At 71.4% G+C, this 114,457-nt stretch carries 104 protein-coding genes, 1 tRNA gene and 2 riboswitches (2 of these 107 running past the window's edge); of the genes, 62 read left to right on the top strand and 43 right to left on the bottom strand.

Annotation, left to right across the window (positions count from 1 at the left end; translation table 11 throughout):
* From ABZT14_RS06970 to ABZT14_RS06985, 4 genes are all read right to left on the bottom strand, one after another.
* On the bottom strand, positions 1–2,145 hold the 5' portion of the coding sequence (locus ABZT14_RS06970) for a multifunctional oxoglutarate decarboxylase/oxoglutarate dehydrogenase thiamine pyrophosphate-binding subunit/dihydrolipoyllysine-residue succinyltransferase subunit (RefSeq protein ID WP_356298061.1). Its footprint begins 1,767 nt before the window's first position; the window shows 2,145 of its 3,912 coding nt (coding positions 1–2,145); its start codon is at positions 2,143–2,145; its stop codon lies beyond the left edge, outside the window.
* 260 nt (positions 2,146–2,405) lie between these two features.
* Positions 2,406–3,476 carry a HAMP domain-containing sensor histidine kinase gene (locus ABZT14_RS06975; RefSeq protein ID WP_356298557.1) on the bottom strand — a complete coding sequence of 357 codons (1,071 nt, stop codon included), beginning with the start codon at positions 3,474–3,476 and terminating at the stop codon, positions 2,406–2,408.
* Between the two features lie 140 nt (positions 3,477–3,616).
* Complete coding sequence (locus ABZT14_RS06980; protein WP_356298062.1) at positions 3,617–4,387, bottom strand: response regulator transcription factor; 771 nt, start codon at positions 4,385–4,387, stop codon at positions 3,617–3,619.
* Between the two features lie 78 nt (positions 4,388–4,465).
* Positions 4,466–5,176, bottom strand: coding sequence for a spermidine synthase (locus ABZT14_RS06985; protein WP_356298064.1), 711 nt, complete (start codon positions 5,174–5,176; stop codon positions 4,466–4,468).
* Between the two features lie 398 nt (positions 5,177–5,574).
* Here ABZT14_RS06985 and ABZT14_RS06990 point away from each other — a divergent pair, with 398 nt between their 5' ends.
* From ABZT14_RS06990 to lon, 3 genes are all read left to right on the top strand, one after another.
* The gene (locus ABZT14_RS06990; RefSeq protein WP_356298066.1) at positions 5,575–6,684 is read left to right on the top strand and encodes a peptidoglycan recognition family protein; all 1,110 of its coding nucleotides are present in this window, start codon (positions 5,575–5,577) and stop codon (positions 6,682–6,684) included.
* Between the two features lie 168 nt (positions 6,685–6,852).
* Positions 6,853–8,424, top strand: a complete 1,572-nt coding sequence (locus tag ABZT14_RS06995) for an FAD-binding oxidoreductase (protein WP_356298068.1) — start codon at positions 6,853–6,855, stop codon at positions 8,422–8,424.
* Positions 8,425–8,573: 149 nt separating this feature from the next.
* Positions 8,574–11,048, top strand: a complete 2,475-nt coding sequence (gene lon / locus ABZT14_RS07000; RefSeq protein WP_356298070.1) for an endopeptidase La — start codon at positions 8,574–8,576, stop codon at positions 11,046–11,048.
* A gap of 332 nt (positions 11,049–11,380) precedes the next feature.
* Here the strand turns inward: lon and ABZT14_RS07005 are convergent, their stop codons facing one another.
* Positions 11,381–12,223 carry a lysozyme gene (locus tag ABZT14_RS07005; RefSeq protein WP_356298072.1) on the bottom strand — a complete coding sequence of 281 codons (843 nt, stop codon included), beginning with the start codon at positions 12,221–12,223 and terminating at the stop codon, positions 11,381–11,383.
* 290 nt (positions 12,224–12,513) lie between these two features.
* On the opposite strand from ABZT14_RS07005, the gene ABZT14_RS07010 reads away from it, so the two are divergent.
* A complete protein-coding gene (locus ABZT14_RS07010; RefSeq protein WP_356298559.1) occupies positions 12,514–12,996 on the top strand; it encodes a MarR family transcriptional regulator in 483 nt (160 codons plus the stop codon).
* 215 nt (positions 12,997–13,211) lie between these two features.
* Here ABZT14_RS07010 and ABZT14_RS07015 read toward each other — a convergent pair whose 3' ends face one another.
* Complete coding sequence (locus ABZT14_RS07015) at positions 13,212–14,063, bottom strand: hypothetical protein (RefSeq protein ID WP_356298074.1); 852 nt, start codon at positions 14,061–14,063, stop codon at positions 13,212–13,214.
* 480 nt (positions 14,064–14,543) lie between these two features.
* Here ABZT14_RS07015 and ABZT14_RS07020 point away from each other — a divergent pair, with 480 nt between their 5' ends.
* Entirely contained in the window at positions 14,544–15,143 is a 600-nt protein-coding gene (locus tag ABZT14_RS07020; protein ID WP_356298076.1) for a roadblock/LC7 domain-containing protein, read from the top strand.
* Between the two features lie 8 nt (positions 15,144–15,151).
* On the opposite strand, the gene ABZT14_RS07025 is transcribed toward ABZT14_RS07020, so the two are convergent.
* The gene (locus tag ABZT14_RS07025; protein ID WP_356298078.1) at positions 15,152–16,339 is read right to left on the bottom strand and encodes an NlpC/P60 family protein; all 1,188 of its coding nucleotides are present in this window, start codon (positions 16,337–16,339) and stop codon (positions 15,152–15,154) included.
* Positions 16,340–16,527: 188 nt separating this feature from the next.
* Here ABZT14_RS07025 and ABZT14_RS07030 point away from each other — a divergent pair, with 188 nt between their 5' ends.
* On the top strand, positions 16,528–17,121 hold the full coding sequence (locus ABZT14_RS07030) for a DUF4291 domain-containing protein (RefSeq protein WP_356298080.1): 594 nt from the start codon (positions 16,528–16,530) through the stop codon (positions 17,119–17,121).
* A 64-nt stretch (positions 17,122–17,185) separates the two neighbouring features.
* Here the strand turns inward: ABZT14_RS07030 and ABZT14_RS07035 are convergent, their stop codons facing one another.
* The 5 genes from ABZT14_RS07035 to ABZT14_RS07055 all read right to left on the bottom strand — a co-directional run bounded on the left by ABZT14_RS07035 (position 17,186) and on the right by ABZT14_RS07055 (position 21,328).
* Positions 17,186–17,449 carry a hypothetical protein gene (locus ABZT14_RS07035; protein WP_356298082.1) on the bottom strand — a complete coding sequence of 88 codons (264 nt, stop codon included), beginning with the start codon at positions 17,447–17,449 and terminating at the stop codon, positions 17,186–17,188.
* Positions 17,450–17,482: 33 nt separating this feature from the next.
* Positions 17,483–18,229 carry a TetR/AcrR family transcriptional regulator gene (locus ABZT14_RS07040; protein ID WP_356298084.1) on the bottom strand — a complete coding sequence of 249 codons (747 nt, stop codon included), beginning with the start codon at positions 18,227–18,229 and terminating at the stop codon, positions 17,483–17,485.
* Positions 18,230–18,326: 97 nt separating this feature from the next.
* Complete coding sequence (locus ABZT14_RS07045; protein ID WP_356298086.1) at positions 18,327–19,274, bottom strand: diiron oxygenase; 948 nt, start codon at positions 19,272–19,274, stop codon at positions 18,327–18,329.
* A 309-nt stretch (positions 19,275–19,583) separates the two neighbouring features.
* Entirely contained in the window at positions 19,584–19,988 is a 405-nt protein-coding gene (locus ABZT14_RS07050; protein ID WP_356298088.1) for an SH3 domain-containing protein, read from the bottom strand.
* Positions 19,989–20,425: 437 nt separating this feature from the next.
* A complete protein-coding gene (locus ABZT14_RS07055) occupies positions 20,426–21,328 on the bottom strand; it encodes a GH25 family lysozyme (protein WP_356298090.1) in 903 nt (300 codons plus the stop codon).
* 350 nt (positions 21,329–21,678) lie between these two features.
* Between ABZT14_RS07055 and ABZT14_RS07060 the strand changes: the two genes are divergently transcribed.
* The 4 genes from ABZT14_RS07060 to ABZT14_RS07075 all read left to right on the top strand — a co-directional run bounded on the left by ABZT14_RS07060 (position 21,679) and on the right by ABZT14_RS07075 (position 26,304).
* Positions 21,679–22,773 (top strand): monodechloroaminopyrrolnitrin synthase PrnB family protein, encoded by a 1,095-nt coding sequence (locus tag ABZT14_RS07060; RefSeq protein WP_356298091.1) that lies wholly within the window; start codon positions 21,679–21,681, stop codon positions 22,771–22,773.
* A gap of 156 nt (positions 22,774–22,929) precedes the next feature.
* The gene (locus ABZT14_RS07065; protein WP_356298092.1) at positions 22,930–23,355 is read left to right on the top strand and encodes a cold shock domain-containing protein; all 426 of its coding nucleotides are present in this window, start codon (positions 22,930–22,932) and stop codon (positions 23,353–23,355) included.
* A gap of 284 nt (positions 23,356–23,639) precedes the next feature.
* A complete protein-coding gene (gene lpdA / locus ABZT14_RS07070; RefSeq protein ID WP_356298093.1) occupies positions 23,640–25,046 on the top strand; it encodes a dihydrolipoyl dehydrogenase in 1,407 nt (468 codons plus the stop codon).
* 820 nt (positions 25,047–25,866) lie between these two features.
* Positions 25,867–26,304 carry a PaaI family thioesterase gene (locus ABZT14_RS07075; protein WP_356298095.1) on the top strand — a complete coding sequence of 146 codons (438 nt, stop codon included), beginning with the start codon at positions 25,867–25,869 and terminating at the stop codon, positions 26,302–26,304.
* An 83-nt stretch (positions 26,305–26,387) separates the two neighbouring features.
* On the opposite strand, the gene ABZT14_RS07080 is transcribed toward ABZT14_RS07075, so the two are convergent.
* Both ABZT14_RS07080 and ABZT14_RS07085 read right to left on the bottom strand, forming a co-directional pair.
* Positions 26,388–28,073, bottom strand: coding sequence for a hypothetical protein (locus tag ABZT14_RS07080; RefSeq protein WP_356298097.1), 1,686 nt, complete (start codon positions 28,071–28,073; stop codon positions 26,388–26,390).
* 113 nt (positions 28,074–28,186) lie between these two features.
* Positions 28,187–28,651, bottom strand: a complete 465-nt coding sequence (locus tag ABZT14_RS07085) for a MarR family transcriptional regulator (RefSeq protein WP_356298099.1) — start codon at positions 28,649–28,651, stop codon at positions 28,187–28,189.
* Between the two features lie 89 nt (positions 28,652–28,740).
* Here ABZT14_RS07085 and ABZT14_RS07090 point away from each other — a divergent pair, with 89 nt between their 5' ends.
* Positions 28,741–29,295, top strand: coding sequence for a YceI family protein (locus ABZT14_RS07090; RefSeq protein ID WP_356298101.1), 555 nt, complete (start codon positions 28,741–28,743; stop codon positions 29,293–29,295).
* A gap of 122 nt (positions 29,296–29,417) precedes the next feature.
* Here the strand turns inward: ABZT14_RS07090 and metE are convergent, their stop codons facing one another.
* From metE to ABZT14_RS07105, 3 genes are all read right to left on the bottom strand, one after another.
* Complete coding sequence (gene metE, locus ABZT14_RS07095) at positions 29,418–31,733, bottom strand: 5-methyltetrahydropteroyltriglutamate--homocysteine S-methyltransferase (protein ID WP_356298103.1); 2,316 nt, start codon at positions 31,731–31,733, stop codon at positions 29,418–29,420.
* A 142-nt stretch (positions 31,734–31,875) separates the two neighbouring features.
* A riboswitch (cobalamin riboswitch) is annotated at positions 31,876–32,088 on the bottom strand.
* 158 nt (positions 32,089–32,246) lie between these two features.
* A complete protein-coding gene (gene thiI / locus ABZT14_RS07100) occupies positions 32,247–33,566 on the bottom strand; it encodes a tRNA uracil 4-sulfurtransferase ThiI (protein WP_356298104.1) in 1,320 nt (439 codons plus the stop codon).
* A 92-nt stretch (positions 33,567–33,658) separates the two neighbouring features.
* On the bottom strand, positions 33,659–35,059 hold the full coding sequence (locus ABZT14_RS07105) for a short-chain fatty acyl-CoA regulator family protein (protein ID WP_356298106.1): 1,401 nt from the start codon (positions 35,057–35,059) through the stop codon (positions 33,659–33,661).
* Between the two features lie 452 nt (positions 35,060–35,511).
* Between ABZT14_RS07105 and aceA the strand changes: the two genes are divergently transcribed.
* Complete coding sequence (gene aceA / locus ABZT14_RS07110; protein WP_356298108.1) at positions 35,512–36,804, top strand: isocitrate lyase; 1,293 nt, start codon at positions 35,512–35,514, stop codon at positions 36,802–36,804.
* A 76-nt stretch (positions 36,805–36,880) separates the two neighbouring features.
* Complete coding sequence (gene aceB, locus ABZT14_RS07115) at positions 36,881–38,470, top strand: malate synthase A (RefSeq protein ID WP_356298110.1); 1,590 nt, start codon at positions 36,881–36,883, stop codon at positions 38,468–38,470.
* Positions 38,471–38,821: 351 nt separating this feature from the next.
* On the opposite strand, the gene ABZT14_RS07120 is transcribed toward aceB, so the two are convergent.
* The 3 genes from ABZT14_RS07120 to ABZT14_RS07130 form a co-directional block, all read right to left on the bottom strand.
* The gene (locus ABZT14_RS07120; RefSeq protein WP_356298112.1) at positions 38,822–39,175 is read right to left on the bottom strand and encodes a DUF5713 family protein; all 354 of its coding nucleotides are present in this window, start codon (positions 39,173–39,175) and stop codon (positions 38,822–38,824) included.
* 158 nt (positions 39,176–39,333) lie between these two features.
* Positions 39,334–39,792: a hypothetical protein gene (locus ABZT14_RS07125; RefSeq protein WP_356298114.1), complete on the bottom strand. Its 459-nt coding sequence runs from the start codon at positions 39,790–39,792 to the stop codon at positions 39,334–39,336.
* A 171-nt stretch (positions 39,793–39,963) separates the two neighbouring features.
* Positions 39,964–40,473 (bottom strand): GNAT family N-acetyltransferase, encoded by a 510-nt coding sequence (locus tag ABZT14_RS07130; protein WP_356298116.1) that lies wholly within the window; start codon positions 40,471–40,473, stop codon positions 39,964–39,966.
* A 394-nt stretch (positions 40,474–40,867) separates the two neighbouring features.
* Positions 40,868–41,003: riboswitch (cobalamin riboswitch) on the top strand.
* Positions 41,004–41,149: 146 nt separating this feature from the next.
* Here ABZT14_RS07130 and ABZT14_RS07135 point away from each other — a divergent pair.
* The 7 genes from ABZT14_RS07135 to ABZT14_RS07165 all read left to right on the top strand — a co-directional run bounded on the left by ABZT14_RS07135 (position 41,150) and on the right by ABZT14_RS07165 (position 49,151).
* The gene (locus tag ABZT14_RS07135; protein ID WP_356298118.1) at positions 41,150–42,139 is read left to right on the top strand and encodes a hypothetical protein; all 990 of its coding nucleotides are present in this window, start codon (positions 41,150–41,152) and stop codon (positions 42,137–42,139) included.
* On the top strand, positions 42,097–43,233 hold the full coding sequence (locus ABZT14_RS07140; protein ID WP_356298120.1) for a CbiQ family ECF transporter T component: 1,137 nt from the start codon (positions 42,097–42,099) through the stop codon (positions 43,231–43,233). The genes ABZT14_RS07135 and ABZT14_RS07140 overlap by 43 nt, the downstream gene beginning before the upstream one ends.
* The gene (locus ABZT14_RS07145; protein WP_356298122.1) at positions 43,230–44,843 is read left to right on the top strand and encodes an ATP-binding cassette domain-containing protein; all 1,614 of its coding nucleotides are present in this window, start codon (positions 43,230–43,232) and stop codon (positions 44,841–44,843) included. The genes ABZT14_RS07140 and ABZT14_RS07145 overlap by 4 nt, the downstream gene beginning before the upstream one ends.
* Before the next feature lie 35 nt (positions 44,844–44,878).
* Entirely contained in the window at positions 44,879–45,847 is a 969-nt protein-coding gene (locus tag ABZT14_RS07150) for an ECF transporter S component (protein ID WP_356298561.1), read from the top strand.
* Between the two features lie 6 nt (positions 45,848–45,853).
* The gene (locus ABZT14_RS07155) at positions 45,854–47,257 is read left to right on the top strand and encodes a prenyltransferase/squalene oxidase repeat-containing protein (protein WP_356298123.1); all 1,404 of its coding nucleotides are present in this window, start codon (positions 45,854–45,856) and stop codon (positions 47,255–47,257) included.
* Between the two features lie 297 nt (positions 47,258–47,554).
* Entirely contained in the window at positions 47,555–48,049 is a 495-nt protein-coding gene (locus tag ABZT14_RS07160; RefSeq protein ID WP_356298125.1) for a DUF4430 domain-containing protein, read from the top strand.
* Positions 48,050–48,254: 205 nt separating this feature from the next.
* Complete coding sequence (locus ABZT14_RS07165; RefSeq protein ID WP_356298127.1) at positions 48,255–49,151, top strand: alpha/beta hydrolase; 897 nt, start codon at positions 48,255–48,257, stop codon at positions 49,149–49,151.
* A 216-nt stretch (positions 49,152–49,367) separates the two neighbouring features.
* On the opposite strand, the gene ABZT14_RS07170 is transcribed toward ABZT14_RS07165, so the two are convergent.
* On the bottom strand, positions 49,368–49,784 hold the full coding sequence (locus ABZT14_RS07170; protein ID WP_356298129.1) for a response regulator: 417 nt from the start codon (positions 49,782–49,784) through the stop codon (positions 49,368–49,370).
* Between the two features lie 203 nt (positions 49,785–49,987).
* On the opposite strand from ABZT14_RS07170, the gene ABZT14_RS07175 reads away from it, so the two are divergent.
* The 25 genes from ABZT14_RS07175 (at position 49,988) to ABZT14_RS07295 (ending at position 77,404) form a co-directional block, all read left to right on the top strand.
* Positions 49,988–50,059, top strand: a tRNA-Arg gene (locus ABZT14_RS07175).
* Positions 50,060–51,323: 1,264 nt separating this feature from the next.
* Entirely contained in the window at positions 51,324–52,895 is a 1,572-nt protein-coding gene (locus tag ABZT14_RS07180; RefSeq protein WP_356298131.1) for a sigma-70 family RNA polymerase sigma factor, read from the top strand.
* A 240-nt stretch (positions 52,896–53,135) separates the two neighbouring features.
* A complete protein-coding gene (locus tag ABZT14_RS07185; RefSeq protein ID WP_356298133.1) occupies positions 53,136–53,945 on the top strand; it encodes a DALR anticodon-binding domain-containing protein in 810 nt (269 codons plus the stop codon).
* 90 nt (positions 53,946–54,035) lie between these two features.
* Complete coding sequence (gene lysA, locus ABZT14_RS07190) at positions 54,036–55,427, top strand: diaminopimelate decarboxylase (protein WP_356298134.1); 1,392 nt, start codon at positions 54,036–54,038, stop codon at positions 55,425–55,427.
* A gap of 175 nt (positions 55,428–55,602) precedes the next feature.
* Positions 55,603–56,904: a homoserine dehydrogenase gene (locus ABZT14_RS07195; protein WP_356298135.1), complete on the top strand. Its 1,302-nt coding sequence runs from the start codon at positions 55,603–55,605 to the stop codon at positions 56,902–56,904.
* Positions 56,905–56,910: 6 nt separating this feature from the next.
* Positions 56,911–58,020, top strand: a complete 1,110-nt coding sequence (thrC, locus tag ABZT14_RS07200; protein WP_356298137.1) for a threonine synthase — start codon at positions 56,911–56,913, stop codon at positions 58,018–58,020.
* Between the two features lie 334 nt (positions 58,021–58,354).
* On the top strand, positions 58,355–59,287 hold the full coding sequence (gene thrB, locus ABZT14_RS07205; RefSeq protein ID WP_356298139.1) for a homoserine kinase: 933 nt from the start codon (positions 58,355–58,357) through the stop codon (positions 59,285–59,287).
* Between the two features lie 388 nt (positions 59,288–59,675).
* Entirely contained in the window at positions 59,676–61,706 is a 2,031-nt protein-coding gene (gene rho, locus ABZT14_RS07210; protein ID WP_356298141.1) for a transcription termination factor Rho, read from the top strand.
* A gap of 302 nt (positions 61,707–62,008) precedes the next feature.
* Entirely contained in the window at positions 62,009–63,124 is a 1,116-nt protein-coding gene (locus tag ABZT14_RS07215; RefSeq protein ID WP_356298144.1) for an LCP family protein, read from the top strand.
* Positions 63,125–63,297: 173 nt separating this feature from the next.
* Complete coding sequence (rpmE, locus tag ABZT14_RS07220; protein WP_356298146.1) at positions 63,298–63,519, top strand: 50S ribosomal protein L31; 222 nt, start codon at positions 63,298–63,300, stop codon at positions 63,517–63,519.
* Between the two features lie 213 nt (positions 63,520–63,732).
* Positions 63,733–64,803, top strand: a complete 1,071-nt coding sequence (gene prfA, locus ABZT14_RS07225) for a peptide chain release factor 1 (protein WP_356298148.1) — start codon at positions 63,733–63,735, stop codon at positions 64,801–64,803.
* 34 nt (positions 64,804–64,837) lie between these two features.
* Entirely contained in the window at positions 64,838–65,725 is an 888-nt protein-coding gene (gene prmC / locus ABZT14_RS07230) for a peptide chain release factor N(5)-glutamine methyltransferase (RefSeq protein WP_356298150.1), read from the top strand.
* Positions 65,725–66,372: an L-threonylcarbamoyladenylate synthase gene (locus ABZT14_RS07235; protein ID WP_356298152.1), complete on the top strand. Its 648-nt coding sequence runs from the start codon at positions 65,725–65,727 to the stop codon at positions 66,370–66,372. The genes prmC and ABZT14_RS07235 overlap by 1 nt, the downstream gene beginning before the upstream one ends.
* Before the next feature lie 28 nt (positions 66,373–66,400).
* On the top strand, positions 66,401–67,075 hold the full coding sequence (locus ABZT14_RS07240) for a protein-tyrosine-phosphatase (protein WP_356298154.1): 675 nt from the start codon (positions 66,401–66,403) through the stop codon (positions 67,073–67,075).
* Positions 67,076–67,177: 102 nt separating this feature from the next.
* The gene (locus tag ABZT14_RS07245; RefSeq protein ID WP_356298156.1) at positions 67,178–68,521 is read left to right on the top strand and encodes an MraY family glycosyltransferase; all 1,344 of its coding nucleotides are present in this window, start codon (positions 67,178–67,180) and stop codon (positions 68,519–68,521) included.
* A 476-nt stretch (positions 68,522–68,997) separates the two neighbouring features.
* Complete coding sequence (locus tag ABZT14_RS07250; RefSeq protein ID WP_356298158.1) at positions 68,998–69,423, top strand: hypothetical protein; 426 nt, start codon at positions 68,998–69,000, stop codon at positions 69,421–69,423.
* 234 nt (positions 69,424–69,657) lie between these two features.
* On the top strand, positions 69,658–70,467 hold the full coding sequence (gene atpB / locus ABZT14_RS07255) for a F0F1 ATP synthase subunit A (RefSeq protein WP_356298160.1): 810 nt from the start codon (positions 69,658–69,660) through the stop codon (positions 70,465–70,467).
* A gap of 72 nt (positions 70,468–70,539) precedes the next feature.
* Positions 70,540–70,791: an ATP synthase F0 subunit C gene (gene atpE / locus ABZT14_RS07260; RefSeq protein WP_356298162.1), complete on the top strand. Its 252-nt coding sequence runs from the start codon at positions 70,540–70,542 to the stop codon at positions 70,789–70,791.
* A gap of 40 nt (positions 70,792–70,831) precedes the next feature.
* Entirely contained in the window at positions 70,832–71,383 is a 552-nt protein-coding gene (locus ABZT14_RS07265) for a F0F1 ATP synthase subunit B (RefSeq protein ID WP_356298164.1), read from the top strand.
* Complete coding sequence (locus tag ABZT14_RS07270; RefSeq protein ID WP_356298166.1) at positions 71,380–72,195, top strand: F0F1 ATP synthase subunit delta; 816 nt, start codon at positions 71,380–71,382, stop codon at positions 72,193–72,195. The genes ABZT14_RS07265 and ABZT14_RS07270 overlap by 4 nt, the downstream gene beginning before the upstream one ends.
* Before the next feature lie 167 nt (positions 72,196–72,362).
* The gene (gene atpA / locus ABZT14_RS07275) at positions 72,363–73,934 is read left to right on the top strand and encodes a F0F1 ATP synthase subunit alpha (protein ID WP_356298168.1); all 1,572 of its coding nucleotides are present in this window, start codon (positions 72,363–72,365) and stop codon (positions 73,932–73,934) included.
* Between the two features lie 3 nt (positions 73,935–73,937).
* Positions 73,938–74,870 carry a F0F1 ATP synthase subunit gamma gene (locus ABZT14_RS07280; RefSeq protein ID WP_356298170.1) on the top strand — a complete coding sequence of 311 codons (933 nt, stop codon included), beginning with the start codon at positions 73,938–73,940 and terminating at the stop codon, positions 74,868–74,870.
* Between the two features lie 2 nt (positions 74,871–74,872).
* Positions 74,873–76,327, top strand: a complete 1,455-nt coding sequence (gene atpD / locus ABZT14_RS07285) for a F0F1 ATP synthase subunit beta (protein WP_356298172.1) — start codon at positions 74,873–74,875, stop codon at positions 76,325–76,327.
* A gap of 104 nt (positions 76,328–76,431) precedes the next feature.
* Positions 76,432–76,815: a F0F1 ATP synthase subunit epsilon gene (locus tag ABZT14_RS07290; protein ID WP_356298174.1), complete on the top strand. Its 384-nt coding sequence runs from the start codon at positions 76,432–76,434 to the stop codon at positions 76,813–76,815.
* Positions 76,816–76,954: 139 nt separating this feature from the next.
* Positions 76,955–77,404 carry a DUF2550 domain-containing protein gene (locus ABZT14_RS07295; RefSeq protein ID WP_356298176.1) on the top strand — a complete coding sequence of 150 codons (450 nt, stop codon included), beginning with the start codon at positions 76,955–76,957 and terminating at the stop codon, positions 77,402–77,404.
* Between the two features lie 106 nt (positions 77,405–77,510).
* Here ABZT14_RS07295 and ABZT14_RS07300 read toward each other — a convergent pair whose 3' ends face one another.
* Complete coding sequence (locus ABZT14_RS07300; RefSeq protein WP_356298178.1) at positions 77,511–78,167, bottom strand: response regulator transcription factor; 657 nt, start codon at positions 78,165–78,167, stop codon at positions 77,511–77,513.
* Positions 78,164–79,366, bottom strand: a complete 1,203-nt coding sequence (locus ABZT14_RS07305; RefSeq protein ID WP_356298180.1) for a histidine kinase — start codon at positions 79,364–79,366, stop codon at positions 78,164–78,166. Before ABZT14_RS07305 ends, ABZT14_RS07300 begins: the two co-directional genes overlap by 4 nt.
* Before the next feature lie 230 nt (positions 79,367–79,596).
* Here ABZT14_RS07305 and ABZT14_RS07310 point away from each other — a divergent pair, with 230 nt between their 5' ends.
* Both ABZT14_RS07310 and ABZT14_RS07315 read left to right on the top strand, forming a co-directional pair.
* Entirely contained in the window at positions 79,597–80,373 is a 777-nt protein-coding gene (locus tag ABZT14_RS07310) for a GIDE domain-containing protein (protein ID WP_356298182.1), read from the top strand.
* 202 nt (positions 80,374–80,575) lie between these two features.
* Positions 80,576–81,172: a hypothetical protein gene (locus tag ABZT14_RS07315; protein ID WP_356298184.1), complete on the top strand. Its 597-nt coding sequence runs from the start codon at positions 80,576–80,578 to the stop codon at positions 81,170–81,172.
* 85 nt (positions 81,173–81,257) lie between these two features.
* Here the strand turns inward: ABZT14_RS07315 and ABZT14_RS07320 are convergent, their stop codons facing one another.
* The 5 genes from ABZT14_RS07320 to ABZT14_RS07340 all read right to left on the bottom strand — a co-directional run bounded on the left by ABZT14_RS07320 (position 81,258) and on the right by ABZT14_RS07340 (position 84,960).
* Positions 81,258–81,887, bottom strand: a complete 630-nt coding sequence (locus tag ABZT14_RS07320) for a hypothetical protein (protein ID WP_356298186.1) — start codon at positions 81,885–81,887, stop codon at positions 81,258–81,260.
* Positions 81,888–81,917: 30 nt separating this feature from the next.
* Positions 81,918–82,535 carry a hypothetical protein gene (locus tag ABZT14_RS07325; RefSeq protein ID WP_356298188.1) on the bottom strand — a complete coding sequence of 206 codons (618 nt, stop codon included), beginning with the start codon at positions 82,533–82,535 and terminating at the stop codon, positions 81,918–81,920.
* Positions 82,536–82,679: 144 nt separating this feature from the next.
* A complete protein-coding gene (locus ABZT14_RS07330; protein WP_356298190.1) occupies positions 82,680–83,252 on the bottom strand; it encodes a cob(I)yrinic acid a,c-diamide adenosyltransferase in 573 nt (190 codons plus the stop codon).
* 22 nt (positions 83,253–83,274) lie between these two features.
* Positions 83,275–84,039, bottom strand: coding sequence for an ABC transporter permease (locus tag ABZT14_RS07335; RefSeq protein ID WP_356298191.1), 765 nt, complete (start codon positions 84,037–84,039; stop codon positions 83,275–83,277).
* A gap of 126 nt (positions 84,040–84,165) precedes the next feature.
* Positions 84,166–84,960, bottom strand: coding sequence for an ATP-binding cassette domain-containing protein (locus ABZT14_RS07340; RefSeq protein ID WP_356298192.1), 795 nt, complete (start codon positions 84,958–84,960; stop codon positions 84,166–84,168).
* A 79-nt stretch (positions 84,961–85,039) separates the two neighbouring features.
* Between ABZT14_RS07340 and ABZT14_RS07345 the strand changes: the two genes are divergently transcribed.
* The 4 genes from ABZT14_RS07345 to ABZT14_RS07360 all read left to right on the top strand — a co-directional run bounded on the left by ABZT14_RS07345 (position 85,040) and on the right by ABZT14_RS07360 (position 89,739).
* Positions 85,040–85,696 carry a helix-turn-helix domain-containing protein gene (locus ABZT14_RS07345; protein WP_356298195.1) on the top strand — a complete coding sequence of 219 codons (657 nt, stop codon included), beginning with the start codon at positions 85,040–85,042 and terminating at the stop codon, positions 85,694–85,696.
* Between the two features lie 232 nt (positions 85,697–85,928).
* Positions 85,929–86,777, top strand: coding sequence for a 3-hydroxyacyl-CoA dehydrogenase family protein (locus ABZT14_RS07350; RefSeq protein WP_356298196.1), 849 nt, complete (start codon positions 85,929–85,931; stop codon positions 86,775–86,777).
* Between the two features lie 227 nt (positions 86,778–87,004).
* Positions 87,005–87,334, top strand: a complete 330-nt coding sequence (locus ABZT14_RS07355; RefSeq protein ID WP_356298198.1) for an STAS domain-containing protein — start codon at positions 87,005–87,007, stop codon at positions 87,332–87,334.
* Between the two features lie 110 nt (positions 87,335–87,444).
* The gene (locus tag ABZT14_RS07360) at positions 87,445–89,739 is read left to right on the top strand and encodes an ATP-binding protein (RefSeq protein WP_356298200.1); all 2,295 of its coding nucleotides are present in this window, start codon (positions 87,445–87,447) and stop codon (positions 89,737–89,739) included.
* 271 nt (positions 89,740–90,010) lie between these two features.
* On the opposite strand, the gene nucS is transcribed toward ABZT14_RS07360, so the two are convergent.
* On the bottom strand, positions 90,011–90,691 hold the full coding sequence (gene nucS / locus ABZT14_RS07365; protein WP_356298202.1) for an endonuclease NucS: 681 nt from the start codon (positions 90,689–90,691) through the stop codon (positions 90,011–90,013).
* 216 nt (positions 90,692–90,907) lie between these two features.
* Here nucS and ABZT14_RS07370 point away from each other — a divergent pair, with 216 nt between their 5' ends.
* Positions 90,908–91,297, top strand: a complete 390-nt coding sequence (locus ABZT14_RS07370; protein ID WP_356298204.1) for an SCO5389 family protein — start codon at positions 90,908–90,910, stop codon at positions 91,295–91,297.
* Positions 91,298–91,333: 36 nt separating this feature from the next.
* Here ABZT14_RS07370 and ABZT14_RS07375 read toward each other — a convergent pair whose 3' ends face one another.
* Positions 91,334–92,347 carry an LLM class flavin-dependent oxidoreductase gene (locus ABZT14_RS07375; RefSeq protein ID WP_356298206.1) on the bottom strand — a complete coding sequence of 338 codons (1,014 nt, stop codon included), beginning with the start codon at positions 92,345–92,347 and terminating at the stop codon, positions 91,334–91,336.
* A gap of 243 nt (positions 92,348–92,590) precedes the next feature.
* Between ABZT14_RS07375 and ABZT14_RS07380 the strand changes: the two genes are divergently transcribed.
* Positions 92,591–92,929 carry an ATP/GTP-binding protein gene (locus tag ABZT14_RS07380; RefSeq protein ID WP_356298562.1) on the top strand — a complete coding sequence of 113 codons (339 nt, stop codon included), beginning with the start codon at positions 92,591–92,593 and terminating at the stop codon, positions 92,927–92,929.
* Between the two features lie 3 nt (positions 92,930–92,932).
* Here ABZT14_RS07380 and ABZT14_RS07385 read toward each other — a convergent pair whose 3' ends face one another.
* The 8 genes from ABZT14_RS07385 to mce form a co-directional block, all read right to left on the bottom strand.
* A complete protein-coding gene (locus ABZT14_RS07385) occupies positions 92,933–93,949 on the bottom strand; it encodes an ABC transporter permease (protein WP_356298208.1) in 1,017 nt (338 codons plus the stop codon).
* Positions 93,946–95,109: an ATP-binding cassette domain-containing protein gene (locus ABZT14_RS07390; protein ID WP_356298210.1), complete on the bottom strand. Its 1,164-nt coding sequence runs from the start codon at positions 95,107–95,109 to the stop codon at positions 93,946–93,948. Before ABZT14_RS07390 ends, ABZT14_RS07385 begins: the two co-directional genes overlap by 4 nt.
* A gap of 159 nt (positions 95,110–95,268) precedes the next feature.
* Entirely contained in the window at positions 95,269–96,090 is an 822-nt protein-coding gene (locus ABZT14_RS07395) for a methyltransferase domain-containing protein (RefSeq protein ID WP_356298212.1), read from the bottom strand.
* Positions 96,091–96,199: 109 nt separating this feature from the next.
* Positions 96,200–96,970, bottom strand: coding sequence for an ABC transporter permease (locus ABZT14_RS07400; RefSeq protein WP_356298214.1), 771 nt, complete (start codon positions 96,968–96,970; stop codon positions 96,200–96,202).
* A gap of 2 nt (positions 96,971–96,972) precedes the next feature.
* Positions 96,973–97,974 carry an ATP-binding cassette domain-containing protein gene (locus tag ABZT14_RS07405; protein ID WP_356298216.1) on the bottom strand — a complete coding sequence of 334 codons (1,002 nt, stop codon included), beginning with the start codon at positions 97,972–97,974 and terminating at the stop codon, positions 96,973–96,975.
* Positions 97,975–98,189: 215 nt separating this feature from the next.
* Complete coding sequence (locus ABZT14_RS07410; protein WP_356298218.1) at positions 98,190–99,131, bottom strand: cellulose-binding protein; 942 nt, start codon at positions 99,129–99,131, stop codon at positions 98,190–98,192.
* Between the two features lie 125 nt (positions 99,132–99,256).
* The gene (gene scy / locus ABZT14_RS07415) at positions 99,257–102,610 is read right to left on the bottom strand and encodes a polarized growth protein Scy (protein WP_356298220.1); all 3,354 of its coding nucleotides are present in this window, start codon (positions 102,608–102,610) and stop codon (positions 99,257–99,259) included.
* 162 nt (positions 102,611–102,772) lie between these two features.
* Positions 102,773–103,216, bottom strand: coding sequence for a methylmalonyl-CoA epimerase (gene mce / locus ABZT14_RS07420; protein ID WP_356298222.1), 444 nt, complete (start codon positions 103,214–103,216; stop codon positions 102,773–102,775).
* 132 nt (positions 103,217–103,348) lie between these two features.
* Between mce and ABZT14_RS07425 the strand changes: the two genes are divergently transcribed.
* Complete coding sequence (locus tag ABZT14_RS07425) at positions 103,349–104,551, top strand: acetyl-CoA C-acetyltransferase (RefSeq protein WP_356298224.1); 1,203 nt, start codon at positions 103,349–103,351, stop codon at positions 104,549–104,551.
* Between the two features lie 122 nt (positions 104,552–104,673).
* Complete coding sequence (gene meaB, locus ABZT14_RS07430) at positions 104,674–105,633, top strand: methylmalonyl Co-A mutase-associated GTPase MeaB (protein ID WP_356298226.1); 960 nt, start codon at positions 104,674–104,676, stop codon at positions 105,631–105,633.
* Positions 105,634–105,937: 304 nt separating this feature from the next.
* Here the strand turns inward: meaB and ABZT14_RS07435 are convergent, their stop codons facing one another.
* A complete protein-coding gene (locus ABZT14_RS07435) occupies positions 105,938–106,501 on the bottom strand; it encodes a PepSY domain-containing protein (RefSeq protein ID WP_356298228.1) in 564 nt (187 codons plus the stop codon).
* Between the two features lie 122 nt (positions 106,502–106,623).
* On the opposite strand from ABZT14_RS07435, the gene ABZT14_RS07440 reads away from it, so the two are divergent.
* Together ABZT14_RS07440 and ABZT14_RS07445 are read left to right on the top strand one after the other, a co-directional pair.
* Positions 106,624–107,286 (top strand): response regulator transcription factor, encoded by a 663-nt coding sequence (locus ABZT14_RS07440; protein WP_356298230.1) that lies wholly within the window; start codon positions 106,624–106,626, stop codon positions 107,284–107,286.
* A complete protein-coding gene (locus ABZT14_RS07445) occupies positions 107,279–108,841 on the top strand; it encodes a HAMP domain-containing sensor histidine kinase (RefSeq protein ID WP_356298232.1) in 1,563 nt (520 codons plus the stop codon). Before ABZT14_RS07440 ends, ABZT14_RS07445 begins: the two co-directional genes overlap by 8 nt.
* 75 nt (positions 108,842–108,916) lie before the next feature.
* Here the strand turns inward: ABZT14_RS07445 and ABZT14_RS07450 are convergent, their stop codons facing one another.
* Genes ABZT14_RS07450 through ABZT14_RS07465 form a run of 4 tightly spaced genes read right to left on the bottom strand, consistent with a single transcriptional unit; the run spans position 108,917 to position 111,457 of the window.
* Positions 108,917–109,393, bottom strand: a complete 477-nt coding sequence (locus tag ABZT14_RS07450; RefSeq protein ID WP_356298234.1) for a MarR family transcriptional regulator — start codon at positions 109,391–109,393, stop codon at positions 108,917–108,919.
* 35 nt (positions 109,394–109,428) lie between these two features.
* Positions 109,429–110,172 (bottom strand): AIM24 family protein, encoded by a 744-nt coding sequence (locus ABZT14_RS07455; protein WP_356298236.1) that lies wholly within the window; start codon positions 110,170–110,172, stop codon positions 109,429–109,431.
* Positions 110,169–110,819 carry an AIM24 family protein gene (locus tag ABZT14_RS07460; RefSeq protein WP_356298238.1) on the bottom strand — a complete coding sequence of 217 codons (651 nt, stop codon included), beginning with the start codon at positions 110,817–110,819 and terminating at the stop codon, positions 110,169–110,171. Before ABZT14_RS07460 ends, ABZT14_RS07455 begins: the two co-directional genes overlap by 4 nt.
* Complete coding sequence (locus ABZT14_RS07465) at positions 110,819–111,457, bottom strand: AIM24 family protein (RefSeq protein ID WP_356298240.1); 639 nt, start codon at positions 111,455–111,457, stop codon at positions 110,819–110,821. The genes ABZT14_RS07460 and ABZT14_RS07465 overlap by 1 nt, the downstream gene beginning before the upstream one ends.
* Positions 111,458–111,717: 260 nt before the next feature.
* On the opposite strand from ABZT14_RS07465, the gene ABZT14_RS07470 reads away from it, so the two are divergent.
* From ABZT14_RS07470 to ABZT14_RS07490, 5 genes are all read left to right on the top strand, one after another.
* On the top strand, positions 111,718–112,071 hold the full coding sequence (locus ABZT14_RS07470; protein WP_356298564.1) for a DUF3817 domain-containing protein: 354 nt from the start codon (positions 111,718–111,720) through the stop codon (positions 112,069–112,071).
* Between the two features lie 4 nt (positions 112,072–112,075).
* Positions 112,076–112,381: an MTH1187 family thiamine-binding protein gene (locus tag ABZT14_RS07475; RefSeq protein WP_356298242.1), complete on the top strand. Its 306-nt coding sequence runs from the start codon at positions 112,076–112,078 to the stop codon at positions 112,379–112,381.
* 83 nt (positions 112,382–112,464) lie between these two features.
* Positions 112,465–112,971 carry a MarR family transcriptional regulator gene (locus tag ABZT14_RS07480; RefSeq protein WP_356298244.1) on the top strand — a complete coding sequence of 169 codons (507 nt, stop codon included), beginning with the start codon at positions 112,465–112,467 and terminating at the stop codon, positions 112,969–112,971.
* A gap of 80 nt (positions 112,972–113,051) precedes the next feature.
* Complete coding sequence (locus ABZT14_RS07485) at positions 113,052–113,381, top strand: DUF3817 domain-containing protein (RefSeq protein ID WP_356298246.1); 330 nt, start codon at positions 113,052–113,054, stop codon at positions 113,379–113,381.
* Between the two features lie 79 nt (positions 113,382–113,460).
* Positions 113,461–114,457 carry the 5' portion of a methylmalonyl-CoA mutase family protein gene (locus ABZT14_RS07490; protein ID WP_356298248.1) on the top strand. Its footprint extends 704 nt past the window's final position, so the window shows 997 of its 1,701 coding nt (coding positions 1–997); it begins with the start codon at positions 113,461–113,463; its stop codon lies off the right edge, out of view.

The following is a 114,457-nucleotide window of genomic DNA, read 5'->3' on the forward strand; positions in this document are numbered from 1 at the left end:
GGTGAAGTCGGTGCCGCCCTTGCCGATGATGTCCTGCTTGGCGCGGGCCACACCCTCGACGATCGGGTCGACCGCCTCCAGGTGGGAGGGGTTGGCGGTCAGGGAGACCTTGATCTGCTCGCCGTCCAGGCCGGTGAAGATGCCCTCGGCGCCCAGGTGGTACTTCACGTCACCGGAGCCGTGCATCGACTTCGGGTCGAGGTTGCCCTCGAACTCCCGGAAGATCTGGGCGTAGGACTTGCCGACGATGTTGGCCAGCACGTTCAGCCGGCCCCGGTGGGCCATGCCGATCACGCACTCGTCCAGCCGGGACTCGGCCGCCGCGTCCAACACCGCGTCCAGCATGGGGATGACCGACTCCCCGCCCTCCAGCGAGAAGCGCTTCTGCCCCACGTACTTGGTCTGCAGGAAGGTCTCGAAGGCCTCGGCCGCGTTGAGCCGGCGCAGGATACGCAACTGCTCGTCCCGCTCCGGGGAGGAGTGGCTGCGCTCCACCCGGTCCTGAATCCACTTGCGTTCCTTGGGATTCTGGATGTGCATGTACTCGATGCCGGTGGTCCGGCAGTACGAGTCCCGCAGCACGCCCAGGATCTCGCGCAGCTTCATCATCGACTTGTTGGAGAAGCCGCCGACCGCGAACTCCCGCTCCAGGTCCCACAGGGTGAGTCCGTGCTCGGTGATGTCCAGGTCGGGGTGCTTGCGCTGCTTGTACTCCAGCGGGTCGGTGTCGGCCATGATGTGGCCGCGCACCCGGTAGGAGTGGATCAGGTCGAAGACCCGCGCCGCCTTGGTGACGTCCTCGTCATGGCTGACGTCGATGTCCTTCATCCAGCGCACCGGCTCGTACGGGATGCGCAGGGCCTTGAAGATCTCGTCGTAGAAGTCGTTCTCGCCCAGCAGCAGCTGGTTCATGATGCGCAGGAACTCGCCGGAGGCGGCACCCTGGATGACCCGGTGGTCGTAGGTGCTGGTGAGCGTCATCACCTTGGAGACGCCCATCTTGTTGAGCGCGTCCTGCGAGGTGCCCTGGAACTCGGCCGGGTACTCCATGGCACCCACGCCCAGGATCAGCCCCTGGCCGGGCATCAGCCTCGGCACCGAGTGGACGGTGCCGATACCGCCGGGGTTGGTCAGCGAGCAGGTGACCCCGGAGAAGTCGTCCATGGTCAGCTTGTTCTCGCGGGCCCGGCGGACGATGTCCTCGTAGGCCTGCCAGAACTCGAAGAAGGAGAGGGTCTCCGCCCTCTTGATCGCGGCGACCACCAGTTGGCGTTCACCACCCGGCTTCACCAGGTCGATGGCCAGGCCCAGGTTGACGTGGGCCGGCTTGACCAGGGTGGGCTTGCCCTCCTTCTCGGTGAACGAGTAGTTCATCGAGGGCATCGCCTTCATCGCCTGCACCATGGCGTAGCCGATGAGGTGGGTGAAGGACACCTTGCCGCCACGGGCCCGCTTCAGGTGGTTGTTGATGACGATGCGGTTGTCGATCAACAGCTTCACCGGGATCGCCCGCACCGAGGTGGCGGTGGGCAGCTCCAGGGAGGCGTTCATGTTCTTCGCCACGGCCGCCGAGGGTCCACGCAGCTGCGTGTACTCGGTGACCGGCTCGTCCCCGTCCTCGGTCTTGGCCGAGGGCTCGACCTGTGCCGGGGTCCGCGCGGTGGGCGCGGCCTTGGCGGCCGGCTTCGCTGCGGGCTTCGCTTGCGCTGCCGGCTTCGCCGCGGGCTGGGCCGCGGACTGCGCGGCGGGCTGGGGAGCCCCCTGGGGGGCGGCCGGAGCGGCCTTCGTCTGGGCCGGCTGCGCGGGCGCCTTGGCGCTGGGAGCACTGGGAGTGCTAGGAGCGCTGTCGGCGGCCTGCGCCTGGGGCTTGGCGTCCGGGGAGCCGGCGGGCGCCTTCGTCGAGGCGTCCTCGCCGGCGCGCGCACGCGGCGGGGCGTCCGGGGCCGAGGCGGTGCTCGACTCTCCGGGCTTGTAGTCGGCGAAGAAGTCCCACCAGGCTCGGTCCACAGAGTGAGGATCCTGGAGGTACTGCTGGTAGATCTCGTCGACGAGCCACTCGTTGGCTCCGAACGCGGCGGCGGGGTTCTTCCCCTGGCCGTCTTGGTCGGTCGGGACACGAGAGGTGTTCGGGGACTGTGGCGACACGGCGGCAACCGCCCTCTTCCGCTTCCTAAAGGTGGTGGACAGCGGGAACAAAGGCTACGCCTCCCAGACCGCACTTCGCAGTCCAGGACGGTCACTCGTCGCGTAAGTCACATCCGGGGTCTGGTTTCGGCCGGTGAAGTGGCGGGAAAACACGAGGTTTTGCCTCCACGCCGGAACCATCCACCCCGTAGACGCGTCCACGCGGCGACCTGGACGTAGCCCGTGGGCTCCCACTTGATCTCGTCCGGGCTTTGTCGACCTTACGTCAACCCGGGCTCCCGGCCGAGTCCCGGAAGCGTGACCTGGATCCGGCAGCCCCGGGGCGACTCCGCCACCCGGATCCGTCCTCCGTGCAGGTCCACGGCCCAGCGGGCGATGGCCAGGCCCAGCCCGGTGCCCCCGTCGCCCTGGCCGCTGGCCGCCGCGCTGTCGCCCGCCCGGGAGAACCGTTCGAAGACCCGGTGCCGTTGTGCGGCGGGAATGCCCGGCCCCTCGTCCAGTACCTCCAGCTCCAGCGCCTCCCGACCCTCGCCGGGCCGGGCCTTGACCGTGACCCGCCCGTGCCGGGGGCTGTGCTTGACCGCGTTGTCGATGAGGTTGGTCACCACCTGGTGCAGCCGCTCGGCGTCGGCGTAGGCCCGCAACTCCGGTGGGGAGACGTCCAGATGGAGGTGGACGTCGTTGCGGGAGTGGCCCTGGCCCTTGGCCATGTTGGCCTCCTTGAGCACTCCCGCCAGGTACGGCCACACCTCGAACTGCCGCGCGTGCAGGGGCACCACGCCGTTGTCCAGCCGGGACAGGTCCAGCAGCTGGTCCACCAGCCCGCCCAGCCGCTCGGTCTGCTTCAGGGCGGTGCCCAGGGTCTCTGGGTCGGGCTGGGCCACCCCGTCGACCACGTTCTCCAGCACGGCCCGCAGCGCCGCGATGGGGGTGCGCAGCTCGTGGGAGACGTTGGCCACCAGCTCCTTGCGGTGCTTGTCCACCGCCTCCAGGTCGGCGGCCATCCGGTTGAAGGTCTCGGCCAGTTCCCCGAACTCGTCCCGGCGCTCACTGCGTACCCGCCGGCTGTAGTCGCCCCGGGCCATGGCCCGGGCCGCCGAGGCCATCTCGTTCAGCGGCCCGGTGAGGGAGTGCGCCACGAACTGGGTGATCAACAGCGAGGCGATCACCGAGAACAGGGTGATCACCCGCAGTTCGGTGGCCGAGTGCACGGCGAGCACCACCAGGAAGGTGGTGATCACCACGGACAGGATCACCAGCCCGCCCAGGGCGGCCTTCACCGAGCGGTACGGATCCAGGGGGCGCAGCGCCTCCCAGATCACGTCCCACATGCGTTCCCAGCTCTCCCGCAGGCGGTCCCACCCCCGACGGGTGAGGGCGGCGATCCGGCACAGCACCGTGCGGGCCTGCTGCGCCCGGAGGCCGGGGGCGGGGGACTTCACCGCTGGTCTCCCTCTTCCCGCGCCCGTACTCAGGCGCCCTCGGCCGCAGCCGCGGTCGGTGTCTCCAGGGCGTAGCCCACGCCGTGGACGGTACGGATGCGGTCGGCCCCGATCTTCCGGCGCAGCGCCTTGATGTGGCTGTCGACGGTGCGGGTGCCGGAGGCGTCCGCCCAGTCCCAGACCTCGGCCAGCAGCTGCTCGCGGGAGAGGACGGCGCGGGGCGAGTGGGCCAGGCACACCAGCAGGTCGAACTCGGTGGGGGTGAGGTGGACGTCCTCACCGGTGACCCGTACCCGGCGCTGGGCGTGGTCGATCTCCAGCTCGCCCAGCCGCAGGATGCCGGTGCGGGGGGTGTGGGCGGCCAGGGTGGCGCGTTCCACCCGACGCAGCAGCACGTGCACCCGGGCGGCCAGCTCCCGCATGGAGAAGGGTTTGGTCATGTAGTCGTCGGCGCCGACCCCGAGGCCGACCAGCATGTCGGTCTCGTCGTCGCGTGCGGTCAGCATCAGCACCGGTACCGGGCGTTGGGACTGTACGCGGCGGCAGACCTCCAGTCCGTCGAAGCCGGGCAGCATCACATCGAGGATCAGCAGGTCGGGCTGCCAGGCCTCGGCGGTGTCCACGGCGGCGGGGCCGTCCGCGGCCGTCTGCACCTGGAAGCCCTCGGCCCGCAGCCGCATGGCGACCGCGTCCACGATGGTGGGGTCGTCCTCCACGACCAGTACGCGGCGCTGCGCGCCGGGCGCGGTCGTGGGGGTGCCCTGGGCGCCTGGTGTCTGAGAGGTGTGGTTATGGTCCATTCGGCCCCGCCCTGTGGTTCACCGTGGGTTGGTAGTGGGTGTGCAGCCAGCAGCGTAAAGGGAGCGCGAGGGGTGCGGCTATGCCGGTTTGGCCGCGAAGTGGATGACATCGGGGACGCCTCGGGCGACTGGCACCTCTTCGGGGCCAACCCGTACGAAACCGTTGTCTCGTAGCGCCTCGTCGAATTTCGGTGACGGCTGGGCCGACCACACCGCCAGGGTTCCGCCGGGGTTGAGGCAGCGAGCGCAGTCGGCCAGCCCGGTGGGGGAGTAGAGGGTGTCGTTGTCCTGACTTACCGTCCAGTCCGGCCCGTTGTCGATGTCCAGGCACAGCGCGTCGTAGCGGCGGTCGGTGGTGCGCAGGTGTTCCAGCAGGTCGGCGTGGACCAGCTCGGTACGGGGGTCGGCCAGGGCCCGGGCGGTGAACGCCCCCAGGGGGCCGTCCCGGTGCCAGTCGATGACCGCTTCCTCCCGTTCGACCACCTCGATCCGGGACCAGTCGGGGTGGGCGCAGGCCTCGGCCAGGGAGAAGCCGACGCCCAGTCCGCCGATCAGCAGTGCGGGGCGGACTGGGGTGGGGTGGGGCGCGTGGGCGCGCAGCCGGTCCAGGGTGGCGCTGATCAGGAGTCGTTCGGATTCTCCATTGGAGGTGTCCATCAGGAAGGTGCCGTTGGCGATGATCTGCCAGAGCGTTCCGTGACGGCGTAGGACGACCTCGCCGTCGACGCCGGTCCGCCGGTCGACGACCTGGGGTTGTGCGGGGGTTGGGTCCGGGTGGGAAACGGTCATGTGTCCCATCCTCGCGGATCACACGGGCGGCGGCGCGGGCTTTTCTCCGGTGGTAGAGGCCACTGAACAAGGTGTTCGGGCGGACCGGTGTTCCTTGACGCGGTCATGTCGACCGGCCTACGGTCCCACGCAATTCCCATGGGAAACCGGCCGGTTCGGGAGGTTGATGTCTGTCGTGTACAGACCGACGCCTCCCCTCGGCGTGCTCAACCCGGCCCCCAACCGGGTGCCGAGACACGGCCGTAGCGCGTTCGTGGACACCCCTCGCGGTGGTTCCTCGGGCGCCGGGAACCGCGCGACCCCCCACCACCGCCGCCGACACCCGCGTGAGACCGCGCGGGCCCTCTTCGTGTGCGCCCGGTCGTACGCGGGGAGCCACTCCCCCCACAGGAGGACTAATGGACCGCAGAAGCAGGTCGACCCGTAAGGCCACGCTGGCCGCTCTCAGCGGAGTGCTGATCGCGTCCCTCGCCTACACCGGTCACGCCGCCGCCAGCACCGACCACGAGGCCACGGACAGGAGTTGGGCCCAGTCCTTCGACTCCAGCGCCAAGGAGTACCAGGTGCCCCGCGACCTGCTGGTCGCCATGGGCTACGGCGAGACCCGGCTCAACGACCATGACGGCAAGCCCAGCCAGGCGCGCGGTTACGGCGTGATGCACCTGGTCGACAACGCCGACCACAAGACCCTGGGCCAGGCCGCCAAGCTCACCGGTCTCAGCAAGAAGGAACTGCGCACCGACTCCTCCGCCAACATCCGTGGCGCCGCCGCCGTGCTGGACGCGTACGCCAAGGACCTCGGGCTGAGCGACTCCGCCCGCAAGGACGTCAACTCCTGGTACCCGGCCGTCGCCAAGTACAGCGGCGCCACCAAGGACAGCACCGCCCGCATCTTCGCCGACAGCACCTACCGGCTGCTGAAGAACGGCGTGAAGGCCAAGGCGGACGGACAGTCCATCACCGTCGAGGGCCGCAAGGTCGCCCCCAAGCTGGGCCGCTACGCCAAGGTGGACAAGGCCGGCGTGGGCACCCGCAGCGACGACTACCCGCCGGCGATCTGGAACCCGGCCTCCGAGGCCAACTACACCGCCGGCCGTTCCGCCGCGATCAGCCAGATCGTCATCCACGTCACCCAGGGCTCCTACGCGGGCAGCATCTCCTGGTTCCAGAACCCCGAGGCCCAGGTCAGCGCCCACTACGTCATCCGCTCCGAGGACGGCGAGGTGACCCAGATGGTGCGCGACGCCGACACCGCCTGGCACGCCAGGGACGCCAACTCCAGTGCCCTGGGCATCGAGCACGAGGGCTACGTCGACGACCCGGCCTGGTTCACCGAGTCGATGTACGCCTCCTCCGCCAAGCTCACCAAGCACCTGCTGAACACCCACGGCCTGGCCGCCGACCGGAACACCGTGGTCGGCCACAGCGAGGTGCCGGGCAACGACCACACCGACCCGGGCCCGAACTGGGACTGGGACCACTACATGGACCTGGTCAACCAGGCCTGATCCACCGAGAGTCACGGAGCCCTCGGCCCGCCCCCGGCGGGACCGACGGCCACGGCGGGCGCGTCTCCCTCGCGGGGGCGCGCCCGTCCGCGTACCGGGGCACCGCCCGGGACGCCGAGGTGACCGGGTGGTAACTTGCCGGTCCGCCCGACGGAGTGGGAGGTCGTGATGGCACGAGCGTGGTGGGGCTGGGGCACCGAGGAGGGCGCCCTCGACGAGGGCGAGACGGCCCGACTGGTCACCCGGGTACGGGAGTTGCTGCCCGACCACGACTTCACCGACCACCCCCCACCGGACCCGTACGCCCTGGGCCTGCCCCGACCCCGGGTCAGCCCGCCGCCGGCCCTCGCCCCGCTGTGCTCCGACGACCCGGTGGACCGCGCTGGCCACGCCCGGGGCAAGGCCTTCCGCGACGTGGTCCGCAACCTCACCGGACACCTGCCCTGGCTGCCCGACCTGGTGGTGCGCCCCACCAGCGAGGGCGAGGTGGTGGACGTACTGGACTGGTGCGTCGGCGCCGGACTACCGCTGATCCCCTACGGCGGCGGCTCCAGCGTCACCGGGGGAGTGGAGCCCCGGTTCGAGGGCCCCTCGGTCACCCTCGACCTGGGGCGACTGGACCGGGTACTGGAGGTGGACCGGGCCAGCCGCTGCGCCCGGGTGCAGGCCGGCGTGCTCGGCCCCGACCTGGAGGACCAGCTGCGCCCCGAGGGGCTGACCCTGCGGCACTACCCGCAGTCCTTCGAGTTCTCCTCCCTGGGCGGCTGGCTGGCCACCCGGGCCGGGGGCCACTTCGCCACCCTCTACACCCACATCGACGACCTCACCCAGGCCCTGCGGGTGGTCACCCCGCGCGGGGTCAGCCAGTCCCTGCGGCTGCCCGGGTCCGGTGCCGGCCCCTCCCCGGACCGGCTGTTCCTCGGCTCCGAGGGCACCCTCGGGGTGATCACCGAGGCGTGGCTGCGGCTCCAGGACCGGCCGCGTTGGAAGGCGACCGCCTCGGTGTCGTTCGGGGACTACGGCCGGGCGGTCGAGGCGACCCGGGTGCTGGCCCAGTCCGGGCTGTACCCGAGCAACTGCCGTCTGCTGGACGCCACCGAGGCCTATCTGAACGCCGGGGTCGCGGTGGACGGCGGCCTGCTGGTGCTGGGCTTCGAGTCCGCCGACCACCCGGTGGACGCCCGGATGGGCAGGGCCCTGGAGATCGTCCGGGAACACGGGGGCAGCCCCTTCGTCTCCGAGCGGGACGCCCCGGAGGGCGGCGAGGCGGCCGACCGCTGGCGGTCGACGTTCCTGCGGATGCCCTACCAGCGGGACGCCCTGGCCCGCCGGAGCATGGTGGTGGAGACCTTCGAGACCGCCTGCACCTGGGCCGACTTCGAGGGGCTGCACGCGGCGGTGACCTCCGCCGCCCGGTCCGCCCTGTCGGAACTGGGCCTGACGGGGCTGGTCAGCTGCCGGTTCACCCACGTCTACCCGGACGGCCCGGCCCCGTACTACGGCGTCTACGCCGGTGGCACCTGGGGCGACACGGTGACCCAGTGGGACACCGTCAAGACGGCCGTCTCCGAGGCGCTCACCGCCAGTGGCGGCACCATCACCCACCACCACTCGGTGGGGCGGGACCACATGCCCTGGTATCGCGGCCAGCGGCCGGAGCCCTTCGCCCAGGCGCTGCGGGCCGCCAAGGAGCGGCTGGATCCGGCGGGAATCCTCAACCCCGGGGTGTTGGTTGGCTAGGTGGCGGATCAGTCCGTCGCCGCTCCTCCCGGGGCCGCACCGCATCGCTGAGAGCGAAATCCCCGACAGGGGGAAACAAATCGACCTCCTCAGGCATTGAGCACCACATTGAGTCAACACAGCTCAACTTGACTGCCTAGGGAGAGATCATGGCATCGACGTCCACCACACTCACCCTCCCGGTACTGCCCCTGGACGACGAGGTGGTGCTGCCGGGCATGGTGGTGCCGCTGGACCTGTCCGACTCCGAGGTGAGGTCGGCCGTTGAGGCCGCCCGGGCCGCCGTGGACGGCGCCACCTCCCCCGACCGCCGTCCACGGGTGCTGCTGGTGCCCCGGGTGGACGGCTCCTACGTGGGCGTCGGAGTGCTGGGCCGGGTGGAACAGGTCGGCCGGCTGTCCGACGACAAGCCGGGCGCCCTGATCCGGGGCCTGAACCGGGTCCGTATCGGCGCGGGCACCTCCGGGCCGGGCGCCGCCCTGTGGGTCAAGGGCACCGAGGTCACCGAGGACGACCCGGGCGCCGACGGCGCCGAGGCCCCCGGGGCCCCCGGGAATCCCGCACCGGAGTCCGAGGCCCGCGCGGCCGAACTCGTACGGGAGTACAAGGCCCTGTCCACCACCTGGCTCCGCAAGCGCGGCGCCTGGCAGGTCGTGGACCAGGTGCAACGGCTCGCCGACAACGGGGACGTGGGGCAGCTCGCCGACAACGCCGGCTACTCCCCGTTCCTCACCACCGCCCAGCGCGTACGGCTGCTGGAGACCCTCGACCCGGTCGCCCGCCTGGAACTGGCGCTCACCCTGCTGCGGGACCACCTCGCGGAGGAGGACGTCGCCGAGTCCATCGCCAAGGACGTACAGGACGGGGTGGACCGCCAGCAGCGCGAGTTCCTGCTGCGGCGCCAACTGGACGCGGTACGCCGCGAGTTGGCCGAACTGAGCGGGGACGAGGCCGACGAGGGCGGCGACTACCGGGCCCGGGTCGAGGCCGCCGACCTGCCCGAGGAGGTCGCCCGGGCCGCCCTGCGCGAGGTCGACAAGCTGGAGAGCGGTTCCGAGCAGAACCCCGAGACCAGCTGGATCCGCACCTGGCTGGACACCGTGCTGGACCTCCCCTGGAACGTCCGCACCGAGGACGCCTACGACATCACCGGCGCCCGCGAGGTGCTGGACGCCGACCACGCCGGCCTGGACGAGGTGAAGAACCGCGTCACCGAGTACCTGGCCGTCCGCAAACGGCGGGCCGACCGTGGCCAGGGCGTCATCGGCGGCCGGCGCGGCGGCGCGGTACTGGCCCTGGTGGGCCCGCCCGGGGTCGGCAAGACCTCCCTCGGGGAGTCCGTGGCCCGCGCCATGGGGCGCCGGTTCGTACGGGTCGCCCTCGGAGGCGTCCGGGACGAGGCGGAGATCCGGGGCCACCGGCGCACCTACGTGGGCGCCCAGCCCGGCCGTGTCGTACGGGCGGTGAAGGAGGCCGGCTCGATGAACCCGGTGATCCTGCTGGACGAGGTCGACAAGGTCGGCTCGGACTTCCGGGGCGACCCGGCCGCCGCCCTGCTGGAGGTGCTGGACCCGGCCCAGAACCACACCTTCCGCGACCACTACCTGGAGGTCGAACTCGACCTGTCCGACGTGGTGTTCCTGGCCACCGCCAACGTGCTGGAGGCCATCCCGGAACCCCTGCTGGACCGGATGGACGTGGTGCGCCTGGACGGCTACACCGAGCTGGAGAAGACCACCATCGCCCGTGACCACCTGCTGCCCCGGCAGCTGGAACGTGCCGGCCTGGCCCCAGAGGAGGTCACCCTCGCCCCGGAGGCGCTGCGCTCCCTGGCGGGGGAGTACACCCGCGAGGCGGGGGTGCGGAACCTGGAACGCTCCCTGGCGAGGGTGCTGCGCAAGGTCGCGGCCGAACACGAACTGGGGCGCCGGGAACTGCCGTTGACCGTGGACCGCGACCTGTTGCGGGAGCTGGTCGGGCGCCCCCACCACACCCCCGAGTCCGCCCAGGACCCGGCCGGCCGGCGCACCTCGGTGCCCGGGGTGGCCACCGGTCTGGCCGTGACCGGGGCCGGCGGGGACGTGCTGTTCGTCGAGGCCTCCCTGGCGGACGCCGAGAGCGGGGGCGCCGGGCTCAACCTCACCGGACAGTTGGGCGAGGTGATGAAGGAGTCGGCCACCATCGCCCTGTCCTACCTGCGCTCCCGGGGCGCGGAGTTGGAGCTGCCGGTGAGCGACCTGCGGGAGCGGGGCATCCACCTGCACGTACCGGCGGGCGCGGTGCCCAAGGACGGGCCCAGCGCCGGGGTCACCATGACCGCCGCGCTGGCCTCGCTGCTCAGCGGGCGCCGGGTGCGGCCGGAGGTGGCGATGACCGGTGAGGTGTCCCTGACCGGCCGGGTGCTGCCGGTGGGCGGGATCAAGCAGAAGCTGCTGGCCGCGCACCGGGCCCAGTTGACCGAGGTGATCATCCCGCAGCGCAACGAGCCGGACCTGGACGAGGTGCCCGAGGAGGTCCTCGCGGACCTGCGGGTGCACACCGTCTCGGACGTACGGCAGGTGCTGCGGCTGGCGTTGGAGTCGGCCGAGGCGCCGGCACCGCCCTCGGTGCCGCTGGCGGCCTGAGCCGGGCCCCCGGTGCGGGGTTCCCCCTGGGCCACACCGGGACGACGCGCTCCAAAGGATCCCACGCGCGCCGCCCCGGTGTGGGGGGTGGCCCTCGGCCAGGTCTCCGTGGTCGGTGACACGGGTCTGGCCTCCGGGCCCGTGGCCACGACGGTGGTCAGTCGTCGAAGCCCGATGTGGCGAACTCTCCTACGAGTATGCCTGGTTGTGGGAACTGACGCCGCATGGGGTAGCCGACGCTGTCCCGACCGGACATCCCGACAGGCGGGTTCGCCTTCTGGGTGGTCAGGCGGGGTGGGCCCGCCGTGCTGGCGGGCCCGTGGCCGACGACGTCAGCCGTTGGCGAGCGCCTGGAGTCGGTCCATCGCTCCGTTGAACTTGTTGTGGTCACCCACGATGGGTCCGGTGGAGGTGTACTGCCAGAAGGTGTGGAAGCCCCAACCAGCCGGCAGCCCGCCTGGGGAGGAGGCGTACCGGGCGATCCACAGGGGGTTGCTGCCCCCGAAGGAACCGTTGTTGCCGGTGCACTGGCTCCACCAGTCGGTGGTGGTGTAGATGACCGCGTCCCGGCCGGTGCGGGCCTTGTAGGTGGCGGTGAAGTCCTTGATCCAGTTGACCATGGAGGACTGGCTCAGCCCGAAGCAGGTGGCGCCGTAGGGGTTGTACTCGATGTCCAGGACGCCGGGCAGGGTCTTGCCGTCCTTGCTCCAGCCGCCTCCGTGGTCCACGAAGTAGTTGGCCTGCGCGGCGCCGCTGGAGTTGCCGGGCAGGGCGAAGTGGTAGGCCCCACGGATCATGCCGATGTTGTAGGAGCCGTTGTACTGCTGGGTGAAGTAGTTGTTCTGGTAGCCGGTGCCCTCGGTGGCCTTGACGTAGGCGAACTTCACACCGCTGTTCCACAGGCTCTGCCAGTTGACGTTGCCCTGGTGGCCGCTGACGTCCACGCCCTCGACGGTGGCGCTGAGCGTGGGGTCGGTCTTGCCGTCGGACTTCCACCCCAGGTGCTTGGCGATCCCCGCGCCCATGTAGGCCTCGCCGGGCTTGAGGGAGTTGTCCGGGGACGCCGCCTGCGCGGTGCCGGCGGCCCCCAGGAGCAGGGCCGTGAGGGAGGCGGAGAGGCCGGCGGCGGCCAGTACGCGTCTGCGACGTGAGGTGTGGGTGGGGTTGCTGTTCATACCTGGCCTCCATGTGCCTGGGGTGGGGTGCTTATGGGGCGTTCGGTACCACGGTTGACTGGCGGGGCATCGGTCTCGGTGCCCGTACCAGCCAGGAATATATGCGCGTAGACCCCGGTCGAGAAGAGGCCTTCCGCAACAAAAAAGTTGGTCTCCTCCACTGAAAGTCCTCGCTCCGCAGGTCCGGCCGGAATGTGGTTCGCTTCTGGTCCTGAGCGAGGATGGACGTCAGGGACGCGAGGGGCGTTCCGGCCCCGGGTTCGACGACAGGAGAAGGAGCCGTGACGGTGGTGGACCAGTCCGCACGGGAGGAGCCGGTCAACCCGGAACCCACCGAACCAGAGAGCTTCGACCCCGAGTTCCTCGACCTCGAACGGGAACTCGCGGTCTTCCTCCGCCGCGCCCGGGCGACCTCCGGCGAACTGGCCCGGGAGGTGCACCCCGACCTGGAACCGGCCGCGTACGGGCTGTTGACCCGCCTCGCCCACGTCGGCCCCCAGCGGGCCACCGAGCTGGCCGGCTACTTCGGGGTCGGCAAGGCCACCATCAGCCGGCAGCTGCGCGCCCTGGAGAACGTCGGCCTGGTGGAACGCGAGCCCGACCCGGCCGACGGCCGGGCCTGGCTGGTGCGGCTGACCGAGGAGGGGCAGGTCCGCTTCTCCCTGGTGCGCCAGGCCCGTCGCCGTAGCCACCGCAGCCGGCTCGCCTCCTGGGAACGGTCCGAGATCGCCGAACTCGCCCGGCTGCTCCACCGCCTCAACTCCGCCGAGTAGCCGGCGGGCTGGAGGGGTGGAGGCCGGGGTTCCAACCACCGGCGCCCACCCGAGGCGCGGCGTTGTCCCGCCCACGCGGCCACGCGGCCCTCCTCGGGTGGGTGGCTTGGCTCGCCCGTGGGTGGCTGGGGCGGCGGGAAGGCCGGGGGAGCGTGGGCTGACCGACGCGGCTCAGCACGGAGCTGCGTCGGGACATCCCCCCGAGGCGCGACCCCTCAGAGCGTCACCCACACCGCGCTGGCGTCGTCGTGGGGCTTGCCCCTGCGGTGTTCCCGGCCCTCGGGGTCGGCCCGTTCGGCCTCCCGTACCCGGGCCACCAGGGACTCGGTGCCCTCCTGCCGCACCAGGCCCAACAGCTTGGCCCAGTCGCCCAGTTGGAAGACCTCCACCCAGCGCCCGGCACCGTCGGTCAGGGCCAGCAGGGACCGCACCTGGTCCCGGGGGGTGTCGCCGACCACCGCGTGCCGGGCCACCGTGGGGTCGGCGGCGGCGGTGAAGAAGCCGCTGCCGACCGGGGCGTTGCGCAGCCCCTCGACGGCGGCGACGTACTCCCGGCGGAGCCGGGCGTGCTCGGCCGAGCCCTCCGGGGCGCGCCGTACCCGCTGGCGCAGCCGTCGTACCCGTTCCGGCAGTCCGGTCAGCCGCCGGTCCAGCACCGGCCGTACCTCGCCGTCCGGGGACTCCAGCAGCAGCACCGAGTCGGACAGCACCAGGTGGTCCACCCGTTCCTCGTCCCACCGGGCCAGGACCACCGTGGCCTGCGGGGTGCGCCTATGAGAAAGGTCACAGCCGTCCTGGTGGGCCTCGGCGGTACGGGCGATCGCCCGGGACAGACATTCGGCCAGCGTCAACCGTCCTTCGGCCAGCAGCAGTTGCTGGAGGGCGCCGCCCAGCCGGGCGGTGAACCAGGCCACCGAGTGTCGGCAGCCGTAGTCTTCGGCGGGCGGTGTCACCCCGTCCAGGAGCACCAGGGCGCCCCCGGTGCCCGAGGAGGGGACGGCCACCGCCGCGAAGTCCTCGTTGGGGACTCGGGGATCGCCGGGTTCGCTGGTCAGGTCGACGCGCATGGGGCCAGTCTCCCCGATCGCCTCCCGCGTCCCCGCCACGCCCCGGGTGGCGGCCGACCGGAACCCGGGGGGCGGCGTACGGGGGAGTGGCGGGCGGCCGAACTCCCGGAAAACGGCGAGAAGTTGACGGGCGGAGAGACCGAAGGGGCCCCACCGCCGGGGGAAGGCGGAATCCTTCCAGGCCAGGGTGTGCCGCGCCAAGTGCCGGCGGCACCGTCGCCCGGCCGACCCCGCCCCAGAGGCTGGCGGAGGGTTGTTGCCGCGCGACCGTGTGTTGTTGACTCCTGCTGGCCCCGTGGAACCCGCGTGCCCGTCGCCGGCCCAGGCCCCGGCTCGCGTGACCCGCGCGGTCGACCTGGCCGCCCCCCACCGACCAGCGCACCAAGCCCCCGCGCGTACGCCCCCACGGGTACCGGCGTCGGGATCTGTACCAGCGGTGACTCGTCCAGCGACGCGCGAGGCGCCGCGAGAGGAGAGCAGGTGAGCATCGTGAGTGGTGAGCGGTCCGACACCCCGCCCCCGCGTCCGCCCGAGGCACCCCAGGCGTACCGGGCACCTGACGAGCCCGGGGAATCCCAGGGCCCCCAGGGGCTCAGGGAGACCGGGGCGGCCGAGGAACCCCGGGCCCCCGAGGGCGAGGCGGGTGCCCGACTCCGCTGGCTGCTGGACCAGTTGACCAGCCAGCTGGCCGGGGTGCACGCGGCGGTACTGGTCTCCACCGACGGCCTCCAACTGCTGTCCACCGACAACGGACAGGGCCCGCCACGCGGACGGGCACCCGGACCGGAGGGCTCCACCGCCGACCTGGCCACGGTGGTCAGCGGACTGGCGTCGCTGACCGCCGGTACGGCCAAGCTGATGCGCGGCGGAAAGGTGCTCCAGACCATGGTCACCATGCGCCGCTGCGCGCTGATCGTGATGGGCGTCAACGAACACGCGCTGCTGGGGCTGCACGTGGCCCCGCACTGCGACCTGGCCGAGGTCGGCTACCGCATGACCCTGACCGCCGCCGAGGTCGGCACCCTGCTGGACGAGGAACTGCGGGAACGCTTACGGGAGTTGGTGGACGGAACCGACTGAGCCGCGCCTCAGCCGGCGTTGTTGCCGGTGTCGCTTCCCTCGCTGGCTCCCCGGGGCACCCGGGGCGGCCGGTAGTCGGCCACACTCCGCGCGGCGGGGTCGGGACGTACCGCGCCCAGCACCGGGTTGGCGGCCAGCGGGGAGACCTTCACCCGGCTCCCCGGGCGGGGCGCCTGCACCACCCGACCCTGGCCGAGGTAGATCGCCACATGGGTGGCCTTGGGGAAGTAGATCACCAGGTCACCGGGGCGCAGCCCGGACAACGGCACCCGATCCAGGCGCCGCCACTGCTCCTGGCTGGTGCGCGGCAACGGCCGGCCGGCGCTGGCCCAGGCCCGGGAGGTCAGCCCCGAGCAGTCGTAGCCGGACGGTCCGGTCGCCCCCCACACGTAGGGCTTGCCCAGCTGCGCCAGGGCGTAGCGCAGCGCCTTCTCCCCCTGGGCGGAGGGGGCGCGGGAGCCGCTCAGCCGCTGGGTGCCCATCAGTGAGCGCTGCGCCCGACGGGTGCGCTGTTGCTCCAGGGAGCGCACCGCCGACAGCTGAGCGGGGGTGAGGGAGGCCAGCATCCGCTGGACGTCCCTGAGCTTGCCGCGTACCGCGTCCCGTTGGCGCTTCTTCCGCTCGGCCAGCTTCCGCTGGGTGGTGTAGCTCTTGCGGGCCTTGGTGGTCAGCCGGTCCAGGCGGCGTTCGCCGTAGGTCAACTGCCGTACGGTGGCGGCCTGTTCACCGGCCGCCCGCTTCATCAGGTGCCCCTGCCGCAGGGCGTCCTCGGGCTTGTCGGTCAGCAGCAGCCGGACCAGCGGGGGGAAGCCGGTGGCCCGGCCCTGGTACTGCTGGCGTGCCATCTCGCCGGCGCGCGACCGCGCCTGCCCCAGACGGCTTCGGGCCTGTCGCAGTTGCCTGTCGACCTTCGCGTACTTCGCCCGGGCCCTGCCCAGCTTCTCGTTGGTGCCGTTGTACGCCTCCGAGGCGACCTCGGCCCGCTGGTACAGGGTCCGCATCCGGGACAGCAGTTCCGCCACGGTGGGGCTCCCCGGCACCGAGGTCCCCGGCACCGTGGGCACGGGTTCGGCGTACGCGGACGGGGCCGGCGCCGCCGGAGCGGTCACCGCCAGCAGGGCCAGCCCCAGGGCCCCGGCGAGCACGGCCCACCTCGGCCCGCCCGCTGACGGGCTGTCGGTCACAGGCTCGGTCACAGCAACCTCCGCAACACCTCGGGCCCCCGCCCGCGAGATGCTCCCACCGGGACCGGCCCGGGCCGGGTGGGCACGCCCCGCACCGGCCGGAAGCCCCCCGCCCGGGTGACTCTCGTCGGCCGTACGGGGCCGGGTGGGCCTCCGACAATTCGGTGGCGCGGGCGGTGGGGTGTGACCACCCTGGTGCCATGACCGAGCCCCGCTACCGGATACGTGCCCGCCACACCCCCTCCACGGTCACCGTCTACCAGGCCTACCCGCCCGGGATCGGGCTGCCGGCGGCACGCCGGGGCCGGTTCCCGGCCTCCTGGAAGCGGGACCGGATGACGTGGGTCAAGCCCTCGTTCCGGTGGATGATGTACCGCTGCGGATGGGCCACCAAGGAGGGCCAGGAGACGGTCCTGGCCGTCGAGATCACCCGGGAGGGCTTCGAGTGGGCGCTGGAACACGCCTGCCTGTCCCACTACGAGCCGGGGCCGTACGCCGACCACGCCGCGTGGCGGCGCCGCCTGCGGGAGGCGCCGGCGCGGGTGCAGTGGGACCCCGAACGGGACCTGTTCCTCCGCCCGTTGCCCCACCGCTCGCTGCAACTCGGCCTGGCCGGTGAGGCCGCGCGGCGTTACGCCGACGAGTGGATCGTCTCCGTCACCGAGGTCACCCCACTGGTGCGCGACATCCACCGGTGCCTCCGGCGCGGGGAGCCGGAGGCGGCCCGACGGCTGCTGCCCACCGAGCCCCCGTACCCCGTTCCCCGGGAGCTGCTGGCCGCTCTCCACCCCTGACCGGGGCCGTGCCTGGCCAGGGACCGGTCAACGCCCCGGACACGCCGGCCCTCCACCGGCCCGTCTACGCCCGTGACCAGGGCCAGCGCGGTCCCCGGGCGGGGCGACCCTCGGGCTCGTGGACGTAGCGCCAGCCCCGGGGGAGGCCCAACCGCTTGCCGTACCCGGCCGGTTCCAGCCGGTACACCAGCACCTCCCGGACCCCGCCCTCGTCGTCGGGCACCGGCACCTCGTACCGCTTGGGGGGTCGGCCGGTCGGCCCCACCAGTACCGGGAGGCTACGGCCGTCGAGGGGCCCGCCGACGAACTCGGTCCGCACACTGCGCATGGCCCCAGCCTCCCAGAAGGTCCGCCCCAGGGTTCACAGCAGGTGGCCGACCCGCTCCAGACTCGGTGCCAGTCCCCGCAGCAACCGGCCCACCGGCCCGTCCCGCTCCTCCAGCTCCAGGGCCTTGTCCACGACCTCCCGGGTCTGCTCGTCCCGGGACGCGGTGGCCAACAGCAACACCAGGAAGTGGTCCACCAGCCAGTCCCGCAACTCCTCGGCGGGCTGCCGTTTGCCCTCGTCCAGCCAGATCAGGGAGGCGGCCTCCACCGCGCTGATCCAGGTGCGGACCATCATCCGCAGCTGCGAGCCGGGCTGGGTCGCCCCCAGGTGCCGCAGCACCTCGCGGCTCGCGGCCCGCCGGGTCTGGTCGACGATCGCGGTGGTACGGGAGGTCTCCGCCACGCTGCCGCCCCGCATCAGCGCGGCGAAGCCGGTGTCGTGCCGGTCCACGAACTCCAGGTAGCGGTCCAGCGCCCGGGACAGCCGCAGACTGAGCGGCCCCTGCTCGGGCTCGTCGAAGTGGCCGGCCAGCGCCTCGGCGGCCGAGCGCAGCGCGGCCTCGTACAGCTGCTGCTTGCCGCCGGGGAAGTAGCGGTACACCAGCGGACGGGACACTTCCGCCTCGGCCGCGACCTCGTCCAGGGAGACGTCCTCCGGGTCCCGGTGGGCGAAGAACGACAGGGCGGTACGCAGCAGTTGGGCGCGGCGCTCCTCCACGCTGAGGCGGCGGTAGCGGGGGCGCCGCGCCCCCGTCCCGCCCTGTTCCGGCTGCCCGCCCATGGTCCCCGCCTCCCCCTTCACCGGCCGTTCCGTTCACTCAACGTACCGGAGGAGGTGGCGGGGCCCGGAAGGGTGGGACGGCCGCCGCTCGCGGTGGTCAGGGCAGCAACCCGGACTTTTTCCACAGCTTGCGCCCGGTCCCGCGCAGCAGCCCGATCTCGTCCAGGAAGTCGGTCAGCCGCTTGGCGCCGGTCTGCATCACCTCGCGCCGGTGACCGCTGGCCCGCACCTGGGCCACCGCCTCCCGCCGGTCGAGGCCCACGTTGGTGTACACCTCGGGGTTGACGAAGGAGATGGAGAACACCCGCGCCGCCTCCCCGGACATGATCCGGGTCAGTTCGGCCTCCCACCGGGGGCAGGAGACCATCTGGCGCCGCAGCTCCTCGCGGGCGTACCGGACGTGGCGGGCCTCCTCGATCACGTGGATGCGGGTCACCCCCCGCACCAGGGGCTGCACCCGCTCGTCGGGGAAGGTCAGCCGCTGCATCCAGTCGAGGATCTCCTCACCGAGCAGGGTGGCGGTGAAGGAACCGGGCGTGGTGGAGATCGACTTCAGCAGCCGTGCCTTGTTGTGGTGCAGCGGCCGTACCCGGTACGTGGGGGCGCCGCCCTTCTCGATCATGCGGGCGAACATCATCGAGTGCCGGCACTCGTCGGCGATCTCGGTGAGGGCGTAGCGCACATGGGCGCTGGTCGGGGACTTGTCGTAGATGTGCCGGGTGAGCAGCTGCATCAGGATGATCTCGAACCAGATGCCCAGGGAGGCCAGGGCCGCCGCCTCGTGGCGGGAGAGTTCGACGCGCTGTTCCTCCGACATCCGCTTCCACAGCGGGGTGTCGTAGAGGGAGACCAGCTCCGGCGGCCAGAACCACTTGCCCTCCTCCAGCGGGGCGTCCCAGTCGAGTTCGGTGTCCGGGTCGAAGGAGTGCCTGCGGGAGGACTCCAGCAGGCGTTCGGCGACCTGTTCCCGGTCCTTGAGGACGCCGAGGGCGTCTCGCGGCACCGGGTGGTCGGTCGGTTCCTCGCGCACGGGAGTGGTCGTCATGGGGACCCCTTCACGGTGTCACTGCTGTCGTGTCTGTCTGGCCGGGAGTTCACCTCGGGCGGCGCCGTCGCGGGTGCGTGGGCGTGGGTCCACGTGGTCGGGGCGCGGCCCCTCGACTCTTATGAGACTTTCTGTCAGCAAGCCCGTCAATCCCCTGGACGCGACTTGTTGACCCCCGAGTAAGTCGAGCCCGTCCCGGCGGAGGCCCCGCGTCCCCGGTGCGCCCGCCCGCACCGCCCCGGGGTGCACCCGGACATGCGACAGGCCCCGCCTCCGAAGTCGGAGGCGGGGCCTGGGGTCGGCCGTTCCTTACTTGGGCTGGAACGCCTTGTGGTGGTGGCACCAGTGCGGGGCCTTGCCGATGTTCTCGATGTAACGGGCGGAGGCCCAGCCCCAGCTACCGTCCGCCAGGCGGTACCAGCGGGGGTTGCCGTCGATCCACTGGCCGTTGACCTTGCAGGCGATGGCGACCTTCTGGCCGTACTTCAGGGTCTTGATGACCTTGCCGCCGCGGTTGGGCGCGGTGCGCACCTGGAGCCCGGTCTTCGCGATCACCTTGCCCCAGTACGGAGCGCGCTGCTGGTCCGTGCTGGGGGCGGTGTGGTCGGACGTGGCGGCCAGGGCCGGGCCGGCCGCGGTGGCGACGGCCATGGCGCCGCCCGCCGCGCAGAGCGCGAGCTTGCCCAGCGCGGAGCGGGACTTGGTGGAGAGCATTCGGGAACCTCCTGCAGAGGACAGATGGGCTGAAACGCTGGCTCCCGTACCCGTTGTGGGGGTTTGTCGGGATCGCGCTCGACTCAAGCTATGCACTCCACCCCGGGTGCTCAATCAGTGGCCGAGCGTGGTTACCCCGTACGGCCGTGCCCTCTCCTCCTGTCGCCGTACGTTCCGCACTTCCGGGGTGTCCGCGCCACCCCGGAAGCCACCCCCCGGCGGCCACCCCGTACGTCGCGTCCGACACCGTCCCGGACGTCCGTCCCCGTGCCGTCCCGAAGGCCGATCCGTACGCCGCCCCGTACGGTCACGCCCGCCCGGGTGTCCCGGGCCCCGCCGGCCGGCTCCCGGACACGGCGCAGGGCCCCGACCGCCTCCACGGCGGCCGGGGCCCTGTGTCACACGTGGTCAACTCACCCGACGAGCGGGCGGTTTGATCACTTCTTCACGTCCACCCGGGGCTTGGCGAGCGTGGTGTTGTTGGCCAGGGCCAGCAGACGGTCCCGGGAGCCGTTGAACTTGTTGCGGTCCACCGGGTTGATGCCGCCGATGTTGCCCTTGTCCGTGTACTGCCACACGGTCCAGGCCGGGAAGCCGGCGGGGATGGTGGGGCTGCCCGTGGTCCAGTGCGCCACCCACAGCGGGGCCTTGGTGCGCATTCCGTCCCAGTTGCCGGTGCAGGTGTTCCACCAGTTGGCCGTGGTGTAGATGACCATGTCGCGCGAGGTCGCGGACTTGTAGGTGTTGTAGAAGTCGCTGATCCAGGTACGCATCGCGGACTGGCTCAGGCCGTGGCACTGGGAGCTGGAGCCGTTCTCGATGTCCAGGACGCCGGGCAGGGTGAGGTTGTCCGCGGACCAGCCGCCACCGTTCTTGGCGAAGTAGCTGGCCTGGGCCGAGCCGCTGGAGGAGCCGGGGCGGGCGAAGTGGTAAGCGCCACGGATGACCTTGTTGTTGTAGGCGCCGGTGTAGTTGGCGCTGAACTTCGGGTCCTTGTACGTGGTGCCCTCGGTGGCCTTGATCCAGGCGAACTGGATGCCGGCGTTCTTCACCGAGCCCCAGTTGATGTTGCCCTGGTAGTGCGACACGTCGATGCCCTGGACACCGCTGGTGTCCTGCGGGCCGACCTGGCGGGTCTCCTTGCCGGCGGTCTCCTGCTCGGCGCTGATCCCCATGTAGCCCTCGCCGAGCTTGTAGCCCTTCTCGGCCTTCTCGGGGGCGGCGGGGGAGGCGACGGAGGAGCCGACGGACGTCAGGGTCAGCGCCATCGAGGCGCCGACGACGGCGGTGGCCAGCGCGATCTTGCGGACGTGGGACTTGGGGGGTCTGTACGAGGGCATGTCTTGGCCTCCTGGCTCGTGACGGAGTGGGGTGCCCTGCTTGTCATAAACACGTCATACGTACGTGGTGTCACAGGTGCCGTAAAGGGTTTCTTCGGCAAACCCGTGGTCTAGCCCAGTGGATACGTCTCCGAGCTGCGGTGATACTTCCACGGGGTGCGGAACTTTCAAACGGCCACCAAACCGTCGCGACTCGTTCGCGAACCCGTTTCCGCCCCAACTCCTCGCGCTCACGACCCGGTTGCCGTAGCCGAGTACGTCACCCGATAGGGGAGCCCTGTCGCGGAGCGCGCCCCCCTGGCAGACTCGCCGGGGCCCGCCCAGACGACCACGGCAGACCCGGCTGACCCATGGACTACGGACACCCCGCGCGGATACACCGCGTCCGCGCCCTGGACCCCCTGGACGCGGACGATGCCTGCGCGCGCTTACCCGACCTCAACCACCACGGCGACCACCGCGCCATCCTCGGTGAGCTGGCCCGCCTGCTGCCGGCGGCCGAAGCGCCCCGCGACCCGGAACACTGCCTGGCCGCCCTGCGGGACCTGGGCCTCTTCCTCGGCTCCCTGAAACGGTGGGGTCTCCAGCCCACCACGGAACTGCCCCGGCTGGACCCCCTGCTGCGGTCCCTCGGCCGGCGTACCGACATGGTCCCGCGCGACACCGTGCACCACTACACCACCTGGAACCCCGTCGGAACGCGGCAGCGGATGTACACCGGCGACCCCCAGGAGGCCCACCTCCAGGAGTCGGTGCGCGGGGTGTTCCCCGACCTCCACCAGGGCCTGGACCTGCTGGACGCGCTGACCGACACCGCCGTGGAGGACCCCCGGTTCGCCGACACCGCCCACGCCCTGGCCGACCGCCTGGACGGCCTCACCCACTCCATCGCCCGGGTCTCCCGCGAGGTCAGCCCCGAGTTCTTCGCCCGCACCATGCGCCCCTACTTCGAGTCCATCACCGTCGACGGGCGCACCCTGCTGGGGCCCACCGCCACCCAGGTCCCGCTGTGGCTGTTCGACCAGGCGCTGTGGGCCAGCGACCGCGCCCTGCCGGAGTACCGGGCGTTCCTCCGCGACTCCGTGCCCTACGCCCTGCCCTCCTGGCGGCGGCTGTTCCACCGCTGGGCCCACCACCCCAGCCTGGTCAGTCGTCTGGCCGCCGCGCTGGGCCCCGAGGACGCCCGCCCGGCCCCGCCGGAGGCGGCCCGCTCGGCTCGGGCCCTCGCCCGGGTGCTGCGCGTGATGGTGGTCTTCCGGGGGCGCCACCTCACGGTCGCCCGCCGCGCCTACCACCTCGACCTGAGGCTGTACTCCCACGGCTCCGGCGGAGCGGAGGTCGGCCTGCTGCGGGAGGTGCTCGACCTCACCCGGCAGATGGGAGAGGTGGTGCGCCGGCCCGACGCCACCCGGGGGAGCGGTGCCGCGCGGGGGAGCGCACGGTGAGCGCGGGGGCGGTCCGGCCCAGGACGTCTGGCGGCCTCCCGGGCCCGACGTGATACACATGGGGGAGAAATGGGGAGGGCGTCACTCCCAGCGGCGGTTGAACGCGGCGTTCCATGGTGGGGGAGTGGCGAGTGTCCCCGAAGTTCAGTTGTTGTGGTGAGGTATGTGGTGGAACAGGGCAAAGTAGTGCGGTTCGATGACGTGCGCGGTTACGGGTTCATTGACCCGGGTGACGGCACCGAGGACATCTTCATGCACGCCAACGATCTGACCGACGAGAAGCACCTCTACAAGCCCGGTGCCCTCGTCGAGTTCCGGGTCGAGCAGGGGGACCGGGGCCTGAAGGCCTCCATGGTCAGCCTGGTCGAGCCGGCCCCCAGCTCCCAGCGGACGGTGGCGGTCAGCGCCGGCAACTCCGAGGACAGCGACGACCTGTGTGACCTGTTGTCGCCCCGCGAGTTCCAGCAGGAGCTGACCGAGGTCCTGCTGGAGTCGGCCCCGACGCTCACGGCCGCCCAGATCGTCCAGGTCCGCAAGGGCCTCGACCGTCTGGCCCGAGGGCACGGCTGGCTGGGCTCCTGAGCGAGTAGAACGACCGTCGAGGGCGGTACCGACCTCTCCCCGAGGCCGGTACCGCCCTCGGCGCGTTCAGCTCGGCCGCCGTCTCCCGCCGTCGGGCACCGTCGGCCAGGCACCGTCGGGGAACGGCCCCGTCCCCGGTGCGGAATCCGGGTCCGGCCACAGTGGTTACGATCGCTGGTGGAGCGCCCCGGGCGGCCACCCCCACAAGCGGTGCCGCGCGTGCGCGCGCAGGGCGCCCCAGCACGCGTATCCGCGAACACGAGGGAACCTAAGAGGAATCGCTGATGAGCACACACTACGACGTCGTCGTCCTGGGAGCCGGTCCCGGCGGCTACACGGCCGCCGTACGTTCGGCGCAACTGGGCAAGAGCGTCGCGGTCGTCGAGAGCACCTACTGGGGCGGAGTATGCCTCAACGTGGGCTGCATCCCCTCCAAAGCCCTGCTACGGAACGCCGAGTTGGTGCAGCTGTTCACCAAGGAGGCCGCCAGCTACGGACTGAAGGTCGAGGGCCAGGTCAGCGCCGACTACTCCGCCGCCTACCAGCGCAGCCGCAAGGTCGCCGACGGCCGGGTCAAGGGCATCCACTACCTGATGAAGAAGAACTCCATCACCGAGTACCAGGGATGGGGCACCTTCAGCGACCCGCACACCCTCCAGGTGCAGCTGACCGCCGGCGGTACCGAGTCGATCACCTTCGACCACTGCGTCATCGCCACCGGCGCCACCACCAGGCTGCTGCCCGGCACCTCCCTCAGCGAGCGGGTCGTGACCTACGAGGAGCAGATCCTCTCCGAGGAGCTGCCCGGCAGCATCGTGATCGCCGGTGCCGGCGCCATCGGTGTGGAGTTCGCGTACGTCCTCAGCAGCTACGGGGTCAAGGTCACCATCGTCGAGTTCCTCGACCGGCTGGTGCCCCTGGAGGACAAGGAGGTCTCCGCCGAACTCGCCAAGCGTTACCGCAAGTTGGGCATCGAGGTCCTCACCTCCACTCGGGTCGAGTCCATCGACGACTCCGACCCCAACAGCCCGGTACGGGTCACCGTCTCCAAGGACGGCGAACAGAAGGTGCTGGAGGCCGACAAGGTGCTCCAGGCCATCGGCTTCGCCCCCCGGGTCGAGGGCTACGGGCTGGAGAACACCGGGGTCAAGCTCACCGAGCGCGGCGCCATCGACGTCGACGGGGTGGGCCGTACCGCCGCCGGGCACATCTTCGCGATCGGTGACGTGACCGCCAAGCTGATGCTGGCCCACGCCGCCGAGGCCATGGCGATGATCGCGGCCGAGACCATCGCGGGGGAGGAGACCATGGAGGTGGACTTCGTCATGGTTCCCCGCGCCACCTACTGCCAGCCCCAGGTGGCCAGCTTCGGCTACACCGAGGAGCAGGCCCGCGACCTGGGCTTCGACGTACAGGTGTCCAAGTTCCCCTTCACCGCCAACGGCAAGGCCCACGGCCTGGGGGACGCCGGGGGCTTCGTCAAGATCCTCTGCGACGCCACCCACGGCGAACTCCTGGGGGCCCATCTGATCGGCCCCGAAGTCACCGAACTCCTCCCGGAGTTGACCCTCGCCCAGCAGTGGGACCTCACCGTCCACGAGGTCGGCCGCAACATCCACGCCCACCCCACCCTGGGCGAGGCCGTCAAGGAGGCCGTCCACGGTCTCGCCGGCCACATGATCAACATGTGAGTCGGGCCTGGTCGGGCCTCCGGTAGCGCCCTACTGACCCGCACCGGAAGGCTCGTTGCCGCTCATCGCTGCTCATCGCTGGTCACCGGGGTCGCCCCTGGTCCGTCCTCGCACGGCCCAGGGGCGGCCCCGGTGTGTTCGGGGTGTTCCCCGGGGCTGTGCGGGGTGAGTTGGGCTGACATCAGGCGGGCGGGCCAGTTTCAGCGCGCGTCCCCAGGGGTGATGACGACCCGCTTCGGGCCCTTGCGGGCAGGCCAGGAGCCAGCCGTTGCGAACCCTCCAGGGGTGATGACGACGCCAGGGTAGAGCCGCAGCCGGGAGGCTGGGTAGGCGGCCTCTGGTGTGGGGGTTTGGCAGCGGGCCGTCGGTCGTGCGAGTGCGCAGGTCATAGCGTTGCCGGTACATGGTGGTGGGGGTTGCCAGGCTCGTTGACGTCCCCATGGGGCAGGTGCCCGACGTGGTGGTGTGACGTGGTCGAGCGGTTGGGCGGTCCCGGTGCTGGGCCGGGCGGTGCTGAGCCTGCCGCGAACCGACTGACACCCCTCCGGCACACCCGCCGTCGAGGGGCCGACCTGTCCGGCGGGACGCTCTCCCGTACTCGCGGGAGGCCGGGGCACACGTACGTACGCCCGCGGGGCTCGAGGAACGTCTGCCGCCGCTCGGAGCGGGGAGGTGGTGGGGTCGTCCACGGTCACCGGTGGGAACCGTTCGACGGCCGGGCCCCGCATGGACTTTCCGGGTCGTGGTGATCACCATGTGTGCGGTACCGGCCCGTACGTCGGTGGCCCGCTGGCCGCCCCCCTTCTCACGAGGAGACGCCGTGACGAGTGACCTGGCGAGCTTCGCCCGCTCCATCTTCGACGCCCAGCCCTTCAGCCGGTTTCTCGGGGCCGAGCTGACCGAGGTGGGTCCGGGCACGGCCGAGATCCGGGTCCACAACCGGCCGGAGCTTCAGCAGCAGCACGGGTTCCTGCACGGCGGGGTGCTCAGCTACCTGGCCGACAACGCGCTGACCTTCGCCGGCGGGCTCGCTCTCGGGGGTGACGCGCTCACCACCGAGTACAAGATCAACTACGCTCGCCCGGCCGTCGGGGAGGTGGTCGTCGCGCGGGCCTCGGCGGTCGTGACCACCCGTCGGCAGGCGGTGTGTGAGTGCCGTATCCACGTACCCGAGGGGGATGGCGAGCGCCTGGTGGCGGTCGCCCAGGGCACCATCGTGGCCGTGGAGCGCCAGGAGGGGGACGGGCCCCGTTCCTGAACGGCCCTACACCGTCGGGGAGTTGGTCCCTTCGGAGGCGACCGGACCCGATGTGCGCCCGGCCGCCTCCGCCGTGGGCGGGGTCAGTCGCCGGAGTGGAAGACCTCCAGTTCGGCGAGGGAGGTGAAGGTACGGCTGCCTCCGGGGGCTCCGGTGATCCGTACCCCGTCGCCCTCGCCCGGGTCGAAGGAGAGGGTGTAGGTCCGGTGGCTGCCGGCGGTCTCGTCGCCGGGGTAGGCGGGGTCGACCTTGAGGCCGCTGACGTCGTGCCACTGGTGGTCCCTGCGGACCTGCACCCTCAGGTCCCGGAACCAGCCGCCGTCCTCCTTGATCTCACCGGTGGTGTAGGCGACCCTGTCGAGCCGGTACGAGCGCGGCCAGGTGTAGCCCCACCAACTGGCGTCCTTGCGCTCGTCGTTCCAGTCGTCCTCGCTCTGCCGCTTGTTCCCGTCGTTGTAGTAGTGGTCGTTGCCTTGGTGGGCGACGCGCTCCACCTGGACGGTTCCGGGTTCGCGGGCCAGGTTCCGTCGCGGGTCGGCGGGGTTGTCGGGGGTGCTGGGCTGGTGGGGCTCCAGGCTCATCTTCCGTAGCGAGAAGGTGTAGGCGTAGTGGTCCTCGGCCGGTACGCCTCCGCCGCAGGGGCAGACGTTGGACTGCAGCCACATCGACCTGCCGTCGGCGCTGATGTACTTGGAGGGGATGGTGGTGGCGTAGCCGCCGTGCTTCTGGTGGGTCCACGGGTACCCGCCGAAGTCCTTGCTGTCGAAGCGCTTCCAGGGGCCCCAGGGGTTCTCGGCCTCGTAGAACTCGAAGGTGTACTCGGTCCAGGACGTGTAGAGGTACCGCTTGAGGGCCTTGTCGTAGACGATGCCGCCCTGGCTGAGGGGGGTCAGGTTGCGTACCCGGTCGGGGGTGTAGACCTCGGGGTACAGGTGACGGTCGTCGTGGAGTACCGCCTCGCGGTCGGCGATGTCGTCGCTCCAGGTCGGCTCGCCGGACTGGTCGTACCCGCTGACGTACTGCCAGGCGGCCTCGTTCTGTACCTCGTCCCGGGGCATCCGGGCCAGGTAGAGGTCCACCGGGTCGGGCACCCGGTCGTCGAAGGAGTCGCGCCAGTTGTGGTCGAGGGCGTAGGCGTAGACGTAGTCGTCGGGGGCCTCGGCGTAGTCCTTGCCGTAGTCCAGGAACATCACGGTGGTGAAGGTGCCGTCGGCGAACATCGGCCCGGTCTTGTCCCAGGTCCAGGTGCGGCCCTTGTCGGTGGACCTGGCGATGGTCGCGGCCGGGGCGCTGTTGAAGTCGTGCGCCAGGTCCTGCACGGCCAGGTAGAGGGTGCCGTCGACACAGGCCATGCCGGTGGGCTTGCGGGTGTGCTCGGCGTTCCAGACGGTGCCGACCTGGTCCCCCTCGGCCAGCTGCTCGCCCTTCAGCTGCCCGGGCTGTCCGCTGATCCGGGCGACGCCGATGTCGTGGAAGCTGTCGTCGAAACCGAGGCCGTCCCCGTAGGCCGTGTAAACGTTGTCATCATCCGCCCAGCAGTTGGGCCACAGGTCGCCGTGGTTGCGGTTGTCGCCTGCGGCGGGGGCGCCGACGGTGGCGCCGTTGTCGAGGTTCACGGTGGAGAAGAAGCTGCTCAACGGTGGTTCGTCGGCACTCTGGGCGGCCTGGGCGGAGGGGGTTCCGGCCGGCAGGAGGGCGGCGGTGAGGGCGGTCGCGGCCAGGGTGGCCGCCAGCCACCCCCTCTGTCGTCTGGCGCGGTTTCTGGACATGGCGGACTCCCTGAGGGAAAACGATTTCAGCGCAAGCTAGTAACCGCCCGGGGCGCCGTCAAGGGAGTGCGCACCGGCTGGTGACCGCCCTCGTCCCGGAGGCGGTCGTACGGTCAGGGCGCCTCGTCCTCCAGGTGGGCCCGTACCCGCTCGCTGATCTCCCGGAGGGTGTCGATCTGCTCCTCGGTCAGCAGGTCGAGGAACAGGGCGCGGACCGTCTCCACGTGCTGGGGCGCGGCGTTCTCGATGGCTTCCCGCCCCCGCGGGGTGAGCGAGACGTAGCTGACCCGGCCGTCCCTGGTGCAGCTCTCCCGGGTGACCAGGCCGCGCCGCTGCATCCGCCCCAGGTGGTGGGACAGGCGGCTCTTCTCCCACTGGAGTTCCTCGGCCAGTTCCAGGACGCGTATCCGCTGGTCGCTGCGGTCGGTGAGGTGGACCAGCACCTCGAAGTCGGTCAGTGACAGGCCGGAGTCGCGCTGGAGTTGGCGGTGCAGTCGGGCGCTGAGGCGGGTGTGGGTGGCGAGGTAGCCGCGCCAGGCGGACTCCTCCTGTTCGGTGAGCCAACGGGTGTCGGTCATACGGCGAGTCTAGGGGTTTGGTTGACGCATCAACTATCCGGGTGCACCATGGAGATAGATGAATCCTCAACTACCCCGGAGGCGCTCCCATGGCCACGTCGACCGACTACAGCCAGTTCACCGGCGAGTACACCATCGACCCCAGCCACACCCAGATCGGTTTCGTGGCCCGGCACGCGATGGTGACCAAGGTCCGCGGTGCCTTCAACGAGTTCTCCGGCTCGGCCCACCTCGACGGTGACGACCCCACCAAGTCCTCGGTGGAGCTGGAGATCAAGGTCGCCAGCATCGACACCCGCAACGCCGACCGCGACGAGCACCTGCGCAGCAACGACTTCCTCAAGATCGACGAGTTCCCGACGATCACCTTCCGCTCCACCGAGGTCAAGGTCACCGGTGACGGCACCTTCGACCTGACCGGCGACCTCACCATTCGCGGGGTCACCCGCCCGGTGACCGTCCCGTTCACCTTCGAGGGACAGGCGGTCGACCCCTTCGGCAACACCCGGCTCGGTTTCGAGGGCTCCACCACCATCAACCGCAAGGACTTCGGCGTCACCTGGAACGCCACCCTGGAGACCGGCGGCGTGCTGGTGGGAGAGAAGGTCACCCTGGAGTTCGAGGTCTCGGCCATCCAGAAGTGACCTGAGCGTCCGGGGAGTCCGACCCCTGCGGACCCCCGACGCACACGTGGCCCCCGGCGGAATCCCGCCGGGGGCCACGTGCTGTCACGGTGCCCGAGGACCTGTCCGGGCGCCCGCGCGGATCAGCCGGGCAGCTCGTCCCGGAGCTGTCGGGCCGCCGTCACCAGGTTCTCCAGCGAGGCCCGGGTCTCGGTCCAGCCACGGGTCTTCAACCCGCAGTCGGGGTTGACCCACAGCCGCTCGGCCGGAATGGCCCTGAGCCCCTTCCGCAGCAGGGTGGTGACCTCGTCGGAGCCCGGTACCCGGGGGGAGTGGATGTCGTACACCCCGGGGCCGACCTCCTTCGGGTAGCCGGCGCTGGCCAGTTCGTCGGCGACCTGCATGTGCGACCGGGCGGCCTCCAGGGAGATCACGTCGGCGTCCAGGTCGTCGATGGCCCGCAGGATGTCACCGAACTCGGCGTAGCACATGTGGGTGTGGATCTGGGTGTCCGGGCGTACGCCGCTGGTGCTGAGCCGGAACGCCTCGGTGGCCCAGGCCAGGTACTCGGCGTGGTCGGCGGCCCGCAGCGGCAGGGTCTCCCGGAGGGCCGGCTCGTCCACCTGGATCACCGAGGTGCCGGCCGACTCCAGGTCGGCCACCTCGTCCCGCAGCGCCAGGGCGACCTGGCGGGCGGTGTCGCCCAGGGGCTGGTCGTCCCGTACGAAGGACCAGGCGAGCATGGTCACCGGGCCGGTGAGCATCCCCTTGACCGGACGGTCGGTGAGGGACTGGGCGTAGGAGGTCCAGCGCACCGTCATCGGCTCGGGGCGGGAGATGTCGCCGGCCAGGATCGGCGGCCGGACGTAGCGGGTGCCGTAGGACTGGACCCAGCCGTGCTGGGTGGCCAGGTAGCCGCTGAGCTGCTCGGCGAAGTACTGCACCATGTCGTTGCGCTCGGGCTCGCCGTGCACCAGTACGTCGATGCCGACCTTCTCCTGGAAGGAGAGGTTGTCCCGGATCTCCGCCTCGATGCGCCGCTCGTAGCCCTCACCGTCGATACGGCCGGCCCGCAGGTCGGCCCGGGCGGTGCGCAGCTCGGTGGTCTGCGGGAACGAGCCGATGGTGGTCGTCGGCAGCAACGGCAGCCCCAGGTGGGCCCGTTGGGCGGCGGTGCGCTCCGGGTACGGCTGGGACCGGTGGGTGTCGGCCTCGGTGACCGCCGCCGCCCGTTCCCGTACCCGGGGGTCGTGGGTGATGGCGGAGCCGCTGCGGGAGGCGAGGTCGGCGCGGTTGGCCGACAGTTCGGCGGAGATGGTGTCGGTGCCCTGGGCCAGGCCCTTGGCGAGGGTCACCACCTCCCGCGACTTCTGCCGGGCGAAGGCCAGCCAGCGCAGGATCTGCGGGTCGATGTCCCGCTCCGGCGCGGTGTCCAGCGGCACGTGCAGCAGGGAGCAGGAGGGCGCCACGTCCACCCGGTCGGCCAGGCCCAGCAGGGTGCCCAGGGTGGAGAGGGACTTCTCCAGGTCGTTGATCCAGATGTTGCGGCCGTTGACCACTCCGGCCACCAGCCGCTTGCCGGGGAGCCCGCCGGCGGCGGCGAGGTCGTCCAGGTTGCCGGCGGCCCGCTCGGTGAAGTCCAGGGCCAGGCCCTCGACGGGGGACTTGGCGAGCACCGGGAGGGCCTCGCCGAGCCGGTCGAAGTAGGAGGCGACCAGCAGCTGGGGCCGGTCGGTCAGTCCGCCCAGCTCGCGGTAGGCGCGGGTGGCGGCGTTGAGTTCGGCCGAGGTGCGGTCCTGCACCAGGGCCGGTTCGTCCAGCTGCACCCACTGGGCGCCGGCGGCCCGCAGGTCGGCGAGCACCTCGGCGTACACCGGCAGCAGCCGGTCCAGCAGGGTGAGCGGGTCGAAGTCGGCGTCCACCTCGGGGGCGGGCTTGGCCAGCAGCAGGTAGGTGACCGGGCCGACCAGTACCGGGCGGGGGGTCAGGCCCAGGTCGAGGGCCTCGGTGAGTTCGGCGACCTGCTTGGTGGAGTCGGCGGTGAAGACGGTGTCCGGGCCCAACTCGGGGACCAGGTAGTGGTAGTTGGTGTCGAACCACTTGGTCATCTCCAGCGGCGCCACCTCCTGGGTGCCGCGCGCCATCGCGAAGTAGCCGTCCAGGGTGTCGGCCTCGACGGCCGCGCGGTGCCGGGAGGGTACGGCCCCGACCATCACGCTGGTGTCCAGCACGTGGTCGTAGTACGAGAAGTCGCCGGTCGGTACCTCGTGGACACCGGCCTCGGCGAGCTGGCGCAGCTTGGCGAGGCGCAGTTCGGTGGCCGTCTCCTTCAGGCTGTCGGCCGTGACCCGGCCCTTCCAGTAGCCCTCGATGGCCTTCTTCAGTTCCCGGTTGGGGCCCTGACGGGGGTAGCCGTACACGGTGGCCCGTGCTGCCGCGGCTGCGGACTTCGCTGTCACGGAACTCTCCTTCGCGAGTCTGGACTCTCCTGGTCCCGGGGACCACGCGAGGATGGCGACAGCGCGGTGGGCGCGCGGCGAGCGCTGCCACCGATGTGTACGCCGACCCACCCACGAGGTCACCGGATTGTCCGTGCGTGGGGTGCACACACGGGCAGCGGGCAGGTCTTCGGACTCACGGGCACGTCCACCGGGGCGGACACCTACCGGCCGTCGCTTCCCAGCCCTGGGGCCAGTGCCTGTGACGGCTTTCGTTCCCGTTCACCGCTGCGGGGCAGTCCCGGATTCCCACCGGGTTCCCTCTTGCGACGCACCCGCCTGGAGGGCGGGGCGAACCAGCTGCGTGCCCCACCCTACGGGCCGAGGTCGGATCCCGGTACGGGGTCGCCCGGATGCCGGACGCCGCCTCGGAACGGCCCATGGGTGCCGGTCCCCGAAGACCGGGGGAACGCGCAGGTCAGCGGTGGTCGTGGCGGGACGGCCGGGGTTCGGGCTCCCGGCGGCGCGTACCGCTCAGAGGGCCGGGGTGCGGGCCGGGGGCACGGTCCCGTCCGCCGGCGCCGTGGCGCGGCCGTCCGCTTCGGGGCTGGTCCGGGGCTGTTCGCCCTCCTCCTCGGGCTCCTCGCCCGGGCGCAGGGTGCGTACCCCTTCGAGGAGTTCGTCCACCAACTCCTCGACCTCCAGCCGCCGTTCCAGCTTCCGTACCTCGGTGAGCCGTGAGCGGACGGCGGCGGAACGGGGTGCCAGCAGCTGGCAGCAGTCCTCGTCGCGCAGTACCGACACCTCGGCGGTGCCGATCCGCTCCGCCTCGTTGATGATCTCCTGCTTCTCGAAGCCGATCAGCGGCCGGAGCATCGGCAGGGTGGCCGCGTCCTCCACGGTGGCCAGGTTGCTGAGGGTCTGGCTGGCCACCTGGCCCAGGCTGTCGCCGGTGACCAGGGCTTCCGCGCCCAGTCGGCGGGCCAGTTCACTGGCGGTGCGCACCATCAGCCGGCGTTGTCCGACCACCTGGAGCTTGCCGGCTCCGGCGAGGGCCAGCCGCTTCTGGGCCTGGCCCAGGGCGACGGTGTGCAGCTGTCCGGTGGGCTGGTAGCGGTTGAGCTGCCGGGCCAGGGCGTACGCCTTGTAGAGGGAGGCGGCGTTGGTGAACGGTACGCCGCTGAAGTGGACGAAGTCGCAGTGCAGACCGCGTCGCATGGCCCGGTAGGCGGCGACCGGGGAGTCGAAGCCGCCCGACAGCAGCACCAGTGCCCGGCCGCTGGACCCCACCGGGAGCCCGCCCTGTCCCGGGAGGCGCTCCCAGGACAGGTAGGTGTGGCGGCGCTCCACCTCGACGGCCAGCCGGGTGTCGGGTGCGGTGAGGTTCACCGGCAGTCCCAGCGCCCGCTGTACCCGGGCGCCGACGAAGGACTCCAGGGCGGACGAGGTGAGCGGGAAGGTCTTGTCCCGTCGACGGGCCCGTACCGCGAAGCTGCCGGAACGGCCGTACCGCTCCATCACCGTGATCGCTGCCCGGGCGATGTTCTCCTCCCCGGTGGCGACCCGTACGGCCGGTTCCACCGAGGCGAAGCCCATCACCCGGCGGGCCCGCTCGACCAGTTCGGCCAGCGGGGGTTCCCCGGTCAGCACGCTGACGTTCTGCCCGTACCGCACCCGGGTCTGGCCTTCCAGGTCGCCGAGGGCCGACCGCAGGTTGTCGTGCATCCGCTGGACGAACAGCTCCCGGTTGCGACCGCGCAGGAACACCTCGCCGTGTTTGAGCAGGACGCACTCACCCAGTGCGGGGTGCCCGCCCGGGCCTGCGGGGGCGGGGGTCTGGGCGGGGCTGGACACGGCGGGCTCCTTCGGTGTTCGGCTTCGGGGGTGGGCCTCACAGGGTAGGCGCGCCACCGGATGGGCGGACCGGGTGTTCGCCGGGGCCGGGGTCAGGGCACCACCGGGTACGGCACGAAGGTGGTGCGGTTCTCGTCCACCGCCAGCCGGCGCCCGAGGGAGGGTACCGAACGCTGGGGGCAGCCGAGCCGTTCGCAGGCGCGGCACCCCATGCCGATGGGGGTGGCCGCCGGCTCGTCCAGGTCCAGGCCGGTGGAGTACACCAGCCGGTGGGCGTGCCGCAGTTCGCAGCCCAGGCCGATGACGAAGGTCTTCCCCGGCTGGCCCCACACCGGGCCGGGCCGGCCGACGGTGCGGGCGGTCCACAGGTAGCGGCGGCCGTCGGGCATCTCGGCCACCTGCACCTGGACCCGGCCGGGGGAGGCGAAGGCCTCGTAGACGTTCCACAGCGGGCAGGTGCCGCCGCTGCGGGAGAAGTGGAAGTCGGTGGCCGACTGCCGTTTGGACAGGTTGCCGGCCCGGTCCACCCGTACGAAGGAGAACGGCACCCCGCGCAGCCGGGGGCGTTGCAGGGTGCTCAGCCGGTGGCAGACGGTCTCGTAGCCGAGGCCGAAGTGGTCGCTGAGCCGCTCGATGTCGTAGCGGAACTCCTCCGCCCGGGCGTGGAAGGCGGCGTACGGCAGCACCAGGGCCGCCGCGAAGTAGTGGGCCGCCCCGATGCGGGCCAGCGACCAGCTCTCCGACCCCTCCTCGAAGTCCTCGGCCGCCAGGGCGGACAGTTCCCCGTCCCGTTCCAGCAGCCCCAGCTGGGTCGCCATCCGAAACGCCTGCTGCCCGGGCCGCAGCCGGGGGGAGAGGCGCAGCACCCGGGTCTCCGGGTCGTAGCGGTGCAGCTGGTCGCCGCCGTCCTCCAGCAGCAGCCGTACCCCGTGCCGGTCCGCGAGCCGGGTGGTCAGCACGCGCCGCACCTCGCCCCGGCGGACCCCCAGCCGGGTGGCCAACTCCTCGGCGCCCACGTCGAGTTGGTGCAGGTAGTTCTGCCGCCGGTAGAAGAAGTCCCGTACGTGTTCGTGGGGGGCCAGGGTGCTGTCGGGGTCGGGCTGGTCCCGCTGGCCGGCCGCCAGGGTCAGCCGCTCCGACAGCTCCTGTCGGTGCCGGGCCAGCCCCAGCAGGGCCTCGGCCACCCCGGGGAGCCGGTTGACCAGCTCCGACAGCTCGGAGGTGGACAGCCGGGACTGGTCGATCTCCTCGGCCAGCGACTCCCTCAGGTCGGCCAGCAGCCGGGCCGAGTCACGGGAGGAGAAGAACGTCGGGTCGACTCCGAAGGCCTCGGTCAGCCGCAGCAGCACCGGCACGGTCAGCGGGCGGGAGTCGTGTTCCATCTGGTTGAGGTAGCTGGGGGAGATCGCCAGGACGCGGGCCAGGGCGGCCTGGCTGAGGTTGCGCTCCTCGCGGAGTCGCCGCAGCCGTGCGCCGGCGTAGGTCTTGCTCATCTCTGGTCCCTTTCCGGGCCTCGGAACGGTGCTCCGGCGGCCCTCGGGTTCCCTGCCATTGCACCATTGGCAACCTTCGCAGAGCACGCGCGGAAGATTCGCTGAAATTGGCATGGAGCCAAGCTCGACTGAGGGTGGCACTCAGTGCCAGAGTTGGGGTGTGGCCATAGGGCACGCCAAGGGGTCCGACCCGAAAAACCGGACCGGCAACGCCCTGACGTCGGAAATCCCGGAAACCTCGGGCCGGCCCCCTATGGCACCGGGTGCGAGCGAAGGTGCCGTGCCAGCGGGTTCCGACCACGTACCGACCCAGCTCCGACCGAGTCGTCAGCACCCCTCGACGGCGTGAGTGACCTCACAACCGCCACTCACCGCCGTTTCACACCTTCGCACCGCGCACCCCGACAACGCCCCACGAGTTCACCACCCAAAACCCTCAGCAGGAGACACCCATGGCGCAGCAGACCCGTCCCACCGTCGCGGAGCAGGCACAGGAACTGGCCAACCGGTGGGCCAACGACCCCCGTTGGCAGCACACCGAGCGGACCCACACCGCCGAGGACGTCGTCCGGCTGTCCGGCAGTGTCCGTGAGGAGCACACCCTCGCCCGGCGCGGAGCCGAACGACTGTGGCGCCAGCTGCACGAGCGCGACTACATCCACGCCCTCGGCGCCCTCACCGGAGGCCAGGCCGTGCAGCAGGTCCGCGCCGGTCTCCAGGCCATCTACCTGTCCGGCTGGCAGGTCGCCGCCGACGCCAACCAGGCCGGCCACACCTACCCCGACCAGAGCCTGTACCCGGTCAACTCGGTGCCCCAGGTGGTCCGCCGCATCAACAACGCCCTGCTGCGCGCCGACCAGATCGCCACCGCCGAGGGCGACGGCGACACCACCGACTGGCTCGCCCCGATCGTGGCCGACGCCGAGGCCGGGTTCGGCGGCCCGCTGAACGCCTTCGAGCTGACCAAGGCGATGATCGCCGCCGGCGCCGCCGGCATCCACTACGAGGACCAGCTGGCCTCCGAGAAGAAGTGCGGCCACCTCGGCGGCAAGGTCCTGGTCCCCACCAGCCAGCACATCCGCACCCTCAGCGCCGCCCGGTTGGCCGCCGACATCGCCGACGTGCCCACCGTGATCATCGCCCGCACAGACGCCCTGGCCGCCAACCTCCTCACCAGCGACGTCGACGAGCGGGACGCCGAGTTCTGCACCGGCGAGCGCACCGCCGAGGGCTTCTACCGGGTCCGCAACGGCATGGAGCCGGTCATCGCCCGAGGGCTCGCCTACGCCCCGTACGCCGACCTGCTGTGGGTCGAGACCGGCACCCCCGACCTGGCGCAGGCACGGGAGTTCGCCGAGGCCATCCACGCCCGCTACCCGGACCAGATGCTGGCCTACAACTGCTCGCCCTCCTTCAACTGGCGGGCCGCCCTGGACGACGACCAGATCGCCAAGTTCCAGCGTGAACTGGGCGCCATGGGCTACCGCTTCCAGTTCATCACCCTGGCCGGCTTCCACTCCCTCAACCACGGGATGTTCGACCTGGCCCGGGGCTACGCGGACCACGGCATGACCGCCTACGTCGACCTCCAGGAGCGGGAGTTCGCCGCCCAGAGCGAGGGCTTCACCGCCGTCAGGCACCAGCGCGAGGTCGGCACCGGCTACTTCGACCTGGTCTCCACCGCCGTCAACCCCGCGTCCACCACCACCGCGCTCACCGGCTCCACCGAGGAAGAGCAGTTCTGAAGCCGCCCCTGAACGGTGCCGCCGCGTGACCTACGTCCCCGCGCGGCGGCACCCCGGCACCACCACGGAGGAACCCATGACCCAGGCCACCCTGACCCCCAGCCGGCCGCAGGTGCTGGGCGCGGACGAGGAACGGTTCGACGAGATCCTCACCCCCGGCGCCCTGGAGTTCGTCGCCCGACTGGACTCCGCCTTCGCCGAACGCCGTACCCAACTGCTGGCCCAGCGCCGCCAGCGCGCCGAACTCCTCGCCGCCGGAGGCAGCCTGGACTTCCTGCCCCGTACCGCCCCGGTGCGCAGGGACGACAGCTGGCGGGTCGCCCCCGCCGCCCCCGGGCTCACCGACCGGCGGGTGGAGATCACCGGCCCGCCCGAGCGGCGCATGGCGATCAACGCCCTCAACTCCGGGGCCCGGGTGTGGATGGCGGACTTCGAGGACGCCACCTCTCCCACCTGGCACAACGTCATCAGCGGGCAGCTGACCCTGCTGGACGCCATCGAACGGCGCATCGACTTCACCGCCGAGAACGGCAAGGAGTACCGGCTCACCGACTACCCGGCCACCATCGTGGTCCGGCCCCGGGGCTGGCACCTGACCGAGAAGCACCTGCTGGTCGACGGCCGGCCGATGTCCGCCTCCCTGGTCGACTTCGGCCTGTACTTCTACCACTGCGCCCAGCGCCAGATCGACGCCGGCCAGGGCCCGTACTTCTACCTGCCCAAGCTGGAGAACCACCTTGAGGCCCGGTTGTGGAACGACGTGTTCCTGCTGGCCCAGGAACTGCTGGACATCCCGCGCGGCACCGTCCGGGCCACCGTGCTGATCGAGACCCTGACCGCCGCCTTCGAGATGGAGGAGATCCTCTACGAACTGCGGGAGCACTCCTCGGGGTTGAACGCCGGCCGCTGGGACTACCTCTTCAGCCTGATCAAGAACTTCGCCCACCGCCCGGACTTCGTGCTGCCCGACCGGGCCAAGGTCACCATGACCGCCCCCTTCATGCGCGCCTACACCGAACTGCTGGTGCGCACCTGCCACAAGCGCGGCGCCCACGCCATCGGCGGCATGGCCGCCCAGGTGCCCAGCCGCGACCAGGCCGCCAACGAGGCGGCCCTGGCCAAGGTGCGGCTGGACAAGGAGCGGGAGGCCGAGGACGGCTTCGACGGATCCTGGGTCGCCCACCCCGCCCTGGTGCCGGTCTGCCGTGAGGTCTTCGACCAGGTGCTGGGCGAACACCCGCACCAGCTGGAGCGCACCCGGGACGAGGTGTCCGTCACCTCCGCCGACCTGCTGGCCGTGCACAAGGTCGCCGGCGGGCCCACCGAGGAGGGCCTGCGCGCCAACATCGCGGTGGCCCTGCGCTACTACGACGCCTGGCTGCGCGGCCGGGGGGCGGTCGCCCTGTACGGGCTGATGGAGGACGCGGCCACCGCCGAGATCGCCCGCTGCCAGGTGTGGCAGTGGCTGCGGCACCAGGTGGTGGACCGGGACACGGTCGGCAAGCTGCTGGAGGACGAGACCCTGGCGTTGGGCAAGGAGGACCCCGACTCCCGGGCCGAGGACGCGAACCGGCTGTTCACCCGGACCGCGCTCGGCATCGACCTCCCGCTGTTCTTCACCACCGACTCCTACGCACGGCACCTGGTGACCCGGCGCCCCGGGTGACCCCCGGCCGGGGCGGCCCCGGGGGACGGCCGGTCGGTGCCGGTCTCCCCGGGGGCACCCCGTGCCACGGACCTTCGGGGCGCTCTCCCGAGGGCGCCGGCCGGGCGCTGTACGGCGCCGTACCGGCACCGCCCAGGGATCACCCCAGGTCCGTACTCCGGGTCCGGGACGCCCCCGTGCCCCTCGCTCCCTCGTCCCCGACGCTGTCGGGAGGCCGTCGGGGGAGCCGGCGGGGAAGGGGTACGGCTGGTGCGGGCACGGGTCGGGCCGGGGCTCCGTCGTCGCGGTTCGGGGTGAGGGTCCCCGGGCCGCGACGGCGGTGTGTGCGAGGGGTCCGGGTGTCGGGTTCGGTCACCAGTCCCGGGTGGCGATCAGTTCCTCCACGTCGGCGTCCGCGAAGCCGTAGGACGAGGCCACGAACCAGAAGTCCTCGGCGATCTCATCCCGCGCCACGGTCTCGATCTCGCTGCCGGCCGCCTCGAACTCGGCCTCCAGCCGGTTGAACTCCTCGGTGGCCGCGTGGGTCAGCGCGTAGAGCGCGGTCAGGTCCGAGGGGCGCTCGTCCTCGATCCGCTCGCACAGCCGCCACAGGACGGCCCGCCCCCGGTCCAGGATCTCGTCGGGGAAGTAGGGGTCCGCGTAGAGGCCCTGGAGGAACGGGTGTTCCGCCACTTCCCGGTTGCCGATCCGATGGCTGATCGTCATGTGCCCACCCCCTGTGAGGAACTGTCGGGGAGATCCTGCACCACCCCACCGACATCCCCGCTGGTGCCCTTGCCGGGTGTCCCCGCCTTACGCGACAGCCGGTACGCCCGGTGCCCCGACCACTCCCGTACGGGCGCCCGGTTACCGCCGCTCGGCGTTCAGCCCCCGAACTCGCCGCGTCGGCGCCACATCACCGCCGCCATCAGCGGCAGCATCAGCAGGTGTTCCCCCATCATCAGGCCGTGGCCGGAGACCAGGCCCAGCCACAGCGCGGGGAAGAACACCAGGGCCGAAGCGAACATGGCGGCGGTCATCTCCAGTGTTCCCGCCCAGCCGTGGTCCCGGTACCGCATCCACAGCACCATCCCGGCGGACATGTAGGCCGCCATCTCCAGCGCGGCCACCTCCGGCCCACCCCGGGGCGGGCCCGCGCCGAGGGCGTCCAGGGCTCCCCGGCCCAGCAGGCCGAACACCACCATGCCGGCGCCCATGGCGGCGAGCATCTCCAGGTAGTGGCGCGCCAGCGGCCAGTGGCGCCGGACTGCGGTGACCCCGCGTTCCGGGGGAGCGGGGTCCCCTCGGGTGGGCGGGACGGACGGTGCCTCAGCGGATGTCATCACGGCCTCCTCGTATACCCCGGTGGGGTATGTGTTCGGCCCAGTCTGGCCCAGATCCGCCCGGAGGAACAGAGGGGTGGCCGTGTGAGTCCCCCGGCTTCCGGGCCACCTGGCCCGCCAACTCCCGTACGGGTGCCCGTAGTAGCGGCCCGGGGCGCCCGAGGGGTGGGGTCAGGTGCCGGGGCGGGCTGGGGCGTCGAACGAGATCCAGACGTCGTGGGGCACGTCCGGCCGCCCCGGCACCGGCCGGCGTTCCTCGCTCCACTCCCGGCCGGCCACCTCGGTGGCGACCCGACGCCAGAACCGGACGGCGCCGGGGTTGGCCTCCTGGAAGGCCACCTCCCACGGGCCCGGATGCCGGCCCACCACCTCGCGCGCCGCCCACATCCCCAGGCCCGACCCGCGCGCTCCCCGGGCCACGAAGAAGCTGTTGAGCACCCGGGGTGCCGTGCTCAGGCTCCGTACGAACACCAGCCCGGCCGGACGGTCCTCGCTCAACAGCAGGTAGGGCGCCCAGTCGGGGTCGGTGAGCGCCGAGCGGAGCCGCTCCTCGCGGAAGGTCCCGTCGGGGCGGGGCAGGGTGCCGTCGAACTCCGACATGTCGTGCCGGAACATCAGCCACAGGCGTTCCAGTGCGGGGTGGTCGTCGGTGTCGGCGCGGCGCAGGGACACAGGGGACATGGCTCTCCTCGGGAGACGGAAGGGAGGCGGACGGCGGGACGCCGACGCCGTGGGGCCGCGCCGCGGGCGCCGGCGGACGAGCCGGACGGGCGGGGGCGGCGGGGCGCGAAAAAGCCTCCCCTGGCCTGGGCGGTGCCCGGCGGGGGAGGCGTGGTCCGCGAACAGGATAGCAGCCGACGGCCCAGGCCAACGGGCCTTCACCGCAGGGGAGTTGAGGTGCCGCCAGCCGGGGACGCCGGGCCTGACCGGCCGGCCCCCGACAGACCTCGAACCCTCACCGGGGCCCACCAGGAGGCGGCGGCGACCGTACCGGCACCGCCCTCCGGGGGCGCCGGCAGTGGCCGGAGTAACAACCGGCAGGGTGGTTCAACCAGGCGCCCGGGCATACCATTTGGTGACCCCTCCGGGTGAGGGGCCACAACTTCATGCGTACGTGACTGGGGAAAGCCGGTGGAAGTCCGGCGCTGACCTGCAACCGTGAGCGGCCACCCATGCCGCGAGCCGGACCTCCCACCGCGCTACGTGCACCACTTCCCCCTGTCATGGTCTACAGCGTGGAGCTTGGAACCCCTGGTTCACCGGCCCCTGCCGCCTCCTCACCGGAAGGCGTCAGGGGCGGCCGTCTGAACGAGGGTCGGGGCCCCGCCGTCGGCCCCGAACTGGAAGGCACCGCGACATGGTTGGTGTGCTCAAGCGGTGGGGCGGCGCCCTCCGCACCGGGATCGCCGCCCTCGCGGTGTCGCTGCTGGCGACCGTACTCGGCCTCGGCACCGCCGCTCCCGCGCACGCCGCCACTCCCGCCCACGCCCCCGCCCTGAGCCGGGCCGGCGTCTGCCCCGACGGCAACGGCGTGACCGTGGTGGTGGACTTCCGTGAACTGGGCGGCGGCACCCTGGTGCGCTGCGCGGTGGGCGCCCAGAAGAACGGACTGGCCGCCCTGAAGGCCGCCGGCATCCGGGTCACCGGCACCAACCGCTGGGGCGAGTCCTTCATCTGCCGCCTGGAGAACAAGCCCGGCGCCGACCGCGAGTCCTGCGTGGACACCCCGCCGGCCTCCGCCTACTGGTCGTACTGGCACGCCTCCAACGGCGGCAAGTGGACCTACAGCCAGTACGGCGCCACCTACCGCACCCCGCCCAAGGGCAGCTTCGAGGGCTGGTCCTTCTCCCTCAACCGCGAGCAGGACGACGCCCCCGCGCCCCGGATGACACCCCGCCGCCCGTCCACCCCGCCCCCCGGCGGAGGCAACGGCGGCTCCGGGGGCGGCTCGCAGGGCGGTTCCCAGGGCGGCAACGGCGGCCAACGGCCCGGTGACTCCGGCAACGACCAGGGCCAGGACGAGGGGAAGCGCGACCAGAACCCCGAGGACGAGGAGTCCCCCAAGGACGGCAAGTCCAAGGACAAGGACAAGAAGGACGAGAAGAAGGACGACAAGAAGAAGTCCGACGCGGACAAGTCCTCCGACAGCCCCGCCCCCACCCCGACCGAGGACGACGACTGGGACGGCGCCGACGGACAGGACGGCGAACCGGTCTCCTCCAGTGAGGACCAGGGGATGCCCCTGGGCACGGTGGTGGCCGCCGGCACGGTACTGGCCGTGGCCACGGCCGGTGGGGTGGCCGCATGGCGCAGGCGCCGCGCCGGCCCCTCCGGCGGAAGTTCATGAGCCCGCTGCCCCGCGCCGTACACCCCGGGGCCTGGTGGCTGTGGGCCCTGGGCATGGCCGCCGCCGCCAGCCGTACCACCAACCCGCTGCTGCTGGCGCTGATCGTGGCCGTGGTGGGCTTCGTGGTCGTGCAGCGCCGGGGGGACGCCCCCTGGGCACTGGCCTTCCGCATGTACCTGGTGCTGGGCGCCTTCATCGTGGCGATGCGGGTGGTCTTCCGCATCGTCTTCGGCGGGGGCATGGGGGAGACGGTGCTGTTCACCCTGCCCGAGATCCCGCTGCCCGAATGGGCCGCCGGCATACGGCTGTTGGGCCCCGTCGCCGCCGAACAACTGCTGGGCGGCGCCTACGACGGGATGCGCCTGGCCGCCATGGTGATCTGTGTGGGCGCCGCCAACGCGCTGGCCAACCCCAAGCGGATGCTCAAGGCCCTGCCCGGCGCCCTGTACGAGGTGGGCACCTCGGTGGTGGTGACCCTCAGCGTCGCACCCCAACTGGTGGAGAGCGTCCAACGGGTGCGCCGGGCCCGGCTGTTGCGGGGCGGCTCCACCAAGGGCCGGCGGGCCATACGCGGCATCCTCATCCCGGTGCTGGAGGACGCCATGAACCGTTCCCTGGCCCTGGCCGCCGCCATGGCCTCGCACGGGTACGGCCGCACCGGACGCATCGCCCCCCGCACCAGACTGGTCACCGGGGTCCTGGTGATCGGCGGGCTGCTCGGGGTCTGCGCCGGACTCTACGGAGCCATGGGCGCCAGCACCCCCGTCCTGCTGGGCACCCCCCTGCTGCTGGCCGGACTGGCCCTGGCCGCCGTCGGCTTCCTGCTGGGCGGACGCCGGGTACGCCGTACCACCTACCGCCCCGACCCCTGGCGCGGCGCCGAGTGGATGGTGGCCGCCTGCGGACTGGCGTCCGCCGCCGGCATGTACCTGGTCTCCGGCACCGCCCAGGCGGCCACCCTCTACCCCCCGCTGTCCCCCCTGAGTTGGCCCGAGGTGACCGTGACCCCCGTACTGGCGGCGCTGACCGGACTGCTGCCCGGTGTACTGGCGCCCCGACTGCCCCGCCAACTGCCCCGGGAGGTGCCGGCGTGATCGTCTTCGACCAGGTGACCCTCACCTATCCCGAGGCCACCGCCCCCACCCTGGACGGGGTGCGACTGGAGGTGCCCGAGGGCGAACTGTGTCTGGTCGCCGGCCGTACCGGGGTGGGCAAGTCGACCCTGCTGGGCGCCGTCAACGGACTGGTCCCGCACTTCACCGGCGGCCACCTCCAGGGCACCGTCACCGTGGACGGCGTCAGCACCGCCGACGTACCGCCCCAGGAGTTCGCCGACCGGGTCGGCGTGGTCGGCCAGGACCCCCTGGCCGGTTTCGTCACCGACACCGTCGAGGAGGAACTCGCCTACGCCATGGAGCAGTTGGCGCTGCCCCCCGAGGTGATGCGCAAGCGGGTGGAGGAGACCCTCGACCTGCTGGGCATCGCCGAACTACGGGACCGCCCCCTGCGCACCCTCTCCGGCGGCCAGCAGCAACGGGTGGCCATCGGCTCCGTCCTCACCGCCCACCCCCGGGTGCTGGTCCTCGACGAACCGACCTCCGCCCTGGACCCCACCGCCGCCGAGGAGGTCCTCGCCGCCGTACTCCGCCTGGTCCACGACCTGGGCACCACCGTGCTGATCGCCGAACACCGCATGGAACGGGTCCTGCAGTACGCCGACCGGCTGGTGCACCTCACCGGAGACGGCCTCCTCGACCAGGGCGACCCCGAGGAACTCATGCGCACCGCCCGACCGGCCCCGCCCGCCCCGCCCGTGGTGCGCCTGGGCCGGCTCGCCGGCTGGGACCCCCTGCCCCTGTCCGTACGGGACGCCCGACGCCGGGCCGGCCCCCTGCGACGACAGCTCGCCGACCGACAGCCGCCCCCGGCCCGCCCCGCCCCCGGGGAGACCGCGCTGTCCGCCAAGGGCGTCACGGTCACCTACGGCGAACGCGTCGCGGTACGCGGCCTCGACCTGGAACTGCGCCAGGGCCAGGTCACCGCGCTGATGGGCCGCAACGGCTCCGGCAAGTCCTCCCTGCTGTGGGCGCTCCAGGGCTCCGGCCCCCGCAGCGCCGGCCGGGTACGGGTGGGCGACGTCGACCCCGGACGGCTGCGCCCCGGGCGGGCCCGCTCCCTGGTCGGCCTGGTACCCCAGACCGCCAGCGACCTGCTCTACCTCCAGACCGTCGACGCCGAGTGCGCCCAGGCCGACACCGAGTCCGAGCGACCCACCGGAACCTGCCGGGAGTTGCTGGACAGCCTCGCCCCCGGTATCCCCGGCCCACGCCACCCCCGCGACCTGTCCGAGGGGCAGCGCCTCGCCCTGGTGCTGGCCATCCAACTGACCGCCGCACCGCCCGTGGTGCTGCTGGACGAACCCACCCGGGGCCTGGACTACACCGCCAAGGAGGCCTTCGCCCGACTCGTCGGCCGTCTCGCCGAGGAGGGCCGCGCGGTCGTGGTGGCCACCCACGACGTGGAGTTCACCGCCCGCGCGGCGGACCGGGTGCTGGTGATGGCCGAGGGCGAACTCGTCGCCGACGGACCCACCGCCGAGGTGGTCGTCTCCTCCCCGGCCTTCGCCCCCCAGGTGTCCAAGGTGCTCCAACCGGCCCCCTGGCTGACCGTGGAACAGGTCGCCCACGCTCTGGAGACCCCGTGAGGGCCCTGGCGCGGGTGCCCGCGCTCCCGGTACGGATGCGCAGCGCGGTGGTGCTGACCCTGGCCAGCGTGGCCGGGGTGGCGATGTTCTGCTGGCCGCTGTTCCTCCCGCCCAGCGCCCGGGGCATGGCCCACTCCACCGACGCCCCCCTGCTGTTCATCCTGGTCCTGCCGGTGCTGCTGGCCGTCGTACTGGCCGAGATGTCCTCCGGCGGCATCGACGTCAAGGCCCTGGCCATGCTGGGCGTGCTGTCCGCCGTCAACGCCGGCCTTCGCCCCCTGGGCGCCGGAACCGCGGGCATCGAGACGGTGTTCTTCCTGCTGGTGCTCGCTGGCCGGGTCTTCGGCCCCGGCTTCGGCTTCGTACTCGGCTCCACCTCGCTGTTCGCCTCCGCCCTGCTCACCGCCGGAGTCGGCCCCTGGCTGCCCTTCCAGATGCTGGCCTCCGGCTGGATCGGCCTGGGCGCCGGACTGCTGCCCCGCAGGGTCACCGGCCGGGCCGAGATCGCCATGCTCGCCGGCTACGGAGTGCTGGTCGCCTACCTCTTCGGCTTCCTGATGAACATGTGGTTCTGGCCCTTCACCGCCGGAACCGACACCCAGCTGTCCTTCGTGGCCGGCGCCCCCCTGCTGGAGAACCTGCACCGGTTCGCGGTGTTCACCCTGGTCACCTCCACCTTCGGCTGGGACACCGGCCGGGCCCTCACCAACCTGGTGGCGATCGTCACCCTGGGCCCCGCCGTACTGGCCGTACTCCGTCGCGCCGCCCGCCGCGCCGCGTTCAGCGCCCCGGTACGGGTCACCCCCGCCTCGGCGCCCCCGAAGCCCGCCCCGGAGAAGACGGCGCCCCCCGGGGACCGGAAACCGGGCGAACCCCCGCCCGAGCACCGCCCCGTGGGCGTCACCGCGCCCAGCCCGTACGACGACGTGCCACCCGAGCGGGGAAGCCCCGCCGACCCGCCCGACTCCGACCGACCCCGAGCGACCACCAGAACCGAGAGGTAGTCCACGATGCCCCGACCCCACGCCGCCAGACGCGCCGCCGCGATACCCGCGCTGCTGCTGGCGACCGCCCTGCTGTCCGGCGGCTCGGCCCACGCCCAGGCGCCGGCCGCGCAGAAGGCCGACACCCTCCAGTCGCCGGCCAACGCGGCGGCCACCTGGACCGCGGCCCAACTCACCGACGGCACCCACGCGTCCGGCGACCACGGGCTGACCGCGGACATCGTGATGGCCCTCGCCTCCACCGGCACCGGCGGCTCGACCAGCGACAAGGCCACCGACTGGCTGGCCGCCAACGCCGAGGACTACGTCACCAAGGGCAAGCCGGACCAGGTGTTCGCCGGGGGAGTGGCCAAGCTGCACCTGGTCGCCTCCATCCAGGGCCGCGACCCCGCCGACTTCGGCGGCCAGAACCTCACCAAGCTGCTGACCGACCGCCTCCAGGACAACGGGCGGTTCACCGACAAGCTGGCCAGCGGTGACATGTCCAACCAGTTCACCCAGTCCCTGGCGGTGCTCGCCCTGCACCGCACCGGGAAGGTGCCGGACAACGCCGCCGAGTTCCTCGCCAAGTCCCGCTGCGAGGACGGCGGTTACCCCCTGTCCTTCAAGGACGACCCGACCAAGTGCAAGTCCCACACCGACAGCACCGGACTGGCCGTACAGGCCCTGCTGGCGGCCGGACGCACCGCCGACGCCAAGCCGGCACTGGACTGGCTGGAGAAGCAGCAGGGCAAGGACGGCGGCTTCAGCGACATCAGCTTCGGCCAGTCGCCCGCCAACTCCAACACCACCGCCCTCGACGTCCAGGCCCTCGCGGCCGGTGGCCGCACCGAGGCAGCCGGCAAGGGCGTGAGCTGGCTGCGCGGGCGCCAGCTCGACTGCGACGCCGCCGCCAAGGACCGGGGAGCCGTGGGCTACGCCGAGGCCAAGGTCGACGGCACCACCCTGCGGGCCACCGCCCAGGTGGTCCCCGCCCTCGCCGGCAAGTCCCTCAGCCAGATCGACGGCACCGACGCGGCCAGGGACCTGGAGCCGGTCAAGTGCGGCCCCGGCGACGGTGACACCGGCGGCGGCAACGGCGGCAACGGAGGCAATGGAGGCGACAGCGGCGGGGACACCGGCGGCGACGACGGAGGCACCACCGAGGGCGACAGCGGCGGTTCCGGGGGCGACGACCCGGGCACCACCGGCGGCGACTCGGGCGGCGACTCCACGGGTGGCACCCAGGGCGGTACCAGCGGGGGCAACGACCCCGCGCCCCAGACCACCGGTGGGGACGCCACCAGTCCCAAGGGCCCCCTGGCCTCCTCCGGCAGCTCGGTACTGCCGCTGGCCGGTCTGGCCGGCGCCCTGGTACTCGCCGGCGCCGCCGCCGTCACGGTGACCCGTCTGCGCGGCACCCGACGCTGAACGGTCCGGCCGCGGGCCCTCCCACGAGCGCCCGCGGCCGGGCGCGACCTGGCCCCCGGAGTCCCGGAGCCTTCCCGGCCCGTCCGGTTCGGACTCCGGGGGCTGTGACGAGGGCCGGCCAGCGGGTCGGTGACGCCGACCCCGGTACGGCCCACGGCGGCGCGCGGTACCGACCCCCGGCGGTCCGAGTACGCCACCCGCCCGTTCCCCGCGCCCGGACCAGCGGCACCCCCCTGTCTTCCTTCCCGCCCAGCTCATAACCGGGCTGGGCACCAACCACCCGAAAGGCACGACACCTTGAGAGCAGGAAACCTCCTCCGCGCCACCGTGGGCACCGCCGTACTCGGCCTGGCCCTCACCGTGACCCCGGCCGCCCAGGCCGCCACCGGGGCGTCGGCCGACACCACGGCCGCCGTGTCCGTGACCCTGACCGTCGAGGGCCCCGACGGCACGATCTTCGACGACACCCTCACCACCGACGGCCACGAGGTCACCACCGAGACCGGCGGCACCCATAAGTGCGACGGCACCAACAACGGGCAGAACGACACCGCCGGCCCGACCCCGACCGCCGCCCTGGACGACGCCGCCGAACAGGAGGGCTTCACCTGGGACGGTGAGTGGTACGCCTCCTTCGAGGACTACTTCGTCTCCGACATCGACGGCCACAACGGCGGCGCCGACCACTTCTGGCAGATCTCCGTGAACGGCACCCCCACCTCCGTGGGCGGCTGCCAGGCCCGTATCAAGGCGGGCGACCAGGTGGACTTCACCTGGACCGAGATCGAGTGATCCCACCCGGTGCCGGGAGCGACCACCTCCCGGCACCGGCCACCGCGCGGGTCGGCACCCCGGCCCTCGTGTCGGCCGCCGCGCTGTTCATGACGCGGGCCGGCGCGCACCGCACTATCGTGATCACGGCACCCCACCGGGAAGCGGAGCCGTACCGACCCCGCCCCCGGACGGGACGCCCACACACCCGCACCGAGGAGAGGCCGTGGCCGAGGACACCGCACCGCAGGGAACGGCCGGCAGCACCCTCCGGCACGGCATGGCGGAGATCGAACCCGGGCTACGACTGCACTACGTCACCGCCGGTGTCGGCCCCCGCACCGTGGTCCTCCTCCACGGCTTCCCCCAGACCTGGTGGGAGTGGAACAGGGTCATCCCCCTCCTCACCGGCCAGGGGTTCCGCGTGGTCGCCCCCGACTACCGAGGCGCGGGCAACTCCTGGCGTCCCCCGGCCGGTTACGACAAGTGGACGATGGCCGGGGACATCCACTCCCTGCTGCGCGACCACCTCGACATCCGGCAACCGGTGGCCGTGGTGGGCCACGACATCGGGATGATGGTGGCGTACGCCTACGCCGCCCGGTACCGCGACCACACCTCCCACCTCGCCGTCATCGACGCCCCGCTGCCCGGCACCGAGGTCTTCGACCGGCTGCGGGCCGACCCCCGGGTGTGGCACTTCGCCTTCCACGCCACCCCGGACCTCCCCGAACTCCTGGTCACCGGGCGGGAACGGCCGTACCTCCAGAGCTTCTTCAACGCCCGGATCTTCGACCCCTCCGCCGTGGACGACCACGACCTGGACGTCTACGTCTCCGCCTACTCCGCCCCCGGCGCCCTGCGGGCCGGCTTCGAGGTCTACCGCGCCTTCGACCGCGACGCCGCCGACAACCGCGCGGACCTGGAACGCCACGGCCGACTCACCCTCCCCGTACTCGCCGTCGCCGGCACGCTCAGCACCACCGGCCCGCTGATGGGCCCGATGATGGGCGAGGTCGCCGAACGGGTCACCGCCCTCCGCGTCCCGGACACCGGCCACTGGGTCCCCGAGGAGAACCCCCGCGCCCTCGCCGAGGCCCTGCTCCGCTTCCTCGCGGACTGACCGGCCAGGGCGGGGCTGCCCCGACCACGCGGCCACCGTGACCACGAGGGCCTCGCCGGTACGCGTGGCCCGGCTCTCCCGTGGGGGCGAGCCGGGTCCGACCGGTGGACCCATCGCGGAGCCGTGTCGGGAGATCCCCGTCAGAGCACCCGCCGTCACGTGGACCCCGGTCACGGGGTGACGGCTGGCCGTGCGGCCGGACCGCCGCTGTGCGGCTCAGCCCTGGGTGGGCACACTCGCCCCGACCCGCCGGACCACCGCCGGCCGGATCAACTCCCGCACCGTACGCAGCAGTTCGGAGGGCTCGAAGGGCTTGGAGAGGAAGGCGTCCACCGCGCCAGCGGCGCTCGCCACGTCACCGCCCTCCACCCCCGCCGACACCATCACCAGGGGCAACCGGGCGGTCAACGGGTCGGCCCGCAGCCGTCGCGCGGTGTGCGTCCCGTCCAGCCTCGGCATCACGATGTCCAGCGTGACGAGGTCGGGGCTCACCTGGTGGACCAGCTCCAGGCACTCGACACCGTCGTTGGCGGTCACCACCTGGTAGCCCTCCAGCTCCAGGTTGACCCTGATCAGCTGCCGCATCACCCTGCTGTCGTCCACCACAAGGACGCGGCCCTTCACCCCTGGCACATCGTTCAGCGTAGGCAGCGACCCCGGATCCTGTCCCGGTTTTGCCTCTTTCCCCCACGGTTCCCCCGTCCTCGGTACCGACGTTGACGCCCCCTCCCCGAACCGCGCCCGCCCCCGACCCCGGTCCCGTAAACCCGGTCGGAGTCACCCTCCGGGAGCTGGTAGTGTTTTCCCTGTCGCCGCCACCAAGGCGAACGACACAAGCCCCCGTAGCTCAGGGGATAGAGCAACGGCCTCCGGAGCCGTGTGCGCAGGTTCGAATCCTGCCGGGGGTACTTCCGGGTCAGCGCCACACAAGGCGCTCTGACCAGGCAAGGAACCGCAGACCAGGGGCGGGACTCAGTTCACTGAGTCCCGCCCCTGGTCGTTGTCCCACCCTGTCGTGAGGGGGTGGCGAGGGCGGTTTCGGACCCCCTCCTCCGACCCTTTCGATCTTCCGGTCGTTCCCGTCGTCGCACCCGTCACCGCCGCCGCACCTGGCCTCGGTGGCTCACCCCCGAGGCACACCGAAGCACGGCACCCCCCAGCGGCGGCACCCGATGTCCCCCTGGGTCCGCGACGCCAGCGCGACCCACGTCGTACGGACACCCGCCGGGGTCACCTCCCCGCCGGTTCCGAAGGGGGCCGCCACCCAGGCCCGCTCCTCCCCTTCAACGACAACCCTTCCGGGGCCCGTCCCCGCATACGCGGGGAGCACTCGACGGCGATGGCGGTGCGCCACGGCGACCGGGGACCATCCCCGCGTACGCGGGGAGCACACGCACTCCTCCGCGAAAAGCGCCGTGTAGTCGGGACCACCCCCGCATACGCGGGGAGCACCGCAGCGCCTGCATCGTGGCCTCGCTCCCGCTGGGACCCTCCCCGCACACGCGGGGACCACAGCCCCCTGCCCAGGTGACTTACCGTCAGGTAACGGGGCGTTCCACCACGTTAGCTTTCCGCTGCCCCACGGCGCTGGCGGTGCCGTTCCGGGGTGAAGGGACCGTCAAGCCCCTTCGCCAGGGGCGGGGTTGAGGTGGACGGGGGTTGGCGCTTCCTCACGTTTCCTCCAGGGCGAGGTCGGTGGTGAGAGGTGCGGGGTCGGCGTTCTGGGAGGGGTTGCCGTGAGCCGCCCACCCTCGACCGGCACGGGTGGTGGCCCTCGGGGCGGGGTCAACGTACTCCGGGTGGGGGGCCCTCTTCCGCTTCCGTCGGGACGGGGCGTACCCGACCGGGGCCGGGGTGACCCGGGTGCGAGGTACCGCGCCCGGCCGGGTGCCCTTCGAGGTCAGCCCGGCGGCCCTCGCCTGTGGTCCGCGTCGGAGGGGGGTGGCCGCGTGGGTGGTGAACGCGGGTGGGGGGCGGTCGTTGTGGTGGCCGTAACAGCGGCCGTTGCCGCAGACGCCTGTTCCGGGGGAGGGGAGCGCCCTAGTCTCGGAGCCCGGTCCGTGGGGCCGCTTGGTTGCCTCCGGTTGTCCGTTCCTGTTATCCGACGGTCCGCGCGACGTCTCCCCAGTGACCGAGAGGACCCCGCCGGGAGTTGGACGGAAAGAGGACATGGTGAGCGGCGAACGCGAAGTGGCGATGGTGAAGGCGGCGAGGGCGGGGGACCAGCGCGCGCAGGACCAACTGGTCGCCGCGTACCTGCCGTTGGTCTACAACATCGTGGGCCGCGCCCTGAACGGCCACGCGGACGTGGACGACGTGACGCAGGAGACCATGATCCGGGTGCTGTCCGGGCTGGGTAACCTCCGCGACCCGGAGGGTTTCCGCAGCTGGCTGGTCGCGATCACCATGAACCAGATACGGGACCACTTCCGCCGCAGCGGGACCGTGCCGATACCCCGCGAGGACCTGGCCGACTCCCACGAAGTGGCCGACCCCGGCGCGGACTTCGTGGACCTGACCATCGTCCGGCTGGGGCTGTCGGGCCAGCGCCGGGAGGTCGCGGAGGCCACCCGCTGGCTGGACGAGGACGACCGGGCGTTGCTGTCCCTGTGGTGGCTGGAGGCCGCCGGGGAGTTGTCCCGTGGCGAGTTGGCGCACGCGATGGAGTTGTCGCCGCAGCACGCGGCGGTACGGGTACAGCGGATGAAGGCGCAGCTGGAGACCGCCCGGGTGGTGGTACGGGCCCTGGCCGTCCGCCCCGGATGCCTGGAGCTGGAGCGGCAGTTGGCCCCCTGGGACGGTGTGCCCTCGGCGTTGTGGCGCAAGCGGGTGGCCCGGCACACCCGGGAGTGCGGGGTGTGCGCCGGGCACTGGTCGGGGTTGGTGCCCGCCGAGGGGCTGCTGGTGGGGTTGGCGCTGGTACCGCTGGGCGTCGGGCTCGTGGGCTGGGCCCCGGAGTGGGAGCCGACGGCGGCGGTGGTGCGGGTCGGGGGGCGGGCCGAGGCGCGGCGACGGCGTACGCGGGGCCGTCGACGGGTCGGGGCCCTGGTGGCCGCCCTGGCCGTGCTGGGTACCGGCGGCGCGACCTATCTGCTGCTGGGGCCGGATGACGACGGGCCGGCCGACACGGTGGCCTCCGTACCCTCGCGGTCCGCCGAGGTGTCGGCCTCCTCGTCGTCTCCTTCTCCCTCCACCTCGACGAAGAAGCCGGGGAAGAAGAAGGAGCGGAAGAAGGCCGAGCCGAAGAAGAGCGGGAAGAAGACCGCCGAGCGGCCCCGCCCCTCCCGGACGTCGGCGCCGGCCGGTCCGCCGTCCTCCGCCAAGCCCCGCCCCAGCCGTACCCAGCAGCCCCCGCCGCCCTCGGGTGACGGGCCGCAGGTGCTCGCCCTGGTCAACAAGGAGCGCGCGGCGCGGGGGTGTGGCGCGTTGCGGTTGAACGACCGGCTGAACACCGCCGGGCAGCGGCACTCCGACGACATGGCGGCACGCGGTTACTTCTCGCACACCAGCCCCGACGGCAAGGACCCCGGTGACCGCATCACGGCGGCCGGGTACCGCTGGAGTACCTACGCGGAGAACATCGCCCGGGGGCAGGGGTCACCGGCGCAGGTGATGAAGGCGTGGATGGACAGTTCCGGCCACCGGGCGAACATCCTCAACTGCTCCCTCAAGGAGATGGGGCTCGGCGTCCACCAGGGCGCGGGCGGCCCGTGGTGGACCCAGGTGTTCGGTACGGCGGCCTGACCCGACCCGTCCCGGTGAGCCGGCCACCAGGGGCCAACCCACCCGCTCGGCAGGGGAGTTGAGCCCCCGCGTGGTGCGGGGAGCGCGGTCGTACGGGCTCGGCTCCAGGGGACCCGCAGCGGCGGTACGGTGCCCGTGTCCGGGCTTCTCCAATGGCGGCACCTGTGACGGTCCGACACCCCGTCCCAAGTGCTGAAACCTCCTCGCGTGGCGCCCCTCGGACTGCCATACGCTGGGCCCGTGACACCCGCTGAGCTAGCCCGCGCGCTGACCGACGCCGCGCGGCGTACCGCCCGGGACGGCGAGCTGGACCTCGACCCGGCCCGCTTGCCGGAACCCGTGGTCGACAGCCCGCCCCGGCCGGGCGGTGGGCCGGACGGCGACTACGCCAGCGGCTTCCCCCTGCGGGTGGCCCGACTGGCCGGCCGCCGCCCGGACCAGGTCGCCGCTTCGCTGGCCGTACGGCTGCGGGCGACCCCGGGGCTGGCCGAGGTGACCGTGACCGGGCCGGGCTTCGTGACCGTGACCCTTCAGCCGTCCGCCCGGGCCGCCCTGGTGCGGGAGTTGGCGGACCGGCCGGTCCCCGGTCTGCGTACCGTCGACCAGCCGGCGCGGGACCTGGCCGCCTGGGCGGCCGTCACCGGGGAACCGGCCGGGCGGCTGGTCCGGCGTACCGAGGACAGCTCGCTGTTCCGGGTGCAGTACGCCCACTTCCTGTGTCACGCCACCCTCCGGTGGGCGCGGGACCTCCGGGTGGGCGCGGACCGGGCCGACGGGAGTCACCGCCATCCGGCCCAGCGCGCGCTGCTGGGGCTGCTCGCCGACCAGTCCCGGGTGGCCTCGGCCGGGCGCGCGGACCGGCACGCCCGGCACCTGGACCGCATCGCCGGCGCGCTGCGCACCGTCGTGGAGACGTGTCCGCCGCTGCCGCGCGGCGGGGAGAAACCCGGGGCCGCCCACCGGGAACGGCTGGCCCTCGTCGAGGCCACCGGAACGGTGCTGGCCGGCGGCCTGACCCAGCTCGGCGTGACCGCACCCCACCGTCTGTGAGTACACCGTCGTCGAGTACGACCGAGAACTACGAGGAACCACCGTGAACCACTCACCCCAGTCTGTCCGCAGGGTCAGCGAGGTCGCCCGATGAGCCGTTCCGCCCACCCGGCCGGCCCGCGCCACGCCGACGTACTGCCCGAGGGCCACTACTCCGCCCCGCCCACCGACCTCAACACCCTGGAACCGCACATCTGGTCCCAGACGGTCAGCCGCAACGCCGAGGGCGCGCTCACCGTCGCCGGCCGGGACGTACGGGAGCTGGCCGAGGAGTTCGGCACCCCCGCGTACATCCTGGACGAGGAGGACTTCCGGGCCCGCTGCCGTGCCTGGCGGGACGCCTTCGGCGAGGACGCGGACGTGTACTACGCCGGCAAGGCCTTCCTCTCCCGCGCCGTGGTGCGCTGGCTGGCCGAAGAGGGGCTCAACCTCGACGTCTGCTCGGCGGTGGAACTGTCCACCGCGCTGAGCAGCGGGATGCCGGCCGAGCGGATCGCCCTGCACGGCAACAACAAGTCCCTGGCCGAGATCGAGCAGGCGGTGGAGGCCGGGGTCGGGCGCATCGTGCTGGACTCGTACCAGGAGATCGTCCGGGTCGCCCACGTCGCCAGCCGGCTCGGACGGCGGCAGGCCGTCCAGGTGCGGATCACCGTCGGGGTCGAGGCACACACCCACGAGTTCATCGCCACCGCGCACGAGGACCAGAAGTTCGGCCTCTCGCTGTCCGACGGCGACGCCGCCGAGGCGGTACGCCGGGTGCTGGGTCTGGACAGCCTGGAACTGAAGGGCGTCCACTCGCACATCGGCTCGCAGATCTTCGACACCGCCGGCTTCGAGGTCGCCGCCCGCCGGGTGGTGGGCCTGCTCAGCCAGGTGCGCGACGAGCACGGGGTGGAGCTGCCGGAGATCGACCTCGGCGGCGGCCTGGGCATCGCGTACATCCCCGAGGACGACCCCAGCGAGCCCCGGGAGATCGCCAAGGCGCTGCGGGACATCGTGGCCCGCGAGTGCGAGTCGGCCGGCCTGTCCGCGCCCCGGCTGTCGGTGGAGCCCGGTCGCGCCATCGTCGGGCCCACCGCCTTCACCCTGTACGAGGTGGGCACCCTCAAGGAGCTGGAGGGGCTGCGCACCTATGTGAGCGTGGACGGCGGCATGTCCGACAACATCCGTACCGCCCTGTACGACGCCGAGTACTCGGTGGCCCTGGTCTCCCGCACCTCGGATGCCGCCCCCATGCTGTCCCGGGTGGTGGGCAAGCACTGTGAGAGCGGCGACATCGTGGTGAAGGACGCCTTCCTGCCGGCCGACCTCGCCCCCGGCGACCTGTTGGCCGTGCCCGCCACCGGCGCCTACTGCCGCGCCATGGCCAGCAACTACAACCACGCCCTGCGACCCCCGGTCATCGCGGTGCGGGACGGCCAGGCCCGGCCCATCGTGCGGCGGGAGACCGAGGAGGACCTGCTACGACTGGACGTGGGCTGAGGCCCTCCGACAGCCGGGACTCCTCGTACGGCATGTGGGAAACGCGTCTCGGATACTGAACCATGGGGGGCTTTCCCGGTTCGGTGGGCGAGACTGGCAGCACCCTCGCCGCGCGGTGGCCGGAGCGCGGCCAGGGCGCGACCCGGGTAGGAACGGCGAGAGGGAGCGAGGTCGGATGATGCGTACGCGTCCGCTGAAGGTGGCGCTGCTGGGCTGTGGGGTCGTCGGCTCAGAGGTGGCACGCATCATGACGACGCACGCCGACGACCTCGCCCAACGTATCGGCGCCCCGGTCGAGTTGGCCGGGGTCGCCGTACGCCGCCCGCAACGGGTACGCGAGGGCGTCGACCCCGAGCTGGTCACCACCGACGCCGAGGCTCTGATACGGCGCGGCGACATCGACGTGGCCGTCGAGGTCATCGGCGGCATCGAACCGGCCCGGGCGCTGATCACCACCGCCTTCGAGGGCGGGATCAGCGTGGTGACCGCCAACAAGGCCCTGCTGGCCGAGGACGGCTCCCGCCTCCACCAGGCCGCCGACAAGGCCGGCGTCGACCTGTACTACGAGGCCGCGGTGGCCGCCGCCATCCCCCTGGTGCGGCCCCTGCGCGAGTCCCTGGCCGGCGACAAGGTCAACCGGGTGCTGGGCATCGTCAACGGCACCACCAACTTCATCCTGGACCGGATGGACACCCACGGCGCCGGCTACGGCGAGGCCCTCGACGAGGCCACCGCCCTGGGCTACGCCGAGGCCGACCCCACCGCCGACGTCGAGGGCTTCGACGCCGCCGCCAAGGCCGCCATCCTGGCCGGTATCGCCTTCCACACCCGGGTACGCTTGGACGACGTCCACCGCGAGGGGCTCACCGAGGTCACCGCCGCCGACATCGCCGCCGCCCAGCGCATGGGCTGCACCGTGAAGCTGCTGGCCATCTGCGAACGGGCCGCCGACGGCCGCTCGGTCAGCGCCCGGGTGCACCCGGCGATGATCCCGCTCAGCCACCCCCTGGCCTCGGTGCGCGGCGCCTACAACGCGGTGTTCGTCGAGTCCGACGCCGCCGGCCAGCTGATGTTCTACGGCGCCGGGGCCGGGGGCGCGCCCACCGCCTCCGCCGTGCTCGGCGACCTGGTGTCGGCCTGCCGCAACCGCCTCAACCACTCGCGGGGCCCCGGGGAGTCGGCGTACGCCCAGCTGCCCGTCAGCCCCATGGGAGACGTGGTCACCCGCTACCACATCAGCCTCGACGTGGCCGACAAACCGGGTGTGCTGGCGCAGGTCGCCACCGTCTTCGCCGAGTGCGGGGTGTCCATCGACACCGTCCGACAGCAGGGCAAGGAGGGTTCGGACGGGGACGCCTGGCTGGTGGTGGTCACCCACCACGCGCGGGACTCCGCGCTGCGGGCCACCGTCGACGCCCTGCGGGAGCTGGACACCGTGCTCGGCGTGGCGAGCATCATGCGGGTCGAAGGGGAATGAGGAAACATGACCGTCATGGACCAGGGCATCGACCGGACCGCGCGGGGCGCGCACCGTCCCCAGTGGCGCGGTGTCATCGAGGAGTACCGCGAACGGCTGCCGGTGGAGCCGGACGCGGAGGTGGTCACCCTCGGAGAGGGCGGCACCCCGCTGGTACGGGCGCAGGAACTCACCCGCCTCACCGGCTGTGAGGTCCACCTGAAGGTCGAGGGGGCCAACCCCACCGGCTCCTTCAAGGACCGGGGCATGACCATGGCCATCACCCGGGCCCGCGCCGAGGGGGCCCAGGCCGTCATCTGCGCCTCCACCGGCAACACCAGCGCCTCCGCCGCCGCCTACGCGGTGCGCGCCGGCATGGTCTGCGCGGTGCTGGTGCCCCAGGGCAAGATCGCGCTGGGCAAGATGGGCCAGGCCCTGGTGCACGGCGCCCAGATCCTCCAGGTCGACGGCAACTTCGACGACTGCCTGACCCTGGCCCGGGGGCTGTCCGAGAAGTACCCGGTGGCCCTGGTCAACTCGGTCAACCCGGTCCGCATCGAGGGCCAGAAGACCGCCGCCTTCGAGATCGTCGACATGCTGGGCGACGCCCCCGACCTGCACGTGCTACCGGTGGGCAACGCCGGCAACATCACCGCCTACTGGAAGGGGTACCAGGAGTACGCCGCCGACGGGCTGGCCAGCCACACCCCCCGGATGTGGGGCTTCCAGGCCTCGGGTGCCGCCCCCATCGTGCGCGGCGCCCCGGTGACCGAACCCAGTACGGTCGCCACCGCCATCCGTATCGGCAACCCCGCCTCCTGGACGCTGGCCGAACAGGCCAGGGACGAGTCGGGCGGCCTGATCGACATGGTGACGGACCGTCAGATCCTGCGCGCCTACCGGCTGTTGGCCTCCCAGGAGGGCGTCTTCGTGGAGCCCGCCTCCGCCGCCTCGGTGGCCGGACTGCTCCAGGCCGCCGAACGCGGCGACCTCCCCCGGGGCCAGCGCGTGGTCTGTACGGTCACCGGCAACGGGCTGAAGGACCCGGACTGGGCGGTGGCCGGCGCCCCGCGCCCGGTGACCGTACCGGTGGACGCCGACGCCGCCGCCGACCGTCTCGGCCTCGTCCGCGACTAGTCCCGGACGCCGGCTCACCGGCGACCGGAGCACGGGGGGCGCACCGTTCCCACCATCACGGTGCGCCCGCCAAACCCCCTGCACCGACCGGCAGTTGGCGTGATCCAACTGCCCCCGTTCCCGCTTCCCGACCGATGGGTGAGGGCCGGTCAGATGGGTACGACACGCTTCGTGCGCCTTGCGTGCGCCCTATGTTCCAGGGCATCCCTCCTCCGATAGGCTGGCGACCACCCCGACCCGTACGCCCGAAGGCGAGACGGGTCCGAGCCGGTCCGGCGTCCAGCCGCGGTGCTGGGGGAGTTGCCACAGACCAACCAAGGAGAGTCATCGAGCGATGGCCGGTCCCGCGTTCCGCGCCGCCGCCGTCCGGGTGCGCGTCCCCGCCACCAGCGCCAACCTCGGCCCCGGTTTCGACGCCTTCGGGCTTGCCCTGGGCCTCTACGACGACGTGGTGGTCCGGGTCGCCGACTCCGGCCTGCACATCGACATCGCCGGAGAGGGCGCCGACACCCTTCCCCGCGACGACGGCCACCTGCTGGTCCGCTCCCTGCGCACCACCTTCGACCTGCTGGGCGGCCAACCCCGGGGCCTGGAGGTGGTGTGCGCCAACCGCATCCCCCACGGCCGGGGCCTGGGCTCCTCCTCGGCGGCCATCTGCGCCGGCATCGTCGCCGCCGCGGCGGTCACCACCGGGGCCGAGGCCCGACTGGACGAGGTGGCCATGCTGGAACTCGCCACCGAGATCGAGGGCCACCCGGACAACGTCGCCGCCTGCCTGCTGGGCGGGTTCACCCTCGCCTGGACCGAGTCCGGCAGCGCCCGCGCGGTCCGTATGGAGCCGTCGACGGCCCTGGTGCCGATCGCCTTCGTACCGGCCGAACCCCTGCTCACCCAGACCGCCCGTGGGCTGCTGCCCGCCACGGTCCCCCATGTGGACGCGGTCGCCAACGCCGGGCGGTCCGCGTTGCTGGTCGAGGCGCTCACCAGGCGTCCCGAGCTGCTGATGCCGGCCACCGAGGACCGGCTGCACCAGGAGTACCGCGCCCCGGCCATGCCCCGGAGCGCGGAGTTGGTCAACCGTCTGCGCCTCGACGGCGTCCCCTCGGTCATCTCCGGTGCGGGCCCGACCGTGCTGGCGCTGACCGACATCGGCAACGCCGACAAGGTCGCCGGAATGGCCGACCAGGACTGGGCGGCCTACCGCCTCACGCTGGACCTGGAGGGTGCCAGCGTGCTGCCGCTCGACCCGGGCGGTACACCGCAGTGACCAGTGACAGCCGGACGTGGAGAGGGGAATGTTTGTTGGATCCGGTAGTGTTAACCTCAAGTCTGCACTCGCGGTCTCCAGGGTCGTCTCGAACGCCCGTGAAGAGTGCGATGCACCAGTGATCCCAGGGAAACAACCCTCAGGGAACACCCTTCTTCCAGGAGCTTCCCCAACTGCCGAGCAGCCTGCCGAGCAGTGTTGAGCACGCTCCGGAACCGGCGTGATGCAGCCACGTCAAGCCTCACGCCGAACCATGAATCGACGTCCCGCCGTATATGAGGGCGAGGACTACCGCCGCGGTGTGGTTCGCCAGCACGCGACCGCATCCGACAGCACAACCGGTCGCCGAGCCAGACAGGCCGACGCCCGCTCCAGGGAAGGACCCTTCGTGAGCGACACCACCGATCTGATGGGCGCGAACACCGATGCCGCGGGCAGCTCCGCGGGGGACGCCACGCCCGCCACGGACGCTCCTGCCGCGCCCGCTTCCGGTACCACCTCTCGGCGGCGCCGCTCCGGCACCGGCCTGGAAGCCCTGGTACTGGCCGAGTTGCAGCAACTCGCTTCCCAGCTAGGCATCAGGGGCACCGCGCGGATGCGCAAGCAGCAGCTGATCGAGGTCATCAAGGAGAAGCAGGCCGCGTCCGGTCAGAAGCCGGGGGAGACCGCCCCGGCCGAGAAGCCGAAGCGGCGGGCCACCTCCAAGGCCCGTACCGGCGAGGCGGAGCAGGAGGCGGGCGAGCGCTCGTCCCAGCAGCAGATCGACATCCCCGGCCAGCCCGCCAACGACGACGGCTCCGGTCAGCAGCAGCGGGGCAACGCCGACGAGGAGTCGGCCGACAACTCCGGCCGTTCCGGGCGGGGTCGGGACAGCAAGTCCGGCAAGCAGGACGGCAGATCCGACCGGTCCGAGGGCCAGGGCGGTCGCGAGCGCAAGGGCGAGCAGTCCGGCGACGGTGACGGTCGTGGCGACAACCGCGACAACAACCGTGGCGAGGGCAAGGGCGACGGCGGTCGCGACAACCGGAACGACAACCGTGGCGACCGTGGCGACAACCGCGGCCAGCAGGACCGCCCCAAGCGGGAGCGCCAGCGGGACCGCCGCCGGGGCAACGAGGGCGGCGGCGGAGGCGGCCAGAACCAGGGCGGAGGCCAGGGTTCCCGCAACGACTTCGACGACGACGGGCGCGACGGTGGCCGCCGTGGCCGCCGTGGTCGTTACCGCGACCGCCGGGGCCGTCGTGGCCGCGACGACTTCGAGCCGCAGATCGCCGAGGACGACGTCCTCATCCCGGTCGCCGGCATCCTCGACATCCTTGACAACTACGCGTTCGTGCGGACCTCCGGGTACCTCCCCGGCCCCAACGACGTGTACGTCTCCCTGGCCCAGGTCCGCAAGAACGGCCTGCGCAAGGGCGACCACATCACCGGTGCCGTGCGTCAGCCCCGGGAGGGTGAGCGCCGGGAGAAGTTCAACGCCCTGGTGCGGCTGGACTCGGTCAACGGCATGGCGCCCGAGGGCGGACGCGGCCGGCCGGAGTTCAACAAGCTGACCCCGCTGTACCCGCAGGAGCGGTTGCGGCTGGAGAGCGACCCCGGTGCCCTGACCCAGCGCATCGTGGACCTGGTGGCCCCCATCGGCAAGGGCCAGCGCGGCCTGATCGTCTCCCCGCCCAAGGCCGGCAAGACCATGGTGATGCAGTCCATCGCCAACGCCATCACCACCAACAACCCCGAGTGCCACCTGATGGTCGTGCTCGTGGACGAGCGGCCCGAAGAGGTCACCGACATGCAGCGGTCGGTGAAGGGCGAGGTCATCTCCTCCACCTTCGACCGACCGGCCGAGGACCACACCACGGTCGCCGAACTCGCCATCGAGCGGGCCAAGCGCCTGGTGGAGCTGGGGCACGACGTGGTGGTCCTGCTGGACTCGATCACCCGTCTGGGCCGGGCGTACAACCTGGCGGCCCCCGCCTCCGGGCGCATCCTGTCCGGTGGTGTGGACTCCACCGCGCTGTACCCGCCCAAGAAGTTCTTCGGCGCCGCCCGGAACATCGAGGACGGCGGTTCGCTGACCATCCTGGCCACCGCCCTGGTGGAGACCGGCTCCCGGATGGACGAGGTGATCTTCGAGGAGTTCAAGGGCACCGGCAACATGGAGCTGAAGCTCGACCGCAAGCTCGCGGACAAGCGGATCTTCCCGGCCGTGGACGTGGACGCCTCCAGCACCCGCAAGGAGGAGATCCTCATGGCCAACGAGGAACTCCAGATCGTGTGGAAGCTGCGCCGGGTGCTGCACGCCCTGGACCAGCAGCAGGCGATCGAGCTGCTGCTGGACAAGATGAAGAAGACCAAGTCCAACGCGGAGTTCCTGCTCCAGATCCAGAAGACGACCCCGCTGCCCGGCTCCAACGAGTGAGCTGAGCCAGTCGCCGGGTCACCGACCTGGAGGTAACCGACGAGGGCCGTTCCCCCACGCGTGGGAGCGGCCCTCGCGGCGTTCCCGGGCGCCCCTGGCCCGGTACACGGCCGCCGAGGGGCCTCGGGGTGGCCGCTCAGTGCGGACCCATCGACGCGCGGTGTCGACCGATCCCCGGTAGAAGTGGAGAAGCGGCACGGTGAGCAGCCGGGTCGGGGTGGACACGTCGTGGTCCGGTGGCCGCGCGTACCGGCCCCGCCCGGCCCCACCCGGACCGCCTTCGAGGACCGAGGGAAGCGACGATGGCGGATGACGGCAGGTTGACCGACGACGGACACCCCTCGGGGGCGCTCGCTCACTCCGGGGACGACCGTGCCCGTCGACGTCGGATTCTGCGCTGGGCCGCCGTCGTGACGGTCGCGGTGTTCGCCATGGTCGCGGTCGCCGCCGGTCTGGTGTACGCCAAGCTGAACGACAACCTGGTGGGCGTGGACATCGACGCCATCATCGGAGGGGACCGCCCCGCCGACACCGACAACGGCTCGCTGGACCTGCTGGTGCTGGGTTCGGACACCCGTACCGGGGAGAACGCCCGCTACGGCCAGGACGAGGGCAACGCCCGCTCGGACACCGCGATGGTGGTGCACGTCAACGAGGCCCGTGACCGGGCCAGCGTGGTGTCCATCCCGCGCGACACCCTGGTCACCCGCCCCGCCTGCCGGGGGGACCAGGGCGAGGGGTCACTGGAGCCGGAACGTGAGAACACCATGTTCAACGAGGCCTACCAACTCGGCGGGCCCGCCTGCGCGGTGAAGACGGTGGAGAAGCTCACCGGCATCCGCATGGACCACTACCTGGAGATCGACTTCACCGGCTTCCGGCGGCTGGTGGACGAACTGGGCGGAGTGGAGATCACCACCTCGGAGCCGATACACGACGCCAAGAGCCACCTCGACCTCCAGGCCGGCACCCACATGCTGAGCGGGGAACAGGCCCTCGGCCTGGTGCGTACCCGCAAGAGCGTGGGGGACGGCAGCGACCTGGGCCGGATCAAGCTCCAGCAGCGGTTCGTACGGTCCCTGATGGACCGGGTGGACCGCGTGGGCCTGTGGGGCAACCCGCAGCGCCTCTACCGGCTGGCCGACCGGGCCACCTCCTCGCTGACCACCGACTCCGGGTTGGACAACGTCCCCGACCTCATCGGCATGGCCCGCTCCATGCGGGACATCAAGTCCCGCGACGTACAGATGGTGACCCTGCCGGTGGCCTACGACCGCGACGACCCCAACCGCGTCGTACCCCTGGAGGCGCAGGGGCGGAAGGTGTGGCGGGCACTGAAGGCCGACCGCCCGATTCCGGTGTCGGCGACCCAGGGTTCGGCGGCCGAGAAGACCGGGGTCGGCGGGGTGCTGCGCTGACCCCCGAGGGCTCCTGCCGCCCCCTCGGGCGGTCCCGGCGGGCGGGAATACCCGGAGCGCTTCCCCGGTTTTGGGGGGTGCGGCCAGTGATGGCAGACTGGTACGTCGGCCCCGGTTCACGCGACGCGAACCCGCCTCGCGACCCGGCGCCCTCCCGAAAACTAGGAGAGACCTTGAAGCGCGACATCCACCCCGAGTACGTGGAGACCCAGGTCAGCTGCACCTGCGGAGCCTCCTTCACCACCCGGAGCACCGTCCCCGGCGGAGCCATCCGCGCGGACATCTGCTCCGCCTGCCACCCGTTCTACACGGGCAAGCAGAAGATCCTCGACACCGGCGGACGCGTGGCCCGCTTCGAGGCCCGCTTCGGCAAGAAGGCCGGTTCGGCCAAGTAGCGGCTTCCGAGCGCCGGTCCACGGCCGCCCAGTCGTGCGGTCGCCTGGACCGGCGCTTGTTTTGGGCGAGGCCACCCTCGTAGGGCTTCGACGGCACCGACTCCTCCCGTACGAGGGGGAGTCGGGCCGCGACGTCGTGCGGCGGGGCCGGCGCCCACACGGAGTCGTCACGGCAGGCCACCCCCGGAACACCCGGAATGAGGAACCCACACGATGTTCGAGGCGGTCGAGGAACTGATCGGCGAGCACGCCGACCTGGAGCGGCGGTTGGCCGACCCCGGGGTGCACGCCGACCAGGCGAACGCGCGGAGGCTGAGTAAGCGGTACGCGGAACTGACCCCGATCGTGACCACCTACCGCTCCTGGATCCAGCACGGCGAGGACATCGACACCGCACGTGAACTCTCCGTCGACGACCCCGAGTTCGCGGAGGAGGTCAAGGGGCTGGAGGACGAGCGGGAGGCGCTCACCGAGAAGCTGCGCCTGCTGTTGGTGCCCCGGGACCCCAACGACGACAAGGACGTCATCCTGGAGATCAAGGCCGGCGAGGGGGGCGAGGAGTCCGCCCTGTTCGCGGGGGACCTGCTGCGGATGTACCTGCGCTACGCCGAGCGCTCCGGCTGGAAGGCCGAGATCATCGACGCCAACGCCTCCGACCTCGGCGGCTACAAGGACGTCCGGGTCGCGGTGAAGGCCAAGGGCAACCCCGAGCCGGGCGCCGGGGTGTGGGCCCGGCTGAAGTACGAGGGCGGGGTGCACCGCGTCCAGCGGGTCCCGGCCACCGAGTCCCAGGGCCGCATCCACACCTCGGCCGCCGGGGTGCTGGTACTGCCCGAGGCCGAGGACGTGGACGTGGAGGTCAACCCCAACGACCTGCGCATCGACGTCTACCGCTCCAGCGGACCCGGCGGGCAGTCCGTCAACACCACCGACTCGGCCGTCCGCATCACCCACGAACCCACCGGCATCGTGGTGTCCTGCCAGAACGAGAAGAGCCAACTGCAGAACAAGGAGCAGGCGTTGCGTATCCTGCGGGCCCGGCTGCTGGCCGCCGCGCAGGAGGAGGCGGAACGCGAGGCGTCCGACGCCCGACGGAGCCAGGTGCGTACGGTGGACCGCTCGGAACGCGTCCGCACCTACAACTTCCCGGAGAACCGCATCTCGGATCACCGGGTCGGTTTCAAGGCGTACAACCTCGACCAGGTGCTGGACGGGGAACTGTCCCCGGTCATCCAGGCCTGTGTGGACGCCGACTCCGCCGCCAAGCTGGCCGACGCCAGGTAGCCGGACGTCTGAGAAGTTGGGTGGAAGAGGGAACATGCGGCAGTCACCCGAGGGTGAACCGGCGCCTCGCGCACGACGCTCGTTGCTGCTCGCCGAGGTCGCCCAGGCGACCCAGCGGCTGGCCGACGCCGGCGTGCCCTCGCCCCGTTTCGACGCCGAGGAACTGGCCGCCTTCGTCCACGGCGTGAGCCGGGGCGGCCTGCACGTGGTGGACGACAAGGACTTCGACGCCCGCTACTGGGAGGCGATCGCCCGCCGCGAGGCCCGCGAACCCCTCCAGCACATCACCGGACGCGCCTTCTTCCGCTACCTGGAACTCCAGGTCGGGCCAGGGGTGTTCGTACCCCGGCCGGAGACCGAGTCGGTGGTCGGCTGGGCCATAGAGGCGGTCCGTGCGATGGACGTCGCCGAGCCGTTGATCGTCGACCTGTGCTCCGGGTCCGCCGCCATCGCCCTCGCCCTCGCCCAGGAGGTGCCCCGCTCCCGGGTGCACGCCGTGGAGCTGGACGAGGGCGCGCTGCGCTGGGCCCGCAAGAACGTGGAGGGCTCCCGGGTCACCCTCCACCAGGGGGACGCCCTGACCGCCCTGCCCCAACTCGACGGGCAGGTCGACCTGGTGATCTCCAACCCCCCGTACATCCCGCTCACCGAGTGGGAGTACGTGGCACCCGAAGCCCGCGACCACGACCCCCAGCTGGCGCTGTTCTCCGGCGAGGACGGCCTGGACACCATCCGGGGACTGGAACGCACCGCCCACCGGCTGCTGCGCCCCGGGGGACTGGTGGTCGTGGAGCACGCGGACACCCAGGGCGGCCAGGTGCCCTGGATCTTCACCGAGGACCGGGGCTGGGCGGACGCAGCCGACCACCCCGACCTCAACAACAGGCCCCGTTTCGCCACAGCCCGCAGGGAGGTGCCGTAATGGCACGCCGATACGACTGCACCGACGCATCCGACCGCGCCACCGGCCTCAAGGAAGCGTCCTCCGCCGTACGCCGAGGCGAACTGGTGGTGCTGCCCACCGACACCGTCTACGGCGTGGGCGCCGACGCCTTCAACGCCGAGGCCGTCGGCGACCTGCTGGAGGCCAAGGGGCGCGGCCGGGGGATGCCCTCCCCGGTCCTCGTCGGTTCCCCCAACACCCTGCACGGCCTGGTCACCGGGTTCACCGAGATGGCCTGGGACCTGGTCGACGCCTTCTGGCCGGGCGCCCTGACCCTGGTCGCCAAGCACCAGCCGTCCCTCACCTGGGACCTGGGCGAGACCCGGGGCACCGTGGCGGTACGGATGCCGCTGCACCCGGTCGCCATCGAACTCCTCACCGACTTCGGCCCGATGGCCGTCTCCTCCGCCAACCTCACCGGCCACCCGGCACCCCAGGACTGCGACGCCGCCGAGGAGATGCTCGGCGAGTCGGTCGCCGTCTACCTGGACGGCGGGCCCACCCCCGACTCGGTGGCCTCCAGCATCGTGGACGTCACCGGAGAGGTGCCTCGGCTGCTGCGGGCCGGGGCGCTGAGCGTCGAGGAACTGCGCGAGGTCGTACCGGAGTTGGAGGAGAGCTCGTGACCCGGCCCCACCCCCGGGGACGGACCCGGTGAACCCACCTCCCACGTCAGGGGGGATACCGGCCGCTCGGCCGGAGCGGCCCGAGGTCTTTCGCATCCTCCACGTCTCCACCGGCAACGTCTGCCGCTCGCCGATCACCGAGCGGCTCACCCGTCATGCCCTCGCCCACCGGCTCGGCCGTGCCGACACGGCGGGGCTGACCGCGCCCGGGATGATCGTGGAGAGCGCCGGTACCTGGGGCCACGAGGGCGCGCCGATGGAGGAGCACGCCGCCGCCGTACTGCGGGAGCGCGGCGCCGACCCGGAGGGGTTCCTCGCCCGCGAACTGCTGGACGAGCACGTCATCCGCGCCGACCTGGTGCTCACCGCGACCCGCGACCACCGGGCCCAGGTGATCTCGATGGGGCACTCCGCCGGGCTGCGGACCTTCACCCTCAAGGAGTTCACCCGACTCGTACGCGCCATAGATCCGGCCACTCTTCCGCCACCGGGCAGCGACCAGGGTGTGGTGGAGCGGGCGCACGCCCTGGTCCAGGCCGCCGCCGCGCTGCGGGGCTGGCTGCTCGCCCCCAGCCCGGACGCCGACGAGGTCTACGACCCCTACGGCGCCCCGTTGACCTACTTCCGCAACGTCGGCGAGGAGATCGACCTCGCCCTGGACCCGGTGCTCACCGCCCTGACCGGGGTCCCCGCGCTGCACTGACCGGGCCACCGCACCCGGGCCTGCCGGGCCCGTACGCTGAGTGCCAGGGCCGTCGCCCGTGTCCTAGGGTGTGGGTGATGTTCGCGAGCCCCTGGGGACGAAGTGCGTGAGTACCTGCTGACCTTGTGTGTCACGGTGGCGGTGACCTACCTCCTGACCGGTCCGGTGCGGAAGTTCGCCATCGCCGCGGGTGCCATGCCGCAGATCCGCGCCCGGGACGTGCACCGGGAACCGACGCCCCGACTCGGGGGCATCGCGATGTTCGGCGGACTCTGCGCGGGCCTGCTGGTCGCCTCCCAACTCACCAACATCGGCAAGCTGTTCAGCCTCTCCAACGAGCCCAGGGCCCTGCTGTCCGGGGCCGGACTGATCTGGCTGCTGGGTGTACTGGACGACAAGTGGGGTGTGGACGCCCTGGTCAAACTGGGCGGCCAGATGATCGCCGCCGGTGTCATGGTGCTCCAGGGCCTCACGATCCTGTGGCTGCCGGTCCCCGGTGTGGGCAACGTGTCCCTCACCCCGCTACAGAGCACCCTGCTCACGGTCGCCCTGGTCGTGATCACCATCAACGCGGTCAACTTCGTGGACGGCCTGGACGGTCTGGCCTCCGGCATGGTCTGCATCGCGGCGGTCGCGTTCTTCATGTACGCCTACCGCATGTGGTACGGCTACGGCGTCGAGGAGGCCGCACCCGCCACCCTCTTCGCCGCGGTGCTCATGGGGATGTGCCTGGGCTTCCTGCCGCACAACATCCACCCCGCGCGGATCTTCATGGGCGACTCCGGCTCCATGCTGATCGGTCTGGTGCTGGCCGCCGGGGCGGTCTCCATCACCGGGCAGGTCGACCCGGACCGGATCACCCAGCACGAGGGCTCACTGCGTTCGGCCGTCCACACCATGGTGCCGGTGTACGTACCGCTGCTGCTGCCGCTGACGGTGCTGGCGGTGCCGATGGCCGACCTGGTGCTCTCCGTGATCCGCCGTACCTGGAACGGGCAGTCCCCGTTCGCCGCCGACCGTGGGCACCTCCACCACCGGCTGCTGGAGATCGGGCACTCCCACAGCCGCGCGGTGCTGATCATGTACTTCTGGTCCGCCCTGATGGCGTTCAGCACCGTGGCCTTCTCCGTACGGTCCTCCAGCCTGGCGATCGTGCTCAGCATCGTCCTGCTCTGCGCGCTCGGGCTGGTCGTCCTGCTGCTGCCCCGCTTCACCCCCCGGGTGCCCGGCTGGGCGGAGTTCCTGGTCCCCCCGAGGTACCGGGCTCCGCGACGGGACGCCTCGACCACGGGGGCAAACACCGACGAGGCCGCCGAGCCCCCCTCGGGGACGGCCGAGGGGGAGCGGGCACGCTCCGAGGCATCCGCCGCCGGCCTCAACGGCGCCACGGCGGTGGGGGAGGGGCAGCGCTCCTCCCCAGGCCGCAGGGTCGACAGCAAGGGCTAGTCGACAGCAGGGGACAAGAGTAGGGAGGGGCTCTTTCCCCGACGTACGGCCCTGAACGCCGTAGGGCGCTGCGAGGATCACGGGAGGGATGCCCTTGCCCTCAACTCCCCTGTAGGCAAAGGAGGCTGGGTTACGGCGATGAGGTGGTCGGCGTCGTCGGGGATCTTGGAGATTCCGAGGTCACAATGCGGTCTCGGCCTCGGCCCGCTGAGGGGCGTCCCAAGTCTCGGAGCTTCGTTTGGTTTTGCCCCAGTTGGTCAACGCGCCACGCGGCACGTAGCTCAGGTGTGTGACGTGCTGCACACGAAGTAGGTAAAGGACGCATCAAATAGTTTGTGATACCGTTCACGAGACCCGGCGACAGGTCGAAGAGCCCCGTCCCAGCGGCACTTTGGCGGGTGACACACCCTTCGTTGACCGGGGATTACGCTCGTTTCTCGACGAACGGCCGCCCCCGAACATCCCGGAGCACTCCCATGCAGTCGAACGACGCCCGCATGCTCGCGCAGTGTGCCGTCCCGACCGCCTCCGCAGGCGTTCTCGCCGCGGTGATCAGTGCCGTGGCGGCTGGAAGCAAGGGCGCGGTCGGCGCCGGCTTCGGTGTCCTGGTGGTCATCCTCTTCATGGGGCTGGGGCTTTGGGCGCTCCAGTACACCGCCAAGCACCTCCCGCACCTGTTCCAGATGATGGGCCTGGTGCTCTACATGGCCCAGATCCTGCTGTTGGCAGGGGTGTTGGCGATCTTCCGGGACACCTCCCTGTTCAACACAAGGGCCTTCGCCTTCAGTCTGCTGGGCGGGACCCTGGTGTGGATCGCTGCCCAGGCCCGGGCTCATATGAAGGCGAAGATCCTCTATGTCGAACCCGGGCGGACGTCGGCCAGTAACGGGTCCACGTCGTGACGGCCGGGGTCGGCGTCAGGGCGCGCTCCGGTCCCTGCTATGGTCCGGTGCCAACTGCGGCGCAGCAGGCCCAGGTGGCTGTCGCGAGGTGTCCTATGGGACGGGACGCGCGGCCCCACCAGCTGAAAAGTCGCCCCCACATTCGTCACACCAGTCCAGTGCCGTTTCGCGGTATGACGCCGCGCCGACACATCGAGGTTGCCGTATCCATGCGCCACGCAGAAGGAGCTCGCGGTGAGTGCTGACCAGATGCTCGCCTTCGAGACCGATTGCCACATCTTTGACGGGTGCGGCTTCCCGGCTCCGGGGCTCCACTCCTTCGTTTTCAAGCCGCTGTTCACCGTTGGTGGCATCGAGTTCAACAAGGCGATGCTGCTCGCCGTGATCGGCACGGTTGCCATCGTCTGGTTCTTCTGGGCCGCGTTCAACAACGCCAAGGTGGTGCCGGGCAAGCTTCAGATGGTCGGTGAGGCGGGCTATGACTTCATCCGCCGAGGGATCGTCTACGAAACCCTCGGCAAGAAGGAGGGCGAGAAGTACGTTCCTCTGGTCGTCTCCCTGTTCTTCTTCGTCTGGATCATGAACCTCTGGTCCGTGATCCCGTTCGCCCAGTTCCCAGTCACCTCGCTGATCGCCTTCCCGGCGGCGTTGGCCCTGGTGGTCTACGTGACCTGGGTCTCGCTGACCTTCAAGCGGCACGGTTTTGTGGGCGCCTTCAAGAACTTCACCGGGTATGACAAGTCGCTCGGCCCGGTTCTGCCGCTGGCCATGGTGATCGAACTCTTCTCCAACCTGTTGGTGCGGCCCTTCACCCACGCGGTGCGACTCTTCGCCAACATGTTCGCCGGGCACACCCTGCTGCTGCTGTTCACCATCGCCACCTGGTACCTGCTCAACGGCATCGGCATCGCCTACGCCAGCGTCTCGTTCCTGATGACTCTTGTGATGACCGCCTTCGAGCTGTTCATCCAGGCGATCCAGGCGTACGTCTTCGTGCTTCTGACCTGCAGCTACATTCAGGGCGCGCTCGCCGAGCACCACTGATCCGTTCCGCACTACCCATCCCGCTTCCGGTGGCCAACCCCCACCGGTCCAGAAAGAAAAGGAAGAACGAGCATGTCTGCTGCTCTCCAGACCCTCGCCGCCGGCGTCGAGATCAAGGGCAACCTCGGTTCGATCGGTTACGGCCTCGCGGCGATCGGCCCCGGCGTTGGCGTCGGCATCGTCTTCGGTAACGGTACTCAGGCCCTGGCCCGTCAGCCCGAGGCGGCTGGCCTGATCCGTCAGAACCAGATCCTCGGCTTCGCCTTCTGTGAGGCGCTTGCCCTGATCGGTCTGGTTATGCCGTTCGTCTACCCCAGCTCCTGATCTCGGCGAGCCGACCACACCGTCGACGAAAGGCACTGATGTGAACGCCCTGGTACAGCAGGCGGCGGAGGAGCAGAATCCTCTGTTCCCCGAGATCCCAGAGCTCGTCATCGGCCTGATCGCTTTCGCCATCGTCTTCTTCATCCTCTGGAAGAAGCTGCTCCCGAACATCAACAAGGTTCTGGAGCAGCGCCGGGAGGAGATCGAGGGCGGCATTGAGCAGGCCAACGAAGCCAAGGAAGAGGCGGCGGAGGTCCTCAAGCAGTACAAGGACCAGCTCGCCGAAGCCCGTCACGAGGCCGCGCGTCTGCGCGAGGAGGCCCGCGAGCAGGGCGCCGCGATCATCGCTGAGATGCGCGCGGAGGGTCAGCGGCAGCGCGAGGACATCATCGCCGCCGGCCACGCCCAGATCGAGGCCGACCGCGCCCAGGCGGCCCAGACCCTGCGCCAGGACGTCGGCAAGCTCGCCACCGACCTGGCCGGAAAGCTGGTGGGGGAGTCCCTGGAGGACCACGCCCGCCAGAGCCGTACCATCGACCGCTTCCTGGGCGACCTTGAGGCGCAGGCGGACTCCACTGGGGCCGCCCGATGAACGGAGCGAGCCGCGAGGCACTGGCCACCGCACGTGAGCAGGTCAACGCGCTGACCGAGAGCACCTCGGTCGACGCCACGAAGCTCGCCGACGACCTGGCCGCCGTCACCGCGCTGCTCGACCGCGAGGTGTCTCTGCGTCGGGTCCTCACCGACCCGGCGCAGCCGGGTGAGCGCAAGGCCGAGCTGGTGGGCCGGCTGCTGGGCGGACAGGTGGGCGGCGAGGCCGCCGACCTGGTCTCCGGCATGGTCCGCTCCCGGTGGTCCAGCCCTCGTGACCTCGTCGACGCGATCGAGGAGTTGGCGGACTACGCCGACCTCATCGCCGCGGAGCGGGCCGGGGCGCTGGACGACGTGGAGGACGAGCTGTTCCGGTTCAACCGGACCGTGGCCTCCTCCACCGATCTGCGTTCCGCGCTCACCAGCCGTACGGCCAGTGGCTCCGCCAAGGTGGAGCTGCTCAGCCGGCTGCTGGGCGGCAGGGCGAAGCCGGCCACCGAGCGTCTGGTGACCCGTCTGGTCACCCAGCCGCGAGGTCGTAGCCTGGAGGGCGGGCTGGAGGACCTCTCCAAGCTCGCCGCCGAGCGACGTGACCGGTCGGTCGCCACCGTCACCTCGGCGGTGCCGCTCTCGGACCAGCAGAAGGACCGGCTCGGTTCGGTGCTGGCCCGGCTGTACGGGCGGCAGGTGCACCTCAACCTCGACGTGGACCCCACGGTCCTCGGCGGGATCACCGTGCGGATCGGTGACGAGGTCATCAACGGTTCCATCGCGGATCGTCTCGAAGAGGCGAACCGTCGGATGGCGGGCTGAGCGCGGCCTACGGCGGCGACCGGCAGCACCCCAAAGTCAACAAGCATTGCTAGCGGCCCAGTTGGGCCGACTGAGTCCTCTGGGGGCCCGCAGCGACAGCTGCTGTGGGTGACAGCCCCAGACCCCCAGAATTACTTCGGGCCCAACAAGGAGAGCAGGGAACCCAGATGGCGGAGCTCACGATCCGGCCGGAGGAGATCCGGGACGCGCTGGAGAACTTTGTCCAGTCGTACGAGCCGGACGCGGCCTCGCGCGAGGAGGTCGGTACGGTCAGCGTTGCCGGCGACGGCATCGCGAAGGTCGAGGGTCTTCCCTCGGCCATGGCTAACGAACTGCTGAAGTTCGAGGACGGCACTCTCGGCCTCGCCCTCAACCTCGAAGAGCGCGAGATCGGTGCGGTCATCCTCGGCGAGTTCAGTGGCATCGAGGAGGGCCAGCCGGTGCAGCGCACCGGGGAGGTGCTCTCCGTCCCCGTGGGCGAGGGCTACCTCGGCCGCGTTGTCGACCCGCTGGGTGCTCCGGTGGACGGCCTGGGCGAGATCGAGGCCGAGGGGCGTCGCGCCCTGGAGTTGCAGGCGCCCACGGTCATGCAGCGCAAGTCGGTGCACGAGCCGATGGAGACGGGCTACAAGGCCGTCGACACCATGACCCCCATCGGTCGTGGCCAGCGGCAGCTGATCATTGGTGACCGCCAGACCGGTAAGACCGCCCTGGCTGTCGACACCATCATCAACCAGAAGAAGAACTGGGAGTCCGGCGACCCGGACAAGCAGGTCCGCTGCATCTACGTCGCGATCGGCCAGAAGGGCTCCACCATCGCCTCGGTGCGCGGTGCCCTGGAGGAGGCCGGCGCGCTGGAGTACACCACCATCGTGGCGGCCCCGGCGTCCGACCCGGCGGGCTTCAAGTACCTGGCCCCGTACACCGGTTCGGCCATCGGCCAGCACTGGATGTACCAGGGCAAGCACGTGCTGATCGTCTTCGACGACCTGTCGAAGCAGGCCGACGCCTACCGCGCGGTCTCCCTGCTGCTGCGTCGTCCCCCGGGCCGTGAGGCCTACCCCGGCGACGTGTTCTACCTGCACTCCCGGCTGCTGGAGCGTTGCGCCAAGCTCTCCGACGACATGGGCAAGGGCTCGATGACCGGGCTGCCGATCGTGGAGACCAAGGCCAACGACGTGTCGGCGTTCATTCCGACCAACGTCATCTCCATCACCGACGGCCAGTGCTTCCTGGAGTCGGACCTGTTCAACGCCGGTCAGCGGCCCGCGCTGAACGTCGGTATCTCCGTCTCCCGAGTCGGTGGTTCCGCGCAGCACAAGGCGATCCGCCAGATCACCGGTTCGCTCCGTGTGGACCTCGCCCAGTACCGCGAGCTGGAGGCCTTCGCCGCCTTCGGTTCCGACCTGGACGACGCCTCCAAGGCGGCCCTGGAGCGCGGTCAGCGCATGGTGGAGCTGCTGAAGCAGCCGCAGTACGCCCCCTTCGCCACCGAGGACCAGGTGGTGTCCGTCTGGTCCGGCACCAAGGGCAAGATGGACGACGTACCGGTCAGCGACATCCGCCGCTTCGAGACCGAGCTGCTGGACTACATGCACCGCGAGCACCAGGGGCTGATGACCGGGATCGTCGAGGGCGCCAAGATGTCCGACGACACCCTCCAGGCCCTCGGTGAGGCCGTGGACTCGTTCAAGAAGCAGTTCGAGACCTCGGACGGCAAGCTCCTGGGCGAGGACTGATCCATGGGCGCCCAGCTGAGGGTCTACAAGCGACGGATCAAGTCCGTCACCGCGACCAAGAAGATCACCAGGGCGATGGAGATGATCGCCGCCTCGCGCATCGTCAAGGCGCAGCGCAGGGTGAGGGCCTCCGAGCCGTACTCGAAGGAGCTGACCCGCGCGGTCACCGCCGTCGCGCGTGGTTCCAACGTCGAGCACTGGCTGACGACCGAGGTGGAGCGTCCCGCCCGGGCCGCCGTGCTGTTGGTCACCAGTGACCGCGGCCTGGCCGGTGGTTACAACTCCAACGCCATCAAGGCGGCGGACCAGCTGACCAACCGGTTGATCGGCGAGGGCAAGGAAGTCGTCAACTACATCGTCGGCAACAAGGGTGTCTCCTACTACCGGTTCCGTGACCGGGCCATCCAGCAGTCCTGGAACGGGTTCACGGACAACCCCACCTACGCGGACGCCAAGCGGGTGGCCGAGCCCTTGATCGAGGCGATCAAGACCGAGTCGGCCGCCCAGGGCGGGGTGGACGAACTCCACATCGTCTACACCGAGTTCGTCTCGATGATGACGCAGACCCCGGTGGCGAACCGGATGCTGCCGCTCACCTTCGAGAAGAGCGCGGAGGAGTCGGCCGAGGTCCTGGTGAAGGGCACCGAGCTGCTTCCGCTGTACGACTTCGAGCCCTCGGCCGAGGAGGTGCTCGACGAGCTGCTCCCGCGGTACGTCGAGAGCCGGATCTACAACGCGTTGCTCCAGGCCGCCGCTTCCAAGCACGCCGCCACGCGGCGCGCGATGAAGTCGGCCACCGACAACGCCGAGGAACTCATCAAGTCGCTGACGCGGCTTGCCAACGCGGCCCGCCAGGCCGACATCACCCAGGAAATCAGTGAGATCGTCGGTGGCGCGAGCGCGCTGGCTGACGCTTCTGCGGGGAGTGACCGCTAATCATGACAACCACTGCTACGACGGCCCCCGTGACCGGCGGGGCCACTGGCCGCGTCGCGCGGGTCATCGGCCCGGTCGTCGACGTGGAGTTCCCCGTCGACGCCATGCCGGAGATCTACAACGCGCTGAAGGTCGAGGTCGTGGACCCCTCCGAGGAGGGCAAGACCAAGACCCTGACCCTTGAGGTCGCCCAGCACCTCGGTGAGGGCGTCGTCCGGGCCATCTCCATGGAGCCCTCGGACGGTCTGGTCCGCCAGGCCCCGGTGACCGACACCGGAGACGGCATCACCGTCCCGGTCGGCGACGTCACCAAGGGCCGGGTGTTCAACACCCTGGGGCAGATCCTCAACGAGCCCGAGGCCGAGTCCGAGGTGACCGAGCGGTGGGCCATCCACCGCAAGGCCCCGGCCTTCGACCAGCTCGAGTCCAAGACCGAGATGTTCGAGACCGGTCTGAAGGTCGTCGACCTGCTCACCCCGTACGTCAAGGGTGGAAAGATCGGTCTGTTCGGTGGTGCCGGTGTCGGCAAGACCGTGCTGATCCAGGAAATGATCATGCGTGTGGCGAAGCTGCACGAGGGTGTCTCCGTGTTCGCCGGTGTCGGTGAGCGCACCCGTGAGGGCAACGACCTCATCGAGGAGATGGCCGAGTCCGGCGTGCTGCCGCAGACCGCCCTGGTCTTCGGTCAGATGGACGAGCCGCCGGGGACCCGTCTGCGGGTCGCCCTGGCCGGTCTGACCATGGCGGAGTACTTCCGCGATGTGCAGAAGCAGGACGTGCTGTTCTTCATCGACAACATCTTCCGCTTCACCCAGGCCGGTTCCGAGGTCTCCACCCTGCTGGGCCGTATGCCCTCCGCGGTGGGTTACCAGCCGAACCTGGCGGACGAGATGGGTGTGCTCCAGGAGCGCATCACCTCGACCCGTGGTCACTCCATCACCTCGATGCAGGCGATCTACGTGCCCGCGGACGACCTCACCGACCCGGCTCCGGCGACCACCTTCGCCCACCTGGACGCCACCACGGTGCTCTCCCGTCCGATCTCGGAGAAGGGCATCTACCCGGCGGTGGACCCCCTGGACTCCACCTCCCGGATCCTGGACCCCCGCTACATCTCCCAGGACCACTACGACTGTGCGTCCCGGGTCAAGGGGATCCTGCAGAAGTACAAGGACCTCCAGGACATCATCTCCATCCTCGGCATCGACGAGCTGAGCGAGGAGGACAAGCTCACCGTTCAGCGTGCTCGCCGTATCGAGCGCTTCCTGTCGCAGAACACCCACGCGGCAAAGCAGTTCACCGGCCTGGACGGATCGGACGTGCCCCTGGACGAGTCGATCGCCGCGTTCAACGCCATCGCCGACGGTGACTTCGACCACTTCCCGGAGCAGGCGTTCTTCATGTGCGGTGGTCTGGACGACCTGAAGGCCAAGGCCAAGGAGCTGGGCGTCTCCTGACGTCCGCGCCCCAGCGGGGCGGCGGTGGGGCATCTCCCCGGAGTTGGCCCACCGCCCGGCCCGCACCCCCTATTCTGTGAAAAACCCCAGTCTGAGGAGCCACAGTGGCTGAGCTGCACGTCGAGTTGGTCGCCGCCGACCGCAGTGTCTGGTCGGGCAAGGCCAGCCTGGTCGTCGCGCGCACCTCGTCGGGTGATATCGGTGTTATGCCCGGCCATCAGCCGCTGCTCGGCGTGCTGGAGTCCGGTCCCGTGACCATCCGTACGACGGGCGAGAGCGGTGAGGGTACCGTTGTCGCCGCGGTGCACGGCGGCTTCATCTCCCTCTCGGAGGACAAGCTGTCGTTGCTCGCGGAGGTCGCGGAGCTTTCCGACGAGATCGACGTCAAGCGTGCCGAGCGTGCGTTGGAGCAGGCCAAGTCGGACGCGGACGCCGCGGCCGAGCGGCGTGCGGACGTACGCCTGCGCGCGGTGACCGGCGTCTCCTGACGCGGTCACCGAAGAGGGCAACCCTCAGCCGCGGGTCGCACCGGAGCCTTTCCGGTGCGACCCGCGGCTGAGGCGATAACAGAGGCAGACGCCGCGAACCGGGTTCGCGGCCAACGAGACAGCGAGGAGGTCGATATCGATGGTCCTCGCACTGCTGCTCTGTGGCGCGGCCCTACTGGTGCTGCTGGTGGGCTTGTTCGCCTTCGGGCTCCGACGGCGCCTGATCCAACGTTCCGGTGGCACCTTCGACTGCAGCCTGCGCTGGGACGTTCCCGAGGAGGACGGCGACCCCGGCGGCAAGGGCTGGGTGTACGGGGTCTCGCGGTACACCGGCGACCAGGTCGAGTGGTTCCGGGTCTTCTCCTACGCCCCCCGACCCCGACGGGTACTGGAGCGCGGGGGCATCGAGGTGCTGCGGCGCCGGGAGCCGCGCGGCGAGGAGGAGCTGGCGCTGCTGTCCGACGCGGTGATCCTCGCCTGTTCCCTGGGCGGCACCAGGGTGGAGCTGGCGATGAGTGAGGACGCGCTCACCGGGTTCCTGGCCTGGTTGGAGGCCGCTCCGCCCGGCCAGCGGGTCAACGTGGCCTGAGAGGAACCGGTTCTTCAGCCGCTCGCCCCCTCGGAAGCGGGTGTGTGCCCCTCGTGGCCGCCCCTGACCGGTCCGTGTGGCAGGGGGCTTGGAAGCCCCGGGTGGCTCAGCGTTCCACCAGCCCCAACTCCTGCGCCAGTACGGCGGCCTGGGTACGGCTGCGCAGCTCCAGCTTGGCCAGCAACCGGCTGACGTGCGTCTTCACGGTGGTCTCGGCCATGCCCAGCCGCTCGGCAATCTCGGCGTTCGACAGCCCACCGCCCAGCCGTACCAGTACGTCCCGCTCCCGAGGGGTGAGGTCGGCCAGACCGGTCGGCGTGGGGGTGTGGTCGGGGCTGGGCCGCCCCCGGGAGAACTCCCTGATCAGTCGCCGGGTAACCGCCGGGGCGATCATGCCGTCCCCCCGGGCGACGGTGCGTACCGCCTCGATCACGTCCCGGGCCTCGCTGTCCTTGAGCAGGAACCCGCTGGCCCCGGCCCGTAGTGCGCCGAACACGTACTCGTCCAGGTCGAAGGTGGTCAGCACCAGTACGTCGGCGAGCTGCTCCCCGGTGACCTGTCGGGTGGCCCGTACCCCGTCCAGCCTGGGCATCTGTACGTCCATCAGCACCACGTCGGGCCGCAGTTCGCGGGCCAGGCGCACCGCCTCCTCCCCGTCGGCGGCCTCGGCGACGACCTCGATGTCGGGGGCGCTCCCCAGGATGAGGACCAGACCGGCGCGTACCGCCGACTGGTCCTCGGCGACGAGTACCCGGATGCTCACGTGCTGGTCCTCTCTCCCAGGGGCAGGGTGGCGTGTACGTCCCAGACCGGCTGGCCGTCCTCGGTGGTGCGGGGGCCGTAGGCGAAGTCTCCCCCGAGGAGTTCGGCGCGCTCGCGCATCCCCACCAGTCCGCTGCCGGAGCCGGGGGCCCGGGGTTCCGCGCGGTCACCGTGGGGGCTGGTCACCCGGACCCGTAGCGCGTCGTCCTCCGGGGTCAGGGCGAGGGTGACGGTGCCGGGGGAGGCGTGCTTGAGGGCGTTGGTCAGGGACTCCTGGATGATGCGGTAGGCGGCGAGTTCCACCGGTGTCGGCAGCGACTCCCCGTTCCGCCCGTCGCGCAGCTCGAAGGCGAGGCGGCCGGCCTCGGCGTGCTCCCGCGCGTGCCGTAGCAGGGCGGGCAGCCCGTCCAGGGTGGGGGCGGCGTCGGGTTCGGCCTCGGGGTCGGAGGCGTCCCGGAGGATGCCGATCAGCCGCCGCATCTCGGCCAGCCCCCGCACGCTGTTCTCCCGGATGACGCCCAGCGCGTCGGTCGCGGCGTCGGGGTTGTCGTCCTTGAGGGAGAGGGCGGCCGTGGAGTGGAGGGCGATGGCGGAGAGGTGGTTGGCGACCAGGTCGTGCAACTCCCTCGCCATCCGGGCGCGTTCGGTGACCACGGCCTGCCGCCGGTCCATCTCGGCCAGCAGCGCGGTCTGCTCGGCCCGGAGCCGTTCGGCCTCCGCCCGGTCCTGGTGGTTCCGTACGATCGCCCCGGTCAGGGCCGGGACCACGGACAGCATCACGGCCACCAGCCCGACCAGGATCACCAGCGCGTTGTGGTACCGCAGCCCGAACCCGACGGTCACCACCACGGAGCCGATCGTGGCGGTGACCGGCACGGTGCGGGTCAGCCGCCGGGGGCCGTACAGCACGGCGGCGTAGATCACGTCGGTGTACATCAGCATGGTCACCAGCAGGGGGCCGTTGACCATGTCGGCGAGCAGCACGACGGTGCCCACCAGCAGGCCGGCACGCGGCAGGGTACGCCGGACGACCTCGCAGCCGGCCATGGACACCAGCAGCGCGAGGGTCAGCCACTGGCGGTCGCCCTCGGGCGGCTCGCCGGTGGAGTACAGCCCGAAGCGCATCGACAACAGCCCGACCAGCAGCCCGCCGAGGGCGGTCAGCAGGTCGTGCGGGTGCGGGCGCGCGGGCTTGTTCACCGTCCCAGGATTCACCATGTCCGTGGCGCCCCGCCTCACCACCGGGTCGGGTCGTCCGGGGCGCGGGGTCCTCCGAAAGTCGCAGCGGCGTCGGGTGGGCCGGCCCGGGAACTGTTACGGAACGGCTGCCTGTTGGGGCGGGGAGTGACGGTAGAGTCGCGCGCCCGGACCGAGGGAGCCGGCCCCGGGGGACGGGCCGGCGGGGGGTTCCACAACGAGGGAGAGGCACCATGATCGTCGCGGGGGTCATCGTTCTGCTGCTGGCCGTGGGGTGTGGCTGGCTGGCTCGACTGTTCAACCGGCGGCTCAACCGCATCGAGAGCACCGAGCGGACCACCGTGAAGGAGCTGCGTGCCCTGCGCCAGGCCGCCGCCGAGGCGGCGGGGGAGGGGCACTTCCGCTACCACTGCGAGATCGTCGGCGCGGCCCGACCGCACAAGAACGGGCCCCTCACCTCGGAGCTGGGCAAGAAGAAGTGCGTGTGGCACCACCACCGGGTCACCCGGCGCTACGAGGAGGCCTACCGCGACAGCGACGGCAACCGGAAGCACCGTACGCGTCACGAGGTGGTGTCCGAACACTCCTCGGCCACCGCGTTCTTCGTGGAGGACGAGACCGGCAAGCTGGTGGTGCGCCCCGGGGAGCACCGGTTGACCGGGGTGGACAAGACCCTGGACCGCTTCGACCGGCACCGTGGCTCCGGTGCCGGTTCCCTGTCCATCGGCCCCCTGCGGATCGACACCGGTGGTTCGGGCACCATCGGCTTCCAGCAGCAGGAGTGGACGTTGCCGGCCGGGCGCCGCGTCTTCCTCCAGGGTGAGGTCTCGGACGTCGACGGCCGGCTGGAGTTCGGCCCGCCCCGGGAGGAGGGCGTGTTCATCATCTCGGCCAAGTCGCGGGACGAGGTGGTCCGGGACGAGAACCGCAAGGTGCTGGCCTTCGGGTTCGCCTCCGGGGCGGCCGTACTGGCCGGGGTGACCCTGCTGGCGCTGGGCTTCCTGGGCTGAGCGCCCGGAGCCGGTGTCCCCTCCCGGGGACGCCCCGTCCCCGAGCCCGTGCCTGACCCGGCACTCCCCGGATTCGCACCCAGGGGACTGGGGCGGCCTCCATCGAAGGATGCAGTGCCGGATCACCTTCGGCGACGACGACGCCGTGCCCCGCACCGGGAGAGCCTGTGGGGGTGGGGAGAGTCGGGTACGAGGAGTGGTCATGGTCGTGACGTTGATCGTCGTCTGCGAGGTCGCCTTCTGGGTCCTGTTGGGGCTCGGGCTGGTCCTGCGCTACCTGGCGCGGCTGCCTCGGCTGGGGGCGGCGGTGCTGCTGTGCGAACCGCTGCTGGAGGTGCTGTTGCTGGCCGTCACGGCCGTCGACCTGCGCAACGGGGCGGAGCCGGACTGGAAGCACGGACTGGCGGCCGTCTACATCGGCTTCACGGTCACCCACGGCCACTACATGGTCCGGTGGGCCGACGGCCACTTCGCGTACCGCTTCGCCGGCGGCCCGCCCCCGGTGAAGCCGCCGAAGTACGGTCGCGCCCGGGCCGCGCACGAGTGGCGGATGGCCGCCCGCGCGGTGGGGGCGGGGCTGATCGCCGTCGTCCTGTTGCAGTGCGCGATCTGGTACGTGGGGGACGGGGAGCAGACCGCTTCGCTGACCGACTGGCAGGCGAAGATGGGCTGGCTGATGGGGATCTGCGTGCTGTGGGCCGCGAGCTACACGATCTGGCCCAAGAAGCCGCGCGGCGCGGGGCGGGACGCCCACGGTGCGGAGCCCTCTCGGCCGACGAGCCGGGGTACGACGCGGTGAGGTGCCCGGGGTGAACGGGCGCGGGGGTGCCGGACGGCGCCCGACCCCGTGAGGGGCCCGACGCCGTCGGTGGGGGAGGTGAACGTCAGCCGCAGTGCTGCGCCTTCTCCTCCTCGCTCATCTCCCGGGTGTGCTGGGTCTTGGTGCTGGTGCCGTCCGGCACCGGGCCGGTGGCCTCGAAGGGCACGTACCAGATGTAGTGGCCGTGGAACTTGTCGGGGAAGTGCATCTCGTAACGCCCCGACACCTTCTGCATCTTGGCCTCACGGGTCACCCAGCCCACCTCGCCGGGCCGGACGTCCACGTTGGTCTGCTCGCTCTCGGTGTGCGAACTCGACCAGGTGTGGTTGTAGCTGACCTCGATGCTCACCTTGAACACCTCGGCGAAGCCGTACTCGGCGCTGAGCGAGACGCCCACGCTGTTGGACTCCTCGGTGGTGTCCGACCAGCCGACGGTGGAACGCTGGGGGTCGGCGGTGCAGTTGAAGGCCTCGTCGCCGACCTGGTGGGCGTCGCCCATGAACTCCTCGGGCGGGCCGTCGGGGTGGAACTCGCACTTGTCGGTGCCGTCGTCACACTTGTCGAGGAGTTCCCGCAGGGTGGGCTGCTCGTCGTCGGCGAAGGCGGCGGTGGGGGCGAGGGCCAGGGCGACGCTGGTGCCGAAGGTGGCGGCGAGCAGGCCGAGGCGCGTGCTCCGGCGGTGGAACTTGGACATGCTGGTCTCCGATGTGGGGGGTGAGAGAGGTCAGTTGAACCCGATGGACCGGGTGCGATCGTTCATGATCGACCCGATGTCCGGGGTCTGACTCTTGAAGGGGCCGTCCTTGTCGCCGTTCAGTTCCGGCTCGGAGTGCAGCCACACCTCGCAGTTGGACCAGGGCTGGAGCGAGGTGATCCGGTCGTCCCATCCCTCGGGCAGCTGGTCCAGCCGCCAGTCCCGGGAGTCCTTGTCGCCGTCGCAGAGGCCCTCGCCGTAGATGGTCAGGTCCGCGCCGCCGTACCCGGAGTCCTCGAAGAAGGTCCCCTGGATGACCTCGCCGTCCTCCTGGGCGGCGCGTGACCCGGCCAACTGCCGGGTCCGCGTACGGAAGTCGTCGTCCCGGACAGCCTCCCGGGCGTCGGCGGGGGCGTCGGTGACGCGTCCGCCGGTGGCCCGCTCGACGGCCTCGGTGAAGGAGGCGTAGCACTGCGGCGCGCCCCCGGAGGTGGAGACCACGCAGTGCTGCCGGCTGTCGTCCCGTTGTGCGGCGTTCGCCTGTGTCGCGGGGAGCGCCGCCGCCGCGGCGGCGGTGAGCAACAGGGCCGTGGTGACGGTGAGTGTTCTCGATCTTGTGCTGAGTGCTGTGATGCCGTGGGGGGACAAGGAGAGTCACATCCTTGGCTGATGAGGCGATATTGCCTCCGGCACCTACTCGATTCCCCTTGGTCCAAACCAGATGCCCGCGATTGACCGTAACTCACCGTGTTGATGCCCGTGGCCTCCGGGGACGTGTCCGCGATTGCCTGTTCAGCGCTCGCCGCCGGGGACCCACAGCACGTCGCCGATCTCCTTGTTGGCGGTACGGGCCAGGATGAACAGCAGGTCGGAGAGTCGGTTGAGGTAGGTGGCGGTGAGGGGGTTCATATGGGGCCCGAACTCCTCCAGCGCCGCCCAGGTGGACCGCTCGGCCCGCCGTACCACGGTGCACGCCTGGTGCAGCAGCGCGGCGGCCGGGGTGCCGCCGGGCAGGATGAAGCTGCGGAGCTTGTCCAGCTCGGCGTTGAAGCGGTCGCAGTCGGCCTCCAGTCGGTCGACGTACTCCTGCTCCACCCGCAGCGGGGGGAACTCCGGGTTCGCGACCACCGGGGTGCTCAGGTCGGCGCCCACGTCGAACAGGTCGTTCTGCACCCGGGTCAGCACCGTGCCGACCTCCTCGGGGAGTTGGCCCAGGGCAAGGGCCACTCCCAGTGCGGCGTTGGCCTCGTTGACGTCGGCGTAGGCGGAGATCCGCGCGTCGGTCTTGGCGACCCGGCTCATGTCGCCCAGGGCGGTGGTGCCCTGGTCCCCGGTACGGGTGTAGATGCGTGTGAGGTTGACCATGCGCAGAAGGGTAGCCGCCCGGTCAGGCCCCCGCCCTGCGGAAGAGGTGGGTGCCCAACACCGTGGAGACCGCGCACAGGGCCAGGGCCACCACGGCGGCGAGGGCGACCTTGCCGTCGCCGTAGTCCCCCACGAAGGCGGCCCGGATGCCGTCCACCAGGTACCGGAACGGCACGAAGTGGGAGATCAGGTCCAGCCAACCGGGGGCGAGCGCCATCGGCAGCAGCACCCCGGACAGCAGCATCGCCGGCAGGTTGATCGAGTTCACCACCGGGGCGAACTGCTGGGGGGTGTCCGCCCGCATCCCCAGGGCGTACGACAGGGAGGCCAGCGAGACGCCCAGCATCGCCACGAACACCAGGCTGATGGCCACCCCCACCACCGGTGCGCGCAGCCCCATCACCACCCCGACCAGCAGCAACAGCAGGGACTGTACGAGCAGTTGGAGAACGTCGCGCAGTACCCGGCCCAACAGCATGGCCAGTCGGCTGACCGGGGTGACCCGCAGCCGCTCCACGATGCCCAGCTGCTTCTCCATGATGATGCCGAACCCGGCGAACGCCGAGCTGAACAGCCCGAGTTGGATCAGCAGGCCCGGCACCAGGGTCTGCCAGGAGTCGCCCCGGCCGCCCAGGGGGATGTCCTGGAGCAGCGGGCCGAAGAAGACCAGGAACAGCACGGGTTGCAGCAGCCCGAACACGATGGCGATCTTGGAGCGGAGGGTCTGCTTGATCTGTCCGACCAGGATCACCTGGGTGTCGGTGGCGATCTCTTTCAGCGGGGTCATGAACTTCTCTTCCGTGTACGGGTGGTGCGCGCGGGGGCGTGCCGGGGCCGGGCGGGTGCGCACGGCCCCGGCAGTGGGGGCGGGAGGGTTCTTCGGCGTTCCGGGGACGGGCCCCGAGCCGGGACCTCAGATGGCCAGCGGGGCCTCGTCCCGGGACTTCTCCGGGGCCGCGCCCCGGCCGGTGATGGCGATGAAGGTGTCCTGGAGGCTGGCGTCCGGCCCACCGCCGTAACGGCGCTTGAGGTCGCTGGCCAGCCCCTCGGCGGTGATCCGTCCCTGGTCGACGATGACCAGTCGGTCGGCGAGGGTGTCGGCCTCGTCGAGGTAGTGGGTGGTGAGGAAGACCGTCATCCCCCAGTCGGCGCGCAGGGTCCGTACCAGGTCCCACAGGTCGGCCCGGCTGGCCGGGTCGAGGCCGGTGGTGGGTTCGTCCAGGAACAGCACCGTGGGTTGGTGGGTGAGCGCCATGGCGATGTCCAGCCGCCGCCGCTGGCCCCCCGACAGTGCCTTGCAGTCGCGGTCCAGCAGTTCGGTCAGCTCCAGCCGCTCGGCCAACTCCTCGGTGCGGACGGCGGCCTGGCGCTTGGGCAGCCGGTACAGCCGGCCCTGGGTGGTCAGCTCCTCCCGGACGGTGACGTTGGGGTTGACGCCGCTGGACTGGGCGACGTACCCGATGCGCTTGCGTACGCCCCGGGGGTCGGTGGCCAGGTCACAGCCGGCCACGGTGGCGGTGCCGCTGGTGGGTGGGATCAGGGTGGTGAGCATACGGAGGGTGGTGGTCTTGCCGGCTCCGTTGGGTCCGAGGAACCCGAGGATCTCCCCCTCCTCGACGGTCAGGTCGATGCCGCGCACCGCCTCGACCGGTCCCCGCTTGGTCTTGAAGGTCTTGCCGAGTCCGCTGACGCGGATCACATCCGTCATGCGTACAGAAAAACAGGCGGACTTAAAAATTGCAACGTCCCCAATTTTTAAGAGATGGCAAAGGCTCTAGGATGTCCCCATGGGTCACAAGGTGGAGCCGGGCGAGGGGCGCAGGGAGCGCAAGAAGCGGGAGACCCGGCACCGTATCTCCGACATCGCCACCGCGATGTTCGTGGAGCGCGGCTTCGACCGGGTCACCATCGCGGAGATCGCCGAGGAGGCCGACGTCTCCGTCAACACGGTCTACAACTACTTCCCTTCCAAGGAGGACCTCTTCTTCGACCGTGCCGAGGAGATGATCGACCGCCCCTCCCGGGTGGTGCGCGAACGGGCGCCGGGCGTCTCGGCCGCGCGGGCCCTGCTCGACCACTACCGCGCGGAGTACTCCGACCGCGACCACCCCGCCCTGCGGGCCGGCTACCAGCCGTTCATGCGCTGCGTACGCGAGACGCCCTCACTGATGGCCCGGGTCTTCGTGATGCAGCAGCGGGCCTTCGCCCGGCTGGCCGACACCCTGCGCGAGGAAGTCGGGGCGGAGCCCGACGACCCCATGCCCGACCTGGTGGCCCATCAGCTGGTCCAGGTCAGCAACATGTTGTTCCGTCAGGTCATGGTGGGGGCCGTCGGCGGCAGGCAGGTGGACTGGGTGCCCACCTACGCGCTGCGCACCCTGGACCTCTTCGAGCGGCTGGTGTCCGACGAGCTGCTCAACTACGCGACCAGGAAGGCCGAATAGCGGTCAAGCGGGCCCAGCGTGGGCAACCGGACCAAGGGGTGCGGATCGGGCGGCGGCACTGTGATGTCCGCCATGTGAGACCGTGACGCGTGTCTCTTCGTCGCCCAACTGCCCTTACGAGACGCTAGGGTCCGGCCAACAGGCGTCGCGGTAAAGCGTGTGAGAGAGCCTCCCCGGGCCCCGGTGGAGCACGGTGGCCGGGTTCCAGACGAACGAGGAACAGGTGGGTGTCGTGGCGAAGAAGGTCGCCGTCATCGGAGCCGGACTCATGGGGTCCGGCATCGCGCAGGTCTCCGCCCAGGCGGGTTGGGACGTGGTGCTGCGGGATGTGACCGAGTCCGCGCTCACTCGCGGCGTCGACGGCATCAAGGCGAGCTACGACAAGTTCGTCAGCAAGGGCAAGCTGGCAGCCGAGGACGCGGAGGCCGCTCTCGGCCGGATCACCACCACCGTCGACCTCGACGCGGCGGCCGACGCCGACGTGGTGGTCGAGGCGGTGTTCGAGCGCATCGACATCAAGCGGGAGATCTTCACCGAGCTGGACAAGCTGGTGAAGGCCGACGCCATCCTGGCCTCGAACACCTCGGCCATCCCGATCACCAAGATCGCCGCCGCCACCCAGCGTCCCGAGCGGGTCGTGGGCACCCACTTCTTCTCGCCGGTGCCGATGATGGCGCTGTGCGAACTGGTACGGGGACACCGGACCAGCGACGAGACCCTGGCCACCGCACGGGAGTTCGCCGAGGGCGTGGGCAAGACCTGCGTCACCGTCAACCGCGACGTGGCCGGCTTCGTCACCACCCGGCTGATCGCCGCCCTGGTGGTCGAGGCCGCCAAGCTGGCCGAGTCCGGGGTGGCCACGCCCGAGGACATCGACACCGCCTGCAAGCTGGGCTTCGGCCACGCCATGGGACCGCTGGCGACGGCGGACCTGACCGGCGTGGACATCCTGCTGCACGCCAGCGAGAACATCTACACCGAGTCGCAGGACGAGAAGTTCGCCCCGCCGGAGTCCATGCGGCGGATGGTGGACGCCGGTGACATCGGCCGCAAGAGCGGCAGGGGCTACTACAGCTACTGACGCGGAAGCGGAACGGCCCCGCGCGGCGCGCCGGTTCGACGCCGGCGCCCTCGGGGGTCCACAACGGGGGTACGGGGGAGGCCGCTGCGGCGGCCCCACCCGACAGGGGTGGGGCCGTGGACGGCCCCCTTCCGGCGACGACCGGCTGTCAACGACGCGGCCGGTCGTGGAGCACAGGCGCGGACCGCACGGTCCGCCGGACGACCACCCACCTCGGGGAGTGAATGATGCACATCAGGGGCGACCACACCCAGTTGGTCGTCGGGGGCCGACTCGACGTCCGCAGCGCGGCGGACGCCCGTGCCGCCCTGCACACCGCCGTGGATTCCGGTTCCGGTGACCTGGTGCTGGACCTGGCCGCCCTGGACTCCTGGGACGCGACCGGTCTGGGCGTCATCATGGGGGCCCACCGGAGGGCCGGCCGACAGGGCCGGCGCCTGGTGCTGAGGGACGTACCGCCCCAGATGTGGCGGGTGTTGGTGGCCACCCGACTCCACCGGATCCTCACCATCGAGGGCGGCGGGACCCTGCCCGCGCGAATCCTCACCAAGCCGTAACCAGGCGGGATGACAGCGTCCCCGTACATTCCGTAATACTGGCCCCTGGCATCCGAACGTTCGGGGAGTGTAGAGCCTGAGGCGCACACCGCCTCTGGGGGGCAACGGCCATGCAGGAGTACGGCAACGACGGCGACGGGACCCGGGTCCCGGACGCGGCGGAAGCGCCCGCCGCCCCGTCGAGAGTCATCGCGGGGGAGTACCGGGTCACCCTCAACCCCATCGACGGCAGCGAGATCGAACCCTGCCCGCCCGCCGAACTGCCGCCCGCCCCCGCCCGGTTGGGCCCCGGCCGACGCCTCCTGCCCGCCGAGCCCCCGGTCCTGCTGGAACGTGAGGAACCCCGACGCCAGGCGCGCGAACTCCTGGGCAGCGGCTGCTCCATACGTCTGCGGGGAGCCCCGGGGGCCGGCCGTACCGCCCTGTTGGACGCGGTGACCCGCGACGTCGCCGGTCTCGCCCCGGACGGGGTGATCCACCTCGGGGCACGCCACCGCACCCTGGACGACCTGCGGCACCACCTGTTCGCCAGCGTCTACCAGAGCGCCGGCGTCCGCCCCGGCCCGGCCCGGCTGTCCCGGGGGCTGGCCGAGATCGGCGCGGTCGTGGTGCTGGACGACCTGGCGCTGGAACCGTCGGAGCTGGAGCGGCTGTTCGAGGCCACGCCCGAGTGCGCCTACCTCTTCACCCCCGAGCCGGGCAGCGCCCTGGACGAAGCCCGACTCCCCTCCCACATACGGGACCTGGAACTGACCGGGCTCTCCCAGAACGGCGCCCTGTCCCTGCTGGCCCAGATCCTCGGCCGTGACCTGGACCCGGCCGAGGAACGGTGGGCCCGCGAACAGTGGCGCCACCGCGAGGGCTCACCGGTGGCGCTGCGTCAGGCCGGCGGACTGCTGATCCGGTGGCAGGGCAGTGGCGAGACCCCCACGGTGGAGGGCGGGTACGCGGCGGCCGTCGCCGCCGGCCTCAGCGCCCACGCGCAGTGGGCCCTGCTGTACGCCCTCGCCCTGGACGGCGTGCTGCCCGACCCCTCCCAACTCCCCGCCCTGGTGGGTGACCCGCAGGCCGGTTCCGCCCTGGACGAGCTGGTCCACTACGGGCTGGTCACCCGCAGCGGCGGCTACTACCGACTGGCGACCGGGGTGGGCGAACAGCTCACCCAGGCCGGGTTCGCGCCGCGCGAGGAGGCGGCCACCGCCGCCGCCCACTACGACTGGTGGATCACCTCCGTACCCCCCGAGCGGGTCCTGCCCGAGGCGGAGGCGTTGATCGGCGCGGTGAACGGCTCGGTGCGCGCCGGCCAGCCGATGGCCGGCGCCCGACTGGCCCGTACGGCCGCGCCCGCCCTGGCCACGGGTGCCGTGTGGGGCGACTGGGAACGGCTGTTGCGGGCCGGCCAGGAGGCGGCCCGCGCCTGTGGACAGGTGGGCTCCGAGGCGTACTTCCACCACGAGCGCGGCGTACTGGCCCTGTGCGACGGCGGCCTGGCCCGCGCCCGGGCCGAACTGGAAGCCTCCATCAACCTGCGCGGGGTGCTGTCGGACCGCAACGGCGCCATCTCCGGGCGCCGCGCCCTGGCCCTGGTCGACGACCTCCAGGGGGTCCCGGCGACCCCCGACACCTCCGGCACCCCCCAGGTCACCTCCACCGGCCCCTCGGCCACGGTGCCCCCGCGAGACGGCAAGCCCCCGGGGCTCCTCGGGCCCGCCGCGAGCGGTCCGGCAGCGGCGTCCCCCGGCGGCGCCCCGTCGACCGACCCCCCGGTGACGGCACCCCTGGCGAGCGACTCCGGCGGCCACACCACGGTGCTGGGCCAGACCTCCGAACGGCGCGGGCACAGCCCCAGCGCGGCCCGCAAGGGGCGGCCGGCCGGCGCCAGTTCACGCCGTAGGAACGTGGCCGCCGCCGGTGCCGGCGCCCTGCTGGCCCTGGCCCTGGGCACCGTGTTCACCATGAACACCCTGGCCGGCGGGGACGAGGACCGGGGCCCGGAGCGGGTCACCAGCGAGGAGTCCGACGAGCCCGCGCAGGAAGAGGAGGACCTGCCCGTCGATCCTCCGTTGGAGGACAGCGCGCCGGCCTCCAAGAAGCCCTCCAAGAGCCCCTCGGACAGCGCCTCACCGTCCACCTCGGCGCCGGAGGACAACAGGCCCAGCCGCCCGACCCGGCCGCCCGGCTCGAAGCCGCCCGGTTCCAGCAAGCCCCCCTCGTCGAGCAAGCCGCCGCCCTCCTCCGACAAGCCGACGAATCCCCCGACCTCCGACAAGCCCACGGATCCGCCCACTTCGGAGGAGCCGACGGACCCGCCGACCTCGGAGGACCCCGGCGGTACCGAGTCCTCCTCGCTACCGCCCGGCGACAGCACCTCACCCCGGCCCTCCGGCAGCGGGCAGCAGGGCTGACGCGGGCCGACTCCCCCCCCGTCCGGGGGCGGGTTGGCCGTACGTCAGGGCCGGGGCGCGCCGTCCACGGGTTCCGCGCTCACCGGCGCCCGAGGCGTCCGTACGCGGCGCCACCGGCCGCTCGGGCGCCCGTCAGCGGACGCGCGATGGCTCGGACCGTCGACGGGAGCGCCGCCCCGCGTGGGCGTATCGGATGCCGACCGGGGCGCCAACTCGCCGGCCAATAGGGGCGGTTGGGCCTCCGCGTGCGCGGTGACCCGAACCGCCGGTGTCAGAACAGGCGCAGCTTGTCGTCGTCGATGCCGCGGAGCGCGTCGTAGTCGAGGGTGACGCAGTCGATGTCCCGGTCGGTGGCCAGCACCCGGGCCTGCGGCTTGATCTCCTGGGCGGCGAACACTCCCTTGACCGGGGCCAGGTGGGGGTCGCGGTTGAGGAGTTCCAGGTAGCGGGTGAGCTGCTCCACGCCGTCGATCTCGCCACGGCGCTTGATCTCGATGGCGATCGTGGTGCCGTCCGAGTCCCGGCCGAGGATGTCCACCGGGCCGATGGCGGTGGGGTATTCGCGACGGATCAGCGTCCAGCCCTCGCCGAGGGTCTCCATCCGGTCGGCCAGGAGTTCCTGGAGGTGCGCCTCCACCCCGTCCTTGATCAGACCGGGGTCGACGCCCAGTTCGTGGGAGGAGTCGTGCAGGACCTCCTCCATCGTGATCACCAGTTTCTCGCCCGCCTTGTTCACCACCGTCCACACGACCTCGCCGTCGGCCGCGCCGGGTTCACCCTCCTTGAGGGTGCAGGGCGGGGACATCCAGTTGAGGGGCTTGTAGGCGCGGTCGTCCGCGTGGATGGACACCGATCCGTCGGCCTTCACCAGGATCAGACGGGGCGCGGTGGGCAGATGGGCGGTGAGCCTGCCCGCGTAGTCGACGGAGCATCGCGCGATCACTAGACGCATGGTCGGTCACGCTACTGGACCGGGGCCCCCTCACGCGATTCGTCCCGGAACTGCCCCTCGGACATTGGCCGGTTGTATGCCCATTCGCATGGTGTCGTCCGCGCTTCACCCTTACGGTTAGACCACGAGCCGTCGTCGGATGAGTTCACAGAGTCACCGTGCGGCTCGGTCCCATCCGTGAGGCCCCGGCTGTCGGGGCCGCGAGAGGAGTAACCCATGTCGCTCGACGTGCCACCTGCCCTACTGGAACAGGCTGAGCGAGGCGAGGTGGACGAGGCGGCCTTCGTCGCCTGCGTCCGTGACTCCCTGCCCTACGCCTGGGACATGGTCAGTTCCCTGGTGGCCCAACTCAAAGTGGACGGCGGGGAGTTCGCGGACAACCAGACGCCACCGCCGGACGAGAAGGCCCGGGGGCAACTGCTGCGCGCCCTCGCCAGTGACGCGATACGCGGTGCCCTGGAACGCCACTTCGGGGTACGCCTGGCCTTCCAGAACTGCCACCGGGTCGCGGTCTTCCCCCTCCAGGGCTCCGAGGACCGGCTGACCAGGTTCACCTCCGTACGAGGGCAGTTACTGAACCAGTCGCCGGAGCTGCGGGACTGCTGACCGGCCCCGGGAGAGGTGGGGCGTGCCGGGGTGGGCTCAGCCCACCAGCGGCAGCACCTCCCCGGCCAGGCGGCTGATGTTGTCCTCGGTCGTCTCCGGGTCGCCCGACCCCTCCACCAGGAGGGCGTACCGCTCGATGCCGGTGCGCTCCCGGGTGGCCGCCAGCCGGTCGGCGCACAACCTCGCGGACCCCACCGGGTGCAGCTGGCACAGCAGCCGGGTGTACTCCTCCGGGTCGCGCGGGGCGCGGGGCCGGCCGTCCACCGTGGTGTGGGCGGCCAGCCCCTGGCGCAGCCAGCCGGGCATCGACTTGGTCAGGGTCGCCACGGCGTCCGTACGGTTGTCGTCGACCTGGGCCACCCCGGCGGCCACGTGGCGGACCCGTTCCCTGGCGTCGCCGGACGCGTGCCGGCGCCACAGCCGGACCATCTCCGCCTTCTCCTCGTCCCCGATGTGCATCCCCAGCAGCATGGGCAGCCCCCGCTCGGCGGCCAGGCGCACCGTGGTGGGCGAGGTGCAGGCCACCACCACCTCCGGGCCGTCGGGCGCCTCGGGGCACTCGGTGGGCCGGGGCACCACCGGCACCGGCCGGAAGCGGTACCGGTCGCCGTCCGCGCCCACCCGGGGTTCGCCGAGCCAGCGCATCAGCAGTTCCAGGGACTCGGGGAAGCCCCGCTCGAAGGCGTCCACGCCGGCGCCGAACACCTCCAGGTCGACCCAGGGGCCGCCGCGTCCGACGCCGAGGGTGAACCTGCCCTCGGACACCAGGTGCAGCAGCGCGGCCTGTTCGCCGAGGGTCACCGGATGGGTGGTGGGCAGCACGCTCACGGCCGTACCCACCCGGATACGTCGGGTCCGGCCCAGGAGGAGGGCGGCCAGGGTGACCGCCGAGGGGCACACCCCGTAGGGCACGAAGTGGTGCTCGGCCAGCCACACGGAGTCCAGTCCCGCGCGCTCGGAGTGCTCCGCCGCTCTGACCGCCCGCCGGAGGGCCTCGCCCTCGCTCTGGTCGGGGAACTGGGCCGCCAGCACAAACGCTCCGACTCTCACCGCGTACTCCTCAACTCCGCCCGGAGGGCTCCTCGTTGACGTCGCACACAGGGGTAACGGTCGGCGGCCGGGCCGGGCAACGGGTCTTCGGTAGATTGATCGGACCGTCGTCGCCGCGAGGGAATCCGTCCGTGGCAGGCGGCCGGAGACGGGAGGACTTCCGTAGTCTGGGGCCGGGCCTCGGGCCCGTCCGACTGGTCGACCCGTGCGGGGTTCGGCCGCCGAACCGTATGCGAGGTGCTCATGTCCCCGCGCCGCAACCGGTCCCGGGCCGGCCGTCGTGGCTCCGCCCCGGACCGTGACCGGGAGCAGCCGGTCGAGCGCTTCGGTCTGGAGCGTACGGAGGAGTGGCGCGGCGAGGAGTGGGCGGTACGGCAGATCAGTGGCCAGGCCGCCCGCAAGGAGTACCGCTGCCCCGGCTGCGACCAGCCGATCCCGCCCCGGGTGGCCCATGTGGTCGTCTGGCCCCGGGAGTTGGGGTCCGGCGTGGACGACCGCAGGCACTGGCACCGCGCCTGCTGGAACGCCAGGGACCGCCGGGGCGCACGGCTCCAGCGGTCCCGTCAGGCTCCTCGGTACTGAGCCCTACACGTCCCGGGTCGTCACCAGGGCGTAGGCGCCGGCCAGGGCGGCGACGGTCACCGCCAGCAGGATCCACAGGGGGGTCCAGCCGTCCGGCGAGGACTCCTGGAACTGCACCTCGAACATCGCCGACAGTCCGCTGGGCAGCGAGTAGTCGATCATGTACTTGCGGATGTCCCGCAGGGACTCGCTGGCCAGGAAGATCGCGATCAGCAGCGGGAGCAGCACCAGGCCCATCATGGTGGTGATCGCCCCGGCGGAGTGGCGCAGCATGGCGCCGACCGCCAGTGCCAGCAGGCCGACCAGGGCGACGTAGAGGCCGGCGCCCGCGGTGGCCCGCAGCCAGGTCGCCCCGTCGGCCTCCACCAGGCCGGGCTTGCCGTCCGCGACGCTGGAGTGGATCAGCGCGACGAAGGCCGAGCAGCAGGTGGCGATCACGAAGACCACCCCGAAGAAGACCAGCGCCTTGGCGGTCAGCACCCGCGCCCGGGAGGGACAGGCGGTGAAGGTCGTACGGATCATGCCGGTGCCGTACTCGGAGGAGATCACCAGCACGCCCAGGGTGATCACGCAGAACATCCCCAGGAGCGTCCCGGTGAAGCCCAGCCCGAGGGCGGGCTCGTTCTGGTACGAGCTGACGTCGTCGAGCACCGGGGTCATCAGCAGGCCGATGCCCACGACCAGCACGATCATGGTGCCCAGGCTCCACATGGTGGAGCGCACTGAGCGGATCTTGGTCCACTCCGAGGCCAGCGCGTGGCCCAGGCCGGTGGGGGCGATGGGGATGGGCGAGGTGTAGCCGGACAGCTGTGCCGGGTCCACCGGGGAGTCGCCGGGGCCGGGCTGGGGCGGCAGTCCCGGGGGGCTCGCGGGGTAGCCGTAGCCCGGGCCGTTCTGCGGGGGCGCCCCGTATCCCGCCGGGGGCTGCGCGCCGGCGGCGGCCATGGTCGGCTGCTGCGGTGGGGGAGCGCCCTGGGGGTGGCCGTGGTTCTGGCCTGGCTGCTGGTACGGGTTACTCATCGGGCGTCCTCGCTGTCACGCTTCTCGAAGTCCGGGGCCGCGGGCGCTTGTGGCGGTGGTGGTGGCTGCCAACCGGGGGGCGGTCCCTGCGGCGGCGCTCCCGGGGGTGGGCCGGCCTGGTAGCCGGCGGGGGCGCCGGGCATCGGCTGGGAGACGCCCGGCATCCCGGCGCCCGGAGGCATCCCGGGCATCCCCGGGCCGGCCATCATCGGGTGGGCCATCTGGAGTCCGGCCCGCTGGTCCTCGGTGGAGCGGTAGTCCACCGCGCCCTGGGTGAGCTGCATGTACGCCTGCTCCAGGGAGGCCTGGTGCGGCGACAGCTCCCACAGCCGTACGTCCTGCTGGTGGGCCAGGTCGCTGATGCGGGGCAGCTCCAGGCCCGTCACCCGCAGGGCACCGTCCTCCTCCGGCTGCACCTGGGCGCCGTTCTCCCGGAGGGTGCGCACCAGCCGCTCGGACTGCTCGGACTCGCCCTGGGGGGTGCGGACGCGGGCGAAGCCCACGGAGTTCTGGTGGATGAACTCGCGGACCGAGGTGTCGGCCATCAACTGTCCGCGTCCGATGACGATCAGGTGCTCGGCGGTCTGCGCCATCTCGCTCATCAGGTGGCTGGAGACGAAGACCGTCCGGCCCTCCGAGGCGAGCCTCTTCATCAGGTTGCGGATCCACAGGATGCCCTCGGGGTCCAGTCCGTTGACCGGCTCGTCGAACAGCAGCACCTGTGGGTCGCCCAGCAGGGCGGCGGCGATGCCCAGACGCTGGCCCATACCCAGGGAGAAACCTGTGGAGCGCTTTCCGGCCACGTCCCGCAGGCCCACCACGTCCAGCACCTCGTCCACCCGGCGGGAGGGGATGCCGGACAACTGGGCCAGGCACAGCAGGTGGTTGCGGGCGCTGCGGCCACCGTGCACCGCCTTGGCGTCCAGCAACGCGCCTACCTGCCGTGGCGCGTTGGGGAGTTGGCGGTAGGCGTGGCCGCCGATGGTGACCGACCCGGCGGACGGAGTGTCCAGCCCGAGGATCATGCGCATGGTGGTCGACTTGCCGGAGCCGTTGGGTCCCAGGAAGCCGGTGACCATGCCGGGTCGCACCTGGAAGGACAGGTTGTACACGGCGACCTTGGCACCGTAGTGCTTGGTCAGACCCCTTGCCTCGATCATGCTCCGCCCAAGTGTGCGTAGGTCGGGACGGACGCAGGGAGTCCCTGAGCTTTCGTCGCCCCCCGGATTTGGTCCTAGGAGGGTACCGGCAGGTGTCGCACCCGTCGTGGCCCGTGGGGAAACAAGGCGGTCACGGTCTCGTGGCCGTCCTTCGAACCTTCACATCCGGGCGAGGATCTCGCCGTGGGGCACGCTGAACCAGCCGTCGGGCCGGACGCCCCACTCGCGCCAGGCCCGGGCCAGCGCGGCGAGTTCGCCCTCGTCCGCGTACCCCCGCTCCAGCGCCGTACGAGCCAGGGCGGAGGAGGTCGTACGTTCCGCCCACAGGTCGCTCCACCACTCCCGTTCGGCGGGGGTGGCGAAGCACCAGGTGCTGGAACCGGCGGTGACCGTGGTCAGCCCGGCCTGTCGGGCCCACGACAGCAGCCGGCGCCCGGCGTCGGGTTCACCGCCGTTGCCCCGGGCCACCCTCAGGTACAGCTGCCGCCAGTCCTCCAGGCCCGGCACCAGGGGGAACCAGGCCATGGCCGAGTAGTCGGAGTCCCGGGCGGCCACCAGTCCGCCGGGCCGGGTCACCCGGCCCATCTCGCGCAGCGCCCGTACCGGTTCGCGCAGGTGCTGGAGCACCTGGTGGGCGTGGGTGACGTCGAAGGAGTCGTCGGGGGCGTTCAGGGCGGTGGCGTCGCCGACCGTGAACTCCACGTTGTCCAGGCCCTGTTGGGCGCACAGTCGCCGCGCCTGCTCCACCACCTCGGGCGAGCTGTCCACGGCCACCACCCCGCCCCGGGGCACCAGCCGCGCCAGGTCGGCGGTGATGGTGCCCGGACCGCAGCCCAGGTCCAGCACCCGGCTGTCGGGGCGGAGGTGTGCCAACAGGTACCCGGCCGAGTTCCGGGCGGTGCGCCAGCGGTGCGAGCGCAGCACCGACTCGTGGTGCCCGTGGGTGTACACGGCTTCGCCCTGCGGTGTCTCCTGCGGCACGGTCGCCCCCTCGCTCGGTCCGGGACCTCCGGGTGGAGCCTAGCCAGTGCTCCGTATCGCGAGACGTGCCGTCTCGTGCACCGGACGGACACGGTGGAGCTGCCGGACCTCAGGCGTCCCGGGTACGCAGTACCCCGTAGCCCGCCACCAGGGCGGCGGCCACCCACAGCAGCATGATCGCGATGCCGCCCCAGGGGCCGTACGGGCGGTCACCGGTGGTCGCCACCACCTCCATCACCCGGGAGCCGGCCTGGTCCGGCAGGTACTGGGCCACCTTCTTGGTCGCCTCCACCCCGCCCAGGATGTTGGACACCAGGAAGAAGAACGGCATCAGGATCGCGAAGGCCAGCAGCGGGGAACGCAGCACGAAGGTCAGCCCCATCGAGAACAGCGCCATCAGCGTCATGTAGAGCCCGCCGCCGACCACCGCCCGCAGCACGCCGGGGTCCCCCAACTGCGCCCGGTGCTCGCCCAGCAGCGCCTGCCCCACCAGGAAGCTCGACAGGCTGATGACCATCGACACCACTAGGACCAGCAGCACCGCCACGGTCACCTTGCACACCATCAGCACCCCGCGTTGGGGCACCGCGGCCAGCGAGGAACGGATCATGCCCGTGCTGTACTCGCCCGAGACCACCAGCACCCCGAAGGCGATCATCGCCAGCTGCCCCAGGCCCATCCCGGAGAAGCTGATGTACGTCGGGTCGAAGGTCGCCCGCTCCTGGGCGGACAACTGGTCCCACTGGGCGTTGGTGAACCCGCAGATCAACGCGGACAGTCCCACCGTGACCACCAGCGCGGTCACCAGGGTCCACAGCGTGGAGCGCACCGAAGTGATCTTCGTCCACTCGGAGTTGAGCACCCGGGAGGCGGTCGACATGGTCAGGCCCCCTCGCTCTCGGCGCCCGTACGGCCACCGGACCAGCCGGCGCCCCACTGCGGCGCGGGCGCACCCGGACCACCGTCCGGGGAGGTCGGCCGGGTGTGCCCGTGGTAGTCCACCGAACTCGCCGTCAACCGCATGAACGCCTCCTCCAGGGACGCCTGTTGGGGACTCAGCTCGTGGAGCACCAGCCCGTGTGAGGCGGCCAGCTCGCCCAGCCGGTCGGACGGTGCGTCCTCCACCTCCAGCGCCCCGTCCTTCGCCGCGCGCGGGCGGTACCCGGCCGAGTCCAGCACCTCCCGCAGCCGTTCCACCTCCGGCGAACGCAGCCGTACGAAGCTGCGGGAGTTCTCCTCGATGAACCGGGCCATCGAGGTGTCCGCCAGCAGCCGGCCCTGCCCGATCACCACCAGGTGCTCGGCGGTCAGCGCCATCTCGCTCATCAGGTGGCTGGAGACGAACACCGTCCGCCCCTCCTGGGCCAGTTGGCGCATCAGGTTGCGGATCCACTGGATGCCCTCGGGGTCCAGCCCGTTGACCGGCTCGTCGAACATCAGGATGCGGGGGTCGCCCAGCAGCGCCCCGGCGATGCCCAGCCGCTGACCCATTCCCAACGAGAAGCCCTTGGGCCGTTTGTGGGCCACCGAACCCAGCCCCACCTGGTCCAGCACCTCGTCCACCCGCCGACGCGGGATGCCGTTGGACTGGGCCATGCACAGCAGGTGCTGGTACGCCTTGCGGCCCGGATGCACCGACCGCGCCTCCAGCACCGCGCCGATCTCGTGCAGGGGACTGCGCAACTGGGCGTAGTGCCTGCCGTCGATCCGTACGTCACCACCGGTGGGACGGTCCAGACCCAGCATCATGCGCATGGTGGTGGACTTCCCCGCCCCGTTGGGCCCCAGGAAGCCCGTCACCACGCCCGCTCTCACCTGGAACGACAGCTGGTCCACCGCTGTCTTCTCGCCGTAGCGCTTGGTCAGCCGGTCAAGCTCGATCATGCGTCGACGCTAAGCGCGCCGGGGCGTGGCCGCGACCGGAGCCCGCGGCCGGCCCCACCCCGCCGCCGAACGGGCCGGTACGGCCCGGGGCCCGGTCACCACCACTTGGCACCGGCCCGACAAGGGCCCACCGGCCGGACAAGGGCCCCACACAGCGCCGCGCCCCACGAGCCAGCCGGGTACGTGGGGCGCGGAAACGCGGAGTGAACCGAGGGTCAGCGGGACTGCTGGGCGGGCACGCCCGGCTTCTCCTCCTCGTCCCCCTGCTGGCCGCCGGAAGCGGCCACGGCGGCACCGGTGAGGGTCGCCAGCATCTCGCGCACGTTGGTCAGCTGCGCGTTGATGCTGTCCCGACGGTTGGTGAGGGCGGCCAGCTCGCGCTCGGACTCGCTGCGCACCCGGTCGGCCTTGGCGTTGGCGTCCGCCACGATGTCCTCGGCCTGACGCTGGGCGGTCTCCACCGTCTGCCGGGCCCGACGCTCCGCGTCGGTGCGCAGCTTCTCCGCCTCCAGGCGCAGCTGCTCGGCACGGTGCTCGATCTCCGCCAGCCGCTTCTCGGCCTTGGCCTGGCGCGAGGCGAGGTCACGCTCGGACTGCTCGCGACGCTTGGCCAGGTTGGTCTCGAAGTCGGCGGCGGCCTGGGCGGCCTTGGCGCGGGTGTCCTCGAAGAGGGTGTCCGCCTCCTCGCGCTTGGACTGCGCGTCCTTCTGGGCCTCGGAACGCAGCGCCGCCGCGTCTTCCTTGGCCTTGTCGACGATCTGCGCGCCCTCTTCCTCGGCCTTCGCCTTGCGGTCGGCGGCGTAGGTCTCGGCCTCGTTGCGCACCTGCTGGGCGGCGCCCTCCGCCAGCTCGCGGTGCTGCTCGGCGGCCTTGCGGGCCTCCTCACGCAGATCCTTGGCCTCTTCCTCGGCGAGGCGGAGGATCTTCTCGACCCGGGCGCCCAATCCCGCGTACGACGGCTCCGCGTCGTTGATCTGGGCCTGAGCGTTCTGCGTTTCGAGGTGGAGTTCCTCGATGCGCTTTTCCAGGGAGGTGATGCGGGCCAGGGCGCTGTCCCGGTCCGCGACCAACTTGGCGATGCGGTCGTCAACCTGCTGACGGTCGTAGCCGCCGCGGCGTACCTGCTCGAAGCCGTAGGGGGAGGAAGTGTCGCTCATGGGGTTCCTGTCTATTCAGACGGGGTGGTCAGACGGGGGAGTGATGAGGGAATCCTAGAGGGCGCTACGGCGTGCCTACATGCGATTCTCGTTTTGATCTGGAGAATGTGCGCTCGTTCGAGTGGCTAGTGCTCAGCTCGCTTGCCCTTCGCACCCGAAGTCCCCGTGCTCGCACCGGCTTTGACGCCCCCGTTGGCTCCATCGTCCTTCCCGGTCGAACTCGGTGATTCCAAGGATCCCAGTGCTTCCAGAACATCCTGGACACGGGTGATCTCTGCGTTGATGTCCTCCTGACGTCGCTCCAGTACCTCAAGCTCGCGTTGCCCGTCCGCGACCAGACGAGCCGCTTCCTCGGTGGCCTTCTCGCGCTCCTGCTCGGCCTCCCGCAGAAGTCGCGCCTTGCGTTCCTGGGCCTCCTTCAGCAGACCCTCGGCCCTCTTCACGGCCTTCAGCCGCACCTGGTCCGCCTCGGCCTGCGCGTCGGCCCGCAACTTGGTGGAGGCCCTCTCGGCCTCCGCCAACTGCTCGTTGGCCGCCTCCACCAGCTTGTCGCAGCGTTCCCCGGCGGCCTTCATCGCCTCGGACGACTCCCGCCGCGCCCGCTCGTGCATCTCCTCGACCTCGGCCGTCATCCGGTCCCGCACCTGCTCGGCGCGTTCCCGGGTGGCCGCCGCGTCCGAACGGGCCTCCTCCAGCATGGAGTTGGCCTTGCGACGGGCCTGCTCCACCTCGTCGCGGATCTTCGCCCGCGCCTGGGCCTCCAGCCGCTCGGCCTCCATCCGGGCCGAGCCCACCAGACCGTCCGCCTGCTTCTCGGCGGCGGCGGCCGTACGCCGGGACTCCTCCTGGGCCTCCGAGACCAGCTGGTCCGCCTGCTCGGCCGCCTCCGACCGCTTGGTCGCCGCGTCCTGGCGGGCCTCGTCCCGGATACGGTCCGACTCCGCGCGCACCCGCTCCGCCTCCGCGTCAGCGGCCGAACGCGTACGCTCCGCCTCCGCGATCGCCTCCGAAACGGTGCGCTCCGCCAGGGACTTGGCGGTGTCCATCTCCTCCTGGGCCTCGCGGCGCATCGCCGCGGCGGCGTGCTCGGCCGCCGAACGCAGCCCGCTGATCTCCTCCTCGGCGCGCTCCTGGAGCCCCACCACCGAGTCCCGCACCTGCTGGGCCTTCTCCTCGGCGGCGGCCACCAGCTCGGCGGCCTTGCGCTCGGCCTCCTCGACCAGTCCGCCCGCCTCGGTCCGGGCGTCCTCCACGCGCTTGCGCGCCGAGGCCAGCAGCTCCTCGCTCTGCTCCCGTGCCTCGCTGCGCTCCCGGTGCGCCTCCTCGCGAGCCTGGGCCAGCAACTCGTCCGCCTCGCGCCGGCGCCGCGCGGACTCCTCCTGGGCCGCCGACAGGGCCTCCGCCGCCTCGGTGGCACTGCGTTCGGCCGCTGCCTCGGCCTTGGCCCGCAACTCGTCGGCGCTCTCCTGCGCCTCGGTACGCAGCCGCTCGGCCTCGGTGGCGGCGTCGCCCCGCAGGCGTATCGCCAGTTCCTCCGCCTCGGCGCGGGTCGAGGCGGCGTCCGTCGCCGCCTCGGTGCGCAGCCGGGTGGCCTCCTCCTCCGCCTTCTCCTGGAGGGTGCGCAGTCGCTCGGCCGACTCCAGGCGCAGTCGTTCCGCCTCGGTCCGGGCCTCCTCGCGGAGCCGCTCGGCCTCCGTACGGGCCTCGGTCAGCTCCCGCTCGGCCTCGGCCAGCTTCTCCGACACCTCGGTCCGCTGCCGCTCCAGTTCCGCGACGGCCTCGTCGGCGAGGTCCTTCGCGGTCTGCTCGGCCTCCTCGCGGATACGCCGGCCGCTCTCCTCGGCCTCCTCGCGGGTGGTGGCGGCCTGTTCCTCGGCCGTCGTCCGTAGTTCCTCGGCCTGCTGCCGGGCCCGCTCCAGGGCCTCCTCGGCCTGCCGGCGCAGGGTGGTGGCCCGCTCGATGGCCTCGGTGCGGATCCGCTCGCTCTCGCTGGTGGCCGTCGTACGGGTTTCCTCGGCGTCCTTCTTCGCCTTGGCCAGCAGCTCCTCGGCCCGGGACGCCGCCTCCTCGATCTGCTGGACGGCCTCGCGACGAGCCTCGCCCCGGATCTTCTCGCCCTCTTCGACGGCCTCGGACCGCAGCTGCTCGGCCTCGCCGCGCAGCCGGCGGGCCTCCTCCTGCAACTCGACCGTCTTGGCGCGGTACTCCTTGGTGTCGTCCTTGGCCGCGCCCCTGAGCTGCTCGGCGGTGTCGTGCGCCTCGGCCCGCAGCCGGTCGGCCTCCGCCTCCGCCTCGGCCCGCAGGCGTTCGGCCTCCTCGGCCGCCGCCTTGGTGGTGGCCTTGGCCTCCTCGGACGCCTTGTTGACGACCTCCTCGGCCGTGCGCGCGGCCTCGGCCAGCTGGTTGGCCGACTCCTCGGCGGAGGTGGAGCGCGCCTCCTCCCGGGCCTCGGTGACCAGGCGTTCGGCCTCGGCCTTGGCGTCCTGGACCGCCTGTTCCGCGTCGGCCTTGAGCTGCTCGGACTCCTTGGTGGCCTCGCCGACCATCCGGGCGATCTCGGCCTTGGCCGTACGGGTCCGCTGTTCGTTCTGCGACTCCGCCTCGGAGACCAGCCGCTCGGCCTCGGCCTTGGCGTCCTCGACCATCCGCTGGGAGTCGGCCCGCCCCTCGCGGAGCATGGCCTCCGCCCGCTGTGCCTTCTCCTCGGCACGGCGTACCAGCTCGGCCGCCTCCCGCCGGCTGGACTCGGACTCGGTGACGGTGGAGCTACGCAGGGCCTCGGCGTGCTGGTTGGCCTCCTCGGCCTGGGTGGACGCGGCGTTCAGCAGCCGCTCCGCGTCCGCGCGGGCCCGGCGCAGCACGGCCTCGGCCTCGGCGTGGGTCTGCTCCGCCTCGCTGGTCAGCCGCTGCCGGGCCTCCTCGATCAGTCGCTGGGCCTCGGCGCGGGCGTTGGTCAGGGACTGCTCGGCCTCGGCCCGGGTCTCCTCCACCAGGCGGCGGGCCTGGGCCTCGGCGCGGGACCGCAGTTGTTCGGCCCAGGCCACGTTCTCGTTGACGTGGGACTCGACGGTGGCCCGGCGTTCGGCCAGCTCCTCGTCCAGGCGCTGCCGCCGCCGTACCGCCTCGGCGTGGAGTTCGCCCTCCAGACGGGCCTGCTGGTCGGCGTGCTCCTGGAACAGTCGCTGGGTCTGGGCGCGCGCCTCACCGAGTTCGCGTTCGGCGTCGGCGCGCATCTGGTCGGCCTGCAACTGCGCGTTGCGCAGCAACTGCTCGGCCTGCTGGGAGAGGGTGTCGTACCCAGCGGGACGGCTGGCGATGGTGCGCCGTGCCTCGTGCAGCTTGGCACGTAGCACTTCGACCTGGTAGCCGAGGTCGTCGGCATGGTCGACGGCCTTCTCCCGGTCCTTCTTGAGCCGATCCATCTCGGCTTCGAGACGCGAGAGGTGGTCGTCAGCCTCGTAGCGGTCGTAGCCCCGCACTGCGCGGTCCCATCCGTCCCCTGGTCGTAGTGATGGCGATCTGCACCCCCTCCAACAGATGGTGTCAGATCATCGGCGGAACGTGGACCGAGCCCCAGCCCGAAGCCCCGAAGGGACTCGCTCCGGCCAAGCGGCCACTCTACCGGCCCCAGGAAGCGGGCGTCAGTGGTCTGAGGAGCCGGATCCCGGTGCGGAGGTGACGAGTTCGGTCAGCACCCCGTGGCAGTCCTTGGGGTGCAGGAAGGTGATCCGGGAGTCCATGGAACCGCGACGGGGCTCCTCGTACAGCACGCGCACCCCCTTTTCGCGGATCGCGGCGGCCTCGCCGTCCACGTCGGCGGTGCCGAAGGCGATGTGGTGGACCCCCTCGCCGTTCTTGGCCAACCATTTGCCGACGGCGGAGTCCTCCCGCACGGGTTCCAGTAGCTGGAGGTAGGAGGCGCCGCCGTCGTCGGTCCCGTTGATCCTCAGCATGGCCTCGCGTACGCCCTGCTCCTCGTTGACCTCGGTGTGGAACACCTCGAAGCCGTAGGTGCGACGGTAGAAGTCCACGGTCTTGTCCAGGTCGAAACAGGCGATACCGATGTGGTCGATGCGCGTCAGCATGACAACAGTGTGGGGCCTCGGAGGGAGGATGACGCCACGTGCGCACGGTCACACCGGTCAGTGGGTGACCCGACACGTACCGCTCAGTACATTGGTGATAACCATCGTTAACTTCCCGCCGGAGGAACCCCCATGTCTGCCACGCCCCGTACCAGTTCGGTCATCCTCGCCGGCGCGCGCACCCCGATGGGCCGACTCCTCGGATCGCTCAAGTCCTTCTCCGGCGCGGAGTTGGGGGGCATGGCCATCAAGGCGGCCCTGGAGCGCGCCGGCGTCAGCGGCGACCAGGTCGAGTACGTGATCATGGGCCAGGTGCTCCAGGCGGGAGCCGGCCAGATCCCCGCCCGACAGGCCGCCGTCAAGGCCGGCATCCCCATGGACGTACCCGCGCTCACCATCAACAAGGTCTGCCTCTCCGGCCTGGACGCCATCGCCCTGGCCGACCAGCTGGTGCGGGCCGGCGAGTTCGACGTGGTGGTGGCCGGCGGCCAGGAGTCCATGACCAACGCCCCCCACGTGCTGCCCAAGACCCGGCACGGCTACAAGTACGGCTCGGTCGAGATGCTCGACGCCATGGCGCACGACGGGCTCACCGACGCCTTCGAGAACATCGCCATGGGGGAGAGCACCGAGAAGCACAACACCCGGCTGGGCATCGACCGTGCCTCCCAGGACCAGGTGGCCGCGCTGTCCCACCAGCGGGCCGCCGCCGCCCAGAAGAACGGAGTCTTCGAGGCGGAGATCGCCCCCGTGGAGATCCCCCAGCGCAAGGGCGACCCGGTGGTCTTCAGCGAGGACGAGGGCATCCGCGGCGACACCACCGTCGAGGGCCTGGCCAAGCTGCGCCCCGCCTTCGCCTCCGACGGCACCATCACCGCCGGCACCTCCTCCCAGATCTCCGACGGTGCCGCCGCCGTGGTCGTGATGAGTCGGGCCAAGGCCGAGGAACTGGGGCTGAGCTGGATCGCGGAGATCGGCGCCCACGGCAACGTGGCCGGCCCCGACAACTCGCTCCAGTCCCAGCCCTCCCACGCCATCCAGCACGCCCTGGGCAAGGAGGGGCTGACGGTCGAGGACCTGGACCTGATCGAGATCAACGAGGCCTTCGCCGCCGTGGCCGTGCAGTCCATGAAGGACCTCGGCGTCACCAGCGACAAGGTCAACGTCAACGGCGGCGCCATCGCCCTGGGCCACCCCATCGGCATGTCCGGCGCCCGCCTCGTACTGCACCTCGCCCTGGAGCTGGGCCGTCGGGGCGGCGGCGTGGGGGCCGCCGCCCTGTGCGGCGGCGGTGGACAGGGGGACGCCCTGATCGTGCGCGTACCGGGTGAGTAGGGTCCCGGTGGGCGGGCCGGCACCCGAGGCGGTGCCGGCCCCCCGCCGAGACCGAGGTCGACGCTGACCGGTGCCCGGGTGGGCCGCGCGGTGCAGCAGCCCAGTGAAGGAGCGCAGCAGCCATGGCGGTGGACGTCGCCCAACTCGTCGGTCGGGCAAGGGAGGGCAAGCCCCGCGCCGTGGCCCGGCTGATCACCCTGGTCGAGGGTGCCTCGCCACAGTTGCGCGAGGTGATGGCCGCGCTCGCCCCGCTGTGCGGGAACGCCTACGTGGTGGGGCTCACCGGCTCCCCGGGAGTCGGCAAGTCGACCTCCACCTCCGCCCTGGTCACCGCCTACCGCAAGGCCGGGAAACGGGTCGCCGTACTGGCCGTCGACCCCTCCTCGCCGTTCTCCGGGGGCGCCCTGCTGGGCGACCGGGTACGCATGTCCGAGCACGCCTCCGACCCCGGCGTCTACATCCGCTCCATGGCCACCCGGGGCCACCTGGGCGGACTCGCCTGGGCGGCGCCCCAGGCGATCCGGGTACTGGACGCGGCGGGCTTCGACGTGGTGCTGGTGGAGACGGTGGGGGTGGGCCAGTCCGAGGTGGAGATCGCCGCCCAGGCGGACACCGCCGCCGTACTGCTCGCGCCCGGTATGGGCGACGGCATCCAGGCGGCCAAGGCCGGCATCCTGGAGATCGGCGACGTGTACGTGGTCAACAAGGCCGACCGTGAGGGCGCGGACGCCACCGCCCGGGAGCTGAACCACATGCTCGGCCTGGGCGAGGCCCGTCAGCCCGGCGACTGGCGCCCACCCATCGTGCGCACCGTGGCCGCCCGTGGCGAGGGGGTCGACGAACTGGTCGAGGCGCTGGAGAAGCACCGGGCCTGGATGGACGAGCACGGAGTGCTGGCCGAACGCCGTGCGCGGCGGGCCGCCGGGGAGATCGAGGCCATCGCGGTCACCGCGCTGCGCGAGCGTATCGGCGACCTGAGGGGCGACCGTCGGCTGGGCGCGCTGGCCGAACGGATCCTCGCGGGCACGCTCGATCCCTATGCCGCGGCCGATGAACTCGTCGCCGGTCTCACCGGCGACTGAGCGCAGCCGGTCTCACCGGCGACTGAGCGCAGCCGGTCTCACCGGCGACTGAGCGCAGTCGGTCTCACCGGCGGCTGAGTGCGGCCGGGCTGTCTGGCGCCGGGGTACGGCCGGTCTGGTCGGCGCCGGGGTGCCGCTGTCCCATCGGGCGACCGGTCGCCGCCGGTTCCATCGGTGACCGGGAGAGCAGGGGGTTCACCGGTCGGTGAACCCCAACCGGCCCGGGGCCGCCGCCAGTTGGGCGGGCCCCGGGCCGGGTGCGCGCTGAACGGTCCCCGACGTTCACCGTCGGCGGTTGCCGGGCTCAGTCGTCGCTGTCGTCATCGCTGTCGTCATCGCTGTCATCACTGTCATCGCGGTCGTCGCTGTCGTCGTCGCGATCGTCGTCACGGTCATCGCTGTCGTCGTCGGCACGGTCGTCGGAGCCCTCGGCTCGCTTCTCGACCGCCTTGACGTCGTCGGCGTCCACCCGGACCTCGTACCACCGGCCGCCGTCACCGAGGACGTCGACCTCCCAGTGCGTGGCCGAACCCCGGTCGCCCTCGTCCTCCAGCTCGACCTTCTCGACCACGCCGCCCTTCACCGCCGACCGCGCGGCCTTGGCGGCCTGCTCGGCGCTGACCTTGGCCTTGCGCAGCTCCCGGGCCTCGCGGGCGTCGTCGCGGTCACCGTCCCGGCTGTCCTCCGCGTCGTCGGTGGGCTCGGGAGTGGGGTTCTCGTCGGTGGGGCTCGGGGTGGGGACCGGGTCGGTGCTGGAACTGTTGGTGGACGCCCCGTCGCCCGAGCCGCCGTCGGCGAAGGCCACGGCGGAGGCTCCGGTGACGAGCGTGGCGGCGGCGACACCAGCAATGATGATCTTGCGGGTCATGATTGTTCCCTCCGTCAGGGGCGCGGTGCTGTCGATGTGTGGACCACCGTGGCCCAGCCCGGCTGAAGCCACCCTGAAGGCGGCTGAAAGCCGCTTCAGGTTCCGTTTGGCAGGCTGTGTCCATGCGCCTGTTGATCGTGGAGGACGAACAGCGACTGGCCCGCTCCCTGGCCCGGGGGCTGGAGGCCGAGGGGTTCGCCGTGGACGTCTCCCACGACGGCCTCGACGGACTGCATCGGGCCCGGGAGACCTCGTACGACCTGATCGTGCTGGACATCATGCTTCCCGGCCTCAACGGCTACCGGATCTGTGCCGCGCTGCGCGCCGAGGGCGACGAGACGCCCGTACTGATGCTGACGGCCAAGGACGGTGAGTACGACGAGGCGGAGGGCTTGGACACCGGCGCCGACGACTACCTCACCAAACCGTTCTCCTACGTGGTGCTGCTGGCCCGGGTCCGCGCCCTGCTCCGACGCCGCAACCGCGCCGGGGCCCGTGAGATGCGGGTCGGGTCGCTGCGCGTGGAGCCCTCCACCCGCCGGGTGTGGCTGGCCGACGAGGAGGTGTCGCTGACCACCAAGGAGTTCGCGGTACTGGAGCAGTTGGCGACCCGGGCCGGCGAGGTGGTGTCCAAGGCCGAGATCCTCGAACACGTCTGGGACTTCGCCTACGAAGGCGACGTCAACATCGTCGAGGTCTACATCAGCGCGCTACGCCGCAAACTGGGCGGCGGGCGGATCCTCACCCTGCGCGGGGCGGGCTACCGACTGGTGCCCGATGCGTAGGGGCACCGTCCGTACCAGGGCGGCCGTGGGCGCCACCTCGGTGGTGGCGGTGGCCCTGCTGCTGGTCGGGGTGATGGTGGTGTCGCTGTTGCGCTCCGAGCTGGCCGGGGACGCCAGGCTCCAGGCCGAGGCCCGGGCTCGCGAGGTCGCCGCCCAGGTCACCGACGTCAACGCCGGGAAGGTCGGCGGGCTGGAGGAGCTGGACACCGACGACCCGATCCAGGTGGTGGACGTCAGGGGCAGGGTGATCGGGGCCAGCGAGCCCCTACGCGGACAGCCCGCCCTCGCCGACTTCCACCGACCCGACCGGCCCGAGCCCACCGAGTCCGGCGAGCCGACCGCCAGCCCGGAGGGTGACAGCGACCAGGACGACAGCGAAGACGACAGCGACCGGGACGACAGCGAGGAGAACGACGACCGCGACGACAGCGCGGACGACAACGGGAGCGACGACAGCCCGGCCCCCACCGACAGCCCGCCCTCGACACCCACCGTGGACCGGGACAGCGAGAGCGAGGTCGTACGGCTGCCGGTCGACGGGGACGGGGAGGTCACCCACGCCCGGGACGCGGACGGGGAACAGGACTTCACCCTGACCGCCGTACAGTCCGCCACCCGCGACGGCGAGCCGGTGACCGTCTACGCCGGCGCCTCCCTGCGCGACCAGGAGTCGGCCGTCTCCACGGTCACCCGCGCCATGCTGTTCGGGCTGCCGGTGCTCCTCGCCGTGGTGGGCGTCGTGACCTGGCTGGTGACCCGGCGGGCGCTGCGCCCGGTGGAGGGCATCCGCCGCGAGATGGCCGCGATCACCGCCAGCACCGACCTGTCCCGTCGGGTCCCGGAGCCGGCCGCCCAGGACGAGGTCGGCCGGCTGGCCCGCACCACCAACGAGACCCTCACCGCGCTGGAGAGTTCGGTGGAGCGCCAACGGCGCTTCGTGGCGGACGCCTCCCACGAGCTGCGCAGCCCCATCGCCTCCCTGCGCACCCAGCTGGAGGTGGGCGCCGCCCATCCCGAGCTGCTGGACCTCGACGACGCGGTGACGGACACCGTACGCCTCCAGGTACTGGCCGCCGACCTGCTGCTACTGGCCCGGCTGGACGCGGGGGAGAAGCCGGGGGACGCGAGGGTGGACCTGTCCGCGACGGTGCGGGAGGAACTGGCCCAACGGACCGGTGACCGTCTGCCGGTGGCCGCCGACCTGTCGGACGGCGTCGAGGTCACCGGCTCCCGGGGCCAACTCGCCCGCGTACTGGGCAACCTGCTGGACAACGCACAGCGGCACGCCGACTCCCGGGTGACGGTGAGCGTACGGAGGGTGGGGAAGTGGGCGTCGCTGGAGGTGGCCGACGACGGTGCCGGGGTTCCCGAACCGGACCGGGAGCGGATCTTCTCCCGGTTCGTGCGGCTGGACGACGCGCGGAGCAGGGACGAGGGCGGGGCCGGACTGGGCCTGGCCATCGCCCGGGACGTGGCCGAACGCCACGGTGGCTCGCTGCGCCTGGTGTCGGGCGCCGGGGGCGCCCGCTTCGAGCTGCGACTCCCCCTGGCCTGACCCGTGGGCGGGCCACCCGGGGGCCACCGCGCGGGGAGAGCGTCGGGCCGGGTGTGGGTCCGGCCCATACGGGCCTCAGACGCGTCCGCGCTGTTCGCGCAGGCGCTCACCGACCGGGGCCAGGGCCTGGTACATCGCGCGCAGTCCCTCGGGGGATATCTGGTCGATGAAGTGACGGCGCACCGACTCCACGTGGTGCGGGGCCACCTGGAGCATGGTGTCCCAGCCGTGGTCGGTGAGCACCGCGAACAGTCCGCGACGGTCGGTGTCGCAGTGTTCGCGACGTACCAGGCCGGCACTTTCCATGCGGGTGATCTGGTGGGAGAGCCGGCTCTTGGACTGGAGCGTGTTGGACGCCAACTCGCTCATCCTCATCCGGCGTTCGGGAGCCTCCGAGAGGTTGACCAGGATCTCGTAGTCGTTGTTGGTGAGACCGAACGGCTGGAGATCACGTTCCAGCTGGTACATCAGCATCCTGCTGACGTCCAGGTGCATCCGCCAGGCTCGCTGTTCGTCCTCGTTGAGCCAGCGGGCGGCATTTTCGATCGTCATGCATCAGAACTCTACCCAGTTCTGACGTGGGGCGTTCAGAATCCGAAGCGGCGCTGAAGATCGCCCATCCCACCGGACTGCCGCTGCCCGCCCCCACCGGGTACGCCCTCCTGGGTGGGCACCGCCCCGGTGTCCCGCTCGGCCATCAGCTGCTCGGTGGACTGGATCAGTACGGTCCCCTCGCCGACGAACTCGAACTGGTGCTCCTCGCCGGAGGCACCCCCCACGCCCGTCATGCGTCGCAGGCCGCCCAGCACCCCGCGCAGGTACTGGTGGTCGTAGTGGTGGCAGGGCGAGGGACAGTCCGCCCAGCCGACCAGGGCCTGGGGGTCGACCCGGACCGGCGGTTCGAGGAAGTGCACCTCGCCGTTGGAGGCGGCCACGAACTTGCCGGTGCCGATGAGGGTGACGAACCCCGGGATGATCGACTGCTTCAGGGAGAGGCTGGGCTCGAAGGCCAGCAGGTTGCCCGAGCGGACGGTGAGGTTGCCGTCCTCCAGGTCGTAGGAGTTGACGTCGAAGGCCCGGTCGGCCAGCAGCATCTTGCCGTAGCCGTCGGCCACCACCCAGTCCGAGGCGTGCAGCGGGGAGTGGAAGCTGCTGGCGATCAACCGGTCCAGGGGGCCGTGGCCGATGCCGTTGAAGGTGATCTGCCCGAAGTAGGCGATCATCTTCCCCTTCTGCAGGAACCACTGGCCACGCAGGTCGACGCAGAAGGAGTACGGGTTGACGTTGTCGTTGGACGGCAGGGACTGGGCGTCCAGCGGGGTCACGGTCACAGCTTCTCCTCGCTCGCCTGCACGTACACCGTGCCGTTGCCGGTCAGTTCCAGTTGGAAGGCCTCGCCCGAGCCCCGGCCGACCATGTCACGCCAACCGAGCGCGCTGGACAGCCGGTTGCGTACGTCCCCGTGGTGGGCCACGTAGGCCTGCGGGTCGACGTGGATCGGCCGGTCCGGGGCGATCGGCAGCCGGATCACGCCGCCGTGCGCCATCACCGCCACCGAGCCGTTGCCCTGGAGGGTGGTGGTGAACAGCCCGTGCCCGGAGACCTGTCCGCGCACCATGCCCATCACCCCGCCCTGGGAGCCCATGAACATGGTGCCCTGTTCCAGGGAGCCGTCGAAGGCCAGCAGCCGGTCGGCCTCCACGTACAGGGTGTCCTGGCGCAGTTCGATCACCTCGACGTGGTGGCCGCCGTGGCCGAACAGCACCTTGCCGTTGCCCTCCACCGTCATCAGGGGGGTGGACTCGCCGGCCAGCCGCCGCCCGATCATGGAGCCGAACCCGCCCTGTCCGCCCTGGATGTTGGGGGTGAAGGCCACGTCGCCGGTGTAGGCGATCATCGCCCCCCGCTGGCTGAACAGCCGCTGTCCGGGCTGGACCTGGGCCTCGACGATCTTGGAGCTGATGGTGCGGAAAGGCATCAGAGGTTCCCTCCGATGGTGTTCCGTTCGCTGGGCTGCACGTACACCAGGCCCTCACCCTCGAACTTGATCTGGAACGACTCCCCGGAGCCCTCACCCATGAACGTCCTGAAGTTGATCCCCGACTCGAAGCTCTGCCGCAGGTCGCCCTGGTGGGCGACGTAGGCGCCGGGGTCGACCTGGAGCGGTTGGCCCTGGCTGACCCGCAGCACGATGGCCGGACCGTCGGAGAGCAGGGCCGCCTGGCCGCTGCCCTCCAGGGTGGTGGTGAACAGGCCGTTGCCCTGGCTGGCGCCCCGCAGTCCGGTGAAGGTGGTGCCGGTACGGAGTCCGCCCTCGGTGCACAGCAGGTTGCTGGCCTCCACGTGCATCTTCTCGCCGCGCAACTGCACCAGGCTGATGTCGCTGGCGGCGTCGGCGAAGTAGCAGGTGCCCTTGCCCTGCACCTCCATCACGATCATCTGCTCACCGGTGAGTCGGCGGGTGACCATCCCGCGCAGTCCCTCACCACCCCCGGTCAGCTTCTTGAACGACATCTGCCCGTCGTAGGCGACCATCGAGCCGTTCTTGGCCTTCACCGTGTCGCCGTGTAGGACGACGGCGAGCACCTTGCTTCCCTGCAGTTGGAACTGAGCCACGCTCCAAAACCTATACACAGCCCGGCCGTCGGGGATAGCCGTACGGTGATCCGGTGCTGATCCAGTGCCGATCCGGGACCCTCCGCGAGGTCGCCGGGAGGTCGCCGCGAGGAAGCGTCAGTCACCGGCTTCCCGGCCCCGGCCGCCGGGCCTCTGGGGCCGGCTGGCACACTGGGGGCCAGTTTGTGCGTCCCTTCACAAACCTCCTGGTGCCTGCGAGAAGAGGGATCCTCGTGCCGATCAAGGACACTGCCACCACCCTGCCCCCGCGTTCGGTGAGCGCGCTGCGCCGACTCCGCCTGGTCTCCGCCCCCGAGGCGATCTCCTTCCTGCTGTTGCTGGTGTGCTCGGTCCTCAAGCGCACCACCGACTTCAACGCGGTGCCGGTCATGGGCGCCGTCCACGGTGTGCTGTTCGTGATCTACGTGCTGTTCTGGCTGGACGCCTGGAAGCAGGTCAAGTGGCCGCTGGGAACCAGCGCCCTCTACTTCGTCCTCTCCGTCCTGCCCACCGGGGGGTTCTTCGCCGACCGGATGCTGCGTCGTGAGGAGGAGGCCGGAGTGATCGCCGCCCGGGCTCGTCTGGAGACCCCGTCCGGTACCCAGGAGGCCTGAGCCGGTGATCGTCGCTTTCTCGGTCACCCCGCTCGGCGTGGGTGAGGACGTGGGGGAGTACGTCGCGGACGCGGTGCGGGTGGTCCGCGAGTCCGGCCTGCCGCACCGTACGGACGCGATGTTCACCTCCGTCGAGGGGGAGTGGGAGGAGTGCATGGCCGTGGTCCGCGCGGCCGTGGCCGCGGTGGAGGCGCGGGCCCCACGGGTGTCCCTGGTGCTCAAGGCGGACATCCGCCCCGGCGTCGAGGACGGCCTCCACTCCAAGGTGGCCACCGTGGAACGGCACCTGTCCGGTCCCGAACGGTCCTGATCCGGCGGTATCCCGTCGGGGTGGGGCATCCGTCCTCCGAGACGGCTGTGTCCACCGGCTGGTCGGCCGATAGGGTCGGCACCGTGTCGAAACCGCTCAGCCTGTCGTTTGACCCCATCTCCCGTGCCGACGAACTGTGGCGGCAACGCTGGGGTTCGGTGCCGTCCATGGCGGCCATCACCTCCGTCATGCGCGCGCAGCAGATCCTGCTGTCCCGGGTGGACGGGGTGCTCAAGCCGTACGGACTGACCTTCGCCCGCTACGAGGCGCTGGTGCTGCTGACCTTCTCCCAGTCCGGGGAGCTACCGATGTCCAAGATCGGTGAGCGCCTGATGGTGCACCCCACCTCGGTGACCAACACGGTGGACCGGCTCCGCGCCGCCGGCCTGGTCTCCAAGCGCCCCAACCCCGACGACGGCCGGGGCACCCTCGCCTGCATCACCGACGAGGGGCGCCGGGTCTGCGACGAGGCCACCGCCGACCTGATGGCCATGGAGTTCGGGCTGGACGCCTACGACGACGAGGGGTGCGCCGAGATCTTCGCCGTGCTGCGACGGCTGAGGGTGGACGCCGGCGACTTCGCCGAGTGACCTGGCGGGGGCCCGTCACCGGCGTCCACCCGGTGCTGGATAGGCTCGTTCGACCCGAGTCGTCCCCGTGAGGAGCGGTCATGAAGAAGAGCGTGCTGACGCGTTACCGGGCGCTGGCGTACATCACCGCCGTCATGCTGCTGGTGCTGTGCACCTGCATGGTGTTCAAGTACGGCTTCGACACCGGTGAGGACGTCACCTTCGTGGTCTCCCAGGCGCACGGGGTGCTCTACATCCTCTACCTGATCTTCGCCTTCGACCTCGGTCAGAAGGCGCGTTGGCCGTTCGGCAAGCTGCTGTGGGTGCTGGTCGCGGGCACCATCCCGACCGCCGCGTTCTTCGTGGAGCGCCGGGTGGTGCGGGAGGTCTCGCCGTTGATCGAGGACGAGACCCCGGTGACCGCCGCCTGAACCCGACCGGGGTGGGCCCGTGAGGTCCGAGGGCCGCGACGGTCGACAAATATTTGGACGTCCAAGTAAATTGGGTCCCATGGACGCTGAAGCCATCGAAGAGGGCCGCCGACGGTGGCAGGCCAGGTACGACGCGGCACGGAAGCGGGACGCGGACTTCACCACCCTCAGTGGTGACCCCGTGGACCCGGTGTACGGGCCCCGCCCCGGCGACGCCGTCGAGGGCTTCGAGAGGATCGGCTGGCCGGGGGAGTACCCGTACACCCGGGGCCTCCACCCGACCGGTTACCGGGGGCGGACCTGGACCATCCGCCAGTTCGCCGGCTTCGGCAACGCCGAGCAGACCAACGAGCGGTACCGGATGATCCTGGAGGCGGGCGGCGGCGGCCTGTCCGTCGCCTTCGACATGCCCACCCTCATGGGCCGGGACTCCGACGACCCCCGCTCGCTCGGCGAGGTCGGCCACTGCGGGGTGGCCATCGACTCCGCCGCCGACATGGAGATCCTCTTCCGCGACATCCCGCTGGGCGAGGTCACCACCTCCATGACCATCTCCGGTCCGGCGGTGCCCGCCTTCTGCATGTACCTGGTCGCCGCCGAGCGTCAGGGCGTGGACCCCGGGGTCCTCAACGGCACGCTCCAGACCGACATCTTCAAGGAGTACATCGCCCAGAAGGAGTGGCTGTTCCCGCCGTCCCCGCACCTGCGGCTGATCGGCGACCTGATGGAGCACTGCACCCACAACATCCCGGCGTACAAGCCGCTGTCGGTCTCCGGCTACCACATCCGGGAGGCCGGCTCGACCGCCGCCCAGGAGCTGGCCTACACCCTCGCCGACGGCTTCGGCTACGTCGAACTGGGCCTCTCCCGTGGGCTGGACGTCAACACCTTCGCCCCCGGCCTGTCCTTCTTCTTCGACGCGCACCTGGACTTCTTCGAGGAGATCGCCAAGTTCCGCGCCGCCCGCCGGATCTGGGCCCGCTGGATGCGCGACGTGTACGGCGCCACCAGCGACAAGGCCCAGTGGCTGCGCTTCCACACCCAGACCGCCGGTGTCTCCCTGACCGCGCAGCAGC

It is taken from the genome of Streptomyces sp. NPDC005438, from assembly GCF_040606315.1.
Lineage (GTDB): Bacteria > Actinomycetota > Actinomycetes > Streptomycetales > Streptomycetaceae > Streptomyces.

Coding starts and splice junctions, on each gene's coding strand:
- ABZT14_RS06975 (WP_356298557.1), bottom strand. CDS start 3,476: ATGTGGGACGTGATCTGGGAGGCGCTGCGCCCCCTGGATCCGTACCGC.
- ABZT14_RS06980 (WP_356298062.1), bottom strand. CDS start 4,387: ATGGACCATAACCACACCTCTCAGACACCAGGCGCCCAGGGCACCCCC.
- ABZT14_RS06985 (WP_356298064.1), bottom strand. CDS start 5,176: ATGACCGTTTCCCACCCGGACCCAACCCCCGCACAACCCCAGGTCGTC.
- ABZT14_RS06990 (WP_356298066.1), top strand. CDS start 5,575: ATGGACCGCAGAAGCAGGTCGACCCGTAAGGCCACGCTGGCCGCTCTC.
- ABZT14_RS06995 (WP_356298068.1), top strand. CDS start 6,853: ATGGCACGAGCGTGGTGGGGCTGGGGCACCGAGGAGGGCGCCCTCGAC.
- lon (WP_356298070.1), top strand. CDS start 8,574: ATGGCATCGACGTCCACCACACTCACCCTCCCGGTACTGCCCCTGGAC.
- ABZT14_RS07005 (WP_356298072.1), bottom strand. CDS start 12,223: ATGAACAGCAACCCCACCCACACCTCACGTCGCAGACGCGTACTGGCC.
- ABZT14_RS07015 (WP_356298074.1), bottom strand. CDS start 14,063: ATGCGCGTCGACCTGACCAGCGAACCCGGCGATCCCCGAGTCCCCAAC.
- ABZT14_RS07030 (WP_356298080.1), top strand. CDS start 16,528: ATGACCGAGCCCCGCTACCGGATACGTGCCCGCCACACCCCCTCCACG.
- ABZT14_RS07035 (WP_356298082.1), bottom strand. CDS start 17,449: ATGCGCAGTGTGCGGACCGAGTTCGTCGGCGGGCCCCTCGACGGCCGT.
- ABZT14_RS07040 (WP_356298084.1), bottom strand. CDS start 18,229: ATGGGCGGGCAGCCGGAACAGGGCGGGACGGGGGCGCGGCGCCCCCGC.
- ABZT14_RS07045 (WP_356298086.1), bottom strand. CDS start 19,274: ATGACGACCACTCCCGTGCGCGAGGAACCGACCGACCACCCGGTGCCG.
- ABZT14_RS07050 (WP_356298088.1), bottom strand. CDS start 19,988: ATGCTCTCCACCAAGTCCCGCTCCGCGCTGGGCAAGCTCGCGCTCTGC.
- ABZT14_RS07055 (WP_356298090.1), bottom strand. CDS start 21,328: ATGCCCTCGTACAGACCCCCCAAGTCCCACGTCCGCAAGATCGCGCTG.
- ABZT14_RS07060 (WP_356298091.1), top strand. CDS start 21,679: ATGGACTACGGACACCCCGCGCGGATACACCGCGTCCGCGCCCTGGAC.
- lpdA (WP_356298093.1), top strand. CDS start 23,640: ATGAGCACACACTACGACGTCGTCGTCCTGGGAGCCGGTCCCGGCGGC.
- ABZT14_RS07080 (WP_356298097.1), bottom strand. CDS start 28,073: ATGTCCAGAAACCGCGCCAGACGACAGAGGGGGTGGCTGGCGGCCACC.
- ABZT14_RS07085 (WP_356298099.1), bottom strand. CDS start 28,651: ATGACCGACACCCGTTGGCTCACCGAACAGGAGGAGTCCGCCTGGCGC.
- ABZT14_RS07090 (WP_356298101.1), top strand. CDS start 28,741: ATGGCCACGTCGACCGACTACAGCCAGTTCACCGGCGAGTACACCATC.
- ABZT14_RS07105 (WP_356298106.1), bottom strand. CDS start 35,059: ATGAGCAAGACCTACGCCGGCGCACGGCTGCGGCGACTCCGCGAGGAG.
- aceA (WP_356298108.1), top strand. CDS start 35,512: ATGGCGCAGCAGACCCGTCCCACCGTCGCGGAGCAGGCACAGGAACTG.
- aceB (WP_356298110.1), top strand. CDS start 36,881: ATGACCCAGGCCACCCTGACCCCCAGCCGGCCGCAGGTGCTGGGCGCG.
- ABZT14_RS07120 (WP_356298112.1), bottom strand. CDS start 39,175: ATGACGATCAGCCATCGGATCGGCAACCGGGAAGTGGCGGAACACCCG.
- ABZT14_RS07125 (WP_356298114.1), bottom strand. CDS start 39,792: ATGACATCCGCTGAGGCACCGTCCGTCCCGCCCACCCGAGGGGACCCC.
- ABZT14_RS07130 (WP_356298116.1), bottom strand. CDS start 40,473: ATGTCCCCTGTGTCCCTGCGCCGCGCCGACACCGACGACCACCCCGCA.
- ABZT14_RS07135 (WP_356298118.1), top strand. CDS start 41,150: ATGGTTGGTGTGCTCAAGCGGTGGGGCGGCGCCCTCCGCACCGGGATC.
- ABZT14_RS07140 (WP_356298120.1), top strand. CDS start 42,097: ATGGCGCAGGCGCCGCGCCGGCCCCTCCGGCGGAAGTTCATGAGCCCG.
- ABZT14_RS07150 (WP_356298561.1), top strand. CDS start 44,879: ATGCGCAGCGCGGTGGTGCTGACCCTGGCCAGCGTGGCCGGGGTGGCG.
- ABZT14_RS07155 (WP_356298123.1), top strand. CDS start 45,854: ATGCCCCGACCCCACGCCGCCAGACGCGCCGCCGCGATACCCGCGCTG.
- lysA (WP_356298134.1), top strand. CDS start 54,036: ATGAGCCGTTCCGCCCACCCGGCCGGCCCGCGCCACGCCGACGTACTG.
- ABZT14_RS07195 (WP_356298135.1), top strand. CDS start 55,603: ATGATGCGTACGCGTCCGCTGAAGGTGGCGCTGCTGGGCTGTGGGGTC.
- thrC (WP_356298137.1), top strand. CDS start 56,911: ATGACCGTCATGGACCAGGGCATCGACCGGACCGCGCGGGGCGCGCAC.
- thrB (WP_356298139.1), top strand. CDS start 58,355: ATGGCCGGTCCCGCGTTCCGCGCCGCCGCCGTCCGGGTGCGCGTCCCC.
- ABZT14_RS07215 (WP_356298144.1), top strand. CDS start 62,009: ATGGCGGATGACGGCAGGTTGACCGACGACGGACACCCCTCGGGGGCG.
- prfA (WP_356298148.1), top strand. CDS start 63,733: ATGTTCGAGGCGGTCGAGGAACTGATCGGCGAGCACGCCGACCTGGAG.
- prmC (WP_356298150.1), top strand. CDS start 64,838: ATGCGGCAGTCACCCGAGGGTGAACCGGCGCCTCGCGCACGACGCTCG.
- ABZT14_RS07235 (WP_356298152.1), top strand. CDS start 65,725: ATGGCACGCCGATACGACTGCACCGACGCATCCGACCGCGCCACCGGC.
- ABZT14_RS07250 (WP_356298158.1), top strand. CDS start 68,998: ATGCAGTCGAACGACGCCCGCATGCTCGCGCAGTGTGCCGTCCCGACC.
- atpE (WP_356298162.1), top strand. CDS start 70,540: ATGTCTGCTGCTCTCCAGACCCTCGCCGCCGGCGTCGAGATCAAGGGC.
- ABZT14_RS07270 (WP_356298166.1), top strand. CDS start 71,380: ATGAACGGAGCGAGCCGCGAGGCACTGGCCACCGCACGTGAGCAGGTC.
- atpA (WP_356298168.1), top strand. CDS start 72,363: ATGGCGGAGCTCACGATCCGGCCGGAGGAGATCCGGGACGCGCTGGAG.
- ABZT14_RS07280 (WP_356298170.1), top strand. CDS start 73,938: ATGGGCGCCCAGCTGAGGGTCTACAAGCGACGGATCAAGTCCGTCACC.
- atpD (WP_356298172.1), top strand. CDS start 74,873: ATGACAACCACTGCTACGACGGCCCCCGTGACCGGCGGGGCCACTGGC.
- ABZT14_RS07295 (WP_356298176.1), top strand. CDS start 76,955: ATGGTCCTCGCACTGCTGCTCTGTGGCGCGGCCCTACTGGTGCTGCTG.
- ABZT14_RS07310 (WP_356298182.1), top strand. CDS start 79,597: ATGATCGTCGCGGGGGTCATCGTTCTGCTGCTGGCCGTGGGGTGTGGC.
- ABZT14_RS07315 (WP_356298184.1), top strand. CDS start 80,576: ATGGTCGTGACGTTGATCGTCGTCTGCGAGGTCGCCTTCTGGGTCCTG.
- ABZT14_RS07320 (WP_356298186.1), bottom strand. CDS start 81,887: ATGTCCAAGTTCCACCGCCGGAGCACGCGCCTCGGCCTGCTCGCCGCC.
- ABZT14_RS07330 (WP_356298190.1), bottom strand. CDS start 83,252: ATGGTCAACCTCACACGCATCTACACCCGTACCGGGGACCAGGGCACC.
- ABZT14_RS07335 (WP_356298191.1), bottom strand. CDS start 84,039: ATGACCCCGCTGAAAGAGATCGCCACCGACACCCAGGTGATCCTGGTC.
- ABZT14_RS07340 (WP_356298192.1), bottom strand. CDS start 84,960: ATGACGGATGTGATCCGCGTCAGCGGACTCGGCAAGACCTTCAAGACC.
- ABZT14_RS07345 (WP_356298195.1), top strand. CDS start 85,040: ATGGGTCACAAGGTGGAGCCGGGCGAGGGGCGCAGGGAGCGCAAGAAG.
- ABZT14_RS07355 (WP_356298198.1), top strand. CDS start 87,005: ATGCACATCAGGGGCGACCACACCCAGTTGGTCGTCGGGGGCCGACTC.
- ABZT14_RS07360 (WP_356298200.1), top strand. CDS start 87,445: ATGCAGGAGTACGGCAACGACGGCGACGGGACCCGGGTCCCGGACGCG.
- nucS (WP_356298202.1), bottom strand. CDS start 90,691: ATGCGTCTAGTGATCGCGCGATGCTCCGTCGACTACGCGGGCAGGCTC.
- ABZT14_RS07370 (WP_356298204.1), top strand. CDS start 90,908: ATGTCGCTCGACGTGCCACCTGCCCTACTGGAACAGGCTGAGCGAGGC.
- ABZT14_RS07380 (WP_356298562.1), top strand. CDS start 92,591: ATGTCCCCGCGCCGCAACCGGTCCCGGGCCGGCCGTCGTGGCTCCGCC.
- ABZT14_RS07385 (WP_356298208.1), bottom strand. CDS start 93,949: ATGAGTAACCCGTACCAGCAGCCAGGCCAGAACCACGGCCACCCCCAG.
- ABZT14_RS07390 (WP_356298210.1), bottom strand. CDS start 95,109: ATGATCGAGGCAAGGGGTCTGACCAAGCACTACGGTGCCAAGGTCGCC.
- ABZT14_RS07400 (WP_356298214.1), bottom strand. CDS start 96,970: ATGTCGACCGCCTCCCGGGTGCTCAACTCCGAGTGGACGAAGATCACT.
- ABZT14_RS07405 (WP_356298216.1), bottom strand. CDS start 97,974: ATGATCGAGCTTGACCGGCTGACCAAGCGCTACGGCGAGAAGACAGCG.
- ABZT14_RS07410 (WP_356298218.1), bottom strand. CDS start 99,131: ATGAGCGACACTTCCTCCCCCTACGGCTTCGAGCAGGTACGCCGCGGC.
- mce (WP_356298222.1), bottom strand. CDS start 103,216: ATGCTGACGCGCATCGACCACATCGGTATCGCCTGTTTCGACCTGGAC.
- ABZT14_RS07425 (WP_356298224.1), top strand. CDS start 103,349: ATGTCTGCCACGCCCCGTACCAGTTCGGTCATCCTCGCCGGCGCGCGC.
- meaB (WP_356298226.1), top strand. CDS start 104,674: ATGGCGGTGGACGTCGCCCAACTCGTCGGTCGGGCAAGGGAGGGCAAG.
- ABZT14_RS07435 (WP_356298228.1), bottom strand. CDS start 106,501: ATGACCCGCAAGATCATCATTGCTGGTGTCGCCGCCGCCACGCTCGTC.
- ABZT14_RS07440 (WP_356298230.1), top strand. CDS start 106,624: ATGCGCCTGTTGATCGTGGAGGACGAACAGCGACTGGCCCGCTCCCTG.
- ABZT14_RS07445 (WP_356298232.1), top strand. CDS start 107,279: ATGCGTAGGGGCACCGTCCGTACCAGGGCGGCCGTGGGCGCCACCTCG.
- ABZT14_RS07450 (WP_356298234.1), bottom strand. CDS start 109,393: ATGACGATCGAAAATGCCGCCCGCTGGCTCAACGAGGACGAACAGCGA.
- ABZT14_RS07460 (WP_356298238.1), bottom strand. CDS start 110,819: ATGCCTTTCCGCACCATCAGCTCCAAGATCGTCGAGGCCCAGGTCCAG.
- ABZT14_RS07485 (WP_356298246.1), top strand. CDS start 113,052: ATGAAGAAGAGCGTGCTGACGCGTTACCGGGCGCTGGCGTACATCACC.